Source organism: Marinifilum caeruleilacunae (genome assembly GCF_013141825.1).
Taxonomy (GTDB): domain Bacteria; phylum Bacteroidota; class Bacteroidia; order Bacteroidales; family Marinifilaceae; genus Marinifilum; species Marinifilum caeruleilacunae.
Genome location: NZ_RZNH01000017.1, coordinates 1 through 98,806 on the forward strand (window position 1 = coordinate 1; position 98,806 = coordinate 98,806).

Consider the following 98,806-nt stretch of genomic DNA (forward strand, 5'->3'; position numbering starts at 1 on the left):
ATCTGTTTGGATCTATAATAACAAGAGACCTCATTTGAGTTTGAATTATAAAACACCTAATTTTATACATCAAAAATCCAGTGAGGCTAGCCTCACTGGATCATATAATTAATTTATAAATGTGTCAACCTATTTTAGGACGACTCAAAATTATCTATTCAAAAGTAGAATCTAGTGTTCTAAGCTGTATCACTTCATTGAGTTTTTCAAGTGATATTTCTGTTTCCAGCCTAATGCTTATGGTTTCACCTGCCAAAACATCAAAGTAGTTATCCGAAAAGAATCCATCTTCATCTCCAAGGCTTAAAAATACATTCTTTGCCAGTACATCCGATTCGATCCTGATCTCATAAGAATTCTCTTTTTTCAAAATGCTATACTCCACTTTGGGTTTAGGCAATTTTACATCTTTCACCGACTTAAAGTAAAGAATATTTCTAGCCACAACTTCCGAATCTACCTTCAATTCAACCAGAAATAACTCCTTTTCAGGATTTCTACCCTGCAAGAATTTCTTCAGCTGCTGACCATAGAAAACTTCGCTGGAATTTTTGCGAATGCTAATCTCTTTGCTTTCCGACCAGGTCACATTTCCTGTAAAATCCATCACTTTCAAAATCAGTTTGGCATCAATTTCCTTCAAATGATCATTCACGACAGCCACCTTTAAGTTATCCTTTTCGAGATATGGCGAAACCAACAAAGGTTCAAATCCTTTCTTCACATAGTACTGCAAGGCTTTCCACTCCTGGTAGTAATCGGTCGAGCTCCACGAGGCAACCGGCCAGCAATCGTTAATTTGCCAATACAAACTGCCCATGCAGTATGGCATTGCACGACGGTGGCCTTCCAATGCAAATTTAATTCCTTCTGCCTGCAAGACATGATTCACATACAGGAACGACTCGAAATCCTTAGGTTTCCTGTAATCCTGCAACATGTAATACTCAATCGTTTCGTTCCCGATAGACGAACGTTGATGCGATTTCATGACCTCCGAAAAAATATCGCAATCTTCGGGTTCGGCATATTTTCTTACCGATTTCATTTCAGGAAAAGATTGAAAACCATACTCACTCATAAATCTTGCAATATGTGTTGCATAGGTTTCAAAGGGTTCTTTTCCCCACCAAACGCCCCAGTAATGGTCATCTCCGTTGATTAAGTCAGGCTTTACCCCTGTGCCCGAAGAAGGACTGGAACTCCAGTAAAACCTTGAAGGATCGTATTCTTCCACTGCTTTAGGAAGCACTTCATGAAAAATATCAGCGTAAGCTTTCCAAACCATAGCAGGCACTTCCTCGCCTTGCTCCCTGGCTTGCCTTTTCCAACCCCAATTGTGCCAGGCAACCAAAATTTCATTATTCCCACACCAAAGAGCAATGCTGGGGTGATTTCTTAACCTTCTGATATTGTCTCGTGCTTCTGCTTTTATATTGTCCAAAAACTCACGCTTACCCGGATACATGGCACAAGCAAACATAAAATCCTGCCAAACCAGTATTCCTGCCTCATCGCATAAATCATAAAACAAATCATCTTCGTAATAGCCACCACCCCAAACTCTCAGCATATTCATGTTAGAATTTTTGGCAGTCTCGATTACCTTTTTCAATTGATCCTTACTCACTCTTGACGGGAATATGTCATTTGGAATGTAATTGGCACCTTTCATGAATACGGGCACACCATTTACTTTAAAATAGAAGGAAGTTCCTTCATCGTCCTTTTCACGAACCACTTCCATCGTTCTAATGCCAATTCTTCTACTTGCCTGTTCTACTCTACCATTGACATTAATTTCTGCATTAATCGTATACAGATCTTGTTCGCCCAATCCGTTAGGCCACCAAAGTTTTGGATTTTCAATATCAAAGTTTAGCTCATATTTGTGAACTCCCTTTTTCAGTTGCACATTTGAGGCAGCCAATTCCAATCCATTATTTCGAATTTGAATATCTGCCAATACTTCCTGTTCAGATTCCAATTCTAAAACTGCCGTAAAACTGGCAAGATTTTCTTTCACCTGATTCTGAACAATTTGCAAATCTTGAATTCTTGCATGATCCCACGCTCTGAGGTATACAGGGCGCCATATGCCACTGCTTACCAAACGTGGGCCCCAATCCCAACCATAATGATAGCCAGCCTTTCGGGTATAAATACTTACTCTTTTGTTCCCTTCAACTTGTCCCAGTTCTGCCTGATCGTTTTCCGCTCCCGGATAAACAAAAGCATTTGCATCGTGCAGCTCTAAACCTTTTGTAATGGGTGAATAAAACGCTATGTGTAGTTTATTTTTTCCCTTTTTCAGATATTTCTTTACATCAACTGTCCACTCTCGAAACATATTATCTGCCGATAGCACTTTCTGATCGTTCAGGTAAACGTCTGCATAGGTATCCAGACCTTTAAAATCGAGCACAATTCGACCTTTACTCAAAATGACCTGATCCAGCTCAAATTCCGTTTTGTAGATCCAATCTTTCTTATCAATCCATTGCAAGTCGTGTTCATTTAATCGATAAAAAGGATCTTCGATTTTTCCATTGGCCAACAAATCGGTGTGCACGCATCCTGGTACTTTTGCAGGCAACCAGCTTAGCGAATCTTTTTCAGAAAAGGTCCAATCGGAGCTCAGGTCTTTCACAATCATTAAGTTTTGATTTTGCGATTTGCAACCAAGAAGAAAAGTTAGGGCAGCAAATAATACAATACATCGTAGAGACATAAGTTTGTTTTTGAATTTTTTGTATTGGCTTTTGGAATTCAAGCACTAAAATAATCAGAAAAAAGAAACCGATGAGCCATTACGAATACAAGTTGCCTATCATCGGGTTTATATCTATTTCACCTGTTATATAAACAGTACTTTTTTATCTTTAAAAAGTTCTCCAAATTCAGGTGGTAAATCAATTAAATCGGCTGTCAGGTCGTTAATAATATCCAAACTTTTGCTGGACAGCAAGTTTAAGATATCATCTATAGTTTCGCCGCAAAGCATAAATGGCATCTGGTGAAAAACCAGCTCATCTTTCCAACACAAAGCGTAGATCTGGTATTCATTCACCTCATCCATCGATTTGTTCTTAACGATACAATTGTTTAGCCAAATATCGGTATCAACCAAATTGTGCTCCTTCAGCTCTCTATCTCTTTCTTCAACACGACTATTTGCCTCGAAATAAGCTGCAATTTTCTCGTTCGACTCTATGGATAATGAATCATGCATCTCTTGCCTGCAATCCATACAACAAGCCAGTTCGAAAACCAACTCAGCTTGAGTAGAACCAGTTTTTTTTTCGAACGCCTTCTCAATTAAATACAACTCATTGCCACCAGTTAAATTTTTCCCGCAAATGGTACATTCAGTAAATTGCTTCTCTTCCTTCTCCATGTAAAACACCTTTGGTATTGGTGCTGAATGTGTTATTTCCAGTGCTTCTGACATACCTTAAATTTTTACTTAAAAATAATAAAATACAAGTGAAATGGTTTTAAAAGTTATCGTAAATCCACAAGATGAAAGGATTAAAGAGAAGAACAAAAAAGAGCAGTTACTCCCCATCGCAACTGCTCTTATACTAATCAACTCATCTATATCAGTATTTTTGGAATGATTTTGAATGATTCTTATTTCAAAATAGATACTGATGATACTCTTTATAAACACCTGGGATTTTAAAAAGGGTGAATAAAGCAAGAAAGACTCCCTTCCTAAAATAGAAAAGAGTCTTTGCATCATCTAAGGAAAGCTATTTTATTTTTGAACTTTCAATTTCTCTCCAAACAGTTCGGCAGCTATTTCGAGGTATTTCCCGGCGTTTTGCATGGAATCCTGAAGGTCTTTGGCATACACCGAAGTTTCGGCAATATGATCTACCTTAAGCTTTTCCCGATCCTCTTCTGGCAGATCTACCAATCCGCAAAACAAAGCCAGTTTCTGATTTTCCAAAGAGTCCAACACACCCCGAATCACTTTCCCCGAGAAGGTTTGTGAATCCAGTTTTCCCTCACCGGTTATGATCCAGTCGGCATCTTTAATTTTATTATCGAAGTCTGCTTCAGTTTTGATCAGTTCAATGCCAGAATTCAATTTTGCTCCCAGAAAAAGAATGCATCCTGCACCAAGTCCACCTGCTGCACCAGCACCTTTTATATGTTGTAAATCCAGCTGAAACTGAGATTTTACGACTTCATTAAAAATAATAAGTCCATTATCGAGTTGCATCACCATTTGGGGAGTTGCCCCTTTTTGAGGCGAATACACGTAAGCAGCGCCATTTGGTCCATACAATGGATTATCCACATCGCAGGCTACTTCAAATTTCACCTCATTAACTTGCGGATGAACTCCTGAAATATCAATGGTTTCTATTTCCTGTAAATCTTTTCCTATCCCTGATAATTCTTTCTTATCCTTATTAAAAAATCGATATCCCAGCGCTCTTGCCATACCCATTCCGGCATCGTTGGTTGCGCTACCTCCAATCCCTAGTATGATATGTTCAACTCCTTTATCAAGAGCATCTTTTATGAGCTCACCCGTTCCATAGGTACTGGTTTTTAAAGGATTTGCTTCCTTATCAGTAAGCAAACGAATACCTGAGGCCTCTGCCATTTCGATAAATGCAGTTTTCTTGACCTCGGAATACAAGTAGGATGCATTTACTTTTCTACCAAGCGGATCGGAAACATTTAACGAAATTATTTCCCCATCCAGATAGTATTGAAGCACCTCAACGGTTCCATCTCCACCATCGGCCAAAGGCAGTTTTTCAATTTCAACATCGTGAACATGCTTTCTGATGCCTTTTTCGATGGCTTCGCAAAACTGAAGCCCCGTAAGGGATCCTTTAAATTTATCGGGAGCTATGATTATTTTGGTCATATCTTTGATTATTGGTTAAAGATAACAATCAGAACCTACATTTGGCACAGCACACTCTATCTACAACTTTACCCTAAATCTGTACCAATGCAGATCCTGCTTGCGCATCTCTAACTAAACTAACAGCTAACTTTTTTAATCTTATTTCTTATCGGTTGAATGAACAATTATTTATTGCTTATCCGGATCTTTAAATTGCTTGATGTAATCGTAAACCCTACGCTGTACACGAGCTTCGTTCAAGCCATAGCCCAATTCGGTAATTCTTTTTTCATTATACCTATGTTGTGCTAAAATTGCCGAAAGTTGAGCTTCCAAAGCTGTTCTTCTCCACATTGGATGATGAGATTTCTCCTTCAATCCTTCAGCTCTTTCCAACTCTGATTCAATCTCACCCAAACTTACGTAGCTTGCATATTCGTAGGCTTCAAAATCTTCCTTTTTACGGTCGTATTCGTAAACCAACTCACATTCGTCTGATGGTTTATAGTTTTCCCTAACAAGATTCAACTTTAAAGTGAAAATCTTTTTGCCATCAAGCTTAAACTCGGCACCATCGTTAACGAGCTTAACAGCTTCCATTTCTTCTTCCAGCAGGTTTGTTAAAGCAGCCTTTTCTACTTTAAAGGCACTGCTAACTCTAACATCTGTTGTCTTTTCAGCAGAATTGTATCCCCTAATCACAAGCGATTTTCCATCTTCACTCCTCTTTAGTGCTGTAATTTTTAGAGCACCCAGGCTATCCTTCGCAGTAAAATAGCTCGCCTCATTCGCCAATTCTCCAACATGCTTGTCGGTGGTAAAGCATACCAAATCGGTATTGTAAAGGTCTGACAACTTGCAAACCTGCGCCTCTTCAGTAGTTCCCTGGTGAGGATATACTGCATATTCGAATTCCATTTCGCGCAAACATTGTGCGTCTGGTGTAAAAATCTCCGGTCCGGCATCGCCAATTCGCGAGTTGATTTCTTTGGCAATCCAACCTACCGATCGGAACAATGTTAATGCAATGGTATCTCCATCAATCACCTGGTATTCAGGCAATCCTTTTGAGAATATGGCCAGGCCATCCTTTTCATCGTTCAAATCAACAAATTCACGATTCAGGAAAATGGTATTTGGCTTTGCCTCGCGAGCACCAATAATCACCTTCTTCACATCTTCAGGTATGGTCGACTCGTCGTAATCTTCAATAAGGATTGGACGTTTTACCACATCAAACGGACTTCCAGCATTGGCAAATTCAGTCTCGATTCCCGATTTGAACAAGACCCTCATCAAATGGTCTTTTACCGTATTTCTCAGGAAAGTTTTACATTTTACCACTTCCGAATCGGCTTCGATTGTATAGTAGGTAACAATCGGTAAATCTCGCGTAAGCGTGCTTCTCACACTGTGATTTTCCGCATCCGACTCAGGCAAATTCATCACCAACTCGGTACGTACCACCACTTTTGTTGCCAACTGCTCCACAATTTCCATCTTGGCTTTACAAGCTTCGCTGGTAATAATAATATCCTTGTCGGGATATGAATAGTTGTACTCATCGCCGGTATCGGCGCGATCTTCAAACATTCCCTGCTTAAAGAACTGCTTGCCCGATTTTTTATAGAACAAGTTGAAAGATCCATTTTTATTGAAATCTACAACAATCTTATTATTGCTAATTTTCAAACCTTCCACCTCAACAATCGATTCTGCCAGGTCCGATTTCTCAACGATTTTATAACCCATTGCTGGGATATCTTTCACATAGAATTCGCCATTTTCGAAACTTACATTTTCCGATCTGCTTTGGAAAGATGGATTAAATACCACTTTTACTTCCTCATCCTTTGCATCCGCTGTGTGAATCAAACTGCAAAGCTCTCGTAACTTTTGCTCTGTTAGCGATTGTGTCAGCTGGTTTACAACACGGGTACGGTTCTCCATATCGGTATGAACATCATCAATACTTACACCACAAATACTATCGTGCGGATGATTTTTCAGCAATGTTTTCCAGGCCTCGCGAATTTGTGTCTTCTCATATTCACCACCCAAAGCCCAGCTCAGTGCTGCCAATGGCTCCACTCTCTTTTCCAAAGCTTTTTGCTGCTGATCGTTCTGCAATTTCAAATACATTCGAGCCGACATTACGCCTGGGAAAACCGAAATAAACCTTCCACTATACAAAGCTCCATGAAGGGTTTTTAAGTCAGGTTTTTCGCTCATTACATCGCGAATGTATTTTACCGGATTACTTTGGATGATTTTAAACTCATCGGTATCCATTTTTCCATCCGAAATGTAGGGCTGAATATCATCAGGAATCATCTCCTGATCGTAACCATTCATTAGCAGAATATGACTACTTGTTGCAAAAGGTGTCAGCTTGTGAACCTCATCGTATACCCTATCTTTCATGATATCGTTATACTCTGCCAGGCGCATAACATTTCGGTAACTGTCCAAGAGGTACATCGAAGGAATTGAGGTTCCATCAGGCGAACGCCAGTAGAATTCCGATTGTACATCATTTGGATCCATTTCAACGCCTCGCCATACATATAAACCTTCCAGCTTAAACTGGTCATGAATTTGCGATGTTTGAGAAATCTGTCCAAAATTATCGAGCATCCAGCCTACTTTCATGGCTCCACCCAACTCTTTTGCAGCCTGAATTCCATAGGTCAGGTTACGCACCAGGGATTCTTCACTTAGCAATTGCCAATCGGGCTGCAAGTAGTACGGGCCAATGAACAGCCTGTTCTGTTTCACATACTTTCTAATCTTGCGTTTGTATTCATTTACATTGTAATTGTTCTTGTCCAGCTCCTCAAAATAATCCTCAACCATTGCCATCTGGCCATCCAAGACAAAAATGTACTCTGGTTCTTTCTCAAACATCTTAAACAGGTTATCGAAGAATGGAATCAACCATTCATTGGTGTATTTGCTATTCAAGTACCATTCTCTGTCCCAATGAGTATGCGATATAATATGTGCCGTTTTCTGTTTCATTTGTCCTTTTTCTAATCGTTTCAAAAGTCTTTTCTATACCCTAATATTCCCTGACAATTCAAGCTATACGATCCACATGAATTCATAAGCTGTCAAACTGCTATCAGCATTATTTCCTGTTGCCAGATCTATCTTCCCCTCTGTAAGTTTTTCAATATCTTTCTCGCCTCCTGTAAAATTGTAAAGGCAATAAACTGTGTCCGAAGCCGATTTTCGTTCTACAATAAAAACGCCATTCTCCTGGTAAAACTTTGCCTCTCCAAATGGATCAAAGGCTTTTTCAGCTTTCCTGACTTTTAGCATCTTCATGTACATTTCATACACTTTTGAGCGCAAACTACCAGGCTGATTCAATTCTTTTTCGAGCTGCGAAAACTCTAATTTTTTCCTGTTGATTCTGCGATTAATCCCCGAATCGATTACGCCTTGCTCATCGTTCTCAGAGCCAAAAATGGAGTGATAATAAATTCCCGGAACTCCCGGCATACTCAACATTACTGCCTGCGTAAGCATAAATCTCTTCACCCTTAAATCATCTGCTTCATTAGGATTTGTAAGTAAATCCATATAGTTGCAATTGAGTTCGTAGGGCGATTCCGAACCATCAGGATTTGATTTGTAGGAAACACGTCCGTTATGCGACTCTACAATTTTAGCCAGCTTTCCAATTTCTGCGTCGCTCACAATGCCTTGTAATGGCCTTACACCAATTCCATCGTGACTTGCCGTAAAATTGAAAAAGCATGTTTTATCCGAAGGCAATTGTAATGATTGCGCCCAATGGGTAAGGACATCAACATTTTCCTTGTGCAGACTATAGGCCAAAAGCGGAGGCAAACTAAAATTATACACCATATGCGCCTCGTTTAAACCATTACCGAAGTAGGAAATATTTTCGCTGTGAGGCACGTTTGTTTCGGTAATCATCACAGTTTGAGGTGCTACCTGTTCAATAATTTTTCGGTACAACTGAATAATTCGATGCGTTTCCTCCAAATGAATGCATGTAGTTCCTAGTTTTTTCCACATAAACGCAATGGCATCCAGACGAATTAGCTTTGCTCCTTTCGATACATAAAATAGGAGCACATCCAGCACCTTCAAAAAGATTTTAGGATTTGCGTAGTTCAAATCAACCTGATCTTCCGAAAAAGTAGTCCACACAAAAGCGTCCTTCCCATTTTTATTGTACTTGTGAAGCAATGGCCATACTCTTGGCCTGGTCACCATATTCAATTCCTCCTTATCGGGATTTTCCTCGATAAAGAAATTCTCGAATTCAGGATCTTCTCTTAAAAACCCTTTGAACCAATCCGACGACTTCGACATGTGATTGATCACAGCATCGAACATCAGGTAGAAAGATTTTTCGAGCTCTGCCACATCCTTCCAATTTCCAAAATCAGGATTGACCTCCATATAATCCACTACAGAAAACCCATCGTCTGATGTATATGGATAGAAAGGCAGGATATGGATGCTGTTGATCCCCTCTTTCAGGTACTTTTTGCACAACTTGTTCAAAGTTTGAAGCGTACTTTCATTTTCATCCTTAAAGCTATCTGCATAAGTAATCAAAATGGCATCTTCCTCATCGAGCTTAAAAGCTTCGGAAGGAGTGATCGCTCTGTAATGATTCATGATCTGATCAATTTCCTGTAGCGTTTCATCTACTCGATCAGGATATAGAAATTGTATGTCTTTTTTAAATTGTTCCATCGATAAAAATCTCCTTTAGCATTCCCCTCAAACTATCAATCGACAAGTTTTGCTTTGCAATTCGATAGTTTTCTTCTGTTTTTTCTCTTCTGTATTCTTTATCTACCAGATATTTTATGCTTTCATCTGCAGCAGTCTGAATAATGCTCTGGTCTACTTCAACCAGATTTTCTGCTTTACTGTATTCACTTCCCAGCGCTATTATGTGGAATCCAAACTGTTCAATATCGGTAAGGTAAACCGGGTATTTATAAGTTGCTATTGGCAGTTTTGCCACCAAAGCTTCCAGGAACTGATTACCCCAGCCTTCCAAAATACTCGGGTAGGTAACGATATCGGCAATGGAGTATGCATCCCATAATGAATAAACCTTTTTGCCATCCACAAGCTTGCGCTCATGGTTTACCCGATTGCTGATATCAATTACTTTAACCCCTTTTTGAACTGAATAATCTATCAAGTTTTGATAGTAGTGTTCCGATTCGTTTTGCCCGGCAAAAACCAGGTAAAACTCTGTATCGTTATTAATTATATCATTGTGGTACAACCTATTACCAAGCAGCTTTTCTTTTTTCTTTTGAACTTCGGATAGCAGATCAATTGCAATTTCTATTGCTTTACGCTCAACAACGCGGGTGGCCTGCATAAACACAATATCATTGGATTTTATTCCAAATTCTTTTCTCAAGTCTGCATTGTAATCATCAATTGCAATTAACTCCTGCTCAAATTCAAAAACATTGGGAACCACCACGGCTTCTAACCCGTACCTGTTTTTTAACTCGATTTTAGCGATATGGTTGATGCAAACGTGCTTCACTTGATTGCTTACCGGCGGAAAATGTTTATCCAGCAAATCGTTCACAAAACTCACTTTTGGATTGGAATACAACTCCCTTTCCCAATGAAAATCGTGATGATGACAAATTGCCTTGACGCCAGTTTTTTCAATGGCAGCATGAAATGCAATTCCTGCCGAAAGTCCCCAGCCAAGCGACAAAACATTATTCGGCACAATTACATCAATTTGCTGCTCACTGATGATCCTAACCAAATCATTTTCTATCTCTTTGGCCAGATCGTATATTTCCTTTTCCAGTTGCGATTCATTTTCATAATCGCTTAAACTTTGGTAAGCATTTGCTACAATCCTATTATTTACCGGATGCTGATAATGAAGGGCCGGAACCAATTCCGCCTCACAATTCCCCGAACTTCCGGCAATATATATTACCTCATGCCCAAGTTGCTCAAGGGCTTTTTTCCATTTATCCATTTCGAGCGAAACTCCATCGGTTTCACCCACTCTAAAATGACAGAGTGCAATTCGCATTATCCAAATATTTGAGGGATGTACAAACTAAAAATTACGATTACGATGAAGAACAATACCAAAATCACCGATTCTTTGGTGAGGATATCCTTCTTACGGATTTCGAATTTCACATCGGGTACCTTGTTGTTCTTGTCTTTAAACAGAACGCTTACCACATAGGTAATGATTACACAAAGTCCAAAACCAGTGAAATTCAGCCAAATCCAGAAAATTTCAACTCCCGGGTCGAAACCGATAATCTCCTGCATGGTTTTCGAGAAAATCAGGTTGATCAATACAGAAAGAATGATACCTGCATTCATTCCATATTTGTTCGATTTTTTCGAAAGAATGGCCATAATAAAGGTTGCCAATACGGGTCCGTAGAATACCGAACCAATGGCATTAATAATTTCGATTACAGCACTTTCGCTGCCACCCAATAAAAATGCACAAGCAATACAAACGGTTCCCCAAAATACAACCGAAGCTTTCGAAAGCATCATGTATTTTACACCTGTAAGTTTCTTTTTTCCCCGGTTAAAGAAGTCCTCTACAGTTACTGCAGATAAAGAGTTTACAGTTGAACTCAAGGACGACATGGCTGCTGAAAGAATTCCGACCATTAATATCCCAATTACTCCATGAGGAAGGTATTTGGTGATAAAAACCGGCACCATTAAATCTGGTTTAATTCCAGACCTGGCATATTCTTCAGGGAAATATTTCTGGGTAATCAGACTGATATCTTCCAGGAAATCCGGTGCAACCGAAATTAATCCTCCCAATACCAAACCCATGGTACAGTATACCAATACAACAGGCAAACGAAGCATTCCATTTGCGAAGAGCAAGGTTCTAACTGTTTTTTCGTTCTTTGCTGAAAGCAAGCGTTGAGCTTGTGTCTGATCGCATCCATAATAAGATACGTACAAGAAAAATCCACCAATCAGCATGGGCCAGATTCCATATTCGCTACCTTCTCCAATTCCCAGGTTATTTTGAATTACCACCAATCGGTCTGGATCAACATTGGCAATGGAACCTCCTTTTTCAATCATTAAATCGTAGCCAAAGACAAGGCAGATTAGCAATCCTGCAAACAGGATAATCATCTGAATTGCATCTCCCCAAACAACGGCTTTCATTCCGCCTTGCCAGGAATAGATAATGGTTACAATACTAATGAGCGGGATGGTATAGACAAATGCAATATCCAATACTGCTTGTAAGATAATGGCAATGGTATAAACCATAACTCCGGTTGCCAGCGCTCTACTAATCTGGAAAACCACGCTCAGAATCAACCTTGTTGACACATCGTAGCGTCTTTCAACAAATTCGTAAATGCTGACTACTCCCGATCTGAATAGCGGCGGAATAATCACAATCATGATAAAAAACATGGCCAACGGAACAGCAAACTCAAAAGAGAGCCATTTCATACCTCCTCCTGCTTTCAATGCCACAAATGCTGGTGCCGACACAAAACTAATTGCTGAAAGTTGTGTAGCCATAGTCGAAAGACTTAATGGAAACCAGCTTATACTCTTCCCTCCGAGAAAATAATCAGTAGAATCTTTATTGTCTTTAAAGAAATATCCCATTCCCAGGAATCCACCAAAGTAAAACAGGATAATAATATAATCGAGCCAATTCATTGACAATTGTTTTTTGTTAGATAATCATGCAGATCATGGTCTGCAATTGGGTTTTGTTTTTTTTGAAAAAGGGAGAGAAATGATCCTCTCCCTAAATTCCCTAAACAATATTAAATGTACTTATTAGAAGCTAAATGTCATTCTAAAGAATGCTCTTCTAGGAAGAATTGGACGTCCTACGAAGAATTCTCCAGCACCCGACTGGGTAACATCCCTTGGATTACCTTCGGTTACACCGTTATCATCAAACAGGTTGAATACCGAAACTCCAAATCTTAATGTTTCTCCATCTTCGCCAAGATCCATGGTATAACCAGCATCTAATCTGAAAATGTTAATTGCGTCAAGCTCAACTGCATTTGAAATGCTCGAGAATTTTTTCCCTGTATAGTTCCATGAGAAACCTGCATCAAATGCTCCATTGTCGTAGTTCAAGGCCGAATATGCCAACCAAGAAGGCTGTCTTTCCAATTCATTTCCTACGTACTCTGGATTGTCTTCACTCTCGTTGTACTCGTGATTTTGGTAGGTAACACTACCCGACCAGTCAAGGTTTTCTGCCAATTCATATCCCCAGGTTGCTTCAACACCAACCGCTTTTGTACTCAATGTAGTAACGGTTTCGATTGTAGTTCCCGGATTGTTAGGATCGTCGCGTAAATCAACATTTCTACGGTCGTTCAAATCAACAAAGTAAGTAGCAAATGTTCCTCTGAATTTTCCTGAACCATACTTCACACCAAGTTCTCCCTGGTAAATTTCTTCTGTTTTATAGGAACCAACTGTTCCGTCAGAAGCAATCTTAATACCACGAGGTTGCGGGAAGAAGTATCCTTTGGTTACGTTACCATAAAGGTTCACCTTATCGTTCAATTCGTAGTTGGCAGCAATAACACCGGCCCAGTCCGAATCTTTTCCTTTACCGTGAAGGTAAGCATTGTTCCCCCACTTCACAGTTTGTAAATCTGATGATAGAGAAGCATCACTATCCATTGTGTAAGTTGTATTTCCTTCGCGGGATACATCTGCTTCGATGGTTTCGTAACGGAAACCAACATCGATTCTCCATCTGTCCATCTTCATCTCGTTTGTAAGATAGAAAGCCTGTTTGTTTGCCGTAATGAAGTTGTTTGAATAAGCTGCTCCAGGATTGAACAAACCGTTCTTACTCAATGTCATTGGATCGCCACCACTTGTGTAAGAAATATCAAGCAAGTAAGGTTTTGATGTAAATTCTGATACATATCTTGTTTGAACATTCTGATCGTGAGCTTCGGTTCTAGACAAGAATACACCTGCAGTAATATTGTGCTCAACGGTTACACCTTCAAATTTCTTGGTAACGTTCATCTCTGTAGCCATATCGGTCATCGGACGATTACGGTCTAACAAAGTATTTACCAATACAAGATCGTTTCCACCAATGGTACTGTTCGACATGCCGGTTCTGTTTGCAGAAATATTGCTCGCGTTTGGATCGATATCAGTCACAAAATTGTTTAATGTTGATGGATTACCCGATCCGGTAAGGAACAAGTTAAACTCGTGAGCATATCTTGCATAACGCATTTTTGCATCCATTTTAAGACCATTATCGAAATTGTGCTTGTAATTGGCCATAAAATATCCACCTTTAGTGGCAACACCATCTTTAATAGGTGTTCTGTAAATTCCATCAGGAGTTGCATAAGATAAATGCTGTGCATGCATGGTTTGAATGGTTTTTACATCTTTTCCATCGTTGCCCTTTGCGTAGTCGCGAGAATCTCCATCCAATGGCAATGGCAAGAAGAACTGAACTCTGTCATCGATCCATTGTCCCGAAACGATCAATTCACCATTATCAAACTCTTGTTTGATATTACCACGCAACTGGAAACCCTGTGTTGGCAAACCTGTATCAAGAGGTCCTTCATCGTAACGATAGAATCCACTTAAAGCATAGTAAGTGCGAGAATCTTCTCCTCCTAATTTACCTCCCGAGAAAAAGTCTGCTTTGTATCTTCCGTCTTCGGCAAATTCTAATTGAATGATGTTTTCAGGCTCATCGGTTCCTGTTTTAGAGATGTAGTTGATTACACCTGCAACCGAACCTGCTCCGTAAAGAATGGCAGCACCACCACGAGGAAAGTCAAGCGACTTGATACCCAAATCGTTTCTGATGTACACATCATGTGCCGATGAATTTAATCCGAAAGTACTGATTACCGGCATTCCATCATATTCAAGAGGGTTGAATACATACTGACCACCAGAAGGCAAACCACGAACAAATACATTGGTAGCAACTTCACCACCACCACCTTCGGCAGTAATACCAGGAACCGATCTTAAGATATCGGCCTGACTGCTTGCAGCCTTGTTCTGAATTTCTTTTGCTTTCATCGATGTCATCGACATTGCTGATTGCTTTTGAGAACGAATGGTTCTCGTACTGGTTACCATGATTTCATCAAGACCAACACCTTCGGTCATGGTAATGGTAACTGCATCGGAAGAAGTAACAACGGTTTCTTTGGTTTTGTAACCCACAAAACTTGTTACCAAAGTTACAGGCAAAGTTTCAACCTCTAATTCAAACTTACCGTCCATATCGGTAATGGTTCCGGTTGTTGTATTTTTAACGATTACACTAACGCCAGGAATCGAAACTCCGTTTACATCCTGTACTAATCCTGTAACAGTATTTTGCGCAATGCTGGTAAATGCAAAACATGTTAGTAACATCAGGATTAAAACTCTCATTTTTTTCATATTACAATGGTTTAGAAATTAGATTTGCTAACAAAGTACGATCTTAAAAAAATAGAATGCAAACGTTAACATCTTACGTAAACGTTTACAGTTAATAACTTTTTTTAGCTATATTTGACATTTAGAATCAATCCACATAATGTAAATAATTATCGTGAAGAGGACAACTTTAAAAGACATTGCAAAAGCCTTAAACACAACCATTGCAACGGTTTCGAGAGCATTGCATGACAATCCTGAAATTAGTGATGAAATGAAAAACAGGGTTCGGGAAGTAGCCAAATTGTACGACTACAAACCCAATTCAACAGCTCTTTCTCTTAAATTTCAGAAGTCGTATACATTTGGTGTGATTTTCTTTACCCTGAACCAATATTTCACTACCCAGATATTAAGTGGTTTGCTACAGGAGGCAACCAAAAACGGCTACAAATTGATTGTTGCAGAGAGCAATTACGACCCCAAAAAGGAACTTGAACTGATACAAGAATTTTATGAACTAAACGTAGACGGCATATTGATTCTACCAAGTAGAAAACTGAATACCAAGCGATTTGAACTGGAAAATATAATTCGTGATGATGTTCCCTTCGTGATAATTGACAGGACCATCTACTTTGAAAAGAAAAAAATTCCCTTTATCACTTCGGACGATTATGTGGGAACCAGAGAAGGCATTAGCCATTTAATCAAAAAGGGTTATAAACGCTTCGCGCAGATTAAAGGCTTGGATAGTTCTTCCATTTCGAATATCAGGTACCAGGCATTTCTGGAAACGCTTACCAGGCATAAGCTCGAAATCGATCATCGGAAAATTATTTCCTGCCAGGAATTCACCAAAGAAGAAGGCGAAGAGCTAGCCAACCAATTGATGTCTTTGGAAGACAAACCTGATGTTATTTTTTGCATCAGTGATATGGTAGCAGTAGGCGTATTACATGCACTAAGAAAAAAAGGCTATCGGGTACCCGAAGATGTTGCCGTACTAGGATTTAGCAATTCCAATATCTGTGAAGTATGTACACCACAGCTTTCTACAATTCATCAGCCTGGAGTTGAAATGGGAAAAAAGAGCATCAAGCTAATCTTATCCAATATCAAACAAAAGAAAGACATTTCGGATGTTAAAATTGTAATGAAAACCAAATTAATTGAAAGAGAATCAACTTAATACACACATAAATGAAAGGAATACAAGATTACTATCCCGACCATTTTGCACAATGCTATGGCTGCGGGAGATTAAATGAGCATGGTCATCAGCTGAAAACCTATTGGGAGGGTGAAAATACGGTCACCAAATTTGTCCCAAAAGAATACCACACGGCCATTCCGGGATTCGTTTACGGCGGCATGCTTGCTTCAGTAATCGATTGCCATGGAACAGGTTCGGCCGCATTGGCTTTTGCCAGGCAGCAAAACATTGAACTTTGCGAACACAATGCTCCAAGGTGCGTTACCGCTTCGCTGCAGGTAAAATATTTAAAACCAACTCCCATTGATGGCGAGATCGAAATCAGGGGAAAAATTGCTGAAATAAGCGAAAGAAAAGCAAAAATTGAGGCTGAGCTATTTGCCGGGGGAAAACTCTGCGTAACTGGCGAAATTGTAGCAGTTTTGGTGCCCGATAATTTTGGCGATTAAAAAAAACAAAAGGCTATTCACACCATGCGAATAGTCTTTTGTTTTTAATATGTCGGATCACTTATTCATTCAGGATTCCTCCCGTTAATCGAACCAATGAGGTCTTGGATTGTATCAAATTAAATATCGCATTTAACCTTGCCAGGGCAACATTCTGATACACCACTTGCACATCTCGATAGTTGAATGAGTTGATACTACCAGCTTCATACTTGTCTTTCGAAATGGACAGGTTCAGTTCTGCAGCCTCGAGGTTCTCCTCGGCCAGCAAATACAACTCTCTTCGAACCTGGTACAACTCAAAGTTTTGAGCCAGTATATTGCTTAAGCTGTGCTTTAAATCTTCGGTTTCTATTTTGCCAATATCCTCCTGAATTTTTGCAATCTGCAATGCCCTTCGGTTAGAGTTTCCATTGAAAATCATGTAACTCAAACTTAAATTGGCGTACAAATTATGCGAATCGGCAGTACTCGAAGACATGCCGTCCAGTTTGGTTTTGACACGATTTCCTTGTATTCCTGCACCCAAACTCAACTTGGGGTAAAAATTACTTCTGGCCAATTCCACATCGCGCTTTAGAATCATTTCCTGAATGTAACGATTCTTCAGGTTACTATTGTCGTTTAACATTTTATCCAGCAATGCAGCCAACTGGTAATCATCGCTTACAGGTAAAAACGCATCGCTAAACTGGTAAGTTTTACTCTCTTTAACTCCCAATAAAAAATTCAAGTCGCGAACTGCGTTATTAAAGTTCACCTCCTGCAAAAGATAAGCCGATCGATCTTCCAACCAGGCATTTTTGGCTTGCAAAACATCATAGGTAACCGAGCTTCCAAGCTCCTTGCCTATTTTACGTTTCTCGAATCTATCAGATGATAAACTCATGATTTTCTCACTTACTTTTAACCTTTCTTTTTCAAGTAAAATCTTGTAGTAAGCAAGAATAATCAGCTCTATTCTGTTTTCGATTGCCACTATGGTGTTTCCTTCCGATAATTGCTGCAAATCGTTGAATTTGTCTTTACGAATGCTTACTGCAAAGCCATCGAAGAGCGTCCAGTTTAAATCGAGAGAAGGCGAAGCTGTAAGACGGTTGAAATCATTGGTTTCATTATAATCCTTAATGCCACGCCCCTGAAGGTTGAATTGAATGCTTGGATATCGCCCCACATTTCCCCAGCTGTTATTCAATTCTGAAATCTCTTCGGATTTACGGATAATTTTTAGTTCGTAATTGTTTTCCAATCCAACTTGAATTGCTTTTGATAAACTCAGTTCTTCCTGGGCAATTAGTCCCACACAAAACAGGTTAGCAATCAGGAGTAATGATATCTTTTTTATCATTGTTTGTCTTTTTATCATGGTTCGATAGGAATTAATCCAATCTTATTTTTGATTCTTTTATTTTAGGTTCCACATCGCGGGCATCTATTTTATATCCCTCCCAAAACTGTTTTGAATACCTCTTAATATCATTCAAAATCATAATTAATACTGGGAAGAACAACAAAATAAACATGGTTCCAATTAAAACGCCATAGGCAAGTGCAATGGCCATTGGAATCAGGAATTTTGCCTGGAACGAATTCTCCAGAATAAGTGGATATAAACCTACCGATGTGGTAATGGTGGTAAGCACAATGGCTCTAAACCTTGCCTTTCCGGCGGCTTTTACAGCATCCACCGGCACCATTCCTTCCTGTATCAGCGAATTGTACTTCGACAGGAATACTACGGCATCGTTAATAATTACACCCGAGAGTGCAACCATTCCCCAAACGCTTAACATCGAAACCGGAAATCCTTCGATACCATGTCCCCAGGCCGATCCTAAAAATCCAAGAGGAACCATAAGCAATACAATCATCCCCTGGGTAAAGCTTCGGAAATGAATCATTACAATAAAAATGATAATCATAAATGCAATGGAAAAGTAGAGGCTTAATTCCTCAGCATCTTCTTTCGAACGCTTCTCTTGCCCCTGGTACTCTGTTCTTACACCCGGAAATCTACTATCCAATTCCGGGAATATGTTGGCTTCAATAAATTCCAGAATTGGCGGAACCGGTTCGTTAGGATCTAATAGCTCCGCCTCTACCCTGATTTCGCGAGAACCATTGTAACGCTGAATACTTACTGGCCCTCTTTGAATATCATATTCGATTAATTCCGACAAGGGAAACTCTCCCTTTGGAGTTCTGATTCGCATGTCTTCCATTTGGCCAATAAAAACCCTGTCGCTCTTTGGATACCTTACCCATACTTTAATTTCATCTTTTCCTTCCTGCAATCTTTGGGCCTGACCACCAAAGAATCCTTGCCTGATTTGCGAAGTAATGGTTCTTAAATCCATTCCCAAATAATAAGCTTTGGGCTTGAGCCTTAGTCTTACCTCTCGACTTCCCAGTGGGTTATTATCGCTAATATTATATAGTGATGCTATTTTTCTAAGCTCATCCTGGAAAAACAAATTGGCCCGATTTAACTCGTCCAAATCGCTACCAAGCAAACTTACCGAAACAGGAGCTCCCCAACGGTTAAAGGCTCCAATGGTAAATTTCTCTGCTTCGGGAACATTGCCAATTTTCTTTTTTACCCTCGTGGTGATATCAAAACTAGACAAAGGTGCTCCTTCCATATCTCGAAGCATTACCCACATATTTCCGGCATGTGGTCCGTTTTCCTGACCACTAAAGGACGATCCGGTTGAAACCCCGGTGTATTGTATGTAGGCAGAGGTATCGCTGAATTCCTTCATGATTTCGTCGTTCACCTCCCAAACTGCCTTCTCAAAATCTTTTAGATATGCAGTGGTAACATCCTTATTACTACCTGGTTTAAAGGCAACATTAATATTAAAGGAGTCGAAAGGCATATTCGGAAAAAATGTACTTTTAATGATACCACCACTAAACAATCCATAGGTGATTAAAATTAAGGCAACTGGCGTAACTACAACAAACCAACGCCATTCAACCACCCAATTCAGGATATCGGCATACACCTTATCACGTACATGGATAATTCCTTTTTCAATTCTTCCTCTTAAACGATTAAAAGCATTTTTATTCTTTTTTACATTCAGAACTACCTCGTTTCCAACATGACTAGGCAGTACGAAGAAACTTTCGAAGAGAGAAAGAAACAAACAACCACAAACTACAAAGGCCATTTCGTATAAAAACTCCATATTTCCCGATACGAGAAGCAATGGCGAAAAAGCTACCATGGTTGTAGTAACCGAAGTAAGAACGGCAGGTATTACCTCCAGGGTACCATCGATAGCTGCACGCCGCGGACTTTTCCCCTTCTCAAAATGCGAATAGATATTTTCGCCAATCACAATTCCATCATCAACCAGGATTCCGATAATCAGGATCATCCCAAAAAGGGAAATCATATTAATGGTAACACCCATTAGGTTTGCAATGATAAACATACCAAGGAATGAGGCAGGAATACCCCAGGCAACCCATAAAGCCAGGCGGAAACTAAGGAAAAAGGCTAGTGCGATTACAACCAGTCCCAATCCGTAACCTCCATTTTCATACAAGAGGTTCAATCTCGATTTCAGCATGTCAACAAAGTCGAAAGTAATAATCATTTGCGCATCATCATGACTGGCATTGAACTTTTCGACATATTCGTTACAGAATTCCGAAATCTCCTTTAGATCTTCATTATTCAGCTTGTTTACAACGATATAAACTGCCGGATTCTGATTCACAAAAGTAGAATTCGGCACATCCTGAAACTGAAAATGAGTACTGGCAACATCCCTGATTCTTAAATAGCTTCCATCAGGATTAGCCTTAAGAATGATCTCGCCAATTTTATCAGGATCAACAGAACGATTCCTACTGCGGATTAAAATTTCTTCTACTTCGTTTTTTATGGTACCACCCGAAATATCAATATTATTACTTGATATGGCATTGGATATTTCGCTAAAAGTTAAATTGTATCTTCTTAAATTTTCTTCCTTTACCTCAACCGAAAGTTCCAAGCGGGGAAAACCCGAAAGGTTAATTTGCGACATCTTTTTCGATCGCAAGAGGTCATCGTAAATCTCGTCGGCATATCTTTTTAAAGTCAGAAGTTCCACATCGCCCGTAACAACCATATTGATAGCCGGCGTAGTAGACCTTCGCTTGGCAATTACAGCTTTTTCTGCCCCAGTAGGGAAACTTGGGATACCATCCACTGCATTTTTGATATCTGCCAATGTTTCATCCAGATCGTATTCGCCCGTTGTGGTAATGGTAACGCGCGAAAACCCTTCAGATGACACAGAGTTCATTTCCTTGATTCCCACAATTCCTCGAATCGCATCCTCAATTCTGGAGGTAATCCCCTCTTCCACCTCCTTAGGGCTCGCTCCCGGATATACCATAGAAACCGTTATGGTTTTCGATTCGGTTTGCGGGAAAAACGATTTCTTCATAAATGCCAGGGAAGTTAAGCCGGCAATTAGCAATACGGCAATAATCATCTTACCGTAGAACGGATATTTTACAAATCTTGTAACAATTCTTTCCATCTCGTTTGTTTTGATGATTAAGCTGCTTTAGCGCACTTGCACTTTCATATTTTCCGTAGCTTTTACAGGTGGTTCTATAATTAAAATCTCACCTTCTTTTAAGCCTGTAAATATCAAGGAATTCTCATTTCTTTTCAGCACATTTACTCGTCTGGATTTCATCAAATCGTTTTCTAGAACATAGACTTTATTCGAACTAAACACAGCAGTTCGGGGAATTTCCATTGCTTCTGAAATCTGCTTGCCATTGAACCTTGCTGTTAAAAACTGTCCCTGGTACAAGTCTACTTTATGATTTTTCAGTTTTACAAATACCGATACCGACTGTGTTCCCTGGTCAACAAATTCCGACTTGCGAACCAATTTTCCCATACAAAGCAAATCTCCATTGGAATCCAACACTTCAACCTCATCGTTCAGTCTTAACCATTTAATATCTTCCGAGTCAACCGGAACCTGCAATTCAAGATTTTTGGATTCGATTATGCCAGCCAGTTTTGAACCCATTCCGGCAACCGATCCAACCTGCGTATTTACTTCTACAAAAGATCCATCGAAAGGCGCATATATTTTTCTTTTTTCCAGTTTTACCTCCGCGCTTTTAATGGCGTAGAACTCTCCCAAAATATTTCTGCTGGCCATAAATACTTTCTCCTGTGTACTCTGTACTTCTGGCAAATCAGGAATGCGTTCGTCAAGTTTAATGGAATTGAAAAAATTCATCCAATTTTCGAAGTTATCTGGATAATCAACCTTGATATCGGGCAGGTTTTCGGCCAGCTTATTCAAGAAGCGACTCTTTTGAGCCCTAAGATCCATTTTGGCATCTTTGTCATATATCTTTATCAGGAGATCTCCTTTTCTGAATTTTTGCCCCACTTTTAGCGGTACACCTGACTCAACAATACGTCCTGCTACTTCTGAACTAAGATTAACCTCCAGGTTGGAAAGCAACCTTCCTTTTTCAATAATTGGGGACTCAATAGATGAATATTTCACCTCTTGTACTCTTACTGTTGGCAATTTACTACTGTCCAGGTTTTTGGCTGGATCAACCTTCATGCTTTCAAAAAACATTGCCAAACCACCGGCCACTGCAAGCGTTGCAACAACCAATAGGACAATAACTACTTTACGATTCATAGAGATATCTGTTTAAATGTGCTTTGTGTTATTTAGATTTTAGTAACGTATAAATATAATATATCTAGCTCGATATATATTTGAATAATTGATAGAAAAATCTTAACGAAGCGTTAATTTCCTTACTTAAATGCAACCAATAATCGTTTCAATTCGTTTCTTTTAAAATACACTTGAATTATCGTTTATAGCATAAAATATTTTCCCATTTTTGTGCCACCAAATTATAATGCAGAAATATGGATCAGGATAAATACAACAAAATAAAGCAACACCTCATTGAGTCGACACAATGGCCTTCTTTGTACATGTTTAAGTTTATTGTACCCAATAATGAAGACAAACTTAATGCGGTTAAGAATTTGTTTCCGGAAGAAACAGAGTTTAGCTACAAAACTTCGCGAGATATTCGATTTATTGGCGTAACGGTTAAAATCATGATGCCTTCGGCTGAAGAGGTGATTGAAGTTTATTCCAGGGCCCAGGGAATTAAAGGCATTATGTCTTTATAACACAATAGTTTCTAATACAATATTTGAAAAGGCTGATGATTGAATCAGTCTTTTTTTTGATCACCTTCACCAACAAACATGATATTTGTCATGTTTTACACCTATACAAGTTGGATTAATATGATTACTTTCTAAAAAAACCAACAAGTTTGCTTATTTTCTTTTGACACACCTACATACAATAAATTCAATACTTTCAGGCCACATACCGCATTTCGAAGTAAATAAAATTGAATATTTTTTATCATACTAGTATGTACTGGTAGTGTTTTTTATATATTTGCTGCAAAGGTTTTCATTTAAACCTGGAGTTTGGATAGATGAAGTAGATGTTTTTATTAATCACACGTTAATGTTCATTCCCATGCGACAACAAACAACCGTAAAACTAGTGTACAGACATTCACACCGTGGACTCTTTGAATGTCTAATTTGTTGATTACCTCTTATGACTTTTGGAATAGCTACCAACTATTTCCAAACACCCCTTATATCAAAATTCAGAAAACAGAAATCAATTAATTGTTCTGGAAAGAATTGGAAAGATGTTAAGCTTGCCTGATTAACGCCTGGTAAGAATATTGACAACACCAATAGATTTTCAGCTGACGAAGTAATAAATAAAAACAGGGAAAGCTACCAACAATCCCTGTTTACAAATAATTAATCGTTTGTTGTTCTGTACGCATATAATAAAGAACAACAAAACTAACTTTTAACGCATCTAAATTTATGAAAAAAAACGCAAAAACTATTGTGCGGAAATCATTCGCGCAACAGTGCTTGGTTTCATGGATGATGAAACTTTGCATCCTGGCCGTTTTAGTAGGACCAATGCCTGTTCTGGCTTCGGATTCTTCAGAAACTTTCACTAATCAGCAAAATCAAAAAAAGATTTCGGGAACAGTTGTTGATGAACAAAATTTACCACTGATTGGAGTAAACATTGTTGTTAAAGGAAGTACCATTGGTACCGTAACAGACTTCGATGGAAATTTCCAATTGGATGTCCCTGAAAATGCAATGTTGATATTCTCTTTTATTGGTTATGTAGATCAGGAAATTGTAGTGGGCAACGAAAGCACTTTCAATGTAATCCTTAAAGAAGATGTTCAGGGGTTAAATGAGGTGGTAGTAGTTGGGTATGGTACTCAGAAAAAATCGGACTTAACAGGGGCAGTTGCTTCTGTAAAAGCTGAAGATTTGGCTAAGACACCATCTTCGAACCCTGTAAATGCTTTACAAGGGAAAGTTGCGGGTGTTACCATTACAAAATATGGTGGTGCTCCAGGTTCGGGGTCAAACATTACCATTCGTGGTATTGGTACCATTGGAAATAACAACCCATTGTACATTATCGATGGATTGCCAGGCTCAATGTCTTTGTTAAATCCTGATGACATTGCTTCTATCGAAGTATTGAAAGATGGTGCAGCTGCTGCTATTTATGGTTCTCGTGCTGCAAATGGTGTGGTTTTAATCACTACCAAAAAAGGAAAAGCTGGTAAAGTAAATGTTGATTTCAACATGCACGTAGGTTCGGTTAAAGCAATCGATCAGTTAGATTTACTAGATTCTGAAGGTTATGTGAAAGTACACAGAATGATGTACGAAAACTACAACCAATATGCATCTCCTGGTGATCAAAACCCAATTCCAACATATGTAACTGATCCTATTATGGCGAATACCGATTGGCAGGATGAAGTTTCTGGAAACGGATTACAGCAATTTTACAACCTTAGCATTAATGGTGGCAACGAATTGGGATACTATGGTATTTCGGGAAGTTGGAATGATGAAGAAGGTTCACTAATGGGAAGTGAATATCTTAAGAAAACTCTTCGTGCTAAACTTGGTATGGAAAAAGGACGTCTTAAAGTTGATGCCAACATCTCATATGCTGAAACCAACTCAAAAAGCGCTAAATTTTCCTTACGCGATACTTACAACTTAACACCTTTAATTTCTCCTTTTGATGAAGATGGTAACGTTCAGTTGACTTATGGTGATATGCCAGCAAATGCGAATCCATATGCAAATCACATCAACAGAAAAGGTGAAACAGATCTACAGTATTTTTCAGCGAATGTAACAGGTCGTCTTAAAATTACTGATTACTTATCGTACCAGGTAAATTTAGGTTTGATCAATAGCAATAATATTGAGTGGAGCTACCACCCAAAATTCCAGCGCAGTCCTAAAGATGGTGAAGATTGGATTTACTATGGTGAGGAGAGAAACAACTACCGTTCTCAAATCATGGAGCACTTGATTAACTTCCAAAAAGATTTTGGCAAGCATTCGGTAAGTTCTGTGATTGGTTATACTGCATCAGAAGATACAAACCATTGGATTGGAGCTAACGTAACAGGTAAAAAAACAGAATATTCTGCCGAAGACGATAACGTAATCACCAATGATATTCCTGCTGGTTTCCTTGATCCAAATTTCATGACTTTGAATGGTGGTGAAGGTGGTACTTACGATGCTTATGGTAGCAAGAATGAATATACTCGTACTTCTATTTTAGGTCGTATTAACTATTCTTACGACAACAAATATCTTGTTCAGGTAACAGCTCGTCGCGATGGTTCTTCTAAATTTGGTGAAGATTCTCGTTTCGGAACTTTCCCATCGGTAGCATTGGGTTGGAGAATTACCGAAGAAGCTTTCATGTCGGAATATGACTTTATCGATAACCTAAAATTACGTGCTTCCTGGGGTAAATTAGGTAACGAGGTAACCTTAGGATTGTATTCGTACCAGGCCCTAATTAGCTCGGGAACCGATTACAACACTGGTGCCGTTAAAGGTACAGGTGCAAACCCATGGACAGGTAGCATTGCTCGCGACCTTGAAAACAAAGAGTTACAATGGGAAACTACCATTTCTAAGAACTTAGGTTTGGATTTTGCATTCCTTAACTCAAAGATTACTGGTACAATGAACTACTACAACACAACTACAGAAGACATGTTGGTGGTTCGTAAACTTCCTGGATCAGCAGGTTTAAATAATCCTACATTAAATGTTGGAGAGATCGAAAACAAAGGTCTTGAATTGGAATTGGGATATCACAAAAACCAAGGTGATTTCACATATAATGTAAACGCAACTTTCACAACCATTAAGAACGAAGTTATTAGCCTGGCTAATACCGATCAGGCCTTGTTTGGTGAAGGTTTGAAATTTGGCGATTCTCACTTCCCAACTCAAACAAGAGTGGGTTCTGAAATTGGTGCCTTCTACTTGTACCAAACCGATGGAATCTTCCAGTCGATGGATGAAGTGAATGCACACGTAAACGCAGATGGTGATCTTTTACAAGCTAACGCAAAACCAGGTGATATTCGCTTTAGAGATATGAATGGTGATGGTATTATCGATCCGGAAGATAAAGTATATTCTGGTTCAGGTATTCCTGATTTCACTTACTCACTAAGCTTTGACGCAAAGTACAAAGGTTTCGATTTCTCGATGATGTTCTACGGTGTTCAGGGCAATGAGTTGTACAACGGAAACCGTTACTATTTGGAAAACATGTCGGCAGGACAAAACTTCCTTTCTTCAAGCTTGAATGCATGGACAGAAACCAACCGCAATACAAATGTTCCTAGAGCAGTATTGGGAGATCCAAACTCAAATACTCGTGAATCAACCAGATATCTTGAAGATGGTTCGTTCTTGAGATTGAAGAATATTGAATTGGGTTACACCTTACCAAAAGAAGTAATCAGCAGAATTGGACTTACCAAATGTAGAGTGTATGTAAATGCACAAAACATCTGGACAATGACTGATTATTCAGGTATCGATCCGGAAGTTGGACGCGGTGATGTATTGAGTTTAGGTATCGACCGTAGCTTCTACCCTATCAACAAATCATTCTTTGCTGGTATTCAACTATCATTCTAAATCAATTACTGAAATAAAATGAAAAAATTATTATATATACTTAGTGCAAGTATCCTGTTGGGATTGTCTTCTTGTGACGAAGATTTTATGGATACAAAATCGCCAGACCAGTTAACTGGTGATAGCTTTTGGAGAAATGTGAGCGATGCAGAAGCCGGATTGGCAGCTGCCTACTCGCAAATGGAATGTGCAACCTCGTACTGGGGATTTGCAGAAATTAAATTCCCTGTTGAAATGTACCCATCAGATTTGGTAAGAATTGGTGGCGATGCATACAACTATGAAGATTGGTTGTCGATTTACAACTTTAACGTAAACTCTGCAAACACGCAAACTACTTCGTATTGGAACATCCACTACAAAGGAATTAACTTTGCAAACCAGGTGATCGAAAAAGTAGGTGAAATGACCGAAGAGCAAATCGATCAGGCAAAGAAAAATGAAATTATTGCCGAAGCTCACTTCTTAAGAGGATACTATCACCTTAAGCTGTTATTGGCCTGGGAGAAAATTATTGTAAGAGATGCTTACCCTAAAGGACTTTCGGATATCGATAAAGCATTAAGCGAAAGAACCGAATGTTGGGATTTTATTGTAGCTGATTTTGCAAAAGCTGCTGCTACTCTTCCTGGTTCGTACGATAGCGCAAACGTAGGTAGAGTAACCAAATGGGCTGCTTATGCATACCTTGGAAAAGCGAACCTTTACCGCGCTGGTGAAGAAAGCGCCAACTCTGGTGAGTATTACAATGCAGCAAAAACGGCTTTCGCCGAAGTGGTAAACTCAAACAACTTCTCTTTGGTTGATAATTTCATTAGCATGTTCGATGGAACAAACCAGAACTCAAGCGAAGCAGTTCTTGAATTGCAGCTTTCGAACAATACCGATAATGGTGCATGGTTCAAGTTCCCACATCACCGTTGGATCAAGCCTAAAGGTTTGTACGGATGGGACGAAATTGCAGGTAGCGCATTCTTATTGGAAGAGTTTAAAAAAGAAGGCAAAGTAGCAACAGATGGTCGTTACGATCACCGCTTGTACGGAACCTTATTCTTCGATGATGACTATTTTAACGATTCTGATAACCCAAGAGTTTACGGATACACCTTCAGAGAATGGTGGGATGCAAGCAGCACTGCTTACGATTACACTGGTTTCAGAAAATATTTGCCATCAACAAGAGAAGAGCTGGATGCTTACAGCCATGGTAACAACATGCCATTAATGAGATATGCTGATGTTTTATTGATGTATGCAGAAACGCTAAACGAGCTGAACGAAACTGCAGCAGCTATTCCACATATCAACAATGTAAGAGCTATGCATGGTGGTCTTCCTGCAATGACTGGAACAGATAAAGCAGCTGTTACAGCACAAATCGAACACGAAAGAATTTGTGAATTTGCAATGGAAGGTTCACGTTTCCACGACCTGCGTCGTTGGGGCAAGCTGAACGAAACCATGGCTGCCCATGGTAGAAGCGGTGTAACTGATGCTAGTCACTTTTTCCCTATTCCGGAATCAGAAGCCAATTCGAACAACAACATAGATTAGGTTAGTTAATTAGTAGTTAATTATTAGTTACGCATGACTTGAAGTGCCCTCAGCAATTTGAGGGCACTTCATCTCATCATGCCATTAGGCAATAAAAATTTAAGTAAATTCGCCCCAAAGAACAAAAAGAATAATTATCATGATTACAGTTTTAGTATTAATGACCTTGGGTATTGGTTTGGGTTTTTTCGTAGGGAAGTTTCCAAAAGTTATTAAAGGGGTTGACAAAATGACCACCTGGTCGATTTATTTATTGCTGTTCCTTTTAGGTATCGGTGTAGGTTTAAACGAGAAGATCATTAACAACTTGCATACCATTGGTTTGCAAGCCTTAATATTGACCATAGGTGCAATTATAGGCAGTTTGGTTTTCGCATACATTACCTACAAACTTTTTTTTAAAAGCAAATAAGCTAACAACAGAACTTTTATACCATGAAGAACAGCCTTATCATACTTGGATTTTTTGCGTTGGGATTAATTCTGGGACTAACCAGATTTCTTCCAGAAGTAATAATGGAATCTGATTTCTCACTTTATGCCCTTTACCTTTTAATGTTTTTGGTAGGAATTGGCATTGGTGCCGACCGATCATCCTGGAGGGTGATTAAGGAAACCAACATTAAAATTATACTTGTACCCTTGTGCGTTATCATTGGCTCATTGGTTGGTGTTGGGCTAATCTCTGTATTCACACCCGGAATACAATTAAAAGAAGCTTTAGCAGTAGGAGCCGGTTTTGGTTACTATAGTTTATCTTCTATTTTCATCACTCAAATTAGCGGCGAAACCTTAGGAGTTATCGCTCTACTATCAAACATCTTACGTGAAATCATCACATTGCTTGCCGTACCTGTTTTTGTAAAATACTTTGGTAAACTTGCCGGTATTGCATCGGGTGGAGCCACAGCAATGGATACAACACTTCCCATCATATCAAAATACACGGGAAAAGAATGGGCAATCATTGCCATATTTAGCGGAATTGTGCTAACAATACTGGTTCCTTTCCTTGTTCCTTTTATTCTGGAAGTGTTCTAATTAAATTAGAATTTAACCCATGTTCAAATACACTACTAATCTACTTTTTGTTCTTTTCTTTTCAATTCAAGTATTTGCTCAAACAGATGTTCCTACAGGTGCCCCTGTTTGCAACGATCCAATTCAAATTACAATACTAAACGGCAATAAGCTGGAAGTAATTTGCAGAGGTGATAGCAGATTACATTGGATGGAAACAGAAGATGGTTATATGCTATCGCAATTCGAAAATCAGTATTTTTTCGCAAAAATTGCTGATGGTAAATTGATTAAAACGGATATAACCGTTTCTAAAGCCAACATTACTGCCAATAGAACAAAGCTGAATAAGCTGCGTATTCAAAACGATCAAGCTTTATCCGCTATTCAATATCGTTCAAAATCGCTAAAAACCATAGGTGGTGTTCCTGCCAAAGGAAAAATTAAAATCCCGGTTTTATTGGTCGATTTTGCTAACCAACTACACACCCGAAGCAAGGAAAATGTAGAAGAAATGTTCAGTCAGGATGGACACAATAACTACGGAAGCGTAAAAGAATATTACCTGAGAGCCAGTCACAACCAACTTGACATTGAGTTTGAAGTTTTTGGTTGGTATCAGTCTGGTCTGACAACACAAGAAGTTGCAGAAAACAAAGGTGGAAAAGCTGCCGGTAAACTCGTAAAAAAAGCCGTAGAACTTGCACATGCCGATGGCGTTGACTTCTCGCCATATGATAATGATGGTGATGGCGATGCCGATGTGCTTGTTGTGATGCATGCTGGATTGGGTGCCGATCATTATGGGCAGGAAGAGTACATCTGGCCAAGATCGTGGGCACTACAATATACAGTTGGTTTGCCACAAACTTACGGCGACCTAAAAGTAAACGACTATGTAATTGCATGCGAAATGCGCGAATATGACGGCAGCTGGCAAGATGCTGGAATTGGTACTTTTGTTCATGAGTTTGGGCATGCTCTTGGTCTTCCCGACCTTTACGATGGCACTGGAAATTCGAATGGCCTAGGTCATTGGGCCATCATGTCGGCCGGATCTTGGTTGAACAGGGGCTATAAACCATCAAACTTTTGTGCATGGGCACGTGTAAAAATGGGTTGGGATGAACCTAAAGTTCTTCAGTACGACGATTATGGCAATTATAGTATGAACTCCTCAAATATCAATCAAAATGAGGTGTACAGAATTAATACTACCAATGACAACGAATATTTCCTACTTGCCAATAAACAAGCAGAAGGAAATGATATCGGACAACCTGCATCAGGCCTGGCAATTTTTCATATTAATGAACAAAAGGCAAATCAGGATTACAACGTAAACGATGACCGCGACAACCCGGGCGTTCGCTTTGTTGAAGCAGATTTTAATGAAAACCAGGGCTTATATAACGCCATGGATAGAGGTAAAGCAAGCGATCTATTCCCAGGAACCACCAACAAAACAGAATTTGGACCACATTCAAACCCGAATTCCAACTTGTTTAATGGTGAAGGTTCAGAAGTGTGGATTCGCGATATCAAATTGGAAAATGCCCTGCTAAGCTTTTCATTAAACCAGGTAACAGGCATTACATCAATTGATGAAACATCAGATCTTATCCTTTATCCAAATCCGGTGAAAGATTACATTAAAGTAAGAGGTTCACGTGAAATTCTTGCAAATGCCAGCATCGAAATATATCATGCCAATGGAAGTAAAATGCTTGAAAAAACATTGAATTCTTTTCAGGACGAAGAGCAAATTAATCTTCAATTTTTACCCAAAGGTGTATACCTGATCAAGATTATTAGTGATAAAAATATCTATTCTAAAAAAATAGTAAAATACTAACTGATTAATAAATATTTATTCGGGTACAGTTTTTACAATTTTCAAATTATTATTTGCGTTTTTTTTCTAAATTTACCCAAGACAAATTCAAATGTATGTTTCTATTTAACGACTACATAACGCACTACAATAACTCGTACAAAGGCTTGTACGAGTGTTGGATTTGTTAATCCCTCCCATATTCACGATTGTATCAGAAATTCTTATTTCTCAACACTTTATATTTTCTAATGGAATTACTGTATCCTTTAGAATTTGCCAAAACACCATAAATCCAACCTTATGTTTACAAAAGAAACTTATCAAAAACGCAGAGAACTATTAAAATTAACAGTAAAATCGGGCATTCTATTATTCTTGGGGAATGATGAATGTGGCATGAACTATGCCGATAATACATATCACTACCGCCAGGATAGTACCTTTTTATACTTCTTTGGTTCCGATTATGCCGGCTTAAATGCCATTATTGATATCGATGAAAATCGTGAAATTATTTTTGGTGATGAATTGACTATCGACCATATCGTTTGGATGGGTACCCAACCTACCATAAAAGAAAAGAGTGAAGCAGTTGGTATTAACGAAACTGCACCAAGCAATCAACTTAAGGAGTATTTAGGCAAAGCAATTGCTCAAGGCCGTAAGGTACATTATCTACCTCCTTACCGTCCGGAGCACCAGGTTAAATTATTGAACTGGATGAATATTCATCCGGATCAGGCTGTAGAAAATTCATCGAGCGAATTTGTTCAGGCAGTTGTAAATCAAAGAAATTACAAAACGGAAGAGGAAATTATTCAGATAGAGGAAGCTGTAAACATTACCGCAGATATGCACCTAACGGCAATGAGAATGGCTAAGCCTGGGATGAAAGAATCGGAAATTGCTGCTGCGGTGCAGGAAGTTGCCATTCGCGCAGGTGGTCAGCTTTCTTTTCCAACAATTGCGACAATAAATGGCCAAACATTACACAATCACTATCATGGAAACACCATTAAAAGTGGTGATATGGTCTTGATTGATTGTGGTGCCGAAAATGGGATGCACTACGCAGGTGATATGTCGAGCACATTCCCTGTGAACAAAACATTTACCGAACGACAAAGAGAAATTTACCAGGTTGCCTTAAATGCACACGAAGCTGCCATAGCTGAGTTAAGACCTGGCGTTCGTTTTAAAGATGTACACCTGAAAGCTTGTAAAACCATTGCCGAAGGAATGAAGCAAATGGGTTTCATGAAAGGCGATATGGATGAAGCCGTTCATCAGGGTGCACACGCATTATTTTTCCAATGTGGATTGGGACATATGATGGGATTGGATGTTCATGATATGGAAAATCTTGGAGAAGTATATGTAGGCTACAATGGTGAGGCAAAAAGCACGCAGTTTGGTTTAAAATCCTTGCGTTTGGGAAGAGAATTAGAGCCAGGCTTTGTACTCACAATCGAACCTGGAATTTACTTTATCCCGGAACTAATTGATATGTGGAAAGCAGAAAAGAAATTTGCCGATTTTATCAATTACGATAAAGTAGAAGAATACAAGAATTTTGGAGGATTGAGAAATGAAGAAGATTTCTTGATTACAAAGGATGGAGCTCGTTTATTAGGTAAGCCGATTCCTAAAACCATTGAAGACGTAGAATCTCAAAGATCATAATTATACCAAATCTACATTAAAATGAACTCAATTATTTTGTTCTTTTGCGTTTATCTTTCGTTAAAAAATATCCCCGTAGCTTAGGCTATGCATCTATTTTTTATCTCATCTAAACCCAAAATATTCCAAATAATTTAAAGCTCATTTTAAAATAGAATTGGAATTAGTTTTTGTTTCCATCTGGAGGGTGAGAGTCTCAGCTCTCCCCTCTTACACCATTGAACCAATGCTAATACTCAATCAAAATCAGATCAAAAACCTCTTTTCAAGCCATGAGGTTCTTGAAGCAATAGAGCGGGCTTTCAAAATTTTCCACGAAAACAAATTTGAAATGCCTGATCGGATGCATGCGCATCACGAGGATATCACTCTTTTGTTAATGCCTTGTTTTACCGAAGGATTTTTTGGCACCAAACTGGTAAGTGTGAATCCAAAAAATACGGCGATAGGGAAGCCGTCTATTTATGGGAGCATGATTTTAAATGATTCCAAAACAGGTGAACCAATTGCCTTACTAAACGGAGCTGCTCTTACTGCGGTTAGAACTGGAGCTGTTGGAGCAAGCGGCATCAAATACACGAGCAAAGAATCTGCTCAAAATATTGGAATTATTGGAACTGGTATCCAAGGATTTACACAAGCTATATTTGCTTGTGCAGTTCGACCTGTGAAAAAAATTCATGTGTTTGACTTGAATGAAGAGAAACTGGCTGAATTTGCTGCGTCACTTCAAGAAAAATTGCCCGAAGTTGAAATATGCAGCCAAACATCATCCGAAACATTAGTGAAAGAATCGGATGTTATTATTTGTGCTACCAGTGCAAATGAGCCTGTAATTCCAGATGATCCGGAACTGCTAAGAGGCAAATGTTTTATTGGCATTGGATCGTACAAACCAAACATGAGAGAATTGCCTGATGCTCTGTTTTCACTGATTGAAAATGTATGGGTAGATACGCCTTTTGCTGCTTTTGAAAGTGGAGATATTGCAAAGCCTCTCGAAAAAGGTTTACTAGGCGAAAAACAGGTAAAACCCATTAGCAATTTGGTGGCAAACGAAACTTATGACTCATCGGAAACAAGCTTCTTTAAATCGGTAGGAATGGCATTGTTTGATGTCCTTGTAGCCGAATACCTGTATCAAAAAGCAATAAAAGAAAACATCGGAACCCAAATCGACTTATAAAATGAAAAGTACTCCTTACATACTAATATTCATGCTGTTTGTAAGCTCATACAATCTATTTGCTCAAGGTGAGCTGAAAGATTATCAGGAAGCTGAAAAATGGCTTTGGAAAAATATCGAAAGTAAAATTTACAAAAGCAATATCTACCCCAACTGGATTGGGAAAGGCGATTCCTTATGGTACAGCACCAAAACACGAAAAGGACAGGAATTTTTTCTTGTTGATATCAAAAACAAAAAACAGGAGGAGCTCTTCGATCATCAAAAAATGAGCGAAGCGCTAAGCACTTATACTGGTACAGAGTTAAAAGCTTATGAACTCAAATTAAAACAGTTAAAGCTTAAGAATCAAAGCAAACTCGAGTTTGCTCTTGATACTTTCCTGCTTTCGGTCGATCTGAAAACTTACAATGTATCGAAGCGAGAGAAAGAAAAAAAATATCGCAGTCAGGAACTGCTTTCACCAAACAAAGAGAAAATTGCTTTTATTAAAGATTATAACCTATTCCTAAAATCGGGAGATGAAGAGAAACAATTGACTACTGATGGGAATGCAGAATTGAGTTATGGAACCTCAATTTCTTGGTATTTCGTGAAAAACGAAAGTCAGAACCAAAAAATGGAATACGAGATTGATGCCTATTGGTCGCCTGACTCACGATACCTGATTTGTGCAAAATACAACCGAAAGCATACACAAAAGTTGTTCATGTACAAATCGACTCCGAAAGAAGGGTTCAGAGCCGAAGTGTATTCCTACGAAAGACCCATTGCCGGCGATAAAGACCTGACAAGGGTTTCCTATGTGGTTTTTGATACACAAACAGGCAAAACCATAGATTGTGATCTTCCTGAAAACGCCACTTTCCTGGAGTATGGATTTCAGTGGAAATCGAACACAAGAGCATATACACTTCGCTATTATAGAGGTTATCAGAAAAGAGAACTCATAGAGTTGGATGTGGCAACGGGTAAGAGCAGAAGCATCGTTTCGGAAACTGCAGATACTTACGTTGATCCAAACATGCACATTTACAAAGTGAACAAAGAGTCTGATGATGTGATTTGGACGTCGGAAAAGGATGGCTGGCATCACTTGTATCGCTATAGTTATGAATCAGCAAGTTTAAAAAATCAGATCACGAAAGGAGAATTTGTAGTAAGAGAAATTTGCAAAGTGGATTACAAAAAGAAAAAAATCTACTTCAGAGCAAATGGAAAGGAAGAAGGAGATCCATACTACACCTACCTCTACTCCATTAATTTTGATGGAAGCGGAATGAAACTCTTATCGCCAGAGAATGCATTTCATAGCTGCAGAATAAGTCCAAACGGCAAATATATTTTCGACAATTATTCTCGTGTTGATCTTCCCGATCGATTTGTAATCAGAAGTGCTAAAAGTGGGAAAAGGGTGATGGATATTGCTGAAACCGATATCCAGGACATTCTAAAAATGGGTTGGAAAGCTCCCGAAATGTACTCGGTAAAGGGCCGTGACAATGAAACCGATATTTATGGTGTGATTTACAGACCATTTAATTTGGATGCTACAAAAACCTACCCTGTTCTTGATGGCACCTACTCGGGACCACAAACCATACGCACTCCAAAAACTTTTCGCCGCGGCCTAATTAATATGGATGTGCCAATGGCTCAGATTGGTTTTGTTGTGGTAACAGTTGATGGTATGGGATCTGCCTTCAGATCGAAAAAATTTCACGATGTTTCCTATAAAAACCTTGGGGATATTGGGGCACCTGATCATATCAAAGCCATTAAAGACCTGGCAAAAAAATATCCATACATGGATATAGAAAATGTTGGGATTTATGGCCATTCTGCTGGAGGTTACGATGCTACTCATGCATTACTGGCTCATCCTGATTTCTACAAAGTTGGTGTTTCATCAGCAGGGAATCATGACCACAGAAGTGCAAAGGCCTGGTGGCCCGAATTGTACATGGGTTTCCCTGCAGGAAAACATTACGATGAACAGTCAAACTTTTTTATGGCAGACAAGCTGGAAGGAAAGCTATTATTGGTTCATGGAAATATGGATAACAATGTAAATCCGGCTGCTTCTATTCGAATGGCCGATGAGCTGATTAAAGCCAATAAGGATTTTGAATTGATTCTTCTGCCCGGCAAAGATCATGGAACTTGTTATTACGATACATATTTTATTCGCAAACGCTGGGACTTCTTTGTAAATTACCTGATGCACAAACATGCTCCAAAAGAGTTCAAAATTAACTAATCGATTGGCTATGAAAATTACAGATAATTGGAAGTGGCAAGCTCCACAGGATTGGTTAAAAATTAAAACCATTGATCTTCATACAGGAGGCGAGCCTTTAAGAGTATACACCAGTGGTCTACCTGAAATAAAAGGAAATACCATCCTGGAAAAGAGACGATATTTTAGAGATCATTTCGATTACATTAGAACGGGAACCATGTGGGAACCTCGCGGACATGCAGATATGTACGGAGCGATTATTACCGAAGCAACTACTGATGATGGTGATTTTGGTACCTTCTTTCTGCACAACGAAGGTTACAGCACCATGTGTGGCCATGCCATGATCGCACTGGTTACATTGGTTTTAGATACCGGAATGATTGTGCGCGATGAGCAAAATCCGATCATTAAAATTGATGCGCCTCCGGGTAGAATTACCTGTAAAGCATTTCGAAAAAACGGAAAAGTTGAAAAGGTGAGTTTTCAGAACGTTCCTTCTTTTATGCCTTTAAAAGATCAAATTGTTGATGTTCCCGGAATTGGGAAAGTAAAATTTGATATTGGCTATGGTGGTGCTTTTTATGCCTATGTGCAAGCCGAAGATTTGGGTTTACAACTGGATGAAAAGGATTACAACCGATTGATTGATTATGGCCGAAAAATCAAATATGCTGTTATGGATCAGTTTGAAATCAAACATCCTATCGAAGAAGATCTGAGTTTCCTGTATGGAACCATTTTCATTGGAGAAGCCAAAGACCCAAAACATCACAGTAGGAACGTGTGCATTTTTGCCGAGGGCGAAGTAGATCGCTCTTCAACAGGTTCGGGTGTTAGCGGCCGAGCAGCCATCCATTTTGCCAAAGGAGAGTTAGCCATGAATGAGGAGATTATCATTGAGAGTATTCTGGGAACATGTATGAGTGTGAAAGTTCTGGAAACTTGTAATTACGAAGGCATTGATGCCATTATCCCGGAAGTGAGCGGAACTGCCTCCATTACGGGGCAAAATGAATTCTATTTCGATCCTAATGATCCATTAAAGGATGGATTTATTTTCAGATAATAACAAAAACGAATCATGAACAAACTAAGAACTAAAATTTTCTCACTTCTCTTTGTACTAAGCATTGGTCTTGCTGCATGTACTCAACCAAAGAGCCTGGTAGAGCGACTTGAACAGCTGCCCGATGTAACAGTGCAAAAAATAAGCGGAGATACAAGCTACACAGAATATTACGAGCTATACTTTACGCAGCCTTTAGATCATGAAAACCCTGAAGCCGGAACTTTCAAACAAAGAGTTCTGTTGGGACATCATGCCATTGAAAAACCAATGGTGGTTGAAATTCAGGGATACAATATCTGGACCGAAAGAGCCGGAGAATTAAGCAAGCTTTTGGATGCCAACCAGCTTACCATTGAGCATCGATATTTTAAAAATTCAATGCCTGATAGTCTTGATTGGAAATATCTGAACATTAAACAAGCTGCAGCTGATCAACACAAAGTGATACAGGCACTGAAGAATATTTATCAGAACAAATGGATTACCACAGGAATTAGCAAGGGTGGACAAACCACAATTTACCACCGCTTTTTCTATCCAAATGATGTGGATGTAAGTGTGCCTTATGTAGCACCTCATAACCTGGCTCGTGAAGACAAAAGAATTCACGAACACCTTGCCAGTGTTGGCAGTAAGGAATGCCGTGATAAAATTTATGACTTTCAATTGGCCTGTTTCAAAAACAAGAAAAACATGCTTCCATTGGCAAAAGCTCATGCCGAAGAAAAAGGCTATTCTTTCTCGATGGGACTTGAAAAAGCGCTTGACCTATCCATTTTGGAATATTCGTTTGCCTTCTGGCAATGGGGAGGAACAAAATGTGAAGACATTCCTTCTTCTGATACTGAAGCTTCAGTATTATTCCAACACCTGGTACGCGTTTCGGGTATGGATTTCTTCGACGAGATCAGTCTAAAGCCTAGCCTTGCTTTCTACCACCAGGCATTGAGCCAAATTGGCATGTACAGCTATGAGATAGAACCCTTCAAGGCATATTTGGACTATGAAGAGGATTTGACTTTTGATCATGTTTTCCCAAATGAACCAATCAGGAAATTTAATCCGGAAGCCATGATTGAAGTGAACCAATGGCTTCAATCTGATGCAGAAAGAATGCTTTTCATTTATGGTGAATGGGATACCTGGTCGGCTACAGCTGTTGATCTAAAAGAGAATACTAAATGTAAGAAATTTGTGAACCCGGAAGGGGCGCATGGCACCCGCATAAGACACTTTCCTCCTGAAATGAAAAAGGAGATTATCAAGACATTGGAGAAATGGCTGGAGATGCCAATTGCCAATGAATAATTAGCAATGAATGATTAAAAACAGAGAACTTGAGATAACATACAGCTTCTCGAAACCAATTTCTGAAAAGATGAAAAAACTAATCATACTAACAATTTTTGCTTGCCTGATACTTCCGAAAAGTCATGCATGTACCGATATTGTAGCCGGTAAAAAAGCAACAGTAGATGGTTCTGTAATTACTTCGCATACTTATGGTGGTAACGATACCAGGATAAGAGTGGTACATGGTAAGAAATTTCCTGCTGGTTCTAAAGCACCTGTGTACTACGGACTGCAAGAGATCAATGGCGGACTGGAAGAATATGGCGAAATTCTGGGCTATGTGCCACAGGTTCAACAAACCTACACCTATTTCCATTCTGCCTACTCGCACATGAATGAGTTTCAGTTGGCAATTGCAGAAAGTACCTTGAGCCAGAAGAAAGAACTACAGGTTGACAGAGATTCTGGCAAGCAGATCATGACAGTAGAGCAAGCTCAGATTTTTGCTCTACAAAGATGCAAAACAGCTCGTGAAGCGATTAAGCTGATTACTTCGCTGATGGAGGAATATGGTTTTCTGCCTTCCTGCGGACCAGAATCGGAAGCACTATGTATTGCAGATCCTGACGAAGTATGGGTATTGGAAATTGTAGCGGTTGGAAAAGACTGGGAGCCAAATTCAGGCAAATCGGGAGCCATTTGGGCTGCGCAAAGAGTACCCGACGATCATATTGCCATTGTACCCAACTGGAGCATTATCAAGGAGATTGATTTAAGTCAACCTGAATGGTTCATGGCTTCGAAGAACTACAAGCAAGTAGCCATCGATCATGGATGGTACGATCCGAAATCGGGGAAACCATTTATCTGGCAGGAAGCCTACAGCCCAACATTGCGTGAATGGTCGAGCGGAAGATTCTGGCTATTTTACTCAAAATATGCACCGAATTACAAAGACTGGCCTGATCGTAAATTGAGCGATCCGTTTACCGGACAAGATGCCTATCATCAATATGTTGAAGATATTTCTATCTACCCTTTTTCTGTGAAGCCGGAGAAAAAAATATCTGTTCGGGATATTATGGAATTCCAGCGCTCTACCTTCGAAGGAACCATTTACGACAAAACATCGGATCCCGATTGGTATATACCTAACAAGGAAGGCAAATTGGTGAAAAGTCCACTAACTACTCCTTTCCCAACAAAGGCAATGCGCGAATTACTCGATATTACCAATCGTAGAAATGTATCTAAAGGTAATTATGGTATGATTTGCCAGCTGCGATCATGGCTGCCAGATCCTATAGGTGGGATTTACTGGGTATTCCAGGATAACCAGTATACTTCGCCATATGTTCCAATTTATTGTGGAACGCAGGAAATTCATGAGTCTTATAAAATTTATGACCCGAACCAGTACGATCCAAGATCGGCTCGCTGGGCCATCGATTTTGTGGATAACCTGCTCTATTTAAGATGGCAGGATGCTGTACAGGATATGTTTACAATGAGAGAGCCATTGCAAGAAGATTTTTTCAAGCAGATTGAAGAAAATGACAAGCAAGCCAAAAAACTATATGATAAAAGCCCTAAAAAGGCGAAGGAATTCCTGACCGAAAAGTGTCATGAAAACATGCAAAAAGTGTTGGATGTATACAATGAAATCAGGAATACATTAATTACCAAATACACAAACAACAAACACGGATCGTAAAGATCCACACTTCATGAAAAGGGCAATCCGGTTAGGGTTGTGGTAATTGTTACCGGATTCCCTTTTCTACTCAAACTTTAAATTATTAAACGCAAATAGACATGTGTTTTGGAAAGAAAAACATTGCCATGTCTGAGATCTAAATTGTAATGAGAACACTTTTAACGATTATGCTTCTTCTCTTCTACCAGGGTATTTTTGCTCAAGAGAAAAGCACACAAAACGACTGGGAAAATCCCCAGGTTGTTGGCGTAAATAAAGAACAGGCAAGAGCCATGTTTTTTGCTTACCGAACCGAAAACAAGGCCATTCAAAATGATAAAGCCAATTCGAGCTACCACCTTAGCTTGAACGGAACCTGGAAATTTAACTGGGTTCGAAAACCTGCCGATCGTCCGGTAGATTTTTACAAAACCAACTACGACGTTTCGAAATGGGATGATATTAAAGTTCCTGCTCATTGGGAACTGGAAGGATATGGTGTGCCAATCTATACCGATGTTTCGTATCCTTTTCCGAACAACGAACCTTATATCCCTCACGATTATAATCCTGTTGGATCGTACAAAAGAGAATTTACCATTCCTCAAAACTGGAAAGGACAGGAAATCTACATCCATTTTGGAGGTGTAAGATCTGCTGCTTACGTTTGGGTGAACGGAAAAAAAGTTGGATACACACAGGGCAGTAAAACTCCTGCAGAATTTAACCTGACTAAGTATGTAAAAACAGGTAAGAATCAACTGGCTGTAGAAATATATCGCTTTAGCGATGGAAGTTACCTCGAAGATCAGGACTATTGGAAAGTAAGCGGTTTTGAGCGCGATGTTTACCTGTATGCCAGACCCAAAACTCACATTAGAGATTTCTTTGTGAAAGCTGGTTTGGACGAAACCTATACCAATGGCGAGTTTTCACTGAATGTTAAGGTCAATCAGATTGCTGCAAAAAATAGCAGCCGATCGGTGGAAGTAAGCATTCTTGATGGAAAAAAAGAGATCGTAAACTTGAAGTCGAACAGCAAATTAAAGCAAGGCGATAATGATTTTATTTTCTCGGAAAGCATTCCAAATGTTCACAAGTGGACGGCCGAAACTCCTAATTTGTATACGCTTCAAATCGAATTAAAATCAGGTAAAAGAACCATTGAGGTAATTCGAAGAAAAATTGGTTTCCGTACCAGTGAAATAAAGAACGGATTGCTGCAGGTTAATGGCGTTCCAATTACCATTCGTGGCGTAAATCGTCACGAACACGATATGGAAAATGGTAGAGTAATTTCGGAAGAATCGATGATTCAGGACATTCTGTTAATGAAGCAATTCAACATTAATGCCGTTCGAAATTCTCACTATCCAAATCGCGAACGCTGGTACGAACTGTGCGATGAGTATGGTCTGTACATGATTGACGAAGCCAATATTGAAGCTCACGGTTGCGAACCTTACAACAAGGAAAAAACACTGGCCGATAAGCCAAACTGGAAAAAGGCATTTATGGACAGAACGGTTTCCATGGTGGAGAGAAGCAAGAACCATGCTTCAATCATTATCTGGTCGCTGGGTAATGAAACAGGAAGAGGGCGCAACTTCCACGCTACCTACAAATGGATCAAAGAAAGAGACACGAGCCGACCTGTTCAGTCGGAAGATTCGGGAAGAGAGTTTAACACCGATATTTTCTGCCCAATGTACGATCGCATGTGGGAAATGATTAAGTACGTTGAGTATGTTCAAAGCAGACCGTTAATTCAATGCGAGTACGCGCATGCTATGGGAAATAGTGTTGGAAACTTAAAAGACTACTGGGATTTAATTTACAAACACAGACAGCTGCAAGGTGGTTTTATTTGGGACTGGGTAGATCAAACTTTCAGAAAAACCAACGAAAAAGGTGATACCATTTTTGCCTATGGTGGCGATATGGGTGTCTACAAAGTTCAGAACGACTCTAATTTCTGTGCAAACGGATTGGTAAGTGCCGACAGAAAACTTCACCCTCACATTTGGGAAGTGAAAAAGGTATACCAACCTATCGCATTTAAAAAGGTAGATCATAGCGTAAATCAATTCCAATTGCTGAATCGATTCGATTTTATCAGTTTGGATGAATTCAATATTACCTGGACATTAAAAGAGGATGCCACCGAAATTGCAAAGGGAACAGTTGATTCAAAGAATTTACCTGCACATGACAGCAGATTTTTCTGCATCGAAATGCCAAATATTCAGGCGAAAGCCGGCAAAGAATATTTCTTGCTGTTCGAAGCCCACAGCAGTGTGGAACAACCAATGGTTCCAAAAGGCCACCGAATTGCATGGGAACAGTTCCAATTGCCTGTGTACAAAGCGGTGAAAGCAATAGATGCGAAACAATTGGCTAAGCTGGATTTACAGGAAGATCAGGATAAGATTCTAATAAAAGCAAAAGGCATTGAGATTCGTATTTCCAAAGAAAATGGAAGTCTGAGCTCGTATAAAATAGATGGCACTGAACTAATTGAAAATGATTTAGAACCTTTCTTCTGGCGTGCGGTTACCGATAATGACTTAGGGAATGGTACCCCAGCCAGATGCAAGGTGTGGAAAACTGCTGGTAAAGAACGCGAACTACTTTCCATTGTTTCCAAGCAAGTATCTCCACAACAAATTGAGGTGATGGTTCAGTACTCTATGCCAAGCGTTTCTAGCACCTACAAAACCAAATACCTGGTATCAGGAAATGGCGATGTACAAATCGAAAACACATTTGTTCCTAAATCGAATGATTTGCCAATGATGCCTCGTTTGGGAATGCAAATGCAATTGCCAAAAGAGTTTTCGAACATCAAATGGTTTGGTAGAGGTCCGCAGGAAAGCATGTCGGATAGAAAGTCAGGTGCGATGATTGATCATTACAAGGGAAGCGTTTGGGAACAATATCATCCATACGTTCGACCTCAGGAAACGGGAAATAAAACGGACCTACGCTGGATTGCTTTAAGCAATAATGAGGGAAAAGGATTGATGGCTATTGGAGCACCATTATTGTCTGGTTCGGCCCTTGGCTTCGATTACAAGGAATTGTACCATGGCGGAAAAGACAAGCCAAATAAACATGGTAATGCGATCAAACAAGGCGATGTAATCAGTTTCCAAATTGATTACAAACAAATGGGAGTTGGTGGAGATAATTCCTGGGGAGCTCCGGTTCATGCCGAGTATTGTATCCCATCTCAGCCATATCAATACAGTTTTATTCTTCGCCCAATTCGTGGAGAAAAAGACTTGAATGAACTGAGCAAAAAGAGAGTAAAATAAAAGTAACACTTTGTCGGATCTCTTAGGATTCGGCAGAGTTAATCTATTATCAGATATACAAAATATTGATTTTATATCCCCGAAAGGGGGCAACAAATAATACAATGAAACTTACATACATTAGTTTAATTGCAGGCATTATTTCTCTTTCATCCTGCCTGAATCCTTCGGCAGGTAAAAAGGAGAAGCAAGCAGTAGATTTTCAGGAGCAGTACAGCAATGTGCTCAATATACAAGGGATTCCGGCAAAACAATATGATTTAAAACCTTTTGGTTTTTCTGATTTAGGTGCGTGGCACGGATATGCTTTGCCACATCAGGACAGTACAGATTACTATGGAGGATTTGCGGGTCCGTTGAGCATGAAAATGTGGGGACAATGGTTGGGCAAAAACCTATCTCAACTGGTATTGACCGATGCGACTACAAATCAGCAAATAGATTTGACCAAGGCAAAAGCTGAAATGATTTACAAACCAGGAATGCTGCAGCAAAAATTACAGTTGCCAAAACTTACAATAGACATTCAGCTTGTATTTGCCAGCAACAGAACTTCGCTGATTCACACTTCGGTGCTCAACACTTCGAAAGAGGAAAAGCAAATTAAAATAGGCTGGAAAGGGCAATTGTTCGAGAAAGAGTTGCAATTGGCCAAGAATGCAAATGGAGTTCAGGTAAACTACGAAAAAAGTGATGAGATTTTCCTGATTCAAAACCAGGATAAAAAAGAAGTGAGCATTACCAAAGACAAGCTTTCTTACCAAATGGACCTGAAGGAAGTTCAATCATTAAAAGCTGGCGAAAAAACTGTAGTTACACTTCTTCACTCCCATTATTTTAACGAGCAGGAAAAACTTGCCGAAGCCGGACTTTTAAAAACTTATTTGAGTAATCCTGAACAAGTTTTTACGGATAATAAATTGCGTTGGAACGGATATTTAAGCGAAGCTTTAAGCAGTGAAACTGAACTGTTAGAGCAGGAAAAAAACAGACGCCTTGCCGTAAAATGTGTTCAAACCTTACTCACCAACTGGCGCTCTCCTGCCGGCGATTTACAGCACGATGGAGTATTTCCTTCGGCGGCATATCAAGGTTTTTACGGATTTTGGTCGTGGGATAGCTGGAAACAGGCAGTTGCATTGGTTCGTTTTAATCCTGAACTGGCAAAAAGCAATATCCTGTCTATGTTTCAATACCAGGATGAAATGGGAATGGTAGCAGATTGTGTGTACTTCGATCCGAGAGAAAACAACTGGAGAGACACCAAAGCACCATTGGCAGCATGGGCGGTTCTGGAAATTTACAAGAAAACCAATGACCTGGATTTTGTTCGAAACATGTATCCTAAATTGGTAAAATACCATGAGTGGTGGTACCAATATCGCGATCACGATCAGAATGGTTTATGTGAATATGGCTCGACCGATGGAACCATTATCGCTGCCAAGTGGGAAAGCGGTATGGACAATGCGGTGCGTTTCGACGATGCTAAAATGCTTCAGAATAACGATCATGGATGGTCGATGGATCAGGAATCGGTAGATTTAAATGCATACTTGTTTGCCGAAAAAGAACAATTGGCGCAGTTGGCCAGTTTGTTGGAAAAGAAAGAAGAAGCAAGAAACTTTTACGCACAGGCAAACCTATTGAAAGACAGAATTGCCAAAGAATTTTATGATGCTGATAAAGGATTCTTTTACGATAGAGCCATTAAAACAGGCAAATTATTAACTGTACAACAAGGACCGGAAGGTTGGATTCCTTTGTATACAAAAATCGCAAACCAGGAGCAGGCAAAGGGAGTTAAATCCTTATTAACAGACAGTACAAAGTTCGCAACTAAAGTCCCCTTTCCTACCCTGGTGGCCGATCATCACAAGTTTAATCCTTTAAAAGGATATTGGCGTGGCCCGGTGTGGTTAGATCAGGCTTACTTTGGGATTCAGGCTTTGAAAAACTACGGATACAAACAGGAAGCTGACGCATTAACACAAAAACTACTGCACAATGCAGAAGGCTTATTGCAAGATGCTCCTATCCGTGAAAACTATCACCCAATTACTGGTGAGGGATTAAATGCAAATCATTTTTCGTGGTCGGCTGCACATTATTTAATGTTACTAACCGACGAAAATTAATAAAACAACAACAACAAACACCGCTCAATACATTTGAGCACATTTTTAGTTTCTTAGTAGTAGAATAGTTAATTTGTGATCACCTCGGTTTTCCTTTTGGAAGACTGGGGTGTTTTTTTATTAAACATTTACAAAACTTATCATTTGTTTTGACATATGATTATTGTTACTTTAATTCCTTAAAAATCGACAAAACATCTATTTAAATTCTATGAAACAAATTGAAACATGCAAATCCTGTGAAAATCGTAAATTCGATACACAACAAGGGATTCTCTGCTCATTAACTGATGCCAAACCAATTTTTGAAGAGATTTGCTCCGACTATGTTCAAGATGAAAAAACGATCCAAAAAAAACTGGAAGTCAGCAAATTCATCCTTCCTAATCAAAAGCTGGCTAATGCTCTAATGTGGGTGATGTGGTTGGTTCTTGCCACTCAATTATTGGGTATGCTGTCACACTACATGCAGTATAATTTGCTTACATCAGCTTTAAATGGTGAAACTGTAACCACACAAATGGCAGAAGACAATGATATCAGACATACATTAATTATGCTGGTTCATTATTTAGCTTTTATTGGTTCAGCAGTTTTATTTGCCATATGGTTTTATCGAGGCTATAAAAATTACCATACCAGATTTAAACACCCCTCGTATAATAAAAGTTGGGCCATTTGGGGTTGGATTGTTCCCATTGCCAGCCTTTTTATTCCATACAAAATTATGAATGAGATGTATAATGATTCCAAAAAGAAACTGCTTGAATTCTCGGAGGATTACTCTTTTATCAACATGACAAGCTTAATTACTTTTTGGTGGGTACTATGGATTCTTTCAAACTTTGTGAGTAATATCGTATCTAAATTCTTTGAAGACGAAGAGACAATACAAGGTTTAATTGATTACTCTATGGCCGAAATGATATTAGGAGTTTTCTTTATTCCTGCCGCTATTATCACATTTAAACTAATCAAAGATTACTCTTTTATAGAAGAAAAATTAACAGCTTTTGAAGCTGAGGAATTGACCTTGCATTCTTAATCTTATTTCAATGAAAAAAGTAGAAATTATTGTAATTATAGGAGTATTAACTGGTTTGTTATTCAAATATCTTGAATTAGCATATGCAGGAATAATTCTCTCTGTTTCAATTCACATTTTAGCCGTATTTTACTTTTTATTTTATTTAAACAGCAAAGATCCATTATCAAATAAAATCAGAAAGTTAATCGTTAAAAATGATGTAAAAGCATCGCTTGAAACAATGATTTCCAGTTATGCTCTGCCCTTATTATTAATCTCGGTATTGTTTAAATTGATGCATTATCCTTATGCTAGTCTTCTTTTTAATATTGGCATAACAGCTTGTTCTCTTGCATTAATTATCACATTCATTAAATATCAAAAAAACAAGAGTTTATATTTAAAAAGCCTCCTACTCAGACTCATTATCATTGGAGCGATAGGAATATTAACAACTCTTGTCCAGAATGATACACAGCCCGATTTGAGAGACTTAAATCCCGATAGGCTTGAGACTAAAAATTGAGCCTCACCTTATTTACTCTTAAGCAAAGTCAGTACTGATACAAATAAAAAGTCTTTAATTTCAGTTGTAAAAAGAATCTCAATAGAGGGATTTCAAACAAAAAGGAGCACCAAACGATGCTCCTTTTCTTATGATTTAGAAATCTGCTTATTCCTCATCTTTGTTTTCCTGATCGGTAACATCTTCGAAATCTACAGTTTCCTTGTTTTCTTCTACCTTTTTCCCAAGATAAGTAGGCAATTCCATACCAGCCATTTTAAACAATTCTTCCATTGGAGGAATCGATCCCATCATGCCTTGCATAAAGTTCGCAGTTGATGTTTTACCATCCTTGCCGTTCCCATTTTCCCAAACAGTAACCTTATCAATCTTGATGTTCTTAATTGCTTCAACCTGGGTAGAAACCAGTTCTGGCAATTTGTCTGCAATCATTAACATTACAGCATCTTTAGCATCGTCACCGGCTGCATTCACAATCTTATCGAAACCTTCAGCTTGCTTACTCAAAATCTCGTAGATCCCTTTCGCTTCTGCTTCCATCTTCATGTAAATTGCATCTGCCTCCCCTTTCGCATGACGACGAGTTTGTTCCGCAATCGCTTCTGCAGCAATCTCAATCTTTTCTTTATCGATTTGTGCAGGTACAACGATATCTGCTGTCTGCGATGCTTTATCACGAATTGCACGGGCAGCCTCGGCTTTTTGCTCAGCCGAATACGCTTCCTCTAATGCTCGTGCCGAAGCAACTTTCTCTGCTGCAACTGCCAATCGTTCAGCTTCTGCTTCTTTCTCACGTCTGTCTGCATCAGAGTTTGCAACCGTAATTTTAGCGGTATTCTCCCCTTCAACAGCCGAAGCATCTGCAGCAGCTACCTGTACACGTTGCTCTTGCAATGCATTTGCCTCACCAATGGAACCATCACGGTTTTTCTCAGCTACGCTCTTCTTCGCGTCATTAATCGCTTTTGCAGCAGCTTCCTTACCCAAAGCTTCGATATATCCCGATTCATCGTTGATATCCGTTACGTTTACGTTGATCAGCTTCAAACCAATCTTCTTCAATTCCGCCTCTACATTAGATGATACAGCAGCAAGGAACTTATCACGGTTGCTGTTAATCTCCTCGATATCCATGGTAGCCACAACCAAACGCAACTGACCAAAAATGATATCTTTTGCAAGATTACTGATATCTACCTGCGATAATCCCAGAAGACGCTCAGCAGCATTGGTCATTACGCCAGATTCTGTTGAAACACCTACAGTAAATCTCGAAGGCACATCAACACGAATGTTCTGCTTACTCAAAGCATTTGTCAGGTTAATTTCGATCGAAATTGGTGTAAGATCAAGGAAAGCATAATCCTGAATGATTGGCCATACAAATGCCGCACCACCATGAATACACTTGGCCGAGCGCGATTCTGCGCCACCACCTTTTCCTACTTTACCGTACACAACCAATACCCGGTCGGACGGACAGCGCTTGTATCTCTTAAAGAAGGATACAATAAGGACAAATACGAATATTACTGCAGCAGTAATTAAAAGAACTATATATTCTCCCATAATGTTTTGTTATTTAATAGGGTTTAACGTTTATAAATTGATTATCCGATTGGGTATACAACCAAAATTTGATCGTTTAGAATTTCGATAACTTCAACTACAGCACCGGTTTTAATGTCTTTTTCGGCGTCGGTTATTGCGTCGAGTGTTTGTAATCCTTGTACCTGAATTTGAATTTTACCCATGCCTTTTCTTGAAGCCGGGATGGTGAGGTAGACATTGCCAACTTTACCAATGGCATTGTTTAGATTTAGGGTTCCTTCTTCGGTAAGTTTTCCCATAAAATACATGATTGAGGCCATAATAACCATCATAATCAGACCTGCGATGGTGGCAATAAAAGTTGCCAGTCCTGGGCCAAACCCCATGTGCAGACAGATAATTCCGGTCCAACCAAAAATGGTAAAAAATGCTATCAGGTTCTTTAATGTCAGAAACTGAAAGTCGATTCCTGTATCTCCCGACACATCTGCATCTCCATCGGCTGCAACATCATCAACATCACCCCCTAAAAAGGTCATCACCATTTGAATGAGAAACAGCACTGAAAATGGAACGGAGATCCCCCAGTATATCTTTTCAACGATATCCATGGCAGTCCACCAATCAGAAATTTGTAGTATCATAATTATTGATTTTGATTTGATCTAAAATAACAAGAATTATTGACCTAACAGTGATTATGCTTAGCTGTTTTTTGCTTTTTAGTTGTATTCTAAATTTCACATGTTTTTTGCTTTTTTTTAAGGGATAAAATGATCTTGCCAAAACCCAGCCTTCATAACAACAAAAAGAGGCCACCAAACTGGCAGCCTCTTCTATTATTTTAAAAGTGAAGTCGGAAATCTTATTGTTTTGGTGACATTACCACCTCAACTTTTCCTGGTTTTGTAAAGTATTTCTTAGCAAACTTCTCTACTTTTTCTTTGCTGATCGAATTGATCATTTTTTCGTAGTCTTCAACAGACATCACGCTTTCGTCGTATCTGTAGTAACGATTAATTGCATTGATCCAATAACCATTCTTACGAAGATTTTCCTGGTATTCCTTCACAAAGTTTTTCTTGGCTTCAACCAGGTCATCCTCTTTAATTCCCTTGGTAAACAGCGCCTGAATTTCATCGTACACAATTCCTTTCAACTTGTCTGCTTTAGCAGGATCAGTATCGAAACGAACAATTAAATTGTATTCTTCGCGAGGGAATTTATCTACATAAGCTCTAACACCTACACCATAAGTTCCACCTTCTTGTTCGCGAATTACATCGGTATATCTTTTATCCAACAATTCAGAAACAACATTCATCATAATACGATTCTCTCTTGTGTATTTGATATCACCGTGAAGGTCGATGTGAATGGTAGTTTTAGGCGTTTCCATTGCTCTTGAAAAATGGTTGTAAGTATCTTTTTCAGGATAATCTACTCCATTGTCTTTCCAGTTTTCTTCACGATCGATATCCTTAATGCTTCCAATGTATGTTTCAATCATTGGTTTTGCTTTCGCGATATCAATATTACCTACAAATACAAAGGTAAAGTCGCTTGCATCCACAAATCTTTCCTGGTATACTCGTTTCATGGTTTCAAGATCCAAACTTTCAATCATTTTGGTGTTGAACAAGATGGTTCTTGGGTGATGATCGGTTGTTGTAGTTGAAACAGAATCTCTAAATGCTTTATTTACATCGGTTCCCATATTTGCCACATAAGCCTTGTATCTTCCTTTTAATGCAGTAAAAGCATCATTATCGAAGCGAGGCGCTACAAAATACATGTGCAACAATTGAAGCATGGTTTCAAAATCCTTAACCGACGAATTTCCATTAAATCCTTCGCTTAATTCGCTGATATAAGGAGCAACACGCACCGATTTACCCGTTAATAACTTTTGAAGACTTGTTTGGTCGAATTTGCCCAATCCAAAGTTTGCGATGAATCCACCGGCCATTTCTGCTGAAGCAAGATCTTCAACTGCATAAAGTGAATTACCACCTGTACTGAAGGCTTGCATGCGAATTTCATTCTCTTTAAAATCGGTCTTTTTCACAACAACTTTTGCACCATTAGCCAAAGTCCATTCTGTAGCTTCAAATGCATCAAGTTTTGCTTCTTTACTTACATTTCCGGCTTTAGGAGTTTCAGCAATTAAAGGTTCGGTAATTACCTTATCAACGTAAGGTTTTAATTCAGCCTTTTTCACCTTATCAACAACGGCTAATAGTTGTTCTTCGCTTGGCAGTTCTACACCTTCTTTTTCTGGAGCAGTAAAGGTAATTATGATATTCTCTTTGGTCATCCACTTTTTAGAGAATGCATTCACTTCCTCAGCTGTAATACCTGGCAACAATTTTTTCATTGCTTCGAACTCGAATTCGATACCTGGAGCTGGTTCGTTTACCAAATAATGTCTTGTATAACCTCGCACCAAACGGTCGTTATTTTGCTTGTTACGATCTTTATATTGCTTTTCAACCCTGCTCAACATTTCGGTTTTAGCTCTTTCCAACTCAGTTGCTACAACGCCATGTTTGTTGGCTCTTTCAATCTCCTTAAGGAAGGTTTCAATACCCCCAAGCAAATTGTCTTCTTTCAATGTAACACTATTGTGATATACATCCATTTTACGAGCACGGTTGTAATATGCTCCAAATGCATTAATAAAGGGCGCATTTCCTTTCTGAAGCAGTTCATTTAAACGATTACCCAAAATGCTGGAATGCAAATTCTCGATAATTGAATTGCGATAGTACTGCAAGTTTTTCTCCTTAAAAGGAGTTGCTTTGTGCTTGTAGAAAATATCGAATTTGTAGTTGCTAACTTCCGGATCGGTAATAATTCCTACAATTGCCTCTTTGTTACCAGGAACATCGTAATATACTCTTTCCTTTGGATTTTCAACTGCAGGAATATGAGCAAACATTTCTTTGATTTTCTGTTCAAACTTCTCAGCGTCAATATCTCCTACAACAATAATTGCCTGAAGGTCTGTACGATACCAATCGTGATAAAAATCGCGAATTACCTTGTGATCGAAGTTATTAATCACATCAAGGCTACCAATCACATCGCGTTTCGCATACTTTGAACCTTTGTAAATTACTTTACTTTGCTCCAAATAAGCACGCATACCACCCGATCTTCTGGTTCTCCACTCTTCGCGAATTACGCCACGTTCACTATCAATTTCTTCTCCTTCAAGGCTAAGATAATTCGACCAATCGTGCAATACCAATAGTGCCGAATCCAAAAGATTCTCGTTCGAGGTTGGAATATTACTTAAATTGTAAACCGTTTCGTCAACATTGGTATAGGCATTAATATTACGTCCAAATGCAACACCATATTTTTCAAGGTAATTCAGCACACCTTTTCCTGGAAAATTTTCTGTTCCATTAAAGGCCATATGCTCTAAAAAGTGAGCCAATCCATTCTGATCGTCATTTTCGAGAATTGCACCTACATTCTGCACAATATAAAAACTCGCACGATCCTTTGGTTCTTCGTTATGCCTTACATAATAAGTAAGTCCATTCTCTAGTTTTCCGGTTCTGACATTAGGGTCTAAGGGCAATTCAGAACTTCCATTTTTTTGAGCAGACAGCATTGCTGTTCCTGCCAGGAGTAAAGTACCGCAAAGCGTGGCTTTACCGAGTAAATTTTTAATCATCTAATTTCTGTTTTGGTGATTTGATTAAATATGAATATACAACATAAGTGTAATCCTTTCCTAAAATAACGAAACATATGGTTATTTAACAATTATCTTTACATTTTTTAACGCTTTACAGAAACTTAATTTCACGCTTACCTCCTCGATTCAAACACCTTTAAACCTGCCTGTTTTACATAGAAAAGCAGTTGCTACTTTTACTTTTTAATACCTGTAATTAAGGATAATATATACCTGTTCTAAATTAATATGTCAAACAATTTAGAATTTATTACAAAAAAAAGGAGCATCAACACTGATGCTCCTTCAAAATATATAAATGAATCTTATTTGATATCTTCTTCAATCCATTCCGACCTGTTTGGATCGGCTGGTGGTGTTACTTTTTTCTTTGCTGGTCGACTTTCCAGTTCTTTCATTAATTCCTCAACGGCACGTTTAACACAAGGATCAATTCCTTTCGCTACCAAATGAGGCTCATCATAAACTTCAATATCAGGATAAACACCAATACCTTCAATAATCCAGTTTTGGTTTTCGTCGAAAATACCAAAGCGAGGAACAGCAATGTATCCGCCATCAACAAGTCCGGCATTGCCCGACATTCCTACTAATCCTCCCCAGGTACGGGTTCCGATAAGCTTACCCAAGCCTTTTTTACGGAAGAAATATGGGAATGCATCGCCGCCAGAAGAGGAGTAATGATTAATTAGCATAGCCTTTGGTCCATCATGAGCTACTCCAGGAGTTTTCCACGGTTCTAATCCACGCAAGTGCCAGTAAGAAAGCACATCGCGATCTAGTAAGTCTGCCATATGATCTGGAATAAATCCTCCTCCATTGTACCTGTCATCAATAATCAATGCTTCCTTATCGTGATAAGCATACATTCCGCGGTGCAATTCACGATTTCCTTCGACAGCCGTATTCGGAACATGAATGTATCCAATTTTTCCTCCCGATAATTTTTCAACCATAGCACGACGTTCGTTCACCCAATCAAGGTAAAGCAATTCCATTTCGCTGGCAATTGGTTTAATGGTATAGGTCTTTGCTCCTTCGGTTCCCGGCTTAGTGTTCACCGTAATTTCTACTCTCTTTCCAACTGTATTTTCAAGATATAGATAAGGATTTACCTTTGTCGTTACATCCTTGCCGTTGATCTTGATTAAATACATTCCTTCTTTCACATCCACACCTTGTTCGGTTAATGGAGAGCGTCGACTTGGGTTCCAGTTTTCACCATCGAAAATTTTAGAAATGATGTATCTTTTATTTGCCAGATCAGCTTTTAATTTGGCACCCAGTAATCCTGTTTGTACTCTTTTTACCTTCTCGAAATCGCCATAATTCACATAAGCATGCCCGGTGTTGGTTTCCGAGATAATCTCACCCAGGATATAATCCAAATCGGCACGGTGACTTACATCCTGAATCATTGGTTCGTAATCGGCCTTAATTTTGGCCCAATCAACACCATGAATGTTTTCCACATAGAAGTAATCTCTGAAAATTCTCCAACCATCGGTATAGATTTGCTTCCACTCTTTAACAGGATCAATCTTCATTTCCATATCATCAAGATCCAAAGCTCCTGCTTTAGCAGCCTGGCCTTTCGATAGGTCTGTAATTCCGTATGTAGAACCCGAACGGTACATGATTTTCTTACCGTTTCCTGTTAATTCGTATGAAGAAACAGACTTTAAGATTACCTCATCCTTTTCTTTTTTCAGAAGATAATGATGCAAACTGCCACCGGTTCTATATAAGATTCCATCATCGGTAGCTTCCAATGCGCTATAGTTTCCTGATGATAACGGGAATGCAGTAATTCTATCATTGATCCCATCAAAATCGATTTTCACTTTTAGCTTTTTCTCTTCGGAAGTATTTGTTTTTCCTTTTTTCTTCGATTTCGCTTCTTCTTTTACCTCTTCCTTGTACTCCTCTACATCGTTCTTTAATGGGAACAATTTTGGACCATTGGCTTGCAAAGCCATTGCATAAATGCGAGTTGCATTATTGTAAAGGTAGTTGAATTCGAAGCTTGAAAAATCGAGGTTGAAATCACGATTTGAGAAGAAGAAAATGAAGTTTCCATCTTTTGAGAATACAGGTGATGAATCGCTGAAGGTATCATTGGTTAAGGCATACTTTTTTCCTGTAGAGATTTGATATACCCAAATGGCACCTTGTCCGTTAGAACTGTCTTTTACATAGGCAATCCAATCGGAATCCGGTGAAACCGAAAAATCTCTGATTTCATTTCTCTCTGCCTGATCAACCACTTTGATTACACCACTTGCAACATCAAGTAATTTTAATTTCAAACTGCGATCGAAGAATAACATGTGCTTGCTATCCTTTGTCCATATTGGCTGATACATCCACGACGAAGATCCTTTGGTAATTTGTTTTGCCTTTGCACCTTCTTTGTTCTCTAACAAATACACTTCGTATTCTCCGGTAGCATCAGAATAGTACGAAATGTACTTCCCGTTTGGCGACCAGCTTGGCGACATTTCTCTTACACCTTGGGTTTGAGTTAAGTTAATGGTAGTTCCATTCTTTGCCGGCACAGAGAAAATATCTCCACGAGCATCGAATAAGGCACGTTTACCAGAAGGAGAAACTGTCCAGTTTTCAATAAATCCTTTTACATTTTTATAGAAAGGTAAAGTGTTTGGGTTATCGAAATTGATGTTTACAACCACACGTTTTTCTTCACCAGTTTCAAGGTTTAATTTGTAAATATGACCCCCATTTTCGTATGCCAATTGTCCGTTTTCACCCGATGGCCACATCACATCAAAGTTCTTGTGATTGGTCATTTGAGTCAACTCTTTGCTGTCTACATCGTACTTGTAAATATTTAATTTTAAATCGCGATCGGAAGCAAAATAAATGGCATTCTTGTACCATGAAGGAATCTGATCGGAACCCACAAATTTGGTAATTCTCTCGGATTGATCATTCTCTAAATCGTAAATCCAAAGGTCGGCAGCACGTCCTCCTTTATACCTCTTCCAGGTACGGAATTCACGGCTAATCGGAGCAAAACACATTTTTGTTGCATCGGGTGAGAAAACACCAAATCCACCTTCCGGAATTTGAAGTTCTTCTTCCATTCCACCATCAATACCCACTTTAAAGTATTTACCATTTCTCTCGCCAAAGGCAGTACGGTTCATACGTACCAAAATTGATTTGCTGTCTGGTGTCCAGTCCAAAACTACATTATCAAACCCACCACGTGGAGGCATTAAGCCAACCGAATTGTAGTAAGTCAATTGTTTTGGTGTACCTCCGGTTGCAGGCATTACATACACTTGTCTGCTTCCCGAGTATTCGCCCGAAAAGGCAATCCACTGTCCATCAGGAGAGATTTTAGGGAACAATTCCATTCCCATATGAGAGGTTAAACGTGTAGCATCACCACCATTGGCATTCACTGTCCAAATGTCGCCTGCATACACAAAGGCAATTAAATCTTTATTGATATCGGGATATCGCAATAATCGAACATCCTCTTTTGCCTGAGCATTCCAAAAAATGCTTATAAAAGCCAAACACAACAAGCTGGCTTTTAAACTGAATCTTAGCATATTATAAAAGTATTTGTGATTTGTAGGAAACAATTTTCCATGCATAGAAAATTGATGTAGTGAAGCTACAAAAAAAGTGGCATCCTTCGAGAAGAATGCCACTTAAAATATTGTTAAAGTATGAACTAGTTCATTTCCATCAAACTAATTGCAGCTCCACCTCCTGCTGCCAGCTTCAATTTCAATTCGCTGGAACGATCAACTTCCATTTTTTCAATTTTAAATTCTGTCGGATTTTTATCCCAATGAGCATTATCGCCATCTAAATAAAGTGTTGCCATGAATTTTTTGCCTTCCGGTAAAAAGTCAAGCTTGATATTCATCTCTCTTTCATTTTCATCGGTAATGGCACCCACAAACCAATTGTTCGATTCACGATCCTGACGCGCTATGCTCACAAAATCGCCAATTTCACCATTCAATACTTTTGTTTGTTCCCAGTTAACAGCAACATCGCGAATAAACTGAAAAGCATCGTTTCCTTTATAGCTTTCAATTAAATCCGGAACCATTTGAATTGGGCTGTTAATTACAACATACAAAGCCAATTGATGTGCCAAAGTTGTGTTTACCTGATTCTCCTTTTTATAAGGTTCCAATTTAATATTAAAGATACCAGGTGTATAATCGATAGGACCCGATAACATTCTTGTAAATGCAACAATTGGCAAATGCTCGGGTGGGTTTCCACCGTCGGCAGACCATGCATTAAATTCCTGTCCGCGAAGACCTTCACGTGCAATTGCATTCGGGTAGGTTCTGCGCAAACCAGTTGCTTTGATTGGTTCGTGCGCATTGATTGCAATCTTGTTTTCAGCACCCTTAAGCAATGCCCTGCGATAATGATTTACCATCCATTGTCCGTGATGGAATTCTCCTTTAGGAATAATTTTACCCACATAACCTGTTTTCACAGAATGAATTCCCAAAGCGTTCATCATGTGATAAGCCGTATCCATTTGTTGATCGTAAGTACGTGGAGCTGCTGATGTTTCGTGATGCATGATTAATTCCACACCTTTTTCTTTACCGTAACGAACCACTTCTTTCAAATCGTAATCAGGATAAGGCGTTACAAAATCGAAAACTCCTTCACGATCTTCAAAGCCAATCCAATGTTCCCATCCGGTGTTCCAGCCTTCAACCAAAATACCACCAATATTGTTTTCAGATGCAAAATCGATTAATTCCTTTGCATATTCGGTAGTTGCACCATGTCGGCCATGAGCTTTTAAACCTGTTGCTGAATTCATATCTTGAGATGCGCCATAATCCCAGGTTCTGGTTCCCAGGTGCATATCCCACCAAATTCCAACATATTTCATGGGTTTAAAATAATCTACATCACCAAGTTTATTGGGTTCGTTCAGGTTAACAATCAAATCTGATTCAATCAAATCACCAGCTTTTTCAGCAATTTGAATGGTTCTCCAAGGCGTATTAAAAGGCAAACTTCGTTTTACTTTGTAATCGTTGTTTAAGGAACCTACCAAACAAGCTTCCCACATCAAATCTTTTTGATTCACTTTCAATGTCATTCCTGAATAATCTGTCAGGTTTGCCTCGTGAAAACTCAGGTAAATTCCCTCATCAGTTTTCATGGTAACCGGAGTATTTACCGCATTATTGGGTATAGATGTTTGAGCAAGACTAGCGTGGTTTCTCAAACTAGTAGCATCAATCTCAGAGAACATTGTGGTATTGTACAGGTGCTCGTAGATATCCCAGTCTCCAGGTATCCACCAGGTTTTATGATCGCCGGTAAGATTAAACTGCGTATTCTCTTCGGTGATTAACACTTCCTTCATTCCTTCCTGTTCAGGAAATTCATATCGGAATCCCAATCCATCGTTGTACACTTTAAATACAAGATTCATTTTTCTGTTTGGAGCCTGTTCTTCCTCCAAATAAAGTTTTAACTGATTGAACTGGTCTACTACAACTCGTTTTTCTCCCCACTGCATTTCCCAGTTAGAGTCGCCAGTGCTACTTTCAGAATTCACAATTTTCCATCCTTTTTCGATAGAAGGCATGTTCTTAAAATCGAAACCCATACTCGAAGGCTCGATCACCTGCTTTCCATTAAAGGAAACCTGGTACACCGCTTGTCCTTCTACCATACTCACTTCCACGCCAATTTTACCATCGGGCGATGATACTTTGCTTGTCATTTTCCCATTGGTGCATGATGCGAATATCATCAATACACCAATCAATAAACTTTGAATCGCTCTAAAATTCATAACAGATTGATACTTTTATAAAATTGAAAAAATCCATATGGTAACTACCACTGGAATATAAATTTAGGATGTTCGTCTCAAAAAGACGAACATCCTGAACTAAATTTCTAATTTATCTCACCTAAGGCTAATAAGGGTGAAATTTCTTTATCACTAAGGATGTAACTTTTAATTTTTGTTCAGTTCATAATCGAACTTTGTTCCTAAAATCAATTTGACTGTATAATTCCCACTTTCAGGAACCTGAATTGAACCAGGATCTGATTCCGATTCGAATAGTCTCAAAGACAAACTTCCATCAACTACTCCAAATTGTGGAGCCCATTGATCATTTGCTCTGAATTTTAACCATTCTCCACCAATCAAATCAAGCGTTACAGAATAAATGTATTCTCCATTCTCCGACGATTCCAGGCTCATGTCGGTATCTTCGCCCCAACCTCCCGGGGTTGCACTTCCAATTGCACCCCAGCTGTTAATGGCTACAAATGATACTGATCTTGAGGTGGTATCAGTTCTGAAAAAATAGGTGCCCGGAGTATCGTTAAAATTGATTGCCTCTCCATCAATTACAAACTCATCAGCCGAATTCAGACCAAATTTTGTTGAATTAGGCAGCTCTGCCGTTGAATTGTTTTCCTGGCTCACAAGAATACTGCCGCCTGCCAGTTCCATAAATTTTGTTGCCTGGCCAACAACACTACCAGGAACCATCAAACCTCCATTCTCTAGTTCAGGAAATGGTGTTGCATCTCCCGAAACATAGTATCCATTGTAGATTTCCATTACTTGTGGAGCATCTACATCATCATCGCAAGAATACAATGAAACACTTGCAACAATTGCTAATATTAATATTGTCAGTTTATTCATTTCTAAATCATTTTTCAATTCTTAATACCTCTTTTAGTTCAAATTTGGATTGCTATCAATTGCCCATTGAGGTATCGGAAACAAATGATTTACTTCGGTATCCGGAGATTTCTCCCACCATGATTCCGTGAAACTTCCAAATCGGATTAAATCCTGACGGCGATGTGCTTCGCACCACATCTCTCTTCCTCTCTCATCCAGAAGGTTATCAAGGGTTATGTCAGCATCATCCCATGCACTGGCACCTGCAGCTGTTCTAATATCATTAATTTCCGATTTAGCCACAGCCAGACTTCCGCCCACTTTTCTCAGTTCACATTCTGCTTTCATCAATTTGAAATCGGCCAAACGGAAAATTGGCAAATCATTACTTAGGTTATCTTTTACACCGCTTTTGATTTCAAATTTCACCATTCTTGCACCCGAGAATCGAATCTCTGCTGATGAAAACGAAGCATCCATTCTTAGTGCAGGAACCTCTTTTGTAAAGATTACAGGAGCGTTACCAGCATCGGCGTCAAGCAAAGCCTCTCCTGTCGATGAGAATTGTTGCCCCAACAGCAATCCTGCTCTTCGTGCATCATTGTCTTCAAAGAAATCGACCAATCTTTCTTGCGCACAGAAGCCATTCCAAAATGTTGTTCTGGCATTAAAGGTTGCGGTGTTTGTATAGTGCAAAGTTCTTCGGTGAAGAATAAATCCCTGGTAGTTGTCCTCATCGTAAGGTACGGTGAAAATGTTCTCTGGAGAATTCTGATTCTCTGTAACAAATGCACCCAGTCTGTTCGACTCTAGGCTGTACGGACCATTAATGATCAGATCACAATAGTTTTCGCATTCTTCCCACATCGGGCTTCCAGTATACACTTCGGCATTTAAGTACAATTTTGCCAATAGGGCGTAAGCTGTATATTCATTTACCGAACTTGTTGAAGATCCACTAAGGTCGCCAATTACACTTTCAATATCAGCAATAATATTATTGAAAACGGTAGCTCTGCTTGCCTTTTCAGGAGCTTCAGGAGCATCCGAAAAGCTTGTTACATAAGGTACATCGCCATAGTTATCAATCAACAGGTAATAATAGTAGGCACGTAAAACCTTCATTTGAGCCACAGCATTTTTCGAAGCTTCGGCATCGCCAAGGTATTCAATTGCCTTATTACACTCGGTTACCCCGTTGTAAAAATTACGCCACATGTTGTTCACATATTCGTGATTGTTATCCCAGGTGTGCGTATGAAGAGCTCTCCACTTTCCTCCATCGTCCCAGTCGGAACCACGAGTTGGTGCTACAATAAGGTCGGAAGTAATTTCTTGTGCAAACCACCAACCACCATCGATATGAGATTGCAATTGGGCGTAAGCATTATTTGTTATCAGTTGCGCCTGAGTTTCATTCTCAGGATATTCGTCTGCCAACAGTTCACTATATACTTCATCAGTCAAGTCGGTACATGAAGCAAACATTGCAATAATGGCCAGAAGTCCAAATATTTTAATTTTCATCTTGTTCATTTTTCTAGTTAAGCATTTGACAATCTGCCTTTCGGCGGATTACTTAATCCCATTCAGTTCATTTTGCTTAAAAACCTACTTTCATCCCAAAAGTGAAAGTTTTGGTTTTTGGATAGATATCGTACATGTCCAAACCAAGGTTCTGATAGCCACCATAACTTGATTCTGGATCGATTCCGGAATACTTGGTAAGCGTGAACAAATTGTTTGAGCTTACATACATTCTACAATTGCTTAACCACTTGATTTTACTTACATCGAAGTTGTAACCTAAAGTCACGTTGTCTAAACGAATGAATGATCCATCCTCGATGTAGTAATCTGAAAACTTAGGAGCATCTGAAAGAATTGGAGCCAAAGTCATCGCATCTTTTAATGCATTTCTGTTTGGAAGCATGTTTGGATTGCCCAGAATCATACGGGTAACATTCAATACATCGCCACCAACCACTGCTCTTAATGAGAAGTTTAAATCCCAGTTTTTATAAGTGATATTGTTGGTCCAACTCATGGTGAAATCAGGCAAAGCATGTCCAATTACCTGGCGGTCTTCATCTCTTTGTTCCTTGGTAATGTTTCCATCTTTGTCGTAGAACAACCACTGTCCATTCTGATCGATTCCAGCATGTTTCCATCCATAGAAGGTTCCCAGCTCGCGTCCCGGCTCAATCAACTGGGTCCATACACCAACCATACCTCTACCACTAATCCATGAAGTGTGCATATTATCCAGTGAATAAGTATCATCCGATAGTGAAACTACTTCCTGCTTGTTTGTTGAGAATGAATAAGTTGATTTCCAGGTGAAATTTTGAGTACGAATAGGATTAGCAGTAAGGTTAATTTCCAAACCTTTGTTCGAAATTTCTCCTGCATTGGCATAAATTCTATCGTATCTGTTTGGAGGAACCGGAACAGCATATTCTGCAAGCAAATCATCGGTTGTTTTGTCGTAAACATCAATCGAACCGGTTAATTTGTTATTGAACAGTGCGAAATCCAAACCAAAGTTCCATTCCCTGTTTTCTTCCCATTTCAAATCGGGATTTGCATTGCTCGATTGCTGAATAATTAAAGTTTCTTCTCCTGTAGTAGGATCTAAAGTTCTACCTCCTGTACCAATTCTTGCAATATCATGATAGTTGCCAATTTCCTGGTTACCAGTCACACCAAATCCAACTCTTAACTTTAACTGCTCAATCCATTGGGCATTTTCCATAAATTTCTCGCTAGAAATATCCCAGGCGGTAGAGAATGATGGAAACCATCCCCACTCATTGTTATCACCAAATCTTGAAGATCCATCGCGACGAATGGTTGCTGTCAGGTAATATTTTGAGTCGTAGTTGTAAACCGCTCTACCAATAAAAGAGATTAAACGGCTTCTCTGTTTCCATGATTCAATATCCTGAGGAAGAACATCGTTAGCAAATCTCAAGTTATCAGCGCCAACTTCGTCTGATAATAAATCTCTCCCTTGAGCCGCAAAACTTGTGCTCTTATCCTCTTGCCACGAGTAACCTCCCAATAAATTCACATTGTGCTTTTCCTTAAATACTTTGTTGTACTTAAGCGTAGCTTCAATCATTTTGGTATCGCTGTTGTTATAGCCTCTTCGTGCGTATCCGCCATCACTTGAAGTGATTTGGTAGGAAGGACGGTGGAACCAGGTTTCATCATCATCTTTTCGATAAGAGATATTTAGCCCAGCTTCCAGGCCATCGATAATTTCAAGATCGGCTTTTGCATTGGCAAGATATCTTTTGGCATCTCTCTCATTTTTAATCTGATTGATCAAAGCCAAAGGATTCGAATTCTCAAAATCGTTTACTTCATAGTAAGATCCATCTTCCCTGTAAACCGGATAGGTTGGGTTTCGCGAGAAAGTTTGAAACAAAACTGCTTCACCATTGTTGCCACTGGTTTGAACGTAGTTGTTATTTTCAAATGTACCAGAAAGGTTTACACTCAATGTCAGTTTGTCGTTCAATCCTTTTTGCATGGCATTCAATCGAACAATGGCTCTTTCTCTATCGGTTCCTCTTACGACACCCTCGAAATTGGTGTAGGCAATACTTGCTCTGTAAGTATGGTCATCTCCACCTCCACTCATCGAAATATTGTGAGATTGAGACATTCCTGTTCTGAAAACCTCATCCTGCCAATCGGTATCGGCACCACCATCGTCAAGTGTTAATCCATTTTCGCTGGCATATTCACGAATTTCGGCTGCGCTTAACAAATCTAATTCATTGGCAACAACATCGGAAGATATGTAACCTGAATAAAAGATTCTGCCTTTTTGATTTTGTTTTCCTTGTTTGGTGGTAATAATAATAACACCAGTTGCACCACGAGAACCATAAATGGCTGCAGAAGATGCATCTTTTAATACGTTAAACGATTCAATATCTTCAACTGCAACAGTGGTAGGATCAACTCCAGGAACTCCATCGACTACATACAAAGGCGATGTTCCTGAGAAAAAACCAGCAGTACCACGAATTTGAACATTAAAGCCAGCATTTGGGTCACCCCCTTTTTTGCTAATGTTTACACCGGCAACCTTACCCATAATTCCCTGGATAGGATCCTGTAGCACTCCCTGCTGAAGATCGTCAGCTCCAACATTCATTACAGCTCCGGTTTTATCCTTTTTTCTTTGTACGCCATAACCTACAACAACTACCTGTTCCAGGTTCATAACATCCGGTTCCATGAAAACTTCAACGTTTTCGGTTCCGAGCACCTCAACCTCCTGGTTGATAAATCCAACAAAAGAAAAGACCAAAAATTGACCTTTATCGGCATTTAGAGTAAATACTCCGTCAAAGTCTGTTGCCGTACCCGATGTGGTACCTTTAACAACAACGGAAACTCCCGGTAAAGGTTCACCATTGGAAGCGTCCAGAACCTTTCCTTTTATTTCCTGAGTTTGAGCAAACATTCCTATCGATAGAAACATTGCCCAAAACAACAATAATAATTTTCTCATAATTCTTTTTAATAGAGTTAGTACTTCAACGCGTCAGCTTCATTTAGAAGCAAAATTTGATGTATTCAAAACCGATTTCCCAATTCCGGCCGAAATCAAAATCATGCTGCAGACAATGATTTTACAATTTCGCAGATCAAAGAAACCCTGGCTGACATTGAAATACTAAATACCTATAAAGAATATAGACGAAAAAAGATCACACAAATAGCTATACTGCTATATATGTGATCTTTATATATTTTATTAAAGTTGGAAAATATAGACGATATATTGACAAAAATTAAGGCTAAACGGACTTAATTTCCATGATTTTGAGATCAAAATCTTCATTGGCAATAAGCGAACGATTCTTGATTTTAGTTTTGTAAGTATAAATGGTATTCACCGAAAAATTTAGAATACTTGCAATTTTTTCATTGTCGTTTACACCCAATCTGATTAATGCAAATATTCGTAAATCTGTGTTGAGACTTTGCGAATCTTTCAATTGAATTTGATCCTCTTCGCTGAACAGTTGATTGAATCGATTTACAAAATCAGGGAATAGTTTCAAGAAGATCCTGTCGAAATCCTCAAACAAATTCTGACGCTCCTTCTTGGAATTGTAATTTTTCAATTCCATTTCGATGGCATCGTATTGCTTCGTTAACAGCTGTCGCGATATTGCCTTTTTAAAAGCTTCCAGTTTCTCAATAAATTGAGAACTGAAATTGAAATAGTAACCTACATATTCTTCTTTTATTCGACTTACCTCTCGAAGCATGTCATTTACTTCCTGTAAGTTTTTGTTTGCAATTAATGCTTCTTTTCGGGCTTTCTTAATTTCTCTTAATTGTCGGTAAACAATAGCTATAAACAGAACAATTAACAAGGCAACGAAGACTACAGCAATGGCCACATAGCGCATTACATTCTTTTCTTGTTCTACCTTATTCAGCATTGCAGCCTCAATATCAGGTTTGATATATGAAATTTCCAACCTCCTGGCATGACTGCCAAAAAAATTTGCATCGTTTTGGGCATGTTCGATAAACTGATAAGCTCTCTCTACACTGCCTTCGTAATGTAAGAGCTCTGCCAACACTTTGGCTGCAACAGTTTCCGTTGTGGCCGATTTTATATCATTAATGGTAGCTTTCAGCAGATAATATTTTGCCTTTTCGTTATCAAAAAATCTTGAATAAGCGATACCCAATCCGCAATTACATATGGCCTGTTCATGATCGTTTAACTTGTGTTCGTTCAACAATTTATTATAAAAGAAAATCGCTTCGTCGTTTTTATTGGAAATCAAACTACTTAGCGCTTTGGCCAAAAGATAATCAAAAGAGTTCGGGTCTCCTTCCTGAAAAATTTTCTCACAAAACTGATGTCCCAACTCTCTGTATTTTGGCTGATAATATCCCCAGCGAGAATTGGATAAATCATAGTAAGATCTATAAGCGACCGTGTAGAATCGAATTTTCTTACTGCCTTCCAGGTGTCGGTATTCAATGGTTTCCAAAGTATCGATGGTTTCTTTGAACAAACCTTTTAAGAGAAGGATTAATGACAGGTTTGATTTTGCCTCTGCAATTTTTGTCTTATCATTTAACTGGTAAGCTAGTTTTATAGATTTGGAAGCATAATGAAAGGCAGAATCATAAACGAATGACTCATACTCCCTTGTCAGGATATCCGACAAGCGATACTCCTCCTCAAATTTTTGGTCTCGTGCAAATTGATTCAAAGAATCGGTAAGAACAGACAATCTGTACTTCTTCTCTTGAATGATACTATCTCTTACTTCAAGATAATGTTCAGCCTCGACAAGTTTTTCTTCCAAGGACCCCATTTGTCCAAAGGAAATTTGAATACAGCATAATTGAATGAGGATGGAAAGGAGGAAGAATCTTCGCATTCTTAATTACAATTGGTTTAACAAAACAACCTGTAAATTTAAACAAATATTTACGCTATGTGAAAGAAATCCGGATTTCTAATTCACAAGACCTGTTCTTAAGTACAAAAGGCACAATTTGAATTACAAATCGTGCCTTTACTCTATTACTATCTTCTTGTTTTAATCTATTCGTATTTTCTCTTGGGGCTGAATTTCAATCATTTTCCCATTGATTCGAAGCCATAAAACAAGACTGGAATTATTAAGCAGTTCATTCTTGCCGGAAATGGATCTAATGGCCTTTATATATTCAACAAATTCACCAGCTGTTGCACTCCAAAGCTCATTTGTATTTTTTAATTCCAGGCAGATATTCTCAAAATACTCCCAATTGTTATTTTCCTGATTTCCATCAAACTCCCAACTGTGCCCCCAAATGTGAAACAGTATTGGTTTCTGGGCTGATTTTGAAGTGAAATCTGGTAAAAACTCATTCGCCTGGCTATGATGGCAAGTTGGATTCCAAAGCAGGAAATTATTAGATAGTTCGAAAGTTTCAGTATCATTTATGGTTCTGGCATTGCTAATGCCGCGTCTCTTTAAAAGTTCTCTTGCCTCCTGTTTATACTCACCAAAAGGATAGGCAAAACTTACTATTTTCTTTTTACTGATATTAGATAAAGCTTCGATATTGGTTCTGATTTCCAGGTCAATTTCATCCTTTGTTAATTCCGGCAAATGAGGATGTGTATGTGTATGAGCCGAAATTTCATGTCCCTGGTAAATTCTGCTGATCTGCTCCTCGTTTAAATATCTTCCGCTCTTTCCAATCAGATTTTTCAACCAATTCACATTCTTCCCAAAATAGGCAGAGTTCAGGTTAAAAGTTCCTTTCAAACCATATTGATTCAGCATTGCCACCAGTATGGAATCTTGCTGCAAGCCATCATCATAGCTCAAAATAAGGGCTTTCATTTTTCCATTGGGATAAGCAAACATGCCTTCCCGATAGATTTTCTCACCCATTGTTTCTTGTGCAAAAAGAGTAGAGCTTAGTAGCAAAAGCCATATCAATTGAAACAGAATTATTCTCATAAATTCGATCTTTTACTTTTCGTATTGTAAACCAGCTGCCACTGTTGGCAATACCTTATGGTACATTTGATGTGTAAACATACTGCCATGATCTCCCTGGTTGAGTTCAAAGCTATGTGATATTTTGTGATCTTTCAACAAATTGGCATAAGAAATCGATCCATCAACAATCCAGGCAAAACCATCGTTGTAGCCACAATCAATGCTCAAAAGCTTCAATTGATTCAAATTCTTTTGATACCTGGCAATTTCCTCATTCAACCCACCAAAGCCTTGCTCCCATTTCAACCAGGTGTCTTTATCAACAATAGTGTCTTTATTCACAATTCGAATTGGATAATCGAAATAAGGCGCTTTTTCAGGGTTTGGGGCAAATGCCATTCCATATGCCAGGGTGAATTCAATATTCCAATCCTGTATCTCACCCACATATTTTAGATAGGCTTTGTGTGCCTCTTCCGGCGATAATTTATCCAGGCTCTTAATAAGGCTAAGAATTGGATCAATTGTTCCCCCATTTTTGAAAATCTGGCAATTGCCCAAACCATCTTCATCAAATAGTCCCGGGCTCATTGCATATGCCAATTGATAAACTTCCGGGTGCAACATGGCTAAGTTCAATACGCCAAATCCTCCCATCGACATACCTATTAAAGCTCTAGAATCTGCATTTTTCAGAGTGCGATAACTTGTATCCATAAAACGGACCACATCCTTCACCACAAAATCCTCCCAGTTTCCTGTTACTGGTGAATTCACATAAAAGCTACCTCTAAAGCTATAATCGCCAGTAATTTGTACAAATATGATTTCAGGAATTTGTCGATTTTGAATCAATGAGTCTACCAGGTTTGCCACATAGCCACTTTGATCAATTCCTCCTCCATATCCTTCAAGGAAGTATACAACCGGATAATTGCTTTTGGAAGTAGGGTAAGATGGTGGTAAGTAAATGCCGATCTGTTTATCGGGATGATATCCCAACGCATTTTCCTGTAAAGAATGGGCCTCAATATTTTTGACGCTCCACTCTCCTCTTAAATTGTTCTCCGCATGGCTTGTAAAAGCAATCAGGCAGAATAAGAATAATGGCAATCTCATTTTGATAAAGTTTAGTTAGACTTCGTTTGAGTCGACTAAATAATAACATTAGATTGCCTAATAATAATTTCTTAGATGAGATATAGAATGCAAAAAGGACATTCCAAAGCTTAATTGCTGACATTGTGCAACTTATAACAAACCCTCTTACCCAACAATATAGATACAATTCGAAAAAAAACCCCATCAAGTTGATGGGGCCTTATTAGATTGATATAATTTTTACGATTACAATCCGCTAAAATCTACTCCTTCGAATAGCATACTTGGAGTTTGCCATGAACGATCGGTTAAAGGATCATTTCCTACAGCTACCAATTGATTCCAGATTTCTTTGTGATTACCAGTAATATTCATTCCTGAAATAGGATGAATCACTTCACCATTTTTCACATAAAAACCTTCCACACCAACAGAAAAATCACCAGTGGCAGGATTTGAGTTACCACCATTAAAACCAGTAACCAAAATACCCTCTTTCATTTCTCGCGTTAAGCCATTAAGATCTTTGCTGCCTTTTTCGAAAATTAAATTGGATGGAGAACCTGTAGTTGGCTGCATCTCTAATTTTTTTCCGTAGTAATTTCCAATGTAATAGGTTTTAAGAATTCCATTTTCAATCACTGTCATTTCTTTGGAAGCCAATCCATCTCTGTCGAAAAGACGAGAATTACGTCCCGACTCAATAAATGGATTATCAACAATAGTTAACACATCAGAAGCTACTTTCTGGCCAATTTTACCTTCCATAAAGGAACGCTTTTGTTGCAAATTATATCCATACAATGGTTGAAGCAATGAACTGAATACTCTACCTACCGAGCGATTCTCGATCAGCATGTCCATTTTACCTGATTTAATTTTCTTCGCCCCAATTTTTTGTAGTGCTCTTTCAACTGCAATTTTTCCAACTCCTTCCGGATTCAGTTGATCCCAGAAACGGGTTGCCATATAATGACCAGCAGAAGGTCTGCTGTCGCCACCGTTGATTGACGCACCTGCACTTACATAGAAAGAAGTTGATTCGTTGAATCCTTCAACTCCATTACTCATTACCATATAACCTCTTGATGATCCATCGCCATAAGAACCTGAAACGGTAATAATTCTATCGTCCATTCCAATAGTTTCGGCTTCAACTTTCATGGCTGCTTCGATCTTCTCGCGAGGATCAACAGCATCGTAAGTCGAGTCTGATAATTTCAAATCTTTCTCTTCGCCGTTGTAACATAGCTCGCGATCTGGTAAGGATCTGTATTTATCCTCGGCCAAATAGTTGGTTGCTAAAATTGCTTCTTTAATGAATCTTTCAAGCTCTGGCTTATTCAAACGGTTGGTAGAATGTGTTGAATATCTGCCATTCACATATAGCTTAATACTCAAGCCACTTTCAATCGACTCCTGAATTTTATCGATTTTTTGTTCTCTAATCTCAACATCAGATTGTTTTGAGTCGTATACAGAAACTGAAACCTCATTCGCTCCATTTTCCTTTGCATATTTGGAAGCCCAATGGGCCAATTCCATTTTTTTATTGTCTTTCATTGATTCTTCTTTTTAATTGATAAATGATACTACAATGCAACTATGCATTAACTCCACCAACTGTAAGTTTCGAAACTTTAATGGTTGGTAATCCAAGTGATACAGGAACACCTTGTCCGCTCTTACCACATGTCCAGGTACTGCAGTCCATTTTAAAATCGTTGGCTACCATTTCAATTTCGGCCAATGATTCAGGACCATTACCAATCAGGTTGATATCCTTAATTGGTTGAGTCAGTTTTCCATTTTCAATTAAATAGCCCGATTTCACGTAGAATGTAAAATCTCCAGCTCCAATTTTCACCTCTCCATTGGTGAATGAATCAACAAATACACCTTCTTTTACGCTGGCAATAATTTCCTCTTTGGTATGAGGACCATTTTCCATATAGGTATTTCTCATACGAGGAAGCGGTGCATATCTGAAGGATTCTCTTCTACCATTTCCTGTAGGATCTACACCATAATGCTTGGCGCTGATTCTATCGTGAATGTAGCTTGTTAACACACCATCTGTAACCAGATTGGTTTTTTGCGTATCAATACCTTCATCATCAATGTTTACCGAACCTCTAATATTTGGATTGGTTCCATCATCAACGATAGTAACGAAATCCTTACCAATCTTCTTACCCATTTTATCGGAGAAGATAGAAGTTTCCTTGCGGTTGAAATCGGCCTCGAAGGCGTGACCAATGGCTTCGTGAAGAAGAATACCTGAGCTACCTGCAGCAAGAACAACAGGCATTTCACCAGCTTTTGGTTTGCCGGCAAGGAACTGACGCTTTGCTCCTTTAACTGCCTCATTGGCAATCTCATCAAGCAATTCATCAGTTAAGTATTCGAATCCTACTCTCATTGAACGAGCCGAATAGAAATCTTCTTTTTTATCTCCATCGATCATTACACAGCTAGCTGTTAAGCTAAACATTGGTCGGTAGTCGAAACTCAAAATCCCTTCCGAATTGGCAAACAAAACATAGCTCGACTCATCGTTCAGGTATACCTGTACTTTATCTACTTTTTCGTCAAGAGCAAAAATCTTGTCGTTTAGTTTTTGTAGGTAAGGAATTTTCTGCTTGATGGAAACATCTTCCCATGCAGTTTTAAATTTGTAGTAATCTGGATGCGTTTTTTCATTTAAGTTAATCGAAGGAAAATCTTTACTTTCATTCGCGATGCTGGCAGCTGTCTTTGCCACCTTTAACATGGCTTCAAGACTTACTTCTTCAGAAAAAGCATATCCTGTCTGGTCGCCTTTTAAAACCCTAACACCTACTCCATAATCGATGTTAGAACCTGCGCGATTCACTTCATTATCCATTAATGCTACATTATTGGAAAGCGTATGCTCAAAATACAGGTCGCAATAGTCTCCACCTCGTGATAAGGCTTCGGCCATTACCTTTTGTAACATTTCTCTGGTTACACCAAAGTGTTCCAGGTACTCTCCCAATCCTGATTGGTCGGTTAACCGATTACAACCAAAACTTAAAAATGATGGTAGAATCGCCATTCCTGCAAGAGATACAGACCCTGTACGGATAAATTCTCTTCTTGAAACTTCATTATTCATAAAAACGTGTTTAAGGTTAGGGTTTTCTTTGATTTTATTGGCAGTCAAAAGTTAAGGTTTTTTATTGTCATAATAAAATGATTTTCTGTAAATTCGCTTCTTCTTAACATACTAAAAACTTAAATTAACTTTATACTCATGATTAAACCTTTAACACGATTATTAAGCTTTCTATGCTTAGTTTGTGGTACTGAACAAATCAAGGCGCAAGCTCTTGAATATCCTACCTGCCCAAAACATACGGTAACCGACACTTTTTTTAATCAATACCTGGTTACAGAAAATTACAGATGGCTGGAAGATGTTAGAAGCCAAAACGTAATCGACTGGATTAATGCCGAAAACAAAATGTCGTCTAAATTCCTTACAAAAGCATCTGCCAAATACAACTCAAAAGCACTCATACAAAAGTATGCGCATGTAGATGGTTTTCATGCTGTAAAAAGTGGAAAATACTACTTTGCCAAATATGTTAGAAATAAGATGGCGAATGCTGCCCTTTATTTGGGTGAGAGTCCGAACAGTATCGATCAGGTGATTGTAGATCCTAACTTCAAAAATGGCAAAGATAATGTTAGCCTGGCAGGCTATAGTGTTTCTAAAAACTCCAACTATTTGGCCTATGCTATTACACGAAATGGAACCGACTGGAGAGAAATTAAGGTGGTAAGTTTGCCTTCTGGAAACGAAAAGGGTGATCATATCAAAGGGGTAAAATACTCTTCATTGGCCTGGAAAGACGATGGTTTTTTCTATTCCAGATATCCAAACAAAGGAGAGTTTTATACCGCAATTGGTGAGGAAGTATACTACCATAAATTGGGCGAGTCACAAGATCAGGACAAGTTGATTTTTAAGAGGAAAGATCCTACCAATAAGTTTTCGTTTCAGACCACTTCTAACGAAAGATATTTCATTTTACAAGAGGAAACCAGGACATGTTTCAACTACTTTTTTATCGATTATGAATCTGAAAATCCATACCTGCGACCATTGTTAATGAAGCAGAGAAGAAGCATTTCATTTATCGACAGCCAGGATGGAAAGCTGATCGCCCTGGCAGGTGAAAAATCGAATGGTAGATCTGTGGTAGAAATTGATCCGTACAATCCATATCAATGGAGACAAATTGTAGCTCCTTTACAAAATGGCGTGCTTTTGAATTGCTATGTTAAAACAGATCGCTTGTTGCTAAGCTATCAAACCAACCAGCATCCAATTCTTAAGGTATTCGACTATTCAGGGAAACAATTGTTCAATATGGATTTCCCGAATGGTAGTTCCATCTATGGTTTCTCAGGCGAAAAAGAAGATGAAAATTTAATCTTCTACAGAGAACAATATACCATGCCGTCCATCTCCTATCATTTTAATATCAAAACATTCGAAGTAAAGTATGGTGAGGCTGTAAACATTACATTCAATTTTAAAAATTACGTTACAGAATCGGTTACTTACGCCATTAACGATAGCATAAGTATTCCTATGAACCTGGTATACAAAAAAGGTTTAAAGCGCGATGGAAATAATCCATGTTTGTTAAAAGCTTATGGCGGATTTGGATCAATTTCATCGCCCGATTTTGACCCGGGAATTGTTTACTTTATTGAGAAAGGTGGAGTGTATGCCTTTGCCAATGTAAGGGGCGGTGGAGATTTAGGTCTTGAATGGTCGATGGCAGGAAAAAGATTGCAAAAACAAAATACTTTTGATGATTTTAATGCTGCGGCGGAGTATTTAATCAAAGAAAAATATACCTCACCTAGTAAACTTGCCATAACAGGTGCTTCGCACGGAGGATTGGTTGTAGCTGCAGCTGCAATTCAACGTCCTGACCTTTACAAAGCAGTAATTCCTGTTGTTGGAGTAACCGATATGCTCCGATTAGAGCATTTCACTGTTGGCGTATTACATCGGGACGAATTTGGAACTGTAGCAGACTCTACCGATTTCGTAAACCTACGCAGCTATTCTCCGCTTCACAATATCAACAAAGATGTGAATTACCCTTCTATGCTGGTAATGACTTCGGAAAATGATGACAGGGTTCCACCTTTGCATTCTTACAAATTCGTGGCAGAGTTACAAAACCGGGAGGCTCAAAAAAATCCAATCCTCTTGAGAGTGGAAAAAGATGCAGGCCATTACGGTGGAACGAACTATACTTCACGAGTTCAGTTCAAGGCCAATTTGTATGATTATATTTTAAAAACCCTGGAGGAATAAATTCATCCCAAATAAAAAAGCGATATTACCAATCAGGCAATATCGCTTTTTTGTGATTGTTATAAAAATAGAACTTACACGATAAACTGAAACAAATCAGTTTTGTCATTCAGGTATTCGAAAACAAAATTTCGCTCGGTCATTCTCTCTTGCAACCTGTGTAAGTCCTCAGGCTTCCGAACTTCAATCCCAATTACCGCTGGTCCTTTTTCCCGGCTATGTTTTTTGTAATACTCAAAATGAGTGATATCATCGCCCTGATCCAAAACATCGTTTACAAACTCTTTAAGTGCTCCTGATCGTTGCGGAAAACGAACAATAAAATAATGCTTTAAGCCTTCGTACAACAAACTGCGCTCTTTAATTTCTTCCATGCGTGTGATATCGTTATTGCTACCACTTAGAATGCATACAACATTCTTTCCCTTTATTTGATCCGATATCAATTCCAGGGCTGCAATTGACAATGCTCCGGCAGGTTCTGCAACTATCGCATCTTCATTATACAATCGAAGAATTGTTGAACAAATTAAGCCCTCGGGAACCACAACAATATCATCCAAAACTTTTTCACAAATTCGCCAGGTAAGATCTCCCACTTTTTGTACAGCTGCTCCATCAACAAATCGATCTATGCTGTCCAGTGAAATATTCTCTTTTTGCTCAAAAGCAGATTTCATGGAAGGTGCACCTTCAGGTTCTACTCCAATAATTTTGGTTTGCGGACTAAATTCTTTAATCCAGGCTCCCAGGCCAGAGGCCAAACCTCCTCCTCCAATTGGCACGATAATGTAATCGATCGGATCGGAACAATCTTGCAAAACCTCCAATCCAATGGTTCCTTGTCCTTCAATAATTTTCGGATCGTCGAAAGGATGAATGAAAGTTTTTCCATGCTCTTTCGCATCGGCTAATGCCTGATTTGAAGCATCGTCGAAAGTATCTCCCGTAAGAATAACCTCAACAAACTCACCACCAAACATTTTTACCTGCTTAATTTTTTGGCGAGGCGTTGTTTCCGGCATATAAATAACACCCGAACAGTTCAACTTCCTACAGGAATAAGCTACACCCTGTGCATGATTTCCAGCACTGGCACAAACAATTCCCTTCTCGAGTTGCTCCTTGCCAAGTCCGGCTATCTTATTGTAAGCTCCTCTTATTTTGTAAGATCTTACCATTTGAAGATCTTCACGCTTTAAGCGGATATTGGCAGCATATTTCAAAGACAGGTTCATATTTTTCAGCACAGGTGTAGTTTCAACCACCTCCTGTACAGTTCGGCCTGCCTTTACAATATCCGCCATTTTTGGATAATAATGTTCTGATTTTTTTGTCACTTTTCCCCCTTTGTGATTAAACAGCCACAGCTTTTTATTTACGCTTTTTCTATATATTCTGCCAACCAATCTCCTACTTCGGATGTTGAGTAAGCTTTCTTTCCGTCGGCAATATCTTCCGTTACCACGCCAGCTTCCAACGATTGGTCAACAGCTTCACGAATCAAGGCTCCTTCTTTCATCATGCCAAATGCATATTCGAACATCATTGCTGCAGAAAGTACAGTTGCACAAGGATTTGCAATATTTTTTCCTGCCGCCTGAGGATAAGATCCATGAATTGGTTCAAACACCGAAGTATGAACCCCTATAGATGCTGATGGTAACATTCCCATTGATCCGGAAATTACACTTGCCTCATCGGTAAGAATATCTCCAAACATGTTTTCAGTAACCATTACATCAAATCGCTTTGGCCAGGTAATAATCTGCATGGCAGCATTATCTACAAACATGTATTCCACTTCGATATCCGGGTAATCGGGAGCTACTTTTTGCCCGATTTCTCTCCATAATCTCGAGGTAGCCAATACATTTGCCTTATCTACAATGGTTAGTTTCTTTCTTCTTTTTCCGGCATATTCAAAACCCAAACGAATAATTCTCTCAATTTCTTCGGCTGTATAAACGCAAGAATCGTAGGCGGTTTGTCCATCCTCACTTCTTCCTTGTGGGCGACCGAAATAAATTCCTCCAGTCAACTCACGGATACACATAAAATCAGCACCATCAACCAATTCTGTTTTCAGTGGCGATTTGTGAATCAAGGATTTAAAAGTATTTACCGGGCGAAGGTTTGCATACAAACCCAGGGTTTTTCTCATTTTTAACAATCCTTGCTCAGGGCGAACCTTGGCCGAAGGATCATTATCAAACTTGGGATGACCGATTGCTCCAAAAAGAACTGCATCTGAGTTCATACACAATTCATGAGTTTCAGCAGGATAAGGATCTCCCACCTGATCGATTGCCGTTGCACCAACCAAAGCTTCGGTATATTCAAACTTGTGCCCAAATTTCTTTGTAATTGCATTGCAAACTTTTTTTGCCTGTTCTACAATTTCTGGTCCTATACCATCTCCGGCTAATACTGCTATTTTATAAGTCATTGTTTTGTTAGATTTAAGAAATCAGATGAGACTTGAATTGTAACTGTCATCATCTATTTGTGTTTATTTATTGTTGTTCACTGATAAGGGTTCACTATAACTGCTATTTTGCTGCTCCATAAGGTTCAACATTCTCGCTGTTGCTTTAATGGCAGCTTCAACCTGGTCTGGATCCAATCCCCTGGTCTTAAACTCCTTTCCTTTAAAATCCCAGGTAATTAAAGTTTCTACCAAAGCATCGGTTTTACCTCCAGGCGGAATTCTAACGAAATAATCTTTCAAAACGGGACGCTCTTTTCCCAACTTCTCGTATACACTCCAAATGGCGTTCATAAAAGCATCGTATTGTCCATCTCCCGAGGCCGTTCCCTCGTGCATTTGCCCATTAACTTCGATGTTAACAGAAGCAAAAGGTCTCATTCCCTTCGATAAGGACAATGAATAATGCTTGATGAGAATTGGCATCTCTTCCATGCTTTGATTTAAAACATCAGAAACAATGTAAGGAAGATCTTCTGTGGTAACTGTTTCCTTCTTATCGCCAAGCTCTATCACCTTCTGAGTCACCTTTTTCATGGTTTCCTCTTCCAGGGTCATTCCTAATTCTTCCAGGTTTTTCTTGATATTTGCCTTGCCCGATGTTTTCCCTAAAGCATACTTTCGTTCACGACCAAATCGTTCTGGCATTAAACGGTTAAAGTACAAGTCGTCTTTTGAATCACCATCGGCATGAACTCCACAGGTTTGCGTAAATACATTCTCGCCTACCAATGGTTTATTGGCCGGAATTCGAACCCCCGAGAAGGTCTCCACGATTCTACTTACCGTATTGATTTTCTCTTCATTTACATTGATTTTTCGAGCCAGATGATCTTTAATCACTCCAACCACTGAGGCCAATGGAGCATTTCCTGCTCTCTCTCCCAAGCCATTTACTGTGGTATGAATTCCGTTTACACCTGCCAATACAGATGAATATACATTGGCCAATGCCAAATCGTAATCGTTATGGGCATGAAAATCAAAATGTAGTTTTGGATATCTTTCACGACAAGCATAGCAAAAATCAAATGCCTGAACCTGGTTCATTACTCCCAAAGTATCAGGCAACATAAACCTTTGAATGTTTTCATTCTGCAGTTCATCCAAGAGATACCAAACATAGTCTCTTGAAGTTAACATTCCATTCGACCAATCCTCAAGGTAAAGATTCACCTTTATGCCTAATTTTTCGGCGTAAGCAACCGCGTCCTTCACATCCTGAACATGCTGTCCCGGCGTTTTTCGCAACTGCCCCTGAAGGTGCTTTAACGACCCTTTCGATAAAAGATTCACGACACGTGCACCACTTTTATAAATCCAATCCAGCGAAGCTCTCCCATCAATAAATCCAAGTACCTCGATTTTATCAATCATACCATTTTCATCGGCCCATTTGGTAATTTTCTTTACCGCCTGAAATTCTCCTTCTGATACTCTCGCGGAAGCAACTTCCAATCGATCTACTTTAACGGATTGCAACAAGAGTTTGGCAACACCCAACTTTTCATTGGCATTGAAACTCACTCCCGAAGTCTGCTCACCATCCCTGAGGGTGGTGTCCATTATTTCTAAGCTACGCAGTTCGTTCATTCTTGTGTTATTTTGTGAATGAGTTAATTTGTGAATTCGAAAAAAAACATCATTGTTATTTGCAACTGACCCTAAACTAATTAGCTAATTGACGAAGTCACAAAATCACAATTTTGCAAATTTACTCCTCCTCAAATTCTTCTATATTTTCTTTTTTATTTAAGAGGTAATCGATGTCATCAAATCCATTCAACAAGCAGTTTTTCTTGTAAGGATTAATTTCAAATTCCTCTTTCACTCCATTCAGTGATATGCTTTGTTCTTCAAGGTTAACAAGCAATTTCTGATTGTTATCTTCTTCAACTGCAGCAAAAACTTTGCTTAAAAACTCTGGAGATACAACCACTGGTAGCACACCATTATTTAAGGCATTGTTTCTAAAAATATCTGCAAAGAAACTGCTGACAACCACCTTAAATCCATAATCGTGTACAGCCCATGCAGCATGTTCTCTTGAGGAACCACTTCCGAAATTTTTTCCGGCTACTAAAATTTGTCCAGAATATTTCGGATTGTTCAGAACGAAATCCTTGTTTTCCGATCCATCTGCAGCATACCTCCAGTCTCTAAATAAGTTCTCTCCAAAACCTTCACGACTTGTTGCTTTTAGGAATCGTGCAGGAATAATCTGGTCTGTATCTACATTTTCGATAGGAAGAGGTACATAACCCGACTCTAAAACGGTAAATTTATCTATTGGCATTTTTTCATCTTTTAAGCAATTAGCGAACTGATCGTAATAGTTTCCAAGATCATCTTCAGCTAATAGCATTTGTACATTCTTTATTAAAACAAGTCTCTTGGATCTGTAATTACACCAGTAACAGCTGCTGCTGCCGCGGTTAACGGACTGGCTAAAAGTGTTCTTGATCCCGGACCTTGTCTTCCCTCAAAATTTCTGTTCGAAGTAGAAACACTATATTTTCCAGCAGGAATTTTATCATCATTCATTGCCAGGCATGCCGAACATCCAGGCTGACGCAATTCAAAACCTGCTTTTTCCAATACTTCTACCAATCCTTCTTCCTGGGCTTGTTTTTCTACCTGCTTTGAACCTGGTACAATCCATGCCGTTACAGAATCGGCTTTTTTCTTGCCTTTAACAACAGAGGCCAACATTCTTAAATCTTCGATTCTACCATTGGTACAACTGCCTACAAAAACATAGTCTACTTTCTTGCCCAACAATTGATCTCCCAGGCCAAAGCCCATGTATTCCAATGACTTTTTGAATGTTGGAAGTTCTGAAGCTTCCACTTCTTCAGCAGTTGGGATACTTCCCGAAATTCCTGTCCCCATTCCCGGATTCGTACCATAGGTCAGCATAGGTTCAATCTCCTCTGCCTTAAAAGTGTATTCTTTATCGAAAACTGCTCCCTCATCGCTTTTTAATTCTTTCCATTTGGCAACAGCTTTATCCCATTCTTCACCTTTGGGTGCAAACTCACGGCCTTTTACATATTCGAAAGTAGTATCGTCTGGAGCTATCATTCCTCCACGAGCTCCCATTTCGATGCTCATGTTGCACACAGTCATCCTACCTTCCATACTCAAGTTGCGAACTGCCGATCCTGCATACTCCACAAAATACCCGGTTGCTCCACCTGTTCCCAGTTGAGAAATCACGTAAAGTGTTAGGTCTTTTGCTGTAACTCCTTTTTGCAATTCTCCATCAACAGTAATTCGCATTTTTTTAGGTTTTGGCTGAAGAATACACTGAGTAGCCAAGACCATTTCAACTTCCGAAGTTCCAATCCCAAAAGCAACGGCTCCAAAAGCTCCATGAGTAGAGGTATGACTATCGCCACAAACCATTGTCATGCCAGGTTGTGTATGTCCAAGTTCAGGGCCCACAACATGTACAATCCCATTTTTAGGGTGGTTCAGACCATAAAGTGTAATATCATTCTTCTCACAATTTGCACTTAAGGTTTCTACCTGCTTTCTTGATAACTCATCCTGAATGGTCAGGTGCTGATTTTCGGTAGGAATGTTATGATCGGGCGTCGCAACAGTTTTTTCAGGTCGGAAAACTTTAAGGCCACGTGCCTCAAGACCTGCAAATGCCTGCGGACTGGTTACCTCATGTATCAAATGTTTATCGATATACAATACACTAGGACCTCCATCGATTTTCTCAACCACATGAGCATCCCATACTTTATCAAATAATGTTTTTGGTTCCATTTTTATTAAGATATTGGCAATATTCTTTATTTTTTTCTATTCAATTTCTAGTAAACCACTTTCGATAGCGCATCTACCAAGGCTTCAACCGAAGCAGTAATAATATCAACATTGGCTCCAAATCCGTAAACCACTTTTCCATTGTGTTCCAACTGAACATGAACTTTTCCAAGGTCATCGCTTCCACGTGTTAATGCCTGTACAAGGAATTCTCCCAATGTGAATTTTTGTTTGATCAGTTTCTTTACTGCGTTGAAACAGGCATCGATCGGACCATTTCCTTCGGCTGTTGCAGCACAACTTTCACCTTTTATTTTAAGATGAACTGTTGCCATTGGTATGGTCGATTTACCTGATACTACCTGTAACAATTCCAACTCTACAGTTTTGTCAAGATTCTCTTTTTCTCCCATCAACTCGGCAAGATCTTTCTCGCTTAAGTTCTTACGCTGATCAGCCATAACCAGGAATCTAGAATAAGCGTCATCCAACTCCTCTTTCGACAAGTTATAACCCATCTGTTCCAGGTGATGATTCAATGCTGCACGACCACTACGCGCTGTCAATACGATAGCCGATTCCTGAATTCCAACTTCAACCGGATCAATAATTTCGTAGTTCTCCCTGTTTTTCAATACTCCATCCTGGTGGATTCCAGAAGAGTGCGCAAAAGCGTTACGACCTACAATAGCCTTGTTGGCCTGTACCGGCATGTTCATTAATGATGATACCAGGCGACTGGCTCCATAAATCTCTTTTGTATTGATATCGGTATGCAATGGCAAATCATGATGAGTTTTTACAGCCATTACAACCTCTTCCAAAGAAGTGTTCCCTGCGCGCTCTCCAATACCATTAATGGTAACCTCAACCTGGCGAGCTCCGTTAATTACGCCGCTAAGAGAATTGGCTGTTGCCATCCCCAAATCGTTATGACAGTGAGTAGAAAGAACTGCTTTGTGCACATTGGAAACATTTTCCATTAGGTATTTGATTTTTGCACCATATTCAGCTGGCAAACAGTAACCGGTTGTATCAGGAATATTAATTACAGTTGCTCCTGCAGCAATTACAGCTTCTACAACTCTTGCCAAATATGCATTGTCCGATCGGCCTGCATCCTCTGCATAAAACTCAACATCCTCCACATAACGTTTTGCATATTTTACAGCTCGAACTGCTCGTTCTAAAATTTCTTCAGGATTCGAATTTAATTTTGACTTGATATGATATGGTGAAGTTCCAATTCCGGTATGGATTCTTCCTCGCTTTGCAAATTTGAGTGCTTCGGCAGCAACATCTATGTCTTTTTCAACCGCACGTGTCAATGCACAAATGGTTGGATTACTTACTGCTTTAGCGATCTCGACGACCGATTGAAAATCCCCTGGACTTGAAACCGGAAAGCCAGCTTCAATTACATCAACACCTAAGGCCTCAAGTGTTTTTGCCACTTCAATCTTTTCAATAGTATTCAATTGGCAGCCTGGCACTTGTTCACCATCGCGCAATGTTGTGTCGAAAATAAATAACTTGTCACTCATTTTTTCGTGTTTTGATAACTTGGTTAATTGTTAGTTTTTGTTGTAAAAAAAAAGTTCCTCCATTTTGGAAGAACTTTGCATTATGATCATTCTATCTTTCTCAGATTATAACACAGTCTTCCTATTCGATCTTCTAATAATAATGAGATCAAGAATGAGAATTAAACCAATAATTAATGAACTTGCGTACATCATGATTTGAGTCTGTGTTACTATTTTAGTCTGATTTTTAAATCCTGAACAAACGTAAAAACTAATGTCAACGAGAAAAAACAATTTATCTCAACAAGCTACGATATTCAAAGCAATTCAAATGTTTTTTTTCTACCACCTACAAGTCCACATCCTACTCATTTACTTGTAATTAAACACATTTTCAACGAATCAAAATATGGGATCTTCAAGCCATTTCGAACTTGAGTTTTGAGTGATCATGTGAATGAGAAAACTTGAAAAGCAACACATTTTCAACTCCCATTCACACAATTACTACTTTACCTAACTACACTAGCTATTTTCCGGGCGAAGCTTACGAACCGCTGTTCCAGCTTGCCACATTTCGCTTTCGCGAAGTTCCTTCAATTCTTCTTCCAACTTTACACGATAGTTTTCCTCGCTATTCGAGTCTATCGAACGCTGTGCCTCGTTTCCTGCAGATACTTCATTATAAAGCTTTTCGAAAACTGGCTTGGTAGCATCACGGAACGGTTTCCACCAATCCAATGCTCCACGCTGCGCTGTGGTTGATGTATTTGCATACATCCAATCCATTCCGTTTTCGGCTACCAAAGGCATCAAACTCTGAGTCAATTCCTCAACGGTTTCGTTAAAAGCCTCCGATGGTGAGTGTCCATTTGCACGAAGCACTTCATACTGTGCTGCAAAAATTCCCTGTATACATCCCATCAATGTTCCACGCTCGCCTGTTAGGTCTGAATATACCTCTCTCTTAAAGGTAGTTTCGAACAAATATCCTGAGCCTACACCAATCCCCAAGGCTACTACTCTGTCAAAAGCTTTTCCTGTAGCATCCTGGAAAATTGCGTACGATGAGTTCAAACCTCTTCCTTCCAGGAACATTCTTCTCAAGCTGGTTCCCGAACCTTTAGGGGCAACCAAAATTACATCAACATCGGCCGGAGGAACAATTCCTGTGCGTTCTTTATATGTGATCCCAAATCCGTGCGAGAAATACAAAGCTTTCCCTGGAGTCAAATATTTTTTCACTGTTGGCCATACTGCAATCTGCCCTGCATCCGAAAGCAAATATTGAATGATTGTTGCCTTCTCCAAAGCTTCTTCAATTTCGAAAAGCGTTTCTCCTGGTACCCAACCATCAGCAACGGCCTTATCCCAGGTCTTCGATTCTTTACGCTGACCAATAATTACATTAAAACCGTTATCCTTTAGGTTTAACGATTGACCTGGTCCTTGTACACCATAACCAATAATTGCAATGGTTTCTTCTTTTAATACTTCGCGAGCTTTTTCCAATGGAAATTCCTCACGAGTTACAACTTGTTCTTCTACGCCGCCAAAATTAATTGTTGCCATTTTTAAATTTTTTTATTCTGGTTAAATAATATTAGATATTCTATCAATTGCAGAGGTTTAGCCCTGCTTGTTTAGTGTGATAATTCTTTCAAATAACTTGTAAATTCTTTTTTCTGACAGGAAACAGCTACTCGTCCCGATCTTGCAAACTGCAGTACTCCGTATTGTTCCAACTCGTTGAACAGTTCCTGATTTTCTGCTTTGTAACCAACTCTTTCGATCACCAAAAAATCCGGATTTACTGTAAGTATCTTTGCATTCTGTCTTCGAATTAAAGCTTCAAGGTTTCCATTCAATTTGGGAGAGTTGGCAATTTTAAAAAGTGCTACTTCCTGGTGAACGATATCATCGGCTTCAAAATAAAGCGCCTTAAATACGCCGATAATTTTTTCAAGCTGGCGAACCACGTTCTCAATCTTCTTTTCTTCAGAGAAGACTACAATGGTATATCTCGAAACACCTTTTACTTCAGATTCTGAAACCGTTAAACTTTCGATATTTATTTTTCGTCGCGAGAAAACTATCGTTACCTCATTCAACAATCCTATATTGTTTTCGGAAAAAACCGTTATTGTATATTCTTTCATTTCAATTAGATTTTGAGATTTTACCTCTGAGATGGTTTGGAATACCTATTTTATCTCATTCATCATTAATAATTAATCATTGAAAATTATTCAAGTCTCATGTCAGAAACTGCTGCCCCAGGAGCAATCATTGGCAATACATTGCTTTCTGTTTCAACAACAACTTCAAGGAAATATGCGCCAGGAAAATCCAGCATCTCCTGAATCGCATCTTGCAATTCTTCACGCTTACTAACCCTTCTGGCTTTAATTCCATATCCTTCAACAATCTTTACAAAATCCGGATTGTCCATTTCCGTGTAAGAGAATCTTTGTTCAAAAAACAGATCCTGCCACTGACGAACCATTCCAAGGAAAGAGTTGTTCAATACAATCGATTTTACAGGCAACTTGTATTGACGAATTACCGCTAGTTCCTGTATGGTCATCTGAAATCCACCATCACCAGATACCGAAACTACCGTTGCATTTGGATCTGCAATTTGGGCTCCAATTGCCGCTGGCATTCCAAATCCCATGGTTCCCAAACCTCCCGAAGTAACCTGTGTATTCGGATTTTTGAATTTGTAATACCTGGCACTTGTCATTTGGTGCTGACCTACATCGGTACACAGAATGGCTTCTCCATTGGTTTTTTCCGATAAGCTGTCGATTACCTCGGCCATATTGATTCGCTCACGACTCGAATGGGTCTGCTTTTCAATTACTTTATCAAATTCCAATTGATAATAATCTTTAAAAGTTTGCATCCATTCTTCCCTGTAATCACCGTTTACTTTGGTATTCAATGCATGTAATGCTTGTTTGGCATCGGCCAATACAGGTACATCAACAGTAATATTCTTATTGTGCTCCGATCGATCGATATCGATATGAATAATTTTTGCCTGTTTGGCATATTTTGAGGTATCACCTGTTACACGATCATCGAAACGCATTCCAACTGCAATCAACACATCACATTCATTGGTATTCATGTTCGGACCATAATTTCCGTGCATTCCAAGCATTCCAACATACAATGGATGATCGGTAGGGAAAGCCGACAAGCCCAACAATGTACAGGCTACTGGTATTTGAGTCTTCTCCACAAATTCCATAAACTCCTGCTCGGCACCCGACAATAGAATTCCCTGTCCAGCCAAAATCAAAGGCTTCTTTGCAGCATTGATCAATTCAGCTGCCGCTGATATTTCATCCATATTCAACTTGGGTACAGGTTGATAAGATCTAAGTCCCTTACATCTTTCGTATTTGTACTCGGCTTTTTGCACCTGGGCATCTTTTGTAATGTCGATCAAAACTGGTCCCGGACGACCTGTACGTGCAATGTAAAATGCCTTTGCAATTACTTCTGCTACTTCTTCCACTTTCGTGATTTGGAAGTTCCACTTGGTAACTGGCATCGAAAGACCAACCATATTGGTTTCCTGAAAAGCATCTGTTCCCAATAATCCACTTGGCACCTGACCTGTAATTACAACCATTGGTGTAGAATCCAAATATGCATCGGCAAGGCCTGTCAGCAAGTTGGTTGCTCCCGGACCCGAAGTTGTGAAGCAAACACCTGGTTTCTTTGTAATTCTGGCATATGCCTGGGCACTATGGGTTGCACCTTGCTCATGACGTGACATATAGTGTTTCAATTCTTTCTGATAATCGTACAATGCATCGTACACTGGCATGATTGCTCCGCCGATATATCCAAACATGGTATCAACACCTTCCTGAATTAAACTTCGAACCAATATTTCTGCACCCGATAAGATTTCGGTGGTCTTATTCATCTCTTTGATATTTTCGGTTTTTGTTGCTGTTTCCATCTTGTTAAGTTTTTGCATGCTACAATTGACGTATTGCTCCTTTATCTGCCGAGGAGACTAATTTTGCATAAGCCTGGAGGGCTTTCGAGACGACTCGACCTCTTCCTCTTGGTGTATATGCTTTTGTTCCAAAACTCTCCTCTTCGGCTCTTCTTTTTTGAAGTTCTTCCTCCGAAATGCAGACATTAATACTTCTGTTTGGAATACTAATTTCGATTGGGTCGCCATCCTGAATCAGTGCAATTGCACCTCCAGCGCCTGCTTCTGGCGAGACATGTCCGATCGACAAACCTGAGGTTCCCCCTGAAAATCTTCCATCTGTAATTAGTGCACATTTGGCTCCCAGTCCCATCGATTTCAGGTAGGAAGTTGGGTAAAGCATTTCCTGCATTCCCGGTCCTCCCGATGGTCCTTCATAACGAATTACCACTACATCGCCAGCATTGACTTTTTTGGTGAGGATGGCTTCACAAGCATCTCGCTGCGATTGATAAACCTTTGCAGTTCCTTTGAAGTTAAATACCTCTTCGGCTACTCCTGCAGTCTTCACCACACAACCATCAGGAGCTATATTTCCAAACAAAACTGCCAATCCTCCATCCTGTGTATAAGCATTCTCCATACTTCTGATGCAGCCATTTTCCCTGTCATCATCCAAATCGGGGTAAACTTCGTTTTGAGAAGCAAAACTTAGATTTCTTCCGCGTCTTCCCGGACTTGAATAATAGGTTGACAAGGCTTTATCGCTAACTGAATTCGATTTTAGATTGTACTCGTCCAATGCCGCCTTTAAATTTGGATAGTCAACTCGTCCAACGCTGGTATTCAGTAAACCGCCATCAGCCAGTTCGCCAAGAATACTCATAATTCCACCGGCACGATTCACATCTTCGATGTAGTACTTGTCGGAATTTGGTGCCACTTTACACAGGTTGGGCGTTTTTCGCGACAATTCATCCATGTCTTTCATCGTGAATTCTACTCCTGCCTCGCTGGCAATGGCTAGCAGGTGAAGAACCGTATTGGTCGATCCTCCCATGGCAATATCCAAAGTCATTGCATTTTTGAAAGCTTCGAAACTTGCAACCGATCTTGGCAATACGCTCGCATCTCCATCGCGGTAGTATGCATTGGTGATCTTTACGATACATTCCGCAGCATCCATAAACAAGCGTTTGCGATTTGCATGGGTGGCCAGGACCGTTCCATTTCCAGGCAGTGCCAATCCTAATGCCTCGTTCAGGCAATTCATCGAATTGGCCGTAAACATGCCGGAACATGAACCGCATGTAGGACAAGCTGATTCCTCAATCTCCTGCAAACGTTCATCGCTCACACTCTCGTCGCCCGCTTTCACCATAGCATCTACCAAATCGAGTTTTTCTCCTTTCGATTCTCCGGCTTCCATTGGTCCTCCCGATACAAAAACCGTTGGGATATTTAGCCTCATGGCGGCCATCATCATTCCTGGTGTAATTTTATCGCAATTCGAAATACAAATCATCGCATCTACCTTGTGTGCATTACACACATATTCAACGCTATCGGCTATCACCTCTCTCGAAGGTAATGAGTACAACATCCCATCATGTCCCATTGCAATTCCATCGTCGATGGCAATGGTATTGAACTCAGCAGCAAAGCAACCCGATTTCTCAATTTCCTGCTTTACCATCTGTCCAACATCCTTTAAATGAACGTGTCCCGGAACAAATTGCGTAAAAGAATTTACCACAGCAATTACAGGTTTGCCAAACATTTCCTCTTTCATTCCGTTGGCACGCCAAAGACTCCTGGCTCCTGCCATTCTTCGCCCCTGTGTGGTTTGCTTACTGCGTAACTGATTTTTATACATTCGGTTAATAGTTTACTTCGTTTATCCTTATTTCGTGTTTGTTTTCATTTTTCAATTCTTTCCTGATTTTTTCAGATCAAAAAAAAGCGCCCTTCCGTTTGGGAAGGGCGCTCATAAATTCGTTTTAATCCGAAGTTATTGTGTATGCACGTCTTCCCTGATCCTCATTTTAATAATGACGATAGAAATAATAATGACGATAATGACTACGTTAAATGATAACATACAATAACCTGATCAAAAAAAAGCCCCTTCGTTTGAAGAGGCTTTAGATATTTTGTAAAATTTTATTCCGTTTACTAAAACATGCGAAGCCTCGTTCCGTGTCCAAGAAGGACGCGAATAATGACGTTAATAATAATGACATTGCTTAAAGGCATGTTGTTCAATTTTTAATTTGTTTTTAATTTTGTCAACGAACATTTACAATCTCTCTTTCGATCTGATTACGTTGACAAATCTATGTGACAAATGTATGTGAAAAAATCTTTTTTTTCCAAATCCTACGATTTTCAATTGTGTTTTTCAAGAAACATATCTTCTAAATAACAAGCACAACACTCTGTATTACAGGGTATTTTATTTTTAAAGATTTTTCTGAAAAATGTAAGTCCCAGTTCTCATTTTCAGGTAAAAAGATATTTTATGCAAAGCTTTGCATCGATCAAAATCGATATCATTTACATCCAAAATTGATTCATGATCTACTAAAGTATAAAAAAGAGCTCCCCAGCGAGAGCTCAAACAACAACAATAACCTAAACTAATGAATTCATCTGATTTCAATATTCAGACATAAGTACATTACAAATATCTGGAATGCCATTGCCTTTTATGTTCTCTTAGTATGAAGTGTGTATTAAATTTAGCTTGCCTTTTGAATTAAAAAATAAAAGAGGTGCAATAAATTGCACCTCTTTCCCCCACTTATCTGATCTACCAACAGATTCCTTATTGGTAACTGATAATTCTAAATTGTTTAAAGGTTAGCCTTTAAAAAGTCTACCATTTTGGTAAACAAGTGCAACCTGGTTTGTCCTCCGTATATTCCATGATTACGGTTGGTATACAAGTGCATCTCAAATTTTTTGTTGTGTTGAACCAAGACTTCGGCCAATTCCAAGGTATTCTGAACGTGAACATTATCATCCGAAGTTCCATGTATCAGCAAAAATTTCCCTTTCAATTGATCTGCAAAATTGATAGGCGCATAATTGTCATATCCTTCCGGATTTTCCTGTGGTGTGCGCAGGTAACGTTCCGAATAGATGCTATCGTAATAACGATATGTGGTTACAGGTGCAACTGCAATTCCTGCCGCAAATACATCTGCTCCGCGAAACATACATAGCGATGACATCTGTCCTCCAAAACTCCAGCCATATACACCAATTTTATCGGCTGCAATAAATGTTTGTGTGGCCATATATTTTCCCGTCTCAATCAGGTCGATTGCCTCAAGGTTTTGGATTTGCATGTAAGTACATTTTTTAAATGCCTCACCTCGCCCACCAGTTCCGCGATTGTCAACCACCACAACAATAAAACCTTCCTGTGCCAAATATTCCAACCAATCGAACTGATAACGATCCAATACTTTCTGAGATCCTGGCCCGCCATAAAAATGCAGCAAAGCAGGATATTCCTTTGTCTCGTCAAAGTTAACAGGTTTCATCATCCAAGCGTTCAATCTTACTCCTTCCGAAGTTTCGAAAGAGAAGAATTCGCGCTTTGGAATTTCGTATTCCTGTAATTTCTGGCTCAAATCCTTATTGTCTTCCAATATTCGAATTTGTTTGCCTTTAGAGTTGTGCAAGCTAACAATAGTCGGTACTCCATTGGCAGAAAAGTAATTGATAAAATATTTGAATCCTTTGCTAAAATTTGCTGCATTGCTTCCAGCTTTACTGGTCAATTTCTGAGTCTTTTTACCTTTGATACCGACCGAATAAATTTCTCTTTGAAGGGGATTAAGAGCCGCTGCCTGATAATAGAATAATTTCTTTTCTTCGTCGAAACCAAGATACTTGCTCACCTCCCACTTTCCTTTTGTAACCTGGCGAACCAACTCACCTTTCATATCATACAAATAGATATGGTTAAAACCTGATTTTTCACTTGTAAGTATAAAGTGTTTGTTGTCTTTTAAGAAGGTTAAATCATCGTTTACATCAACCCAGGCTTTGTTCTTTTCTTCATATAAAAGGTGTGTTTTGCCTGTTTCCGCATTCGCCAATAGCAGTTCGTAATGATTCTGGTGGCGATTCATTCTCACCACACTTAATACCTCAGGGTCTTGTGTCCATTTAATTCTTGGAATGTATTGATCTGTTTCCTCTCCTACATCGATGGTAGAAGTTTTTTTACTCTCCAAATCATATACATGAACACTTACAATTGAGTTATCTTCTCCTGCTTTTGGATACTTGAAAGTATAATTTTCAGGATACAAGGCATTTTCGCGTTTTTCTGGATTCATGCCTTTATAAACAGTCATATTAAACTGCTTTACCCGGCTTTCATCGAATCGCATGTAGGCAATGCGTTTGCCATCAGGCGACCATTGATAAGCCTGCCAAAAAGAAAATTCTTCTTCATAAACCCAATCGGGAGCACCATTAATGATATGATTGTATTTTCCGTCGAAGGTGAACTGTGTTTCTTCACCGCTTTTCAAATCTTTTACAAACAAGTTGTTCTTTCTAAAGAAGCAAACCATATCGCCGGATGGCGAAAAATCGGCCAATTGCAATCTGCCATCTGACAATTTTTCAAGTGTCTTTTTATCTCTGTCGTACACAAAAAATTCTGCAGAAAAAGAATGACGATAAATGTTCTGTCGCTTGGTGGTCAAAAGAATCTTTCTTTCATCGGCAGAGAATTGATAACCATCAATCTGTTTCAATTGATGGCTTCCCATATCCGATAAGTTAAAAATGCTTTGTTCAAATTCTCCCGTAGCGTAAGCGTATTGTTCTATTTTTGTGGCCTTCTTTAAAACGGTATAGCTTTCTCCACTGTTCATCGAACGCAATCCGTAAACCGATTTTGCCCGAAATGTTCCCTTGTTGGTGATATCTTCAAGGGTAAAACTTTTTTGTGCCTGAACACATGTTGCACACAAAAAAGCAATGAAAAGGATTGTTAGTTTTTTCATTGTTGATTCATTTTAAAATAGTGCTTCTCTCCCAAATGATGCTAGGAGCCGACACTAAATTACTTCCAGTAAGTTTCTGATTGATTATGTTTTTTATCTGCCACGACAGGCAAATTAGTGACCTCTGATTGAGATCCTAAACTTGCACTGAATCAACAAATCCAGCATTCATAAAGACCCTTGTAAGATCTGTTTTGTCGTATGAGTTTACTCTCTTGCATAAGTACGGTAAAGCTAGGAATTTTCCTCATTCAAAATTCTATACTTGTTTGTCTTCGTATCGATTTATAATGATTCTAATTAGCTTGTCGAATTTATGAAAATGCTTTCGCATTTAAACCACACAACAACATGGTACAATTTGTTTTTTTAATGCCCTGTTTTCTACAGCCATAAGGCATATAAAAAAGAGACACAATTAGATGTGTCTCTTCATTATCATTGGATTGTGTTGCCTAATTGAATTCTGTTTTTAATTGTTCAACCCAATCTTTAATTCTGTCATCGGTTAATGCAGCCTGGTTTTCAATATCCAAAGGTAAACCAAGGAATTTGTTATCGCGAAGAGCCGCCGAACGTTCAAAAGTGAATCCTTCTGTTGAAGTTAATCCAATCACTTTGGCGCCTCTTTCTTCGAGAGCCCTGGCAAGAATGCCAATCGCATCTACAAAATTCTCAGGATAACCAACCTGATCTCCCAGGCCAAACAGTGCAACCGTTTTGCCTTTCAATTTCAGGTCTTCAATGGCTGGCATAAACTCATCCCAGTAATTTGGTAATTCTCCATCGAACCATGTTGGAACTCCCAAAACCATATTGTCATAGCTCAGGAAAGTTTCTTCATCTATCTCTTCAACATTTACATTTTCTACCTCGGCAGAATCGTTAAATGCCTTTTTTATTTTTTCAGCATTCTTAGCTGTTTTGTTTGTATTGAAACTATAGAATAATCCTATCTTCTTCATCTGTTTCAGTATTTGTATTAATAATCCAACAGGTCTTTGGCTGCTGCATAAATCTTATCGTTGTTAGGAAGAATGGCTCTTTCCAAAATTCTGTTGAAGCCCACAGGTGTAAAGGTTGAACCCACACGTTTTACTGGTGCATCTAACTTTTCGAAAGCTTCTTCTGTAATCATGGCTGAAATTTCGGCCCCAAAACCAGAGAATACCTTGTCTTCGTGAACAACAAGTACCTTATTTGTTTTCTCTACCGATTTTAATACCGTTTCCTTGTCAAGTGGAATCAATGAACGCAAGTCGATTACTTCTACCTGTTTTCCGGTTTCCTCTGCCAATTTATCGGCCACCTCAACACACATATGCGTTGTATTTCCGTAGGTAATCACCGTTAGGTCAGCACCTTCTCTACGTACACGTGCCTTTCCAAAAGGAACTTCGAAATCATCTGGTACCGGAGCGGCAGCTTTCGGATCGTTATACAAAGCCTTAGGCTCCATGAACACAGTCATCCCTTTCGAACGCATACTTGTTCTGATTAATCCTGCAGCATCATCGGCGTAAGAAGGATAAACAATTCTAACTCCAGGCAAGGTAGTTAGTGCACCTTCGATATTTTGTGAGTGGTACAATCCTCCACCAATGTAACCCCCCGAAGCCAAACGTACTGTAATGTTTGGAGAGAACTGACCTTTTGATCTCCAGTAATCGTGAGTAGTATCAACGAACTGCTCCATTGCCGGCCAGAAATAATCAGCAAACTCGGCTCCTTCAACAACAATTCTGATTTTATCGTTGAAACGGCTCATTCCATTGGCTGTTCCCATGATAAAATCTTCGGCAATTGGAGCATTAAAAACTCTCTCTTTACCAAACTCTTGCTGCATTCCTTTCGAAACGTTGAAGATTCCTCCTTTGTCTTTATTGGCGATATCCTGTCCCCAAATATAGGTGTCAGGATTGTGACGGAACTCTGCTTTTAAAGTTTCGTTCAAACCTTCAATCAGCTTCTTCTCATTTCCTGTATAATCATGTAATCCTTCCGGATATTTTTCAGAAACATAAGCTTCAGGCAGAACAAAATCGTAAATAGATGCAGGATCAGGATCTGGAGCAGTCAAACCTGCTTTGTGAGCCTTTTTTACCTCTAACTTCACTTCAGCTTCGATGGCCTGAAGTTCTTCTTCGGTAAATCGCTTGTAGCGAACCAACATGCGGCGGTACTTTGCCAGTGGATCGTATTCTTTCACGTAATTCAACTCAGCATTGTCGCGATACAATTCATGGCGATCGGAGTTGGAATGTGATCCCATTCTAACACAGTTTGCCTGAACAATTACCGGAATTGAGTTTGCCATTGCATACTCTTTTGCTTCTAGCATTGCATTCATGGAATCGAATACATCTTTACCATTACAATGAATGATTTTCAAGTATTTTAAACCTCGGAAATTATCGGCCACCTTACGATTTGCCGTTTGATCTTTCTTTGGTACTGAAATTCCGTATCCGTTATCCTGGAATACAAAAACTACGGGCAATTGTTCATTGGTAGCTCCGTTTATCGCCTCATAAACATATCCTTCCGATACTGAAGATTCTCCCTGCGAACTGAATACAACACCTTCGTGTTTGTATTTCTTCATTGCACGACCAACACCAACTGCATGCAGCGTATGATTTCCTGTACAAGAAGAAACATTGTGAATGTTCCATTCTGGTTTGGCAAAGTGATTCGACATGTGTCGTCCACCTCCAGCAACATCTGTATCTTTCGAAATTCCGTTATAGATTACCTCTTCGGCTGTTAAGCCTGCCGAAATAGAGGTAAGCATATCTCTATAGTAAGGGAATAGATGATCTGTTTCCTTATCGAACACCTGCCCAATAGCCAGCTGAATTCCATCATGCCCTGCATAAGGCGCGTGGTAAGACCAACCAATTGCTTGCTTTAAATAGTTCGGTGCTTTCTCATCTAATGCTCTACCAAGAGTCATTAAATGATACCAACGACCCAACAATTCCTTGGAAGTGTTCTTAATATTAAATTTTTTCGTCTCGGTCATTTCATTATTGTTTTCTTTCTCAACTGAAGTAAGTTCTAATGCTTCCATAATTAAATAGATCTATTGATATCAAATTCTTCAAGGTAGTCTGCTATTTTTCTTAAGAATGCTCCTCCAAGCGCTCCATCTACAACTCTATGATCGTAAGACAGGGATAGGAACATTTTTTGTCGTGCAACGATTACATCGCCTGCCGGAGTTTCCATAACAGCCGGTTTTTTCTCAATGGTTCCAACTGCAAGAATGGCTACCTGTGGCTGGTTAATAATTGGTGTACCCATTACATTTTTAAATGATCCAAAATTGGAGATTGTAAAGGTTCCACCCTGAATATCGTCGGGATTCAACTTGTTAGTTCTTGCATCATCAGCCAGTTTATTCATATCGTTTGCCAGGCCAATTAAGTTTTTGTGATCGGCATTTTTCACTACTGGTACAATGAGGTTATTGCTTGGCAATGCTACCGCAACTCCAATATTAATATCCTTTTTCAAGATGATATTGTAACCATCAACCGAAGCATTAATTCCAGGGAATTCGCGTAGAGATTTTGCAACGGCTTCGATGATAATTGGCATGAAGGTAAGTTTGGTTTTCTCTTTCTTATAGAATTCATCCTTTACCTTATTTCTCCAGTTTACCATATCGGTTACATCGGCTTCTACCATTGCAGTAACGTGAGGAGAAGTTTGTTTCGACATTACCATATGGTCGGCAATGATTCTTCTCATGCGATCCATTTCCACAATCTGATCCTGTGCACCAATAGACATTGAAACAGTTGGCTTTTCTATCTCTTGTTTTGCTGGTTGAGGTGAACTTGCAGCAGCTTTCTCAACAGGAGCAACTACCGATCCATTTCTTTGCGACAGGTAATTTAATACATCTTGCTTTTGAACTCTACCATCTTTTCCATGTCCTTGAATTGAATCCAGTTCCTGAACTGATATATTTTCATTTCTGGCAATGCTTTTCACCAATGGTGAATAGAATCGACCACTTTGCGATGTAAAATCTTCAACCACTTCTGCTACCACAGGTTCCTCAACAAGTACTTCCTGTTTAGTACTTTGTTCTGCTACCGGACTCTCTTCCGCATCATCTGCGTCGCCCATAGCAATAACAGCAACAACTTCTCCAACAGGAACCAAATCGTCCTCTTTGAATCGGATCTCAACAATCTTTCCTTCTACCGGAGAGGGTATTTCCGAATCAACTTTGTCTGTTGCAATTTCAAAAAGCACATCATCTTCTTCAACCTGATCGTTTAGTTTCACGAACATCTTTGTGATAGTAGCCTCTTGCACACTCTCACCCATTTTGGGCATTAGAATTTCAAAGCTAGACATATAACTTATCGTTTAATATTTATACTCATATTTAAATGTATCGATACAAATATATCATTTTATTCTTATTTAGACTTGTTTAATATTGAATATTTTGTAATCTCGACATTGCAATTTTTTATCAGCATATAGATTTTAAAAATTCCTAATACTTTTAAAATCTGACAAGTCCAGTTTTTACGGGAAATACCAGACTTTAAAGTCTTCTATAATTAATTACAAATAACTAAAGGAATTGTTAGCATTTTGACTTAATTTTGCAGCACAAATCAGAATCTCATGAAAGAATTTACCTATCAGTTTACGATTAGCGCTAGTCAGGAAGAAGTTTACAATGCCTTAACCAATTCATTTCAAATTGAACTATGGACCGGTTATCCAGCTACCATGGATGATAAAGTTGGAACCATTTTTTCTTTGTGGGAAGGTGATATTTCGGGTTGCAACCTGGAAATGGTGAAGGACTATAAAATTGTTCAGGAGTGGTTTTTTGGTGAGACTGAGCATCCGTCTATCGTTACAATGCTATTGAAAAAGGCAGGAAAAGACACTCGAATTGAATTGACTCACACCAACATTCCTGCTGATGCCTACGATGAAATTGTAGAAGGCTGGAAAGAGTACTATTTGGATTCGGTAAAGAATTTTCTGGAATTCTATTAATGTTTTTTTGCTCTAATCGTATTTTAAGGGCAAAGAAAAAGCGCAGGAATGAATCAATTCCTGCGCTTTTTTTATGTTGGTTTATAAGTATTATTCTACAATAATTACCTCATCGAATATTTCGATTTTATCGCCTGGTCGGATCTTGGCTCTTTTCCTGGTTTCTACTTCACCATTGCGAAGAACAATTCCATCTTCCACAAAAATTTTCGCTTGAGCTCCACTCTCGCTTAGGCTAGTCGCTTTTAGCAGCTTAATTAACTCAATGTATTCGGTATCTAATTTAAATGTGATCATGTTTTCAATTTTTTGAGCAACAAAAGTAAGTCAAATCAAATTCTAATGAAAGAATAAATAGGCAATAAAAATAGCAGCTATAATTCCGGCAAAATCGGCAATTAAACCACAGGTTACTGCATAACGCGTGTTCTTAATTCCAACAGCACCAAAGTACACTGCAATTATATAAAAGGTTGTATCGGTTGCTCCCTGAAGGGTCGAGGCCAATCTTCCCACAAAGCTATCTGCTCCATGTGTGGTCATAGCATCTACCATCATACCACGGGCTCCACTGCCACTTAAAGGTTTCATCATGGCTGTTGGCAAGGCTTCAACAAAATCCGGGTCAACCGATAGGAAGAGGCAAAGTCTTCTCATACCTTCCACAAAAAGATCCATAGTTCCGGAGGCTCTAAATACACCGATGGCCACCAAAATGGCTATCAGATAAGGAATAATTTTAACGGCAATATTAAATCCTTCTTTTGCTCCATCAATAAAGCTCTCATAAACATTCACCCTGTTTTTGGCTGCCAAAAGAATAAAAGAAATAATGATCCCAAAAAGAAAAACATTACTTACCACGGTAGAAATACTTGTAATCTGCTCCTTTTCCAAGCTTGAAAAGTAAGCTATAATTCCAATAATAATTGCTGTTAACCCACCCAAATATGCCAGTATGGTTCTGTCCCATAGTTTAATTTTCTGAACGATCGACACACTAATTAAGCCGGCAATGGTAGAGAAATAAGTAGCCAGGAGAATTGGTATAAAAATATCGGATGGATTTGCAGCTCCCAACTGGGCGCGATACACCATGATGGAAATTGGAATAATCGTTAATCCCGATGTATTCAAAACCAGGAACATGATTTGAGCATTGGAAGCCTTATCCTTGGTTGGATTGGCTTCCTGCATTTCCTTCATGGCCTTTAAACCAAGCGGTGTAGCTGCATTATCAAGCCCGAGCATATTGGCAGCAAGGTTCATCATAATTGACCCATGAGCAGGGTGACTTTTAGGCAATTCAGGGAAAAGCTTGTTAAAGAAAGGTCCGATCAGTTTGGAAAAAACCTTTACAATTCCCCCCTTCTCTCCAATCTTCATAATCCCCAACCACAGGGTTAGTACTCCGGTTAAACCCAAAGAGATATCGAAACCTGTTTTGGCCATACTAAAGGTGGAATCAATCATAGCGGGGAATACATCCATGTCTCCCCAAAAAATCAATTTGATCAATCCAACAACAAAAGCAATTAGAAAGAAGAAAATAAATAGGTAGTTTAATGCCATATGGTGTTCTTAATAGAATGAATTACAAAATTACTTTTTAGTCTGCTTAGATTGAATCATTTTTAGTTTTTCTTTCGGATAATCTTCGCCTGGTTTCACCTGTAGTGCCTTTTTGTAATAAAATCTCGCCACAGTCAGGTTTCCTTTATCGAAGGCAGCATCTGCCTTTTCAATCAATTCACGGTACTCTTTATCTGCCTTTTCGTTCTTCTTTGATTGTAACAGGTCATCAATCTTTTTCAACTGATTTTTAGGATATTTCTCCTTGGCATTCAAACTTATCGCCTTATTGTAATAAAACTTGGCCACAGCGTATTGCTTTGCAGATAACTCCTTATCTCCCCTGGCAATTAATTGTTTGTACTCTTCAGACAGTTCTGAAATTTTTCCTTCACGAATTAGCTTATCAATTTCCTTCAATTGTTTCTTCGGATATTCTCTTTCAAACATTCTCAGGGCTCTCTCATACATCACTTTCGATACAGTAAATTGAGAGGATTGAAATGCCTTGTCGGCTTTTTGAATTAAATCGGCATATTCTTTTTCCTTGATAATGGAAAGTTTCTTCTCAAAGTTTGTTGGATTCGAGGCAATGGCTTCCTGTTCCGCATTTTTCAGTGCCTGCAATCTTTTCTTTATTTCATCGAGCTGATCTTTTGGATATTGCTCTTTTGGCTTGATTTCCAAAGCAGCCTTATAATGGTGTCTGGCAACACTGAATTGCTCCTTTTTAAAGAATTCTTCAGCTTTTTCCAGCTCTTCGCTATATCGTAAATTCAACTCTTGTTCTTTTCTGTCGGCAATTGCTTTTCGTTCTAAAATCACTTCAATTCTTTTGATCTGATTTTTTGGATACGATTGTTTTGGCATTACATCCGATGCCTCCTGGTATTTTAGTAAGGCAAAATCGTATTCCTCATTGCCGAACTGCTTGTCTGCAATCTCAATTAACCTTTCGTACTCTCGTTTTTTGGCCGATTTCTCGTTCTCTATTCTTGCCATTTCGGCCAATATCGCTTCAATTTCATCAATCTTACTTTGCGGATATTGTTCTTCCGGCTTCAACTCCAGTGCCGCATGATAATCTCTGGCTGAGGCATTCCATTTCTCCTCTTCAAAATACTCATCTGCAGATTGAATCAGCTTCAAATATTTCGTCTCATTTGCCTGTTGCTGAGCCAGAAGTTTGGCTTGCTCTTCAGCCTTTCTTTTTTGTTCTGCCAGCAGATCCGAAATTTTCTTCAATTGCTCCCTTGGATATCGTTCTGCAGGTTTCATATTAAGGGCATCTTTATAAGATTCACGCGCCAAACTGAATTCCTGATTTTCAAACTGTGCATCTGCTGTAGTAATTACAGAAGCATACTTGTCATCCAGCAATTTTTGTTCGGCTGCAAGACGAGCTGCTTCTTCAGCATCACGTTTCTGCTTTGCCAGTAAATTATCAATCTTTACAATCTGATTTTTCGGATACTGCTCCTCTGATTTCAAACTCAATGCCTCGGTGTAGCTTGTCTTTGAAGATGCGTAATCAGCAGATTCGAATTGTGAATCAGCTCTTGCAATTAATGACGCATACCTGTCATCCAATGCTTTTTTCTCAGCTGCCAACCTAGCTGCYTCATCGGCCTGGCGTTGCTGTTCTGCTAGCAAATCATYWATYTTTGCAATCTGACTTTTCGGATATTGTTCKTCWGYTTTCAAGTTCAATGCCTCGGTATAGCTTGTCTTTGCAGATGCGTAATCAGCAGATTCGAATTGTGAATCAGCTCTTGCAATTAATGACGCATACCTGTCATCCAATGCTTTT

The 98,806-nt window shown here is 39.1% G+C and carries 61 protein-coding genes; 20 read left to right on the forward strand and 41 right to left on the reverse strand.

Annotated features, from left to right (window positions below):
* Positions 1-154: 154 nt before the first annotated feature.
* From ELS83_RS11155 to ELS83_RS11190, 8 genes are all read right to left on the reverse strand, one after another.
* The gene (locus ELS83_RS11155) at positions 155-2,656 is read right to left on the reverse strand and encodes a beta-mannosidase (protein WP_216616518.1); all 2,502 of its coding nucleotides are present in this window, start codon (positions 2,654-2,656) and stop codon (positions 155-157) included.
* Between the two features lie 201 nt (positions 2,657-2,857).
* A complete protein-coding gene (locus ELS83_RS11160; RefSeq protein ID WP_171595652.1) occupies positions 2,858-3,451 on the reverse strand; it encodes a hypothetical protein in 594 nt (197 codons plus the stop codon).
* A gap of 309 nt (positions 3,452-3,760) precedes the next feature.
* Complete coding sequence (locus tag ELS83_RS11165) at positions 3,761-4,891, reverse strand: glycerate kinase (protein WP_171595653.1); 1,131 nt, start codon at positions 4,889-4,891, stop codon at positions 3,761-3,763.
* A gap of 171 nt (positions 4,892-5,062) precedes the next feature.
* Entirely contained in the window at positions 5,063-7,894 is a 2,832-nt protein-coding gene (locus tag ELS83_RS11170; protein WP_171595654.1) for an alpha-mannosidase, read from the reverse strand.
* A 63-nt stretch (positions 7,895-7,957) separates the two neighbouring features.
* Positions 7,958-9,613, reverse strand: a complete 1,656-nt coding sequence (locus ELS83_RS11175) for a sugar phosphorylase (protein ID WP_171595655.1) — start codon at positions 9,611-9,613, stop codon at positions 7,958-7,960.
* Positions 9,600-10,946 carry a glycosyltransferase family 4 protein gene (locus ELS83_RS11180; RefSeq protein WP_171595656.1) on the reverse strand — a complete coding sequence of 449 codons (1,347 nt, stop codon included), beginning with the start codon at positions 10,944-10,946 and terminating at the stop codon, positions 9,600-9,602. The genes ELS83_RS11175 and ELS83_RS11180 overlap by 14 nt, the downstream gene beginning before the upstream one ends.
* Positions 10,946-12,589: a sodium:solute symporter family transporter gene (locus ELS83_RS11185; RefSeq protein WP_171595657.1), complete on the reverse strand. Its 1,644-nt coding sequence runs from the start codon at positions 12,587-12,589 to the stop codon at positions 10,946-10,948. The genes ELS83_RS11180 and ELS83_RS11185 overlap by 1 nt, the downstream gene beginning before the upstream one ends.
* 123 nt (positions 12,590-12,712) lie before the next feature.
* Positions 12,713-15,343, reverse strand: coding sequence for a TonB-dependent receptor (locus ELS83_RS11190; RefSeq protein WP_216616520.1), 2,631 nt, complete (start codon positions 15,341-15,343; stop codon positions 12,713-12,715).
* Positions 15,344-15,497: 154 nt separating this feature from the next.
* On the opposite strand from ELS83_RS11190, the gene ELS83_RS11195 reads away from it, so the two are divergent.
* Together ELS83_RS11195 and ELS83_RS11200 are read left to right on the forward strand one after the other, a co-directional pair.
* Positions 15,498-16,514: a substrate-binding domain-containing protein gene (locus tag ELS83_RS11195; RefSeq protein ID WP_171595658.1), complete on the forward strand. Its 1,017-nt coding sequence runs from the start codon at positions 15,498-15,500 to the stop codon at positions 16,512-16,514.
* 11 nt (positions 16,515-16,525) lie between these two features.
* Positions 16,526-16,987: a PaaI family thioesterase gene (locus ELS83_RS11200; RefSeq protein ID WP_171595659.1), complete on the forward strand. Its 462-nt coding sequence runs from the start codon at positions 16,526-16,528 to the stop codon at positions 16,985-16,987.
* Positions 16,988-17,048: 61 nt separating this feature from the next.
* Here ELS83_RS11200 and ELS83_RS11205 read toward each other — a convergent pair whose 3' ends face one another.
* The 3 genes from ELS83_RS11205 to ELS83_RS11215 are packed head-to-tail and all read right to left on the reverse strand — an operon-like array spanning position 17,049 to position 22,674.
* On the reverse strand, positions 17,049-18,335 hold the full coding sequence (locus tag ELS83_RS11205; protein WP_171595660.1) for a TolC family protein: 1,287 nt from the start codon (positions 18,333-18,335) through the stop codon (positions 17,049-17,051).
* 31 nt (positions 18,336-18,366) lie between these two features.
* Positions 18,367-21,531 carry an efflux RND transporter permease subunit gene (locus tag ELS83_RS11210; protein ID WP_171595661.1) on the reverse strand — a complete coding sequence of 1,055 codons (3,165 nt, stop codon included), beginning with the start codon at positions 21,529-21,531 and terminating at the stop codon, positions 18,367-18,369.
* Between the two features lie 27 nt (positions 21,532-21,558).
* A complete protein-coding gene (locus ELS83_RS11215; RefSeq protein ID WP_171595662.1) occupies positions 21,559-22,674 on the reverse strand; it encodes an efflux RND transporter periplasmic adaptor subunit in 1,116 nt (371 codons plus the stop codon).
* A gap of 239 nt (positions 22,675-22,913) precedes the next feature.
* Between ELS83_RS11215 and ELS83_RS11220 the strand changes: the two genes are divergently transcribed.
* From ELS83_RS11220 to ELS83_RS11295, 16 genes are all read left to right on the forward strand, one after another.
* The gene (locus ELS83_RS11220) at positions 22,914-23,186 is read left to right on the forward strand and encodes a DUF493 family protein (RefSeq protein WP_171595663.1); all 273 of its coding nucleotides are present in this window, start codon (positions 22,914-22,916) and stop codon (positions 23,184-23,186) included.
* Between the two features lie 732 nt (positions 23,187-23,918).
* Positions 23,919-27,104: a SusC/RagA family TonB-linked outer membrane protein gene (locus tag ELS83_RS11225; protein WP_171595664.1), complete on the forward strand. Its 3,186-nt coding sequence runs from the start codon at positions 23,919-23,921 to the stop codon at positions 27,102-27,104.
* 18 nt (positions 27,105-27,122) lie between these two features.
* The gene (locus ELS83_RS11230) at positions 27,123-28,658 is read left to right on the forward strand and encodes a RagB/SusD family nutrient uptake outer membrane protein (RefSeq protein ID WP_171595665.1); all 1,536 of its coding nucleotides are present in this window, start codon (positions 27,123-27,125) and stop codon (positions 28,656-28,658) included.
* A 139-nt stretch (positions 28,659-28,797) separates the two neighbouring features.
* The gene (locus ELS83_RS11235; RefSeq protein ID WP_171595666.1) at positions 28,798-29,070 is read left to right on the forward strand and encodes a LysO family transporter; all 273 of its coding nucleotides are present in this window, start codon (positions 28,798-28,800) and stop codon (positions 29,068-29,070) included.
* A 23-nt stretch (positions 29,071-29,093) separates the two neighbouring features.
* Positions 29,094-29,699, forward strand: a complete 606-nt coding sequence (locus ELS83_RS11240) for a LysO family transporter (RefSeq protein WP_171595667.1) — start codon at positions 29,094-29,096, stop codon at positions 29,697-29,699.
* Positions 29,700-29,718: 19 nt separating this feature from the next.
* On the forward strand, positions 29,719-31,533 hold the full coding sequence (locus tag ELS83_RS11245) for a M6 family metalloprotease domain-containing protein (protein ID WP_171595668.1): 1,815 nt from the start codon (positions 29,719-29,721) through the stop codon (positions 31,531-31,533).
* Positions 31,534-31,815: 282 nt separating this feature from the next.
* Positions 31,816-33,198, forward strand: a complete 1,383-nt coding sequence (locus tag ELS83_RS11250) for an aminopeptidase P family protein (RefSeq protein ID WP_171595669.1) — start codon at positions 31,816-31,818, stop codon at positions 33,196-33,198.
* A gap of 226 nt (positions 33,199-33,424) precedes the next feature.
* Positions 33,425-34,384, forward strand: coding sequence for an ornithine cyclodeaminase family protein (locus tag ELS83_RS11255; protein WP_171595670.1), 960 nt, complete (start codon positions 33,425-33,427; stop codon positions 34,382-34,384).
* A 1-nt stretch (position 34,385) separates the two neighbouring features.
* Complete coding sequence (locus tag ELS83_RS11260) at positions 34,386-36,644, forward strand: S9 family peptidase (protein ID WP_171595671.1); 2,259 nt, start codon at positions 34,386-34,388, stop codon at positions 36,642-36,644.
* Positions 36,645-36,654: 10 nt separating this feature from the next.
* Positions 36,655-37,695: a proline racemase family protein gene (locus tag ELS83_RS11265; RefSeq protein ID WP_171595672.1), complete on the forward strand. Its 1,041-nt coding sequence runs from the start codon at positions 36,655-36,657 to the stop codon at positions 37,693-37,695.
* A 15-nt stretch (positions 37,696-37,710) separates the two neighbouring features.
* Positions 37,711-39,006, forward strand: coding sequence for a S28 family serine protease (locus ELS83_RS11270; protein ID WP_171595673.1), 1,296 nt, complete (start codon positions 37,711-37,713; stop codon positions 39,004-39,006).
* Positions 39,007-39,076: 70 nt separating this feature from the next.
* Positions 39,077-40,705 (forward strand): dipeptidase, encoded by a 1,629-nt coding sequence (locus ELS83_RS11275; RefSeq protein ID WP_171595674.1) that lies wholly within the window; start codon positions 39,077-39,079, stop codon positions 40,703-40,705.
* Positions 40,706-40,854: 149 nt separating this feature from the next.
* Positions 40,855-44,004 carry a beta-galactosidase, LacZ type gene (lacZ, locus tag ELS83_RS11280; protein ID WP_171595675.1) on the forward strand — a complete coding sequence of 1,050 codons (3,150 nt, stop codon included), beginning with the start codon at positions 40,855-40,857 and terminating at the stop codon, positions 44,002-44,004.
* 104 nt (positions 44,005-44,108) lie between these two features.
* A complete protein-coding gene (locus tag ELS83_RS11285) occupies positions 44,109-46,142 on the forward strand; it encodes an MGH1-like glycoside hydrolase domain-containing protein (RefSeq protein WP_171595676.1) in 2,034 nt (677 codons plus the stop codon).
* Positions 46,143-46,353: 211 nt separating this feature from the next.
* Positions 46,354-47,187 carry a DUF4328 domain-containing protein gene (locus ELS83_RS11290; protein WP_171595677.1) on the forward strand — a complete coding sequence of 278 codons (834 nt, stop codon included), beginning with the start codon at positions 46,354-46,356 and terminating at the stop codon, positions 47,185-47,187.
* A 10-nt stretch (positions 47,188-47,197) separates the two neighbouring features.
* Entirely contained in the window at positions 47,198-47,695 is a 498-nt protein-coding gene (locus ELS83_RS11295) for a hypothetical protein (protein ID WP_171595678.1), read from the forward strand.
* Between the two features lie 147 nt (positions 47,696-47,842).
* Here the strand turns inward: ELS83_RS11295 and ELS83_RS11300 are convergent, their stop codons facing one another.
* The 13 genes from ELS83_RS11300 to ELS83_RS11360 form a co-directional block, all read right to left on the reverse strand.
* On the reverse strand, positions 47,843-49,264 hold the full coding sequence (locus ELS83_RS11300; RefSeq protein ID WP_171595679.1) for a flotillin family protein: 1,422 nt from the start codon (positions 49,262-49,264) through the stop codon (positions 47,843-47,845).
* A 41-nt stretch (positions 49,265-49,305) separates the two neighbouring features.
* Entirely contained in the window at positions 49,306-49,890 is a 585-nt protein-coding gene (locus tag ELS83_RS11305) for a hypothetical protein (protein WP_171595680.1), read from the reverse strand.
* A 221-nt stretch (positions 49,891-50,111) separates the two neighbouring features.
* Positions 50,112-52,934 carry a M16 family metallopeptidase gene (locus ELS83_RS11310; RefSeq protein ID WP_171595681.1) on the reverse strand — a complete coding sequence of 941 codons (2,823 nt, stop codon included), beginning with the start codon at positions 52,932-52,934 and terminating at the stop codon, positions 50,112-50,114.
* 329 nt (positions 52,935-53,263) lie between these two features.
* Positions 53,264-56,542 (reverse strand): S41 family peptidase, encoded by a 3,279-nt coding sequence (locus ELS83_RS11315; RefSeq protein ID WP_171595682.1) that lies wholly within the window; start codon positions 56,540-56,542, stop codon positions 53,264-53,266.
* A gap of 125 nt (positions 56,543-56,667) precedes the next feature.
* Positions 56,668-58,785, reverse strand: coding sequence for a glycoside hydrolase family 97 protein (locus ELS83_RS11320; protein ID WP_171595683.1), 2,118 nt, complete (start codon positions 58,783-58,785; stop codon positions 56,668-56,670).
* A 168-nt stretch (positions 58,786-58,953) separates the two neighbouring features.
* Positions 58,954-59,658, reverse strand: coding sequence for a cadherin repeat domain-containing protein (locus tag ELS83_RS11325; RefSeq protein ID WP_171595684.1), 705 nt, complete (start codon positions 59,656-59,658; stop codon positions 58,954-58,956).
* Positions 59,659-59,691: 33 nt separating this feature from the next.
* Positions 59,692-61,167: a RagB/SusD family nutrient uptake outer membrane protein gene (locus ELS83_RS11330; protein ID WP_171595685.1), complete on the reverse strand. Its 1,476-nt coding sequence runs from the start codon at positions 61,165-61,167 to the stop codon at positions 59,692-59,694.
* 76 nt (positions 61,168-61,243) lie between these two features.
* Positions 61,244-64,171, reverse strand: coding sequence for a SusC/RagA family TonB-linked outer membrane protein (locus ELS83_RS11335; RefSeq protein ID WP_171595686.1), 2,928 nt, complete (start codon positions 64,169-64,171; stop codon positions 61,244-61,246).
* A gap of 289 nt (positions 64,172-64,460) precedes the next feature.
* A complete protein-coding gene (gene susR / locus ELS83_RS11340) occupies positions 64,461-66,074 on the reverse strand; it encodes a SusR family glycan utilization regulator (protein ID WP_171595687.1) in 1,614 nt (537 codons plus the stop codon).
* A 162-nt stretch (positions 66,075-66,236) separates the two neighbouring features.
* Positions 66,237-67,151, reverse strand: a complete 915-nt coding sequence (locus ELS83_RS11345; protein WP_171595688.1) for a polysaccharide deacetylase family protein — start codon at positions 67,149-67,151, stop codon at positions 66,237-66,239.
* 12 nt (positions 67,152-67,163) lie between these two features.
* On the reverse strand, positions 67,164-68,252 hold the full coding sequence (locus ELS83_RS11350) for an alpha/beta hydrolase (protein ID WP_171595689.1): 1,089 nt from the start codon (positions 68,250-68,252) through the stop codon (positions 67,164-67,166).
* Between the two features lie 228 nt (positions 68,253-68,480).
* Complete coding sequence (locus ELS83_RS11355) at positions 68,481-69,797, reverse strand: TldD/PmbA family protein (RefSeq protein WP_171595690.1); 1,317 nt, start codon at positions 69,795-69,797, stop codon at positions 68,481-68,483.
* Between the two features lie 40 nt (positions 69,798-69,837).
* On the reverse strand, positions 69,838-71,373 hold the full coding sequence (locus ELS83_RS11360; RefSeq protein ID WP_171595691.1) for a TldD/PmbA family protein: 1,536 nt from the start codon (positions 71,371-71,373) through the stop codon (positions 69,838-69,840).
* Between the two features lie 138 nt (positions 71,374-71,511).
* On the opposite strand from ELS83_RS11360, the gene ELS83_RS11365 reads away from it, so the two are divergent.
* Positions 71,512-73,599 carry a prolyl oligopeptidase family serine peptidase gene (locus tag ELS83_RS11365; protein WP_171595692.1) on the forward strand — a complete coding sequence of 696 codons (2,088 nt, stop codon included), beginning with the start codon at positions 71,512-71,514 and terminating at the stop codon, positions 73,597-73,599.
* Positions 73,600-73,673: 74 nt separating this feature from the next.
* Here ELS83_RS11365 and ilvA read toward each other — a convergent pair whose 3' ends face one another.
* The 14 genes from ilvA to ELS83_RS11435 form a co-directional block, all read right to left on the reverse strand.
* Positions 73,674-74,939 (reverse strand): threonine ammonia-lyase IlvA, encoded by a 1,266-nt coding sequence (gene ilvA / locus ELS83_RS11370; RefSeq protein ID WP_216616522.1) that lies wholly within the window; start codon positions 74,937-74,939, stop codon positions 73,674-73,676.
* A 38-nt stretch (positions 74,940-74,977) separates the two neighbouring features.
* The gene (leuB, locus tag ELS83_RS11375) at positions 74,978-76,048 is read right to left on the reverse strand and encodes a 3-isopropylmalate dehydrogenase (RefSeq protein ID WP_171595693.1); all 1,071 of its coding nucleotides are present in this window, start codon (positions 76,046-76,048) and stop codon (positions 74,978-74,980) included.
* 63 nt (positions 76,049-76,111) lie between these two features.
* Complete coding sequence (locus ELS83_RS11380; RefSeq protein ID WP_171595694.1) at positions 76,112-77,680, reverse strand: alpha-isopropylmalate synthase regulatory domain-containing protein; 1,569 nt, start codon at positions 77,678-77,680, stop codon at positions 76,112-76,114.
* A 121-nt stretch (positions 77,681-77,801) separates the two neighbouring features.
* The gene (gene leuD, locus ELS83_RS11385) at positions 77,802-78,452 is read right to left on the reverse strand and encodes a 3-isopropylmalate dehydratase small subunit (RefSeq protein WP_249414443.1); all 651 of its coding nucleotides are present in this window, start codon (positions 78,450-78,452) and stop codon (positions 77,802-77,804) included.
* A gap of 14 nt (positions 78,453-78,466) precedes the next feature.
* Positions 78,467-79,867, reverse strand: a complete 1,401-nt coding sequence (gene leuC, locus ELS83_RS11390; protein WP_171595695.1) for a 3-isopropylmalate dehydratase large subunit — start codon at positions 79,865-79,867, stop codon at positions 78,467-78,469.
* A 47-nt stretch (positions 79,868-79,914) separates the two neighbouring features.
* Positions 79,915-81,411 (reverse strand): 2-isopropylmalate synthase, encoded by a 1,497-nt coding sequence (locus ELS83_RS11395; RefSeq protein WP_171595696.1) that lies wholly within the window; start codon positions 81,409-81,411, stop codon positions 79,915-79,917.
* A 507-nt stretch (positions 81,412-81,918) separates the two neighbouring features.
* Positions 81,919-82,965 carry a ketol-acid reductoisomerase gene (gene ilvC, locus ELS83_RS11400; RefSeq protein ID WP_171595697.1) on the reverse strand — a complete coding sequence of 349 codons (1,047 nt, stop codon included), beginning with the start codon at positions 82,963-82,965 and terminating at the stop codon, positions 81,919-81,921.
* A gap of 71 nt (positions 82,966-83,036) precedes the next feature.
* Positions 83,037-83,552, reverse strand: coding sequence for an acetolactate synthase small subunit (gene ilvN / locus ELS83_RS11405; RefSeq protein ID WP_171595698.1), 516 nt, complete (start codon positions 83,550-83,552; stop codon positions 83,037-83,039).
* 86 nt (positions 83,553-83,638) lie between these two features.
* Positions 83,639-85,375, reverse strand: a complete 1,737-nt coding sequence (gene ilvB / locus ELS83_RS11410) for a biosynthetic-type acetolactate synthase large subunit (RefSeq protein ID WP_171595699.1) — start codon at positions 85,373-85,375, stop codon at positions 83,639-83,641.
* A 19-nt stretch (positions 85,376-85,394) separates the two neighbouring features.
* Entirely contained in the window at positions 85,395-87,230 is a 1,836-nt protein-coding gene (gene ilvD / locus ELS83_RS11415; RefSeq protein WP_171595700.1) for a dihydroxy-acid dehydratase, read from the reverse strand.
* Between the two features lie 979 nt (positions 87,231-88,209).
* A complete protein-coding gene (locus tag ELS83_RS11420) occupies positions 88,210-90,387 on the reverse strand; it encodes a S9 family peptidase (RefSeq protein ID WP_171595701.1) in 2,178 nt (725 codons plus the stop codon).
* Between the two features lie 455 nt (positions 90,388-90,842).
* Complete coding sequence (locus ELS83_RS11425) at positions 90,843-91,352, reverse strand: flavodoxin (RefSeq protein ID WP_171595702.1); 510 nt, start codon at positions 91,350-91,352, stop codon at positions 90,843-90,845.
* 17 nt (positions 91,353-91,369) lie between these two features.
* On the reverse strand, positions 91,370-93,460 hold the full coding sequence (locus tag ELS83_RS11430; RefSeq protein WP_249414444.1) for an alpha-ketoacid dehydrogenase subunit alpha/beta: 2,091 nt from the start codon (positions 93,458-93,460) through the stop codon (positions 91,370-91,372).
* Positions 93,461-93,462: 2 nt separating this feature from the next.
* Complete coding sequence (locus tag ELS83_RS11435) at positions 93,463-94,761, reverse strand: dihydrolipoamide acetyltransferase family protein (RefSeq protein WP_171595703.1); 1,299 nt, start codon at positions 94,759-94,761, stop codon at positions 93,463-93,465.
* Positions 94,762-95,040: 279 nt separating this feature from the next.
* Here ELS83_RS11435 and ELS83_RS11440 point away from each other — a divergent pair, with 279 nt between their 5' ends.
* The gene (locus ELS83_RS11440; RefSeq protein ID WP_171595704.1) at positions 95,041-95,424 is read left to right on the forward strand and encodes an SRPBCC domain-containing protein; all 384 of its coding nucleotides are present in this window, start codon (positions 95,041-95,043) and stop codon (positions 95,422-95,424) included.
* 90 nt (positions 95,425-95,514) lie between these two features.
* On the opposite strand, the gene ELS83_RS11445 is transcribed toward ELS83_RS11440, so the two are convergent.
* The 3 genes from ELS83_RS11445 to ELS83_RS11455 form a co-directional block, all read right to left on the reverse strand.
* Positions 95,515-95,721 carry an RNA-binding S4 domain-containing protein gene (locus ELS83_RS11445; protein ID WP_171595705.1) on the reverse strand — a complete coding sequence of 69 codons (207 nt, stop codon included), beginning with the start codon at positions 95,719-95,721 and terminating at the stop codon, positions 95,515-95,517.
* Between the two features lie 42 nt (positions 95,722-95,763).
* The gene (locus ELS83_RS11450) at positions 95,764-96,996 is read right to left on the reverse strand and encodes a nucleoside recognition domain-containing protein (protein ID WP_171595706.1); all 1,233 of its coding nucleotides are present in this window, start codon (positions 96,994-96,996) and stop codon (positions 95,764-95,766) included.
* 30 nt (positions 96,997-97,026) lie between these two features.
* Positions 97,027-98,806 (reverse strand): hypothetical protein (locus tag ELS83_RS11455; protein WP_216616523.1); only part of this gene is annotated, 1,780 nt, incomplete at its 5' end.

Bases quoted from the DNA above. Each gene is read 5' to 3' on its own strand.
- ELS83_RS11270 (WP_171595673.1), top strand. From the start codon at position 37,711: ATGAACAAACTAAGAACTAAAATTTTCTCACTTCTCTTTGTACTAAGC.
- ELS83_RS11250 (WP_171595669.1), top strand. From the start codon at position 31,816: ATGTTTACAAAAGAAACTTATCAAAAACGCAGAGAACTATTAAAATTA.
- ELS83_RS11345 (WP_171595688.1), bottom strand. From the start codon at position 67,151: ATGAGAATAATTCTGTTTCAATTGATATGGCTTTTGCTACTAAGCTCT.
- ELS83_RS11215 (WP_171595662.1), bottom strand. From the start codon at position 22,674: ATGAATCGTAAAGTAGTTATTGTCCTATTGGTTGTTGCAACGCTTGCA.
- ilvC (WP_171595697.1), bottom strand. From the start codon at position 82,965: ATGGCAACAATTAATTTTGGCGGCGTAGAAGAACAAGTTGTAACTCGT.
- ELS83_RS11420 (WP_171595701.1), bottom strand. From the start codon at position 90,387: ATGAAAAAACTAACAATCCTTTTCATTGCTTTTTTGTGTGCAACATGT.
- ELS83_RS11170 (WP_171595654.1), bottom strand. From the start codon at position 7,894: ATGAAACAGAAAACGGCACATATTATATCGCATACTCATTGGGACAGA.
- ELS83_RS11245 (WP_171595668.1), top strand. From the start codon at position 29,719: ATGTTCAAATACACTACTAATCTACTTTTTGTTCTTTTCTTTTCAATT.
- ELS83_RS11275 (WP_171595674.1), top strand. From the start codon at position 39,077: ATGAAAAAACTAATCATACTAACAATTTTTGCTTGCCTGATACTTCCG.
- ELS83_RS11175 (WP_171595655.1), bottom strand. From the start codon at position 9,613: ATGGAACAATTTAAAAAAGACATACAATTTCTATATCCTGATCGAGTA.
- ELS83_RS11230 (WP_171595665.1), top strand. From the start codon at position 27,123: ATGAAAAAATTATTATATATACTTAGTGCAAGTATCCTGTTGGGATTG.
- ilvN (WP_171595698.1), bottom strand. From the start codon at position 83,552: ATGAAAGAATATACAATAACGGTTTTTTCCGAAAACAATATAGGATTG.
- ilvD (WP_171595700.1), bottom strand. From the start codon at position 87,230: ATGTATAAAAATCAGTTACGCAGTAAGCAAACCACACAGGGGCGAAGA.
- ELS83_RS11365 (WP_171595692.1), top strand. From the start codon at position 71,512: ATGATTAAACCTTTAACACGATTATTAAGCTTTCTATGCTTAGTTTGT.
- ELS83_RS11445 (WP_171595705.1), bottom strand. From the start codon at position 95,721: ATGATCACATTTAAATTAGATACCGAATACATTGAGTTAATTAAGCTG.
- susR (WP_171595687.1), bottom strand. From the start codon at position 66,074: ATGCGAAGATTCTTCCTCCTTTCCATCCTCATTCAATTATGCTGTATT.
- ELS83_RS11295 (WP_171595678.1), top strand. From the start codon at position 47,198: ATGAAAAAAGTAGAAATTATTGTAATTATAGGAGTATTAACTGGTTTG.
- ELS83_RS11225 (WP_171595664.1), top strand. From the start codon at position 23,919: ATGAAAAAAAACGCAAAAACTATTGTGCGGAAATCATTCGCGCAACAG.
- ELS83_RS11320 (WP_171595683.1), bottom strand. From the start codon at position 58,785: ATGAATTTTAGAGCGATTCAAAGTTTATTGATTGGTGTATTGATGATA.
- ELS83_RS11165 (WP_171595653.1), bottom strand. From the start codon at position 4,891: ATGACCAAAATAATCATAGCTCCCGATAAATTTAAAGGATCCCTTACG.
- ELS83_RS11355 (WP_171595690.1), bottom strand. From the start codon at position 69,797: ATGAAAGACAATAAAAAAATGGAATTGGCCCATTGGGCTTCCAAATAT.
- ELS83_RS11350 (WP_171595689.1), bottom strand. From the start codon at position 68,252: ATGAGATTGCCATTATTCTTATTCTGCCTGATTGCTTTTACAAGCCAT.
- leuD (WP_249414443.1), bottom strand. From the start codon at position 78,452: ATGCTATTAGCTGAAGATGATCTTGGAAACTATTACGATCAGTTCGCT.
- ELS83_RS11335 (WP_171595686.1), bottom strand. From the start codon at position 64,171: ATGAGAAAATTATTATTGTTGTTTTGGGCAATGTTTCTATCGATAGGA.
- ilvB (WP_171595699.1), bottom strand. From the start codon at position 85,375: ATGGAAACAGCAACAAAAACCGAAAATATCAAAGAGATGAATAAGACC.
- ELS83_RS11330 (WP_171595685.1), bottom strand. From the start codon at position 61,167: ATGAAAATTAAAATATTTGGACTTCTGGCCATTATTGCAATGTTTGCT.
- ELS83_RS11380 (WP_171595694.1), bottom strand. From the start codon at position 77,680: ATGAACGAACTGCGTAGCTTAGAAATAATGGACACCACCCTCAGGGAT.
- ELS83_RS11300 (WP_171595679.1), bottom strand. From the start codon at position 49,264: ATGGGAGAATATATAGTTCTTTTAATTACTGCTGCAGTAATATTCGTA.
- ELS83_RS11220 (WP_171595663.1), top strand. From the start codon at position 22,914: ATGGATCAGGATAAATACAACAAAATAAAGCAACACCTCATTGAGTCG.
- ELS83_RS11430 (WP_249414444.1), bottom strand. From the start codon at position 93,460: ATGGAAGCATTAGAACTTACTTCAGTTGAGAAAGAAAACAATAATGAA.
- ELS83_RS11190 (WP_216616520.1), bottom strand. From the start codon at position 15,343: ATGAAAAAAATGAGAGTTTTAATCCTGATGTTACTAACATGTTTTGCA.
- ELS83_RS11360 (WP_171595691.1), bottom strand. From the start codon at position 71,373: ATGAATAATGAAGTTTCAAGAAGAGAATTTATCCGTACAGGGTCTGTA.
- ELS83_RS11305 (WP_171595680.1), bottom strand. From the start codon at position 49,890: ATGATACTACAAATTTCTGATTGGTGGACTGCCATGGATATCGTTGAA.
- ELS83_RS11450 (WP_171595706.1), bottom strand. From the start codon at position 96,996: ATGGCATTAAACTACCTATTTATTTTCTTCTTTCTAATTGCTTTTGTT.
- ELS83_RS11440 (WP_171595704.1), top strand. From the start codon at position 95,041: ATGAAAGAATTTACCTATCAGTTTACGATTAGCGCTAGTCAGGAAGAA.
- lacZ (WP_171595675.1), top strand. From the start codon at position 40,855: ATGAGAACACTTTTAACGATTATGCTTCTTCTCTTCTACCAGGGTATT.
- ELS83_RS11200 (WP_171595659.1), top strand. From the start codon at position 16,526: ATGAAAGGAATACAAGATTACTATCCCGACCATTTTGCACAATGCTAT.
- ELS83_RS11235 (WP_171595666.1), top strand. From the start codon at position 28,798: ATGATTACAGTTTTAGTATTAATGACCTTGGGTATTGGTTTGGGTTTT.
- ELS83_RS11265 (WP_171595672.1), top strand. From the start codon at position 36,655: ATGAAAATTACAGATAATTGGAAGTGGCAAGCTCCACAGGATTGGTTA.
- ELS83_RS11155 (WP_216616518.1), bottom strand. From the start codon at position 2,656: ATGATTGTGAAAGACCTGAGCTCCGATTGGACCTTTTCTGAAAAAGAT.
- ELS83_RS11240 (WP_171595667.1), top strand. From the start codon at position 29,094: ATGAAGAACAGCCTTATCATACTTGGATTTTTTGCGTTGGGATTAATT.
- ELS83_RS11325 (WP_171595684.1), bottom strand. From the start codon at position 59,658: ATGAATAAACTGACAATATTAATATTAGCAATTGTTGCAAGTGTTTCA.
- ELS83_RS11255 (WP_171595670.1), top strand. From the start codon at position 33,425: ATGCTAATACTCAATCAAAATCAGATCAAAAACCTCTTTTCAAGCCAT.
- ELS83_RS11210 (WP_171595661.1), bottom strand. From the start codon at position 21,531: ATGGAAAGAATTGTTACAAGATTTGTAAAATATCCGTTCTACGGTAAG.
- ELS83_RS11395 (WP_171595696.1), bottom strand. From the start codon at position 81,411: ATGAGTGACAAGTTATTTATTTTCGACACAACATTGCGCGATGGTGAA.
- ELS83_RS11205 (WP_171595660.1), bottom strand. From the start codon at position 18,335: ATGATAAAAAAGATATCATTACTCCTGATTGCTAACCTGTTTTGTGTG.
- ELS83_RS11310 (WP_171595681.1), bottom strand. From the start codon at position 52,934: ATGATTAAAAATTTACTCGGTAAAGCCACGCTTTGCGGTACTTTACTC.
- ELS83_RS11425 (WP_171595702.1), bottom strand. From the start codon at position 91,352: ATGAAGAAGATAGGATTATTCTATAGTTTCAATACAAACAAAACAGCT.
- ELS83_RS11315 (WP_171595682.1), bottom strand. From the start codon at position 56,542: ATGCTAAGATTCAGTTTAAAAGCCAGCTTGTTGTGTTTGGCTTTTATA.
- ELS83_RS11160 (WP_171595652.1), bottom strand. From the start codon at position 3,451: ATGTCAGAAGCACTGGAAATAACACATTCAGCACCAATACCAAAGGTG.
- ELS83_RS11435 (WP_171595703.1), bottom strand. From the start codon at position 94,761: ATGTCTAGCTTTGAAATTCTAATGCCCAAAATGGGTGAGAGTGTGCAA.
- ELS83_RS11260 (WP_171595671.1), top strand. From the start codon at position 34,386: ATGAAAAGTACTCCTTACATACTAATATTCATGCTGTTTGTAAGCTCA.
- ELS83_RS11290 (WP_171595677.1), top strand. From the start codon at position 46,354: ATGAAACAAATTGAAACATGCAAATCCTGTGAAAATCGTAAATTCGAT.
- ELS83_RS11180 (WP_171595656.1), bottom strand. From the start codon at position 10,946: ATGCGAATTGCACTCTGTCATTTTAGAGTGGGTGAAACCGATGGAGTT.
- leuB (WP_171595693.1), bottom strand. From the start codon at position 76,048: ATGACTTATAAAATAGCAGTATTAGCCGGAGATGGTATAGGACCAGAA.
- leuC (WP_171595695.1), bottom strand. From the start codon at position 79,867: ATGGAACCAAAAACATTATTTGATAAAGTATGGGATGCTCATGTGGTT.
- ELS83_RS11185 (WP_171595657.1), bottom strand. From the start codon at position 12,589: ATGAATTGGCTCGATTATATTATTATCCTGTTTTACTTTGGTGGATTC.
- ELS83_RS11285 (WP_171595676.1), top strand. From the start codon at position 44,109: ATGAAACTTACATACATTAGTTTAATTGCAGGCATTATTTCTCTTTCA.